This is a genomic window from Mesorhizobium sp. M2E.F.Ca.ET.209.01.1.1, from assembly GCF_004010375.2.
In the GTDB taxonomy this organism is placed as follows: Bacteria; Pseudomonadota; Alphaproteobacteria; order Rhizobiales; family Rhizobiaceae; genus Mesorhizobium.
Window position 1 is genome coordinate 1 of record NZ_SADP02000018.1, and the last position, 115,343, is coordinate 115,343.

Genomic DNA, 115,343 nt, shown 5'->3' on the forward strand with positions numbered 1-115,343 from the left:
TCCTGTCCTCAAGGCCTTCCATCAGCGTCTCATTGCCAAGGGCAAAGAGCCCAAGGTCGCGCTCGTCGCCGTCGCGCGAAAGATCCTGACCATCCTCAGTGCAATGATCCGAAACAACGAACCTTGGAATCCAAACAGGCTCTGACAAACACAGTTGCTCATCCGTCTCGGCGCTGTCGCGCCGATCCACCTTCTCCCACAAGGGGAGAAGGGGAAAGTGCGCTCAAGCCTTCGCCACCTTCGCACCCGCGCCAAGCGCCATGGTGCGCAGGACGTAGTAGACGGCGCCGGCGATGGCCACACCGAAGAACCAGCCATAGACGCCCCACCAAGCGGGCAGCCAGTTGGTGAAGTTGGGCAGGATCGAGGAGAAGATCGCGCCGATGCCGGCGGCGATGAAGGCGTTGACGTGCCAACCGCTTTGGAAGCGGAACTCGCCGTCCTCGCGGTAGAGCGCTTCGACATCGACCTCGCTTTTGCGGATCAGGTAATAGTCGACCATCATCACGCCGAAGATCGGCCCCATCGTCGCGCCGATGATGCCGACGAAGTGCGCCGCGCTGCCTTCCCACGGCGCGAAGGGATAGAGCACCAGCGCAATCAATGCCGCGATGTAGCCGCCTTTCTTGAAGTCGATCTGGCGCGGGAAGACATTGGAGAAGTCGAAGGCCGGCGAAACGAAATTCGCCACCACGTTGATGCCCAACGTCGCCACCGCGAAGGTGAGCGCGGCAAGGGCTGCCAGGAACCAGCTGTCGAACTTGGCCGAGATCTGGTCGGGGTGGAGCAGCACTTCGTGGTAGACGTCGTAGGCGGCGATGGTGGTGACGCCGGCGACCAGCGAGAACAGGATGAGGTTGACCGGCAGGCCCCAGATGTTGCCCTTGCGAAGGGCGGCATTGTCCGGCGCGTAGCGGGCGAAATCGCAGAAGTTGAGATAGAGCGCCGAGAAATAGGTTACCCAGATCGCGGCGGCACCGAAGAGCGCGGTCCACGATCCTGGGTCGCCCGGAATGCCGGCATCGGCGGTCTTGTCGCGCAGCACATCCATCGGGATGTCGCTGGTGAAAGCGAAGCTGCCCGACTTCACGCAGAGATAGATCGCAAGCAGCAGCATCATCACCCAGACGGCGGGGCCGGCCCAGTCCTGGAAGCGGCGCACCGTCTCCATGCCTTTCTGGATGATCAGCAGCTGCAATGCCCAGATGACGACGAAGCAGATCACCTCCAGCGTCGAATGTCCGAGAAGATGCGAACTCTTGTTGAACTCGTCGAACCATTGCAGGCGCGTCAGCAGCGCCACGATGGCGCCCGATGCGGCTGCCGTCTGGGCACCGTACCAGAAGCAGGCGACGATGGCGCGCACGAGCGCCGGAATGTTGGCGCCCCAGATGCCGAAGGAGGCACGGGCAAGCACGGGGTAGGGCACACCGGTCTTCACGCCGGCATAGCCGACCATGTTCATCAGCGCGTAGATGATCAGCGAGCCGATGCCGATGGCGATGATGAAGTTGACGAAGCCGCCGCAGAACAGAAACAGGCTGGCCGCCAGATAGTAGCCCCAGAGGCTGTGGACGTCCGAGGTCCAGACATTGAAGATCGAAAACGGTCCCCAGTTCCTGACCGTTGCGGGTGCCAGATCCTCGTTATAGAGGTCAGGCGATGCGCCTTGAATGGTCATTGCAAGTGTTCCCCTTGTTGCAAACGCGCCCTCACGCGTTTGACCGCGAAGGTTAAGCCTGACGCCGGGGAACCGGCAAGCAATCCATTTGCCGGCTTTCGCCTTAAAGATATTCAATGAGAATCGCCGTTATCCGCCGCCTCCAAGCCTGCATCGGGCCGAGTCGCCATGGCGCCTTCTCGATCAGGCGGGTGCCGGAGGGCGGGTTCCGAACTTTTTCCATCGGCAACCAAATTTGTTTGGAACCAATCCGCCGGACGTGCGTTTATGCTGGTTCGACTGCGCTGCGGTCGGCCGGGAGGATAATCATGGATCGCTTGCATTTCTTTACCCCAGTGCGAATTGCGCGTGGGCAGGGATACCCTGTGGAGGAAGTCGATAGCGTCTCCGAGGCGATGGTGTTCCTGCGGAAGTGGCCCACGGGACGGCGTGGCCCGGTCTATCAATGCGCCCTGAATTGCTGTGCGGCGGCTATGTCGGGCAAGATGTCGGCCGAGGAAGCGAGGAAAGCCTTTGTCGGCTTTGCCCGCATCACCCGGCTGCTGGACGACGACATGGCGCTGCCACTGAGTGGCGCGTCGATGGACAATGTCTACGCGCTGCGGCGCTAGGTCGTAAAACGCTTTTGAAATTAATATGCTGCGTCGGCGATGGCGCGGTATATTGAGGTGCTGTTGGTTTCCAGATGCCGCGTCAGGTCGGATCGGAAGCCGGCGTTTTGACTCGTCAATAGCGCCGTTCCGCTCTCTGCTAATTTTCTAGAAGCCAACGCTTTCGAAGCAACAGAGCATTGAAAATACTTATACGATTTCGGCGTGAAGTATCTTTAAACCTGTTGGCGCTATTCCTACGTCATCGCTGTTATGTCTAGCAAGGCAACACCGATGTAACATCGCTTATGGCCACGCCTTTCTCACGGGGGACTCGGGAGGCGGGGTCACTTTCCCAAACAATGAGCAGCCCGAACGTTCGACACGCCTTTGGTGCGTCGAGCGTCTCGGCGCGAAATCTCCCCACTTTGTCAATCAACACCAGCCGGGTGGCGGTCGGGTGAACGAACCCGCGCGCCCTTAGGAGACAAGAGATGGAAGCCCTAGAATATCTCGGCCCGATGAAATGGACGGCGATCGAGATCGCCGTGCCGGTTATCGTGCTGGCGATCCTGTTCTGGCGGAGCGGCATGGTCCGCTACATCCCGAACGACAGGCTCGGCATCCTGGAAAAACTATGGAGCTTTCGCGGCTCCGTCAGTGATGGCTTCATAGCGCTCAACCGTGAGGCAGGCTACCAGCCGGAAGTCGTGCGCGGCGGCCTGCATTTCTTCATGCCGTTCCAATATTCGATGCACCGCGCCAATCTTGTCACCATCCCGCAGGGCCAAATCGGCTATGTCTTTGCGCGTGACGGCAAGCCGCTGCCTCCGACGCAGACACTTGCTTCCAACACAGAAGCCGATGATTTTCAGGATGTGCGCGGCTTCCTCGAGAAGGGCGGACAGAAAGGACCGCAGCGCAAGATCTTGCGTGAGGGCACCTATGCCATCAATCTCGCGCAATTCGTCGTGCTCACCGCTCAATCGACCTATGCCGTCAACCTGAGCTCGTCGGAACAAAGCCTTTTTTCCAACATGTCCAGCTTGATCTCGGAGCGGGGCGGCTTCGAGCCGGTCGTCATCCACAATGCCGAGGACATGATCGGCATCGTCACCATCCATGACGGTCCGGCCCTGCCGGATGGCGAGATCATCGCGCCTACCGTGGCCAACGATCCGAATGACCCGAACTTCCACAATAATTTTCAGGACCCGGAGAAGTTTCTGAAAGCCGGCGGCTATCGCGGCCGGCAGCTGCAGGTGCTGGCCGACGGCAGCTACTTCCTCAATCGCATTTTCGCGACCGTCGAACTGGTCGAGAAGACGATTATCGACGTCGGCACGGTGGGCGTCGTCGTCTCCTACAACGGTCGCCACGGCACGGACATATCCGGGCAGGCATACCGTCACGGCGAGCTGGTCGAAATCGGGGCACGCGGTGTCTGGTCGACGCCGCTGCTGCCCGGCAAGTATGCGTTCAATACTTACGCCGGCAATATCATCACCGTGCCGACCACCAATTTCGTTCTCAAATGGACGAAGGAGCAGTTCGGCGATCACAGGCTGGACGAGAACCTGTCCGAAGTGTCGTTGATCACCAAGGATGCGTTCGAGCCCGTGCTGCCGCTCTCCGTCGTCGTGCATATCGACTACATGAAGGCGCCGCTCGTGGTGCAGCGCTTCGGCGACATCAAGCGGCTGGTCGAACAAACGCTCGATCCGATGGTTTCCGCCTATTTCAAGAACATCGCCCAGACGAAGACGCTGATCCAACTCTTGCAGGAGCGTAGCGACATCCAGCGCAAATCCGGCGAGGAGATGCGCGAAAAATTCAATTCCTACAGCCTCGAGCTGCAGGAAGTGCTGATTGGCACGCCCCGTGCCGCGAATGGCCAGAACAGCATAGAGCAGATCCTGATCCAGCTGCGCGAGCGTCAGATTGCAGTCGAAAAGGTCGAGACCTACAAATTGCAGGAGAGGGCGGCCACTCAGGAGCGCACCTTGCGTGAGAAGGAGGCATTGGCCGAACAGCAAGCCAAGATCACGACCTCGGCACTTACCATCGAGATCAGCGAGAACGAGGGCAAGGCGCAACTCGCCCGCACCCGTCAGGAGGCGGAAACCATTCAGGTCACCGCCAAGGCGGAGGCGGAGAAGGTGCGCGTCGCCGGCCAGGGCGAGGCCGATATGATCAAGGCTGTCGCGCTTGCCGATGCCGAGCGCATCAAGGCGACCGGTTTTGCGGAGGCCGAGAAGGTGCGGGCCATCGGCCTGGCGGAGGCCGAAGCCACCGAGAAGAAGGTCGCGGCCTTCGGCGGACCGGACTATCAGCTCAACTCGCAGGTTCTCATGCGCTTCGCCGAGGCGATCGAGAATGGCAGGCTGCCGCTCGTGCCGCAGATCCAGATCGGCGCCAATGGCGGCGAGAAGGGGGCCGCCAATGGCCTTGTCGAGATGATGCTTTCCATGCTCGTCGCAGACCGGGTTGGACGACAAAACCTGACGGATGCGATCCCGGAAACCGTTGAGGAGGAATGATTGAGGATGGGCCGGTTGCACCGGCCCATTTTGCGCTCTGCTGAAACGGCTTCGGTTGCCCGGCGCCGTGCGTCGTTTCGGCACATGAGGGTCTCGCTGACACGGCGACCTTCGTGACGGACTTGGACACGCCGATGAACAGCTTTGACTTTTGCTGTCACGTCACCGCTCCTTGAATGCTTCGGAAGTCACCTTGGCCAGCGGTGAGAGCAGATAGTCGATCACGCGGCGGCTATCGGTTTTGATTTCCACGCTTACCGTCATGCCAGAAGTCAGAGGAATCGTCTCCCCGTTTATGTTCATTACCTGCTCGTCGAGCGCGATGGTGACCGGGAAGACGAAGCTCTGGGGCTGTCCGGCTTGGCTGGCGGGAGGGGCAGTGGTATTGGCGGCGGCGGCGGCGTTGGCGAGCCCACGTTTGGCCTCCTGCTCCTCGACTGCTTCCGGTGCGACACGGGTGACCCTGCCGTGCAGCACGCCGAAACGGGTGAAGGGGAAGGCATCGACCTTGATCACCGCGATCTGGCCGGGTTTGACAAAGCCGATGTCAAGATTGGCGACGAGCGCGTCAACCTGGAGCGCGCCTTCGGTAGGCGCAACGACAAGCAACTGCTGCCCGGTGGTTACGACTTGACCGACCGTTGTCACGGCGATCTGTTGGGCAATGCCGTCAGTCGGTGAATAGAGCTTTGTCCGTGCAAGGCGAGCATCCGCCTTCGCAACCGCCTGCTTGGCCTCGTCCGCCCTGCGCTCGGCATCGACAAGCCTGTTCTCATTGTCGGCAACAAATTGCGAGAGGGTCATGATTTTCTGACTCGCAAGCTCCTTCAAAGCGGCGTCGGTCTCGATCAATTCCCCTTGATCCGATGCAAGTGATGATTGTGATTTCTCCAGCTGCTGCGTTGAATCGTAGAGATTGACCTTGCTGCCGACTTCACGATTGACCGCCTCCTGGCGAGTGCTGACGAGCTGGGTCAGCGTTTCGATCACCTTGTTCTGATAGGCTATGCTCATATCGAGACGCTGGCGCGTTGCGTCCTTCTGCAAGATCTGCTTGTCGAGGCTCTGCAAGGAGCCGAGGAGCTGATCGAGGTCGGCCGTCAGCACTGAAGCTTCGCGCAGGCGCATCGCCTCCGGCAGCTCGACACTCCAAACAATTCGCGGCTCGGGGTCGGCCGCGGCTTGCGCCAGTTGTGCGACCATGAGGTCGCCAGCGTTCGCCTCGTCTGATTTGGCTGGGCCGTCGAGAACGTCGCGAGCCGTCGAGATGGCGAAGTGCCGGCGCGCGATTTCGGCGAGGTTCGCATTCAGCGCGTCGCGCTGTGCGGTCTCTTCCGCGGCCGCCTCCGCAGGATCAAGCTCTAGAAGAAGATCGCCAGCCTTGACGCGCTGCCCGTTGTCGACATGTATTGCGGCGACTTTGCCGGGATCCAGCGGTTGAATCACCTTGGCGTGCCCGGCCGTGTCGATCTTGCCCGGGGCCACCGCGTGCACGTCGAGCTGCCCGTAGAACGACCAGACGAGCGCCGCCGCGAAGAAGGCGCAGATCGTCAGCATCGTGACGACGGGCAGCGGCGGCGCGGGCGTTTCAAGGATTTCGATCGCCGCCGGCAGGAATTCGCGATCGCGGCCGCAGATGGCCGCCGCAGGTTGGCTGACTGGACGCGGCGACGCCGGGGGGAGCGGCGGCAAGGTTCTTTCGTTCATAACCAGACCCTTGCCTGATCCGACTGCAACGACCAGAGCCGAGCGTAGAGGCCGCCTCTGCGCAAAAGGAGCTCCTCGTGGCTTCCGATCTCGACGATCTCGCCCCTTTCCATTCCGACGATGCGCGTGCAGGGGCGCACCGCCGCCAGGCGATGGGCGATGATCAACACCGTGCGGCCGCGCACGATCGCGCGCATGTTCTCCTGGACGATGCGCTCGCTCTCGTAATCGAGCGACGAGGTCGCCTCGTCGAAGATCAGGATGCGCGGATTGGTGGCGAGCGCACGGGCGATGGCGATGCGTTGGCGCTGCCCGCCGGAGAGATTGGCGCCGCGCTCCTCGATGATCGTGTCATAGCCCTGCGGCATCTGCGCGATGAACTCGTCGGCGCCGGCGAGCCTGGCCGCCTGGATCACCCAGGCCCGCGGCACGGCGGGATCGCCGAGCGCGATGTTTTCATGGATCGACCGGTTGAACAGGATGTTCTCCTGCAACACGACGCCGATCTGCCTGCGAAGCCAGCCCGGATCGAGCTGGGCGATATCGATGCCGTCGAGCATCACCTGCCCAGCCTGCGGCGAGTAGAGCCGTTGCACCACCTTGACCAACGTCGACTTGCCCGAGCCCGACGCACCGACGAAACCGATGACTTCGCCCGCGCCGATAGATAGCGTGACATTGCGCAGGGCCTCAGTCGCTTCGGGCCGATAGCGCAGCGACACGCCGCGCAGTTCGATCTCGCCCTTCGGCGGCGGCAGCGTCAGCAGGTTCTGAGGCACGGGTTCCGGCGGCGTGTTCAGGATGTCGCCGAGCCGCGCCACCGAAACCTGGACCTGCTGGAAGTCCTGCCAAAGCTGCGAGAGGCGAAGGATGGGTGCCACGACTTGGGAGGCGATCATGTTGAAGGCGATCAACTCGCCGACCGTCATCGCGCCGTTGATCACCGCCTCGGCGCCGAAGAGCAGGATCAGCGCCGTCGTCACCTTGCTCACATACTGGATGAGGTTCTGGCCGAGCGAGCCGGTGACGCCGGCGTCGAACGAGGTGCGGACGTAGGACGCGAGCCGCTCCTCCCATTGCGCCTGCATCATCGGCTCGACGCTCGCCGCCTTCAGGGTCGGCGCCCCGACGATCGACTCGACGAGAAACTGCTGCGAGCGCGCGCCGCGGTTGAATTTTTCGTTGATCTGCTCGCGAAGGATCGGGCGGATCAGCACCGCGATCAGAAGATAGACAGGAATGGTGCCCAGCACGACCAGCGTCAGTGTGGGCGAATAGATAAACATCACGACGAAGAAGACCAACGTGAAGACGAGATCGAGCAGCGAGGTGAGCCCCTGTCCGGTGAGGAAGTTGCGAACAGTCTCGAGTTCGCGCACGCGCGCCACCGTCTGTCCGGTGGGGCGGGTCTCGAAATAGGCGAGCGGCAGGCGGAAGAGGTGATGGAACAGGCGCCGGCCGAGCTCCACGTCCATCCGGTTGGTGGTGTGGCTCAGAGTGTAGGTGCGCAGGAATTGCAGGACCGTCTCGAACAGCCCTAGCGTCACCAGGCCGACAATGAGCACGGTGAGCGTGGACACCCCCTTGTGCACCAGCACCTTGTCGACGATGAGCTGGAAGAATACCGGCGTGATAAGGGCGAACAGCTGCACGAAGAGCGACGCGACCACAACCTGGGCGAGAGGCCGCCGGTAACGCAAGATCGAGGGCAGGAACCAGCGGAAGCCGAAAGTTCTGGGATTTGTGCCCGCCCCGCCAAGGCGGCGCGTGACCAGCACGACCTCGCCCGAGGAGACCGCCACGATATCTTCGACCGGCATCTCCCGGGCAAGGCGGCCGATCGGATCGAGCAGCCGTGCGTGCCCCTTTGTGGGCGAGGCTGCCAGCACTGCGAAGGTGCCGTCCTTAAGGCCAATCAGCGCGGGGTAGGGAACGGCGGCGAGGCGCTTGGCCTTGACGCCGCGCAGGATGCGCGAGCGCATTTCGAGAACGTTGGCGCCGCGGACAATATCCTCTGCGGCGGCGAAGCGCCCCGTCAGCGCGAGCTGATGGCGCATTTGGGCGGGATCGGCGGCGATGCGATAATATCCCGCGATCACCGCGAGCCCGGCCAGGCCGGAGTCGATCGGCGTGAAGGGCTGGGTTGGATCGGTCCTCGCAAGCTCGATCGTGGTATGTACGGCTTCGGACGACGGCTCGGCTTCAGCGGTCACCCCGGTCATGTCGCTGCTCGCTTGGTCCACTGGCACCCCCCGAAAAGAGGCCGAGCCGGGGTTCCAGCTCGGCCGAGGCCCAAACTGCTACACTGTGGGCGCGGTCAGCTTGACGTTGAGCGTGCCCGTCGAAGCCTCGATCAGGTTTCCGCTCGCATCGACGTTTGAGTTGCTGGCGAACGCGTCATAGTCCTGCAGCGCGAGGTTGAAGGACATGTTGACGTCCGATCCGGCGACGAAGGTTCCGGCGCTCACCGGGCCGACGTCGAACGAGTGACCGGCGTTGTTGTAACTTGTGTCGACGTTGGTCGTCACCAGACGGTCGAACCCGTCGGCGGTGCTGGCAAGGATATAGACGCCAGGGATGTATTTGAGGCCCTCCACATCCACGCCGTTGCTGTCCCCCGTCGGATCGAAATTGACCGTCACGGACTCGGTCTTGCCGCCGGAGGTGATCGATTTCGTTGAATTCCCAGTGAAATCGGCGAGGACCGTCTCTTTGCCGCTGCTATCAAAGGTCACAAGCTTGACTTCGGTGATCGCGTCCTGGTTCGAATCGCTCGGAAACGTCCCTCCTTGGGCTAGCGATCCTTGAGTGATGTCATAGGCGTCAAGGCGGATGTCGACGGTCGCGTTCGGGCCGCCCGACCCATTGACTTGGGCCAGGGTGAAGCCGCTGTCGTTGACCTGGTAGTGGCCGGCATAGCCGAGAGTGCTGATGGACTTCAGGTCGTTCGTGGTGTTGATCGAATGGACGTCGTTGACGAAGTCGATCCGGATGGCGTTGCCGTCCTTGACCGACTGGGCGTCGGTGCCCGTGCCGATCGAACTGGGGTTGACCGTGTCCGTGCCGGCAGTCTTGCCAGTGAAGACCACAGACATGCCCGGGGTGACCGGCTGCTTCGTCGTCGGATTGAACGGCAGCGAGAACCACGCGTAGTCGCCGGCCGGAACGTCGGCGAAATCGCTGAAGAGGGTACGCGAGCCGTTGCCGATCGCCTGCAGCAGGTCGAAGGTGTACTGATCGCTGGCGTGATTGAGGCTGATCGTGAACACTTCATCCGCCGTATTGAGGGATCCGCCTCCACCGCCGGGAAGCCCGGCGCCAGTTGAGTCGGTCGTCGCTGTCAACGTGCCCGTACCGAACCCGAACAGGTAGATGTCTTTCCCGCCCGCTTGGAGATTCGTGGAACTGCCCCCGTCGAGTTGGCCAGTAAGCTGCACACCGTTCGTGCCCACGAAGCTCAGCGCGCCGAAACCGTCGGCGCCAGCGTGCTGGTCGATGGCGAGGGTCGGATAGGGATCGGTTGTGTCGTCGGTCAGGTCCTTGGTGATTGGACTCTGGCCGGCTTCGTCCAGGAAGTTGTCGGCGCTAGTTATCGCGGAGGGCGTGAAGTTCTCCGGCACATCGTCGACAACCTTGACCGTCCACGCCTTGGCGGCGGCGCTCACCCCGCTACCGTCGTAGTCGCTCGCCTGCAGGATCGAGCTAAAGTCGATCGTCGTGTTGCTCGAGTCGCTCGCGCCGGGCGCGTGATCGATCGGTGCCGAGAGCGTGAAGTTCCAGTTTCCGCTCGTGTCCAACGTCAGTGTGAACACGGTCGGTCCACCTGAACCCTTGGCCGCGGTCAGGGTCGTGTGGTCGCTCGAGACGCTATAAAAGAGCGCTGTACCGCCCGACTTGAGGTTTTGGCTCGTGAGGCTCGAAGTGTCGGTCGATAGCGTGAACGAGAGAGGCACATCTGCGCCCGCGGTAAAGAGTGACGCGACGCTGTCCGAAGCGGTTGCGGTCGCGCCAGCCGGGTCAAGATTGTTCGCGGAATTGGTAGAAAGCGCGTCTTCTTGGACCGTTTTCGACGAAGTGTTGGCCGTAGCAGCCGGCTGGTCGTCGATGATCTTCAGCTTAAGCGCATTTGCGGCAGCCGTGGCCGTATCGCCAGCGGCGAAATTGCCATCGGCATCGGTCGCCTGGACGAGCTTGCTGACGTCGATGGAGAAAGTGCCCTCCGGCGTGCCGTTCTGCGGTGTTTCGTTATCGATCGACGCCAAAAGCGTGAAAGTGTAATTGCCGGCGTTCGCACCGTTCTCGACCAGCGATAGCGTAAAGACGGTGGTCGAGTTCGCCGACGCGGTCAAAGTATCGGTGGTGACGCCGCTAAGGTCGGTGGCGCTCGTCACCAAATAGGTCACCGTCGTCCCGCCCGACTTCAAGTCCGTCGGCAGGCTAGAGGTGTCGACCGAAAGCCGGTAAGTAAGCGGCGTGTCGGTGCCCGGATTGAACAGGTTCGACACATTGCCGGTGGCCGAACCGCTGAAGTTCGTCTCGCCGGGATCCACGCCGACCAGCGCGTCCTCATCGACCGTCGCGGTCTGCGTATTGGCGCTCGCGTTCGGCACGCTGTCCTCAAAGATGAGGTGCGAGCCGACCTCTGTGCTGGTGGTATTCGTCTGGACCAGAGTCTGCGAGGCGTTGAGAATATCGAAGCCCGTGCCCTTGGCGGCGACGCCGAAGGTCGTGTTGGTGATGTTGCCGACCACGAACTGGTCGAAGGTGTTGCTGCCCGTGTAGAATGTGATTTTGTCGCCCGTCTTGAGGCCGTCGACTTCGCCGGTGAGGAGGCCGCCGCTCTTGACGAAGGTTACGCCGCTGGCGTTGCCGGTGTTCGAATCGGCGCTCTGAGTGCCCGAGATGACGATTCTGGTGATCTGCACGAGATTCGCGCTGGTGTCGGTTTCCGAGGTGTCAAAAATGGTGGCGTTCGTGGGCTCGTTCTGGGCGATGATCTTGACATTGACCGCGCTGTGGGTCGGGTTCGTCTGGCTGATGTCGAAGCTCCCCTGGTTGCCCTGCACATAGGCCAGGCTGTTGAGCGAACCGTCGGTGAGGAACGCGCTATCCTTGGTGCCGCCACCGGTATAGCTGCTGACGAAATCGAAGCGCAGCGCCCGGCCGGGGGTGATCGCCTGGCTGTCGCTGCCGAGACCGACCGTGCTCGTATTGACGGTGTCGGGACTGGACGTGCTCTTGTCGAGGCCGGTCACGAGGACGGTGTCGCCGGAGACGGCGTCGTGGAAGGGCAGCCAGTAGTTCTGTCCGGGCTGCTTGGTGGCGAAGTTGAAATTGGAGGTCGTTGTGGACGATCCGCTGACGTAGACGAGTTGGTCAAGATTGAGAGTGTTGGCATCTTCTCCGACCGAGGGGTTGGTGTTGGTGAGGGCCTCATACTGCACGACCCAGACCGTGGCGCCGCCGCTCGTCGGCTGCAGCAGCAGCGCGAAGGCAACTTTGCCGTTGGGGTTCGCGACGCCGCCACTTCCCTCACGCCCAAGCACGATGTCGGGATTGCTCGGGTCGGAATAGAGGAAGATCTCGGCGCCATCGATAGCCGTGAAGTGGGTATCGACTCCGCTCAGGGGTTTGCCGCTGCTGTCGCCGAAAACCAAATTCGACAGGTCGCTGCTGACGATTGCATTGTCGGCGATGCCAATCGCCGCGGCCGTTCCGGTGCCCGACGTGGTGTCGGGATAGATGTTCAGCGCCGTCAGTTCAGTACCGAGCGAGGACGACTTGGGAATACTGGTTTGAAATGTGGACAGCAGGACGTTGTTGTCGGGATCTGTATTGTCGCTGTCTGTGGCAAGAGTTGTCAGCCCTAGGTTTTCGTCCTCAATGACGTTGCCGGTGATTGAAAGTGACATGGTGTGTCTCCCTGCTCAGCGGCGAATGCGCCGCGGCGTTACTGTTTCGCAGTCTCGATTTCCGATGATCGCCCAAGCCATCTGAGTGGATCGGACGTGCACGAAGTCGGCCGGGAAAGGGGACAGTCCGCCCGGACCCTCGCGACTAAGAAGATGTTGCGGGGTGGCGCCGTGCAGCCGCACGGACCGATCAACATGACTGTTCGTGAGGCCGCAAGGCTCGTCGACAATGATGTCCTTGGTCAGGATGCCGAGCACCATCGGATCATTCCCTGGTTTCGGTGCGGCAGGCGCGAGATCAGCCCCAACGCTGGCAACCGGCCGCACGGGCGCGCATCCGCCGGCAGTGCCGTGCCGCGCGCCATCGTTAATGGAAACTGGGGTGGTGAATTTACCTGGAAGGGGGTAGAGGGTGTTGGGAGGGCCGTCGCTATCCTCCGCTCCTTGCCCCGTCAGGCAATTCTGGGCGGATGCGTCCTACGCGCATCGGTAACCCACCAACGGCGGGCACCAAGAATCGACAATGAGGGCATACTCAACCCCGCCCCTCTTCAACAGGCATTTGCTGCCTGTACGCCTCCCGCTCAACTTGAGCACGAAAACTTTACGCTTATTTGTGGAAATTTCAAATCGGACTATTGCTTTTTAACAAAAAGTGTGAACCAGAAAAAGGTCCCTTGACGCAAGGGACTTTTGTCTACGGCCTCAGAAGCCTTTGAAATTAAAAGAAATATCCGCGGCCGTGCTAAAGGATTTGACTGTGACACCTGCGCCAGCGATGAAATAGGCCCATGAAGAAGACGATCGCCGTAGCACCTATGATGGATGGGACGGACATTTAAGCAAAACCAGCCACTTACGAGAGGTCGTGTGCAAAAATCGCACACGAAGGTTCTGCTTCTCTTCTTTTTTCGTTCCCACGACGGAGCCGCCGACGGCCCTATTCGGACGCACTTTTGTCGATGAAATTGGCCGGACGGTCGAGGACGTTCGCTACGATGTCAGCGGGACCTTAGTGTCCGGTGCGGCGTCCAGTTTGCCCGGGGTTCTTGGAAGCTTTTCGAACTTTCTGCCTCACGCCTCCCGCTGAAGCGCGCCAGCTCTTCGAAAAAACTGGCGAGCCAGGATCCGCAGTGGTGCAAACTTGATCGAGGGGGATCCGAGGGGGAAGACCGGCACTGGGAACAGCTCCTGTTCCGACTCCTCATAAGGATAGGGGGATGTCGGTCGCGGAGGCCGCGCCGGACAGAAGGCGCAGCTCGAAGAACGCATCGCGCAGCTTGTCGAAGAAAGCTCGGGGTTGAGCGAGCAGCGGGTCGCAAAAAGCCACGAAATCGAGCTGATCGGCACCGAACTCGAAAGCATCCGCAAGCTCTGGCGCCAGAAGCTGGTCTCGATCGATCGCCTGACCGCGCTCGAGCGCGATGCGGTCCGCCTCGACGGCGAGCACGGCCAGCTCACCGCATCGATCGCGCAGGCCAAGGGCCGCATTGCCGAAACGCGACTGCAGATTATTCAGGTCGATCAAGACCTGCGCAAGGAAGTCGCAACCGAGCTGCGCGATGTCCAGAGCAAGATATCGGAATTCGTCGAGCGCAAGGTGTCGGCCGAAGACCAGCTGAAGCGCATCGATTTGCGCAGCCCACAGGATGGCGTGGTGCATCAGCTGACGGTGCATACCGTCGGTGGGGTCATCACGCCTGGTGAAGTGGTCATGCTGGTGGTTCCGGTTGCGGACGAACTGACTGTTGAAGCACGAGTCGCTCCGCAGGATATCGATCAGCTGAAGCCAGGCCAGGAAGCTGGGCTTAAATTCTCGGCGTTCAATCAGCGCGTCACGCCGGAGCTGAATGGCAACGTCAAGGAGATTGCCGCGGATCTCAGCCTCGACGAGCGCAGCGGGGGCAGGGTTCTATACTGTGCGTGTCGGTATTGTCCGCAGCGAGCTGAAAAAGCTGAAGGGCCTGACGCTTGCGCCCGGCATGCCAGTTGAAGTGTTCTTTTCGACGGGCAACCGCACAATGCTTTCATATCTTGTGAAGCCCCTAGCTGATCAAATTGATCGGGCGTTCAGGGAAGAGTGACCCGCGCCGCGGACGGGTCGCCGAACGTCGGCTTTCTGGCAATCGCCTCACAGGTCGACAGCCCGCTTTCGGCCCAAAGCGGATGCCGAACAGTCCCACAATTTTAGGCCGAATCGAAGTAGCGTCGCGCGGGGCCGACTCCGCGGCGTTGCTGACTTGGTTGACACGCTGTGCGGGGGGGCGCTCTTCGGAAGAGCGCTACCGCCTTTCCCCACTCGGAAACCCAGAGATATTTCCTCCGGTGTTGGGCGTGATGACCTGTATCGGTTTTGCAAAGAGATCCGTCCGTCACTTTTAGATCAGTGCATCGCGCAAGCGTCGACAGCAGGCAATCTCGCGTCGCGAACTTTCAGGCGAGCGCCGGGCGGCTTCCCACAATCGGTTGGTGATGGGCTTTTGCGCGCGATTTCGCGCAGTGCCACTTGACTCCTGCCGAACTCTGTGAAAAATTTTGCAGTAATTGATAAAAATATCAGAGGGTGGAGATGGTAGGGTTCGGCAACGGCCTCCTTCGCGATGACGAGACCAGCATGGCCGCCCGAGCCGCATGGCTTCACTATGCCGGCGGCCTCACCCAGTCCGAGGTCGCCAAGCGGCTTGGATTGACCAGCCTAAAGGCGCACCGCCTCATAACCAAAGCCAACCAGGAGGGTCTGGTTAAGGTCTATATCGACGGCGAAATCTCCGAATGCGTGGCGATCGAGGACGAGTTGTCCGGCCGCTACGGCCTCGATTATTGCGAGGTGGTTCCGGAGTTCGATCCCGAGGACCTGCCGCTCAAGGCGCTCGGCATCGCCGGCGCGCAGTTTCTCAAGCGCGAGATCGAACGCGGCGAGGGCGCGCTGATCGGCGTCGGCCATGGCCGCACGCTTGCGGCCTGCGTTGAATATCTGCCGCGCATATCGGCGAACGGAATCCGCTTCGTCTCGCTGCTTGGGGGCCTGACCAGGAAATTCTCCGCCAATCCGCACGACGTCATCCATCGCCTGGCCGAGCGCACCGGCGCCGAAGCCTATGTCATGCCGGTGCCGATGTTCGCCAACACCGTCGAGGACCGCGCGGTGCTGCTTGGCCAGAAGGGCATCAGCGAGGTGTTCGACCTCGCGCGATCCGCCGATCTCCTGCTTGCCGGTATCGGCACCGCGGAACAGGAGGCCTCGCTCGTCGCCACCGGCATGATCGCAAAGGGCGAAATGGAGGAGACCCGCCGCAACGGCGCCGTGGGCGAACTGCTCGGCCACTTCTTCGACGAGGAGGGCAGGCCGCTCGCCACCACGGTCTCCAGCCGCGCGCTGGCGCTGGCGCGCGAGGACATAGCCAACCGCAGGATCGTCGCCGTCGCCGGCGGCAAGATAAAGGTCCGCGCCATCAAGTCGGTGCTGGAGGGGCGCTACCTCAAGGGCCTGATAACCGACGAGCGCACGGCGCGATCGCTCGTGGAGAAGACGCCGGTCGGGTAGCCGGCAACAGTTTCGTTGAAACTACCCTTTGGAGGAGAAGAAGACATGCATGAGAAAGAGAAAGACCTGCTCGACGCCTTCCTGCGCGGACAAGTCGACCGCCGCGGACTGATCAAGGGACTGGGTGCGATGGGCCTTGCCGCCAGCACCGCCGGCGTCCTGCTCAACCTGGGCCAGACCCGCGCGCTTGCCGCCGATTTCGACTGGCAGGCGCATAAGGGCAAGACCATCAAGCTCCTGCTCAACAAGCATCCTTATGCGGATGCCATGATCGCCGACCTCGACAATTTCAAGCAGCTGACCGGCATGAACGTCACCTATGACGTGTTCCCGGAGGACGTCTATTTCGACAAGGTCACGGCGGCGCTCTCGGCGAGCTCGCCCGAATACGACGCCTTCATGACCGGCGCATACATGACCTGGACCTACGGCCCGGCCGGCTGGATCACCGACCTCAACGAATGGATCAAGGACCCGACCAAGACCAATCCGAAATATGCCTGGGACGACTTCCTCCCGGGCGTCAGGAATTCCTGCGCCTGGAACGGCAAGCCCGGTGGCGCGCTGGGCTCCGACGACGCAAAGCAATGGTGCATTCCGTGGGGCTTCGAGCAGAACAACATCACCTACAACAAGGCGATGTTCGACAAGGCCGGCGTCAAGGTCCCCGGCAACATGGACGAGATGGTCGCCGCGGCCGCAAAGCTGACCAAGGATGTCGGCGGCGGCGTCTACGGCATCGGCGTGCGCGGCTCGCGCTCCTGGGCCACCATCCATCCGGGCTTCCTGTCAGCCTACGCCAACTTCGACCAGAAGGACCTCAACGTCTCTGCCGACGGCAAGCTATCGGCGGCCATGGCTACCGCTGAATCCAAGGCCTTCCACAAGCAGTGGGTGCAGATGATCCAGGAAAGCGGCCCGAAGGACTGGTCGACCTACACCTGGTACCAGGTCGGCACCGATCTCGGCGCCGGCGCTTCGGCGATGATCTTCGACGCCGACATCCTCGGCTACTTCATGAACGGCGGCACCAACAAGATGGCCGGCCAGCTCGCCTTCTCGGCCTTCAAGGCCAATCCGGCCGCCAAGGCGCCGACGCCGAACATCTGGATCTGGTCGCTGTCGATGTCTACCTTCTCGAAGGACAAGGACGCCACCTGGTACTTCATGCAGTGGGCTTCCGGCCTCGACCACTGCCTGTTCGGCGCCACCAAGATGGATTTTGTCAATCCGGTCCGCCAGGCGGTGTGGAAGGACGAGATGTTCCGCGAGAAGCTCAACAAGAGCTATCCGGGCTATGTCGATATGTTCGACGCTTCCGCGCCCGGGGCCAGCATCAAGTTCACCGCGCAGCCGCTGTTCTTCGACCTCACCACCGAATGGGCTGCGACCTTGCAGAAGATGGTGGCCAAGGAAGTGCCGGTTGACGAAGGGCTCGACAAGCTGGCCGAAAGCATCAACGGCCAGCTCAAGGAAGCCGGCCTCGGCTGAACCGGGTGACGGCTGGTCCGCCTGGAGCATGATCCCTAAAAGCGGGAACCGGTTTCCGGAAGATCATGCTCGAACTAGAGTTGGGTCTGATGGCGGTTCAACGAAACGCCATCATGATCCAGGCAATTCCGGGAAGAGCGCATTGCGGTTTTCGTCCCGGAATTGCATGGAACTCCAGGCGGGCGGGCCCGCCCCTGCATTTATTGCGATGCGGCGCCTATGGTGCTGTTAGTTCGCCCGGCCGGCCGCCTTGCTCCCTTGGGCGACCGGCGCGGCAAAAACAACCGACACAGGCTGACAAATGACTTCGGCGACGATGCAGAGAGCCAGGCCTTCGGGCTTCAGGATCAGCAAGAAGGTGCTGCCCTATATACTCAGCCTGCCGGCCTTGCTGGTCTGCATCGGCATCCTGATCCCGTTCCTCACCTCGGTGGTCTATTCGTTCCAGCGCTACAGGCTGAGCCAGCCCTGGGCGCGCCAGTTCAATTGGGGCGACAACTACATCTCCTTCTTCACCGATCCGAAATTCTGGAACACGCTGGAGATATCGCTGCTCTATGCCGGCATCACCGTCGGGCTGGAGTTGCTGCTCGGCCTCGGCATCGCCATGCTTTTGCAGAAGCGCTCGACGCTGAACAACTTCATTTCGATCATGCTCCTGATGCCGCTGATGACGGCCCCGGCGCTGGCAGCGCTGATGTGGAAGCTGATGACCAATCCCGGCTTTGGCGTGCTGAGCTATCTCGCCAGCCTGATCGGCCTGCAGGATTTCCGCTGGGCGTCCTCGCCCTCGACGGCCTTGCTCACCGTCGTGCTCGTCGACATCTGGGTCTACACGCCCTTCATCATGATCCTGCTGCTTGCCGGCCTGCGCAGCCTGCCGACGCAGCCCTTCGAAGCCGCCGCTCTCGACGGCGTGCCGCGGAGCTTCGTCTTCTTTCGCATCACCTTGCCGATGCTGACGCCCTATATCCTGACTGCGACGCTGTTCCGCCTGCTCGATTCCATCCAGCAGTTCGACATCATCTACGCCATGACCCAGGGCGGCCCCGGCGACACGCTGACGGTCTTCCAGGTCGAGGCCTATCTCAACTTCTTCCAGTCGACCAATGTCGGCCGCTCGGCCGCGCTGATGATCATCCTGTGGGCGATCACCTATTTCCTTTCGAACATCTTCATCAAGAACTGGCTCCGGCTGCGCGAACGCGCGCGCGGCCAGGCATAGGAGGGCCGGCATGGAACACACATCGCTTCTGGAACGGGTGCTGCGCGGTATCGCGCTCACGCTGGTCGTGGTCTTCTTCATGTTTCCGATCGTCTGGATCTTCATGATGTCGTTCCAGACCAACGAGACGATCCTGCGTATCCCGCCGCAACTGGTCTTCGAGCCGACGCTCGCCAACTATACGGCGTTGATCACCGGCAAGCTGCAGACGGCGGCCGGCACGCTCGACATCGCCTTCATGCGCAATCTGTGGAACTCCATCTTCCTCTCGGTGACCTCGGTCGCAGTGGCTTTGCTGCTCGGCGTGCCGGCCGCCTATGCGTTTGCTCGCCACAAGTTCCGCGGTTCGGAGGATATCGCTTTCACGTTGCTCTCGTTCCGCTTTGCGCCGGCGCTTCTGGTGCTGTTGCCGCTCACCCTCTATTTCCAGAAGCTCGGGCTGGCCAACACCTATTTCGGCCTGATCTGGGTCTACCAACTGATCTGCCTGCCGCTGATCCTGTGGATCGTGCGCGGTTACTTCGAGGATATCCCGGCCGACATCGAATACGCCTACCGTATCGCGGGCCATTCCTGGTTCGCCACCTTCCGGAAGATCGCGCTGCCGCTCGCCGGACCGGGCATCGCGGCGGCCGGCCTGCTCGCCTTCATCTTCGCCTGGAACAATTTCGTCTTCGCGCTGGTGCTCGCTTCCGCCGACAAACAGCCAGTGACGGTCGGCGCGCTCGCCTTCATCACCTCCTCGGGCATCCAGTACGGCCAGATTTCGGCGGCGATCGTGCTGTCGATCACGCCCACGCTGGCGCTTGCTCTTTATGCGCAGCGCTATCTCGTCGAGGGCCTGTCGCTCGGGGCGGTCAAGGGATAAATCGAATGGCCAGCCTCGAACTGAAGAACATCGTCAAGCGCTACAAGAGCCAGACCGTCCTCGACGATCTGTCGCTGACCGTCGCCGATGGCGAGACACTGGTCCTGTTCGGGCCCTCCGGGGCCGGCAAGACGGTGCTGCTGCGCCTCGTCGCCGGCGTCATCGATCCGGACGAGGGCAGGATCCTGATCGGCGGCGAGGACATGACGGACGTCGACGCCGAATTCCGCGGTGTCGGCATGGCGTTCCAGAATTTCGCCCTGTTCCCGCATATGAGCGCTTTCGAGAACATCGCCACGCCGCTCGAGGCCAAGCGCTCGTCCCAAGGCGCCATCAAGGGAGGCGTCGACAGCGTCGCCAAGCTGCTCAAGATCGGCCATGTTCTCAGCCACAAGCCGCGCGCGCTGTCGAACGGTCAGAAGCAGCGCACCGCGCTTGCACGCGCGCTGGTCGGCTCGCCGCCGGTGCTGCTGCTCGACGATCCGCTGCGCAACGTCGATGCCAAGCTGCGTTTCGAGATGCGGCTGGAACTACCCAGGCTTCTCGCCGACCGCGGCGCGACCGTCATCTACGTCACCCAGGACTACAAGGAGGCGATGGCGCTTGGCGACCGCATCGCGGTGATGTCGCAAGGCGTCATCAGGCAGCTCGGCACGCCAGAACAGATCTATCGCGAGCCGGCCAATATCGAGATCGCGCGGCTGTTCGGCGACCCGACCATCAACCTGCTCGATGTCAAGCCGCAGCGCGACGCCAGGGGCATCTATGTCGGCCTGTCGAACGTGCAGGTGCATCTTGGCGGCGCTCCGGAGGCCGCGATCGGCCGCGACTGCGTCATCGGCCTGCGGCCCGAAACCCTGCACTTCGTCGCGGATAGCGAGCCGGGCGCCATCCCCGTCACCGTCGAGGCAGAGACGCCCCTCAATGAAAAGATCGTCACGCTGGTTCGCACCGTGCGCGGCCGCGAGATCCTCGTCTCGCGGCCGTCGGGCACGCCGGGCCAGAGCGGCGGCAAAGCGCATCTCGCGGTCAACGCCAAGAGCGCGCTGTTGTTCGATCAGGCCAGCGGCGAGCGCATCGGTTCGAAGAACATCGTCAGTCTGCGCAACGGAGAAGCGGCATGAGCGCGAGCGCCCTCACCATTTCCAGCGTCGACAAATTCTACGGGCCGATCGACCGCGGCGTGCATGCGGTCCAGAAGCTCAGCATCGAGATCGCCAAGGGCGAGATCATCGCGCTGCTCGGTTCGTCCGGCTGCGGCAAGACCTCGACGCTGCGCATGATCGCCGGCTTCGAGGAGGTTTCGCGCGGCGAAATCTCTGTCGCGGGCCGCAAGGTGCACACGCTGCCGCCGGTCAAGCGCAATGTGGCGATGGCCTTCGAGGGCTATTCGCTCTATCCGCCGCTCACCGTGCGCGAGAACATGGCTTTTGCGCTGAAGGCGGCCAGGCTGCAGAAGAGCGAGGTCGATGCCAAGGTCGCCAGCATCGCCAAGCTGCTCGAGATCGAGGATATCCTCGATCGTTATCCGAGCTCGATCTCCGGCGGCCAGCAGCAGCGCGCCAGCCTCGGCCGTGCCCTGATCCGCGACGCCGACCTGCATCTGCTCGACGAGCCGATGGGCCAGCTCGAGCCGCAATTGCGCGCCGTGCTTCGCGGCCGCATCAAGCACTTCATTAAGGAGCGCGGCCTGACCGCAATCCTCGTCACCCATGACCAGACCGAGGCCAACGCTCTTGCCGATCGCATCGCTGTGATGGAGGGCGGCGTGCTGCAGCAGTTCGACACGCCGCAGATGATCAAGGAGCGCCCGGCGAACCTCTTCACCGGCACCTTCGTGGGGGAGCCGCCCATGAATGTCTTTGAGGCCTTCGTCGGCAGTGGCGCTGGCAAAATCAACCTCAGACTGCCCGACGGGCTTTCGCTCGACTATGACAAGGACGCCTTCAGCGGCCCGGTCCGCGAGGCGCTGCTCAATCGCGAGCGAGTCGTCATCGGCATCAGGCCGTACGCCGTTCGGCGCTCGAAGGATGGCGTCCCGGCCACCGTCTCGGCCAATCAGTGGCTGGGCGACCAGACCCATATCGCGGCGGATTTCGCCGGCGGCTCGCTCGTCCTCGTCGAGCATGACCGCACCCGTCTCGAACTCGGCGCGCCGATCAACGTCAGCATCGACCCGGCCAACCTGCATGTCTTCGACCAGTCGAGCGGCAACGCGATTTCGCACGGTATGGAGCTTGCCTGATGAAGAATGTGCTGATCGGGATCGACGCCGGCACGTCTGTCATCAAGTCCGTCGCTTTCGATACGGCGGGCCGGCAGATCGCGGCGACGGCGCTGCCGAACCGCTATGAGACCTTGCCCGGCGGCGGCGCCGAGCAGGATCTCGCGCGCACCTGGACCGATACCGCCACCACGCTGCGCCAGCTCGCCGACAAGGTGCCGAACCTCGCCGACAGGGTGATCGCCATCGCCGTGACCGGGCAGGGCGACGGCACCTGGCTGATCGACAAGGCCGGCGAGCCGGTCGCCAAGGGGTGGCTTTGGCTCGACGCGCGTGCAGCTGCCGTGGTGGAGGAAATCCGCGCCCGGCCCGAGGACCGGCTGCGTTTCGAGAAGACCGGCAGCGGGCTCGCCGCCTGCCAGCAGGGGTCGCAGTTCGTCTTCATGAAGCGCAACATGCCGGCAATGCTCTCCGGCGCCGCCACGGCGTTCCACTGCAAGGACTGGCTCTATTTCCGGCTGACCGGCGAGCGTGCCACCGACCCGTCCGAGGGCACCTTCACCTTCGGCGATTTCCGCACCCGCGACTACAGCGACGACGTGCTGGATGTGCTGGGCGTCGCCGACCTTAAGCATTTGCTGCCGCCAATCGTCGACGGGACCAGCCATAGCGCCGGCCTCTCGCAGGCGGCGGCCGACGCCTCCGGGCTCATCGCCGGCACGCCGGTCGTGCTCGCCTATGTCGACGTCGTCTGCACCGCGCTCGGCGCCGGCCTGTTCGATCGCCAGCGCAAGCCGGGTTGCTCCATCATCGGCTCCACCGGCATGCACATGCGGCTGGCCGAAACCCCTGACGAGGTGCTGCTCAACACGGCAAAGACCGGCTACACGATGACCATGCCGGCGCCCGGCGTCTTCGCGCAGATGCAGTCGAACATGGCGGCGACGCTTAACATCGACTGGGTGCTCGGCCTCGCTTCCGGCATCCTTGCCTCGCAAGGCATAACACGCTCGAACGGCGAGATGATCGCGCTGGTCGACCATTGGATAGCGGCCTCGGAGCCGGCCTCGCTGATCTATCAGCCCTATGTCTCGGAGGCCGGCGAGCGCGGGCCGTTCGTCGACGCCAATGCGCGCGCGGGCTTCGTCGGCATCTCCTCGCGCCACGGCTATGCCGACATGGTGCGCGCCGTCTTCGAGGGCCTGGCCTTCGCCGCGCGCGATTGCTACGCCGCCATGGGGCCGCTGCCCAGCGAAATCCGGCTGACCGGGGGTGCCGCCCGCAGCTCGGCGCTGCGCAAGATCCTTGGCGCCGCAGTGGGCTCCGACGTCCGCACCAGCGCGCGAGAGGAGGCGGGCGCCGCCGGCGCCGCCATGATCGCGGCGGTCTGCCTCGGCCTCTACCCCTCGATGGACGACTGCGTTGGCGAATGGGTCTCGCCGCTGCTCGGCGAGGCGGAGCCTTGCGACCAGCAACTCGCCGCCATCTACGAAGCCATGGCTCCCTCCTACGTAATGGCACATGAGGCCCTGCGCCCGGTCTGGCGATCTATCGCCGCATCGAAAGTGAATTGAGAAGCAGCATGCACAGAAAGATTGCGATCATCGGCGACCGTTTCATGCTTCCGGAGGTGTTCCGGTCGGAGATCGAGAAGGCCTGTGGCAACAGCCTGGACATCCGCACGCTCGAAAGCGCCTGGCCGGACGAACCGATGGAGTTCGGCAATCCCGCGCTCGGCCTCGACAAGGTCAAGGAATATTTCGGTCGGCCGGACGATGTGGTGGACTTCATCAGCGATGCCGAGATCCTGGTCACCCAACTGGCGCCGCTCTCGGAAGGCATGATGCAGCGTCTGCCGGGACTAAAGCTGGTCGCGGTCTCGCGCGGCGGTCCGATCAACATCGACATGGCCGCCGCCAGGGCCCATGGCATTCGCGTCGTCAACGTCCCTGGACGTAATGCCAGCGCGGTCGCCGAATTCACCATCGGCGCCATCCTCGCCGAGACGCGGCTGATCCGCGTCGGTCATGAGGCGCTGCGCAAGGGCGAGTGGCGCGGCGATCTCTACCGCGCGGACCGCACCGGCCGCGAGCTCAGCGAAATGACGGTCGGCGTCGTCGGCTATGGCAATATCGGCACCAAGGTCGTGTGCCTGCTGCGCGCCTTCGGCTGCCGCATCTTGGTCTGCGACCCCTATGTGCAACTGAGCGCGGAAGACAGGAATGCCGGCGTCGAGCTCGTCGCGCTGGACGACCTGCTCGGCCGCTCCGACGTAGTCACGATCCATCCTCGCGTCACCGAGGAGACCCGTGGCCTGGTCAACAAGGACACCATCGCCAGGATGAAGCCCGGCGTGATCTTCATCAACACCGCGCGCGGGCCGCTGGTCGACTATGACGCGCTGTACGACGCGCTGGCATCGGGCCAGATCGCCAGCGCCATGCTGGAAACCTTCGCGGTCGAGCCCGTGCCTGCCGACTGGCCGCTGCTGCAGCTGCCGAATGTGACGCTGACGCCGCATATTGCCGGCGCTTCGGTGCGCACCGTCACCTATGCCGCCGAGCAGGCGGCCGAGGAAGTGCGCCGCTATCTGGCCGGCCTGCCACCGGTCAATCCATGCTGAGGGCGGCGGCGATGACGCGGCAAACAGGCACCGGGGCTCGATCGGGATGAGCGGCGATAGCGACATCGTCGACCTCTTCGTCATCGGCGGCGGCGTCAATGGCGCCGGCATTGCGCGCGATGCCGCTGGACGCGGCCTGTCCGTCATTCTGTGCGAGAAGGACGATCTCGCCGAAGGCACCAGTTCGCGCTCCGGCAAGCTCGTCCATGGCGGCCTGCGCTATCTCGAATATTACGAGTTCCGCCTGGTGCGCGAGGCGCTGATCGAGCGCGAGGTGTTGCTCGAATCCGCTCCGCACATCATCTGGCCGATGCGCTTCGTGCTGCCGCACAGTCCGGACGATCGGCCAGCCTGGCTGGTGCGGTTGGGCCTGTACCTTTACGACCATCTCGGCGGCCGCAAGCGGCTGCCTGCCACTCGAATGCTCAATCTTCGTACCGCGCCTGAGGGCGCGCCGATCAAGGACGCCTTCAAGCGCGGCTTTGAATATTCCGATTGCTGGGTCGACGATGCCAGGCTGGTGGTCATCAACGCGCTCGACGCTGCGCAGCGCGGAGCCAAGGTCCTGACCCGCACCGCCTGCACCGCCGCGCGCCGTGAGAATGGCCTGTGGGTCGTAGAGATGCGAGACGGCGGCACCGGCGTGAAGACAATGGTGCGGGCGAGGGCACTCATCAATGCCGCCGGTCCTTGGGTCAACGACGTCGTCAACCGCGTCGCCGGCCAGAACTCCAGGCGCAATGTCCGCCTGGTCAAGGGCAGCCACATCGTCGTGCCGAAATTCTGGGAAGGGCGGCAGGCCTATCTTGTTCAGAACAATGACAAGCGGGTGATCTTCATCAACCCCTACCAGAACGATCTGGCGCTGATCGGCACCACCGACATTCCCTATGAGGGGCGGCCGGAGGACGTCAAAGCTGACGAAAGCGAGATCGACTACCTGATCAGGGTCGTCAACCGCTACTTCAAGCGCGGGCTCGCCCGCACCGATGTCGTCTATTCCTTCTCAGGTGTCAGGCCGCTCTACGACGACAACGCCGACAATCCGAGCGCGGTGACGCGCGACTATATCTTCGAGCTTGACGCGCCGTCCGGCCATGCGCCGCTGCTCTCGGTCTTCGGCGGCAAGATCACCACCTTTCGCAAGCTCGCCGAGCACGCGCTGGATCGCATCGAGCCCTTCTTGCCGAAGATGGGCAAAGCCTGGACTGCGAAAGCGCATTTGCCGGGCGGCGAGATCGCCAACGCCGATTTCGAACAATTCCTGGGCGATCTCGGTCGCGACTATCCGTGGATGCCGGCTTCCTTGCTCAAGCATTACGGCCGGCTTTATGGCACCCGCGCCCGCGCCCTGGTCGGCGGCGCCGGCTCGCTTGACGATCTCGGGCGGCGCTTCGGCAGGGACTTCTTCGAACGCGAGGCCGCCTATCTCCTCGAGCATGAGTGGGCGTCGACCGCGGCCGATATTCTCGACCGCCGCACCAAGCACGGACTGCATATGTCGACTGCTGAGCGAGCTACCTTCGAGGATTGGTGCGCCAACCGATTGGCGAAGGCCGGCTGATGGTTGTTCGGATCGATCAGGAAGACGCCGAGTTGCGGGCGCTGCGCGTGCTGTCGGCCAGCGTCGGCGCCGATCCCCTGCTGGTCCAGGGCGCCGGTGGCAACACCTCCCTCAAACAGGCCGGCCTGTTGTGGATCAAGGCGTCGGGCACCTGGCTGATGAATGCGGCCACCAGCGACATCATGGTGCCGGTGGAACTGGCGCCCTTGCTCGAGGCGGTCGCCCACCGCAGCCCGGCGGCCGAGAAGGCCGACCAGTTCACGCCGGCCGACCTCAATCCGCATCGCCTGCGGCCTTCGATCGAGACGACGGTGCATGCGCTGCTGCCGCAAAGGATCGTCGTCCACGTCCATTGCGTCGAGACCATTGCGATTGCCGTGCAGGCCAATGCGGAAGCTTTGCTCGCCGAGCGCCTGCGCGGGCTGGACTGGGTCTTCGTGCCGTATCGCCGGCCGGGCCTGCCGCTGGCGCAAGGCATTGCCGAGCGGCTGAAGCCTCGTACCGATGTGCTGGTGCTCGGCAATCACGGACTGGTTGTCGCCGCCGACACCGTCGAGGAAGCGAGCCTGTTGCTGAGGCGCGTCAGCGGACTGCTCGCGCGTCCGCCGCGCGCGACGGCTCAACCCGACATCGACGCGCTGATCCGCCTCGCCATGGGCAGCGACTACCGGCTTCCGTCCGCCATCGAAGCGCATGCAGTGGCGACCGATCTTGCCAGCTGTCGCATCGCGGCGGCCGGAAGCCTCTATCCCGACCATGTCATTTTCCTCGGCGTTGGCTCGGTGATCGCCGGCCCTAACGAGAACGCCGCCACCGTCGCGGCCAGGACCGGCACGGCCGGCGAACAGCCACCGATGTCGATCCTGTTTCCTGGCAAGGGCGTGTTGATTCGGCGGGACGCCAACGCCGGCGCCGAGGCGATGGCGCGCTGCCTCGCTGACGTCGTCGCGCGCGTCGATCCGGCCGCGCGCGTCAACTATCTCAGCCCGGAACAGAATGGCGAGCTCTTGAACTGGGATGCGGAGAAATACCGCCAGGAACTGAACCGGCGCGCCGGGACGACCCTGCAATGACGGCGCTGGTCGTAGGCATCGATGTCGGCACCTCCGGCGTGCGCGCCGTCGCCATGGATCCTGGCGGCGCGATCCACGGGCAAGCCGGCGTCGCGCTTGCCGATTTCGGAACCGATTGGCGGGACGCGTCGACCTGGTGGCGCGCTACCGAAGCCGCTTTGAAGACCCTCTTCGCCCTGGTCGATAGAAGTCGGGTGCGCGCGCTTGCCGTCGACGGCACTTCCGGCACGATGCTGCCGATCGACAATGCCGGCGAGCCGCTCGCGTCGGCATTGATGTATTCCGACAAGGTCGAGGACGCGGCGATCCTCTCCGCGATCGCTGCCCACGCGCCGCCGGAAAGCGCCGCCCATGGCGCCACTTCCGGCCTCGCCAAGCTGCTGCAGTTCCAGGGCATGCTGACACCGGCTCGCATCCTCCACCAGGGCGACTGGATCGCCGGCCGCCTGACCGGCCGTTTCGATATCAGCGACGAAAACAATGCGCTGAAGACCGGCTATGACCCGGTCCGCCGAAGTTGGCCGGATTGGATCGGGGGGACGGGCGCGGACATGGCTTTGCTGCCAGGTGTCGTTCCCCCGGGCACTGCCGTCGGCAAGGTCAGCGCTGGGGCCGCGCAGAATTTCGGCCTTGAGGGGAACGTGGTCGTGGTCGCTGGCACCACCGATGGCTGCGCTTCCTTCCTCGCCACGGGAGCGAAGAATGTCGGTGACGCCGTCACGGCTCTTGGTTCCTCGCTGACTCTGAAGGTGCTCTGCGAAAGACCGCTGTTCGCGCCCAAATACGGCATCTACAGTCATTGCATCGGCGACGCGTGGCTGGCCGGCGGTGCGTCGAACACCGGCGGCAAGGTGCTGGCGCATTTCTTCCCCGTCGAGCGCATCGTCGAGCTCTCCGGATCAATTGATCCGGACCGGCCGACCGGCCTCGACTATTACCCATTGATCGGCACCGGCGAGCGCTTTCCGATCGCCGATGCGGGCCTCGCGCCGCGCCTCGATCCGCGCCCGGCGGACGACGCGCTGTTCCTGCAGGCGATGCTGGAAGGAATTGCCGCCATCGAGACGCGCGGCTACCGGCAACTTGCCGATCTCGGTGGGCCGGCGCTGCGTTCCGTCCGCAGCGTTGGTGGCGGCGCCCGCAACCCTGTGTGGACGGCAATCCGCGCAAGGCAACTGCGCGTGCCTTTTTTCGAAGCGCTTTCCGAGGAGGCGGCGGCCGGTACGGCAAGGCTGGCGCTGCAGGGCGCGCACCAGGCAGGCTTGCTATGAGCATCGCGGCAACGAAACCCGTGACGCTGCGCGATCTCGCCGACCTGGCCGGCCGCTACGATCATTTCATTGTCGATCAATTCGGCGTCCTGCATGATGGCAGCGTCGCCTATCCGGGAGCAATCACGGCGCTGTCGAAGCTGAAGGCCGCTGGAAAATCCGTGGTGCTTCTGTCCAATTCCGGCAAGCGTGCGGCGCCTAACGAGGATCGCCTTGTCGGACTCGGCTTCGAGCGCGGCTCCTGGGACGTCTTCGTCAGTTCCGGCGAAGTCGCCTGGCGGCGCTTTGCCGGGCTGGCCGGGCAGCCCGGTCTCCCCCGCGGCACGCGCTGCCTGCTGATTGCGCGCGATGGCGACACGAGTGCCGTCGACGGTCTCGACATCGTGCTGGTCGACGACGCCGGTCGGGCCGAAATCATCCTGCTTTCGGCAAGCGAGGGTGACCGTTTCGAGCTCAATCACTATCGCGAGATGCTGGCCCCTGCCGCGGTCTCCGGCGTGCCCTGCCTGTGCACCAATCCGGACAGGATCATGCTGACGAAATCGGGTCAGCGTTTCGGCGCCGGCAGGATCGCCGAACTCTACGAGGAACTGGGCGGCAACGTCGAATGGATCGGCAAGCCGCATAGGGCGATCTATGACGCGGCGCTCGCAATGTTGGGCAACCCGCCGCGCGAACGTGTTGTCGGTATCGGCGACAGTATCGAACACGACATAGCCGGCGCATCGGGCGCCGGCCTGCCGTCGGCGCTGGTGCGTTCGGGCATACTGGCCGAAATGAGCGGTCAGCAACTCAGCGAGCTGTTTGCGCGTCACGACGCCCGGCCGGACTTCATCCTGCCGGGCTTCGTCTGGCAGGTCTGAGCAGGAGGTGAAGCCATGGCTTTCACGCTGTCCCTCAACACCAATCCGCTGGTCAACCGCTTCGCCGATCCCGACGACCTGATCGACGCGATCGCCTATGGCATCGGCATCAGGGATGTCCAGCTCACGCATGAGTTCGTCAATCCGGGCTGGCCGGCGGCGACGATCGCGAAATTCATCCGCCTATTCCGCGCCGCTTTGGATCGTACTGGCGTGCGCGTCACGTCGTGCATGACCGGCCCCTATGGCAGGCTCAACCATTTCGGCCATCCGGATGCCGATGTACGCCGCTACTATGTCGACTGGTTCAAGATTTTCGCCGACATCTCGGCCGAACTGGGCGCCACAAGCATGGGCACGCAGTTCGCCATCTTCACCCACCAGGACTATGACGATCCCAAGCGCCGCGCCCGGCTGCTCGACATCGCCATGGAGTGCTGGCGCGAGGTGGCCGAACATGCCAGGGCGGCCGGACTGACCTATCTGTTCTGGGAGCCGATGTCGGTCGGCCGCGAATTCGGCCACACCATCGAGAACTGCCGGGCGCTGCACGAGCAGATCGAGGCGGCCAATCTGTCCATTCCGCTCTTGATGATGGTCGACATCGACCATGGCGATGTCACGTCGAGCAATCCCGACGATATCGACCCCTATGCCTGGGCCGAGGCCTTCCCGAGGCAGTCGCCGATCATCCACATCAAGCAGTCGTCGATGAACAAGGGCGGCCATTGGCCGTTCACCGCCGCCTACAACAAGGACGGCCGCATAACCCCGGAAAAGCTGTTGGAGACGGTTCGGCGCGGCGGCGGCACCGACAACGAAATCTGCCTCGAATTGTCGTTCCGCGAGCGCGAGCCGGTCGACCACCAGGTCGTGGCCATGATCCGCGAGTCGGTCGACTATTGGGCGCCCTTCATCGATGCGGGCAGGTCGGCGCTGGCGCCGCGAAAGTAGGCGATCCAAGCTCGCAGCGTTGAAGGCTGCCGTCTCGCCTTGACCCTTGCGTCCGACCGGGTGGCCGGCGATCCCATACGAAATCATGGAGCGACGTTCCGAGCGTATGGTCCGATGAACTCCGCCATGCTGCCTGCCTCGGCGATGCCATGGGTCAGGCCTTCGCGCCGCCTCCATCCAGCGTTCAGAATGCAACCGAAGGGCGCTTGCCTAATTGGTATGCTGGTATAATGTGTACCTGACATGGCGTCATTCTCATTAGATGCCGCTATGCGCTGTTGTCTTTCTGGGAGGAATACAATGAAGGTTTCAATTGTGGCGGCGCTTGCCAGCGCCGGGCTGGTGGCTGTTGCGACGTTGCCGGCGCAGGCATCCCCGGACGCACCGGTCATCGCGCTCGCCAATGCCTACTACGGCAACACTTGGCGTCATCAGATGGTGGAAGCGTTCGAGGCTTCGGCCAAGGAAGCCAAGGCCGCGGGACAGATCGCCGACTACATCGTCATGAACGGCGACGGCTCGGTCGCGCAGCAGAACAGCCAGATCGCCGAACTGATCCTGAAGAAGGTCGACGTTCTCGCCGTCGACGCCGCTTCGGAGACCGCCGTCAACGGCATCATCGAGAAGGCCTGCAAGGCCGGCATCATCGTCATCTCCTTCGACTCGGTCGCCTCGGCGCCGTGCAACTATCAGTTGAATTTCGACTTCAAGGGCTACAAGGCAACCCAGGCCGAGGCCGTCTTCAAGATGCTCGGCGGCAAGGGCAATGTCATCCAGGTGCGCGGCGTAAAGGGCTCGGCGCCCGACAACGACATGTTCAACGCGCAGCAATCGGTGCTGGCCAAATATCCGGACATCAAGGTGGTCGCGACCGTCTACGGCCAGGCGACGGCATCGGTCGCGCAGTCGGCGATCGCCAACGTGCTGCCCTCGCTGCCGCATGTCGATGCCGTGCTCGGCCAGGGCGGCAGCGACGATGTCGGCATCGCCCAGGCCTTCGTCCAGTATGGCGGCGACTACAAGGACAAGATGCCGGTCATCGAAGGCGGCGGCGGCACCGACTTCGTCAAATGGTGGGCCGAGGAGAATGCCAAGAACGGCTACCAGACCGTGTCCATGAACACCACGCCGGGCATCGGCGGCGCCGCCTTCTGGCTCGGGCTGTCGCTGCTCAAGGGCGCCAAGGCGCCGAAGCTGATGATCATGCCGGTAGCAACCGTCGATGCCGGCAACCTGAAGGATTACGCCAAGCTGCCCGGCGGCCAGATCATCAGCCCGAGCTACTCGCTGGATTGGGTCAAGCAGAACCTGCTCAGCAAGTAAGGCGACCGGCCCAGGGATCGGGCGCTGGCCGCACGGCCGGGCCCGGTCTCGCCGCCATGAATCGGAGGACGAATGTCCCATATCGCCGTCGCCGTACAGGCCACCGCTGCCGCCGCGGCTCCTGCCGGGCCGAGCGTCGTTTCGCTGAGCGGCATCACCAAGAGCTTCGGCCCGACGCTTGCCAATGCGGGAATCGATCTTTCCGTTCGCGCCGGCGACGTGATCGGACTTGTCGGCGGCAACGGCGCCGGCAAGACGACGCTGATGCGCATCCTGTGCGGCGCGATGTGGCCGACTCTCGGTTCGATTTGTTTCGCCGACGAGGAGGTAGCTTTCGCCGGATACGACACCGGCGAAGCGCAGCGGCGCGGCATCCGCATGGTGCATCAGGAGCTGTCGCTCTGCGCCAACCTGTCGGTCGCCGAGAACTTCTTCCTGGAAACCCCCGCCGACTCGGCAAGCCGGCCGGGCTGGCGCGCGCTCTACCGAGCCCGCGCCCGCGCGGCGCTCGATGCCGTTTTCCCCGGCAACGGCATCGATGCCGACGCCGAGGTCGGACACCTGACCATCGCCGAGCGGCAGATGGTGGAGATCGCGCGCGCCGCGGCGACACCGGGCGTCAAGCTCATCGTGCTCGACGAGCCGACATCCTCGCTCGATCTCGACCGCTCGAAACAGCTGCGGGCCTTCATCCGCGAGCGGGCGAAGGCAGGACTCGCCTTCATCTTCATCAGCCACAAGCTGCAGGAAATCATCGACATCGCCACCGAGGTCGTGGTGCTGCGCAACGGCCGCACAGCCTGGCAGGGCCATGCCGCGGACGCCTCGATCGGCAAGCTGGTGCAGCTGATGGGCGGCGACGCCAATCCGGTCCACCAGCACCCCGTCACCGCCGCGTCCTCCCAGGACGTGCTCGTGCGGCTCTCCGGGCCGCTGACGGCCACGCTCGGCCGCGACATCGACATCGTGCGCGGCGAGATCGTTGGGCTGGCCGGCCTCGAGGGCAGCGGGCAGAAGGAATTGCTGCACGCTATCTTCAGCCCCGACCGAAACCAGCATGCGGGCGTTTCCAGGCGGGCGGAGGCAGGCTTCATCGCCGGCGACCGACAGAAGGAAGGCGTATTCCCGCTGTGGAGCGTGCTTTCCAACATCAGCATCGGCGCTCTTGCCCGCAGGCCAGCGATCGGGCTGGTTTCCGATCGCGCCAATCGCGACACGGCCATCGGCGCCGCCAGCAAGCTGCGGCTCGACGACAAGCGCTTCCAGTCCAACATCACTGATCTCAGCGGCGGTAACCAGCAGAAGGCGCTGGTGGCGCGGGCGATGGTCGCCGACACGCCGGTCATCCTGCTCGACGATCCGACGCGCGGCGTCGACATCGCCACCAAGCAGGATTTCTACCGGCTCTGCAACGAGGTCGCGCGCGGCGGCCGCGCGCTGGTCTGGCACACGACCGAGGACGCCGAGCTGCTCGCCTGCGACCGTGTGCTGGTCTTTTCCGGCGGCCGGATCGTGAAGGAACTAGCCGGCGAGGCGATCACCGAGCAGGCGATCGTCGGCGCCTCCTTCGCGCTTTCGGCGGACGGCCAGGCGCGCGCCGCCAGTAAGCGGACCGCGCCCGCGAGGCTTGGGCGCAAGCTGGTCAATGCCGCGCCTTTCATCGGACTTACCGCCGTGCTCGCCATCATGATCGCGATCAACCCGGCGGTCGCCTCGACGTTCGGGCTCGACCTGTTGTTGATGCCGGCGCTGTCGCTGGTGCTGGTCACAGCGGCGCAGATGTTCATTGTCGGCGGCTCAGAGATCGACCTCGGCGTCGGCGCCTTCGCCGGACTGGTCAGCGTGCTCAGCGCCACGCTGCTCTACGACCAGCCATGGCTCGGCGCGCTGGCCCTGGCGGCCGCGCTCGCCGCCTATGCGGGGCTTGGCGGCGTCATCCAGGCGCGCAAGATCCCGGCCATCGTCGTCACGCTGGGCGCGTCCTTCATCTGGGTAGGCATCGGCTACGCGCTGCAGCCGACACCGGGCGGCGCCAGCCCCGAGTGGCTGTCGACGCTCTTCGGCTGGTCGATCGGCTTCATGCCCACCTCGATCTTCATGATCGTGGCCGTGGCGCTGATCGTGCTTGTCATCGACCGGCTGCCGCTCGGCGTGGTGCTGCGCGGCTTCGGCAACAATCCCGCCGCGATGATCCGCTCGGGATGGTCGCCGACGCGCTACGCGCTGGTGCGCTACCTCATCGCCGGCCTGTTCGCAGGCGCCGCCGGCCTGTCGCTGACCGCCATCAACACGGCGAGCGACATCAACTCCGGCAATTCATACACCTTGCTCAGCGTTGCCGCCGTAGTGATGGGCGGCTGCTCGCTGCTCGGCGGCATCATCTCGCCGGTCGGCGCGGTCGCCGGCGCGGTGACGCTGTCTTTGATCGGCGCGCTGCTCGGCACGCTCAGCGTCAGCAGCGACTACAACGCCGCCACGCAAGGGCTGATCCTGATCGCGCTGCTCACGCTGCGCAGCCTGACCGCCGACCGCAGGAGCGAGCCATGAACGCACTCGCCACATTCGGCCTCTGGGCGCAGCGCAACCGCTGGATCTGGGCCGCGATCGGCGTGCTCATCCTCTGGCTGGTGCTCTCCATCGTCACCAGCCGCTTCAGCCTCTCCAGCCTCTCCGGCGTCATTTTGTCGGCGTCCTTCCTGACGGTGGTCGGCATCGGCCAGATGTTCGTGTTGACGACCGGGCGCGGCAATATCGACCTGTCGGTGGCGTCGGTGATCACGCTCAGTGCTTTCGTCGCGCTGCTGACCATCAAGGGCCAGGACGCGAACCTCGCCATCGGGGTCGTCGCCGCCATCCTGCTTGGTCTTGCGGTCGGGGCGCTCAACTCGCTGCTCGTCGTCGGCCTCGGCATTCCGGCGATCATCGCGACATTGGCGACAGGCTATGTGCTGGCGACCGCGACGCTTCTGTCGAACAAGGCGATCCCGGGCTTTGCCGTCAGCCCTTCTCTCAAGGATCTCGCGACGGGGCGCATCGGGGGAGTACCGATCATGGCCGTTGTCGCCATCGTCGGAGTAGCCGTGACCTCCTTCGTGCTGCGCTACACCGTATTCGGACAGCTCCTGTCGGCAGTCGGTCAGAACCGCGCCGCGGCGCGGCTTGCCGGCATCCGCAATGGCCGGGTGATCGCGTCGGCCTTCATCATCTCATCGGTGCTGGCGTCGCTCGACGGGCTGCTGCTCGGCGCCTATATCGGCGGCGCCTTCCTGGAGATGGGCCAGCCCTATCTCTTGCAGTCGATCGCCGCCGTGGTGCTTGGCGGAACGCTGATCTTTGGCGGCTCGGCGACGGCGCTCGGCACGCTCTTCGCCAGCATCCTGCTCGTCCTAATCGTCACCACCATGCAGATCATCAGCCTGCCGCCGGGCGCTCAGGACATCGTGCAGGGCATCGTCGTCATCTTCGTACTCGCGCTGGCCGGGCGCCAGGCGTTGGCGCGGCGTGCGCCTGCCGATCTTGCGGACGGTGACAAGGGCGCCGCTACGAAGACGAGAGCGGACACAGCTACAGCCCTACCGAAATGACGGGAAACAAAATAAACAATGCTTCTTGCCAAAATTTGGTAGAGTGATCATACCAGTATACAAGATGACGATCGGCGCCGCCGTCGTCTGAACATCAGGAGCAGGTTAGATGACGACGATCGCGCTGTTCGGTGCCGGGGGCAAAATGGGCTACCGCCTGTCGACCAATTTTCGCGGTTCCCCCTACAGCATCCGCCATGTCGAGATCAGCGAGGCGGGCAAGGAGCGTCTGAAATCCGGACTCGGCATCGACACGCTCAGTGTCGATGAAGCGCTCGACGGCGCCGAAGTGGTGATCCTGGCGGTTCCCGACACGCATATCGGCAAGGTCGCAGCCGGCATCGAGAGCAAACTCGCGGCCGGCACCATGGTCATCGTGCTCGACGCGGCAGCGCCTTTTGCCGGCCACCTGCCAAAGCGGCCCGATCTGACCTATTTCGTCACGCATCCGTGCCATCCGCCGATCTTCAACGACGAGACCGACATGGCGGCCAAGAAGGATTTCTTCGGCGGCGTAAAGGCCAAGCAGCATTTCGTCAGCGCCCTGATGCAGGGGCCGGAGGCGGACTACGCCAAGGGCGAGAAGATCGCCCAGATCATCTGGGCGCCGGTGATGCGTTCGCACCGCGTCACCGTCGAGCAGATGGCGCTGCTCGAACCCGGGCTCTCGGAGACGGTCTGTGCGTCGCTGCTCGTCGTCATGAAGGAAGCGCTCGACGAGGTCGTGGCGCGCGGCGTCGACCGGCAGGCGGCGCTCGACTTCCTGCTCGGCCACATGAATGTGCTCGGCGCCGTCATCTTCGGCGAGACCAAGGGCGTGTTCTCGGACGCCTGCAACAAGGCGATCGAATTCGGCAAGCCGGTGCTGATGCGCGACGACTGGAAGCGGGTCTTCGAGCCGGAGGAGATCGCCGCCAGTATCCAGCGCATCACCTGAGGCGCCGGCGGCTCGAATTTTTGAAAGATGGCGAACTGGACGAGTCGTGAATCAGGTACATATCACCTGAATTAATGATTGACTCATCATACCAGTTGGTTTTAGCTGCTCCGGCTCGGACTTCTGGGAATCCGACGACGGAGGACGAAGGACGGCGAGCAGCAGGACAAAGTTCGGATGAAGCTGGCAAGGCTTTCAAACCCGAGGGACGCAGCTGCACCGCCTGACAAATTCAGACAAATAGCCTCGGTCGTCCGGGGCAGGTTTTTCAACGGGAGGACTTCATGAAACTCACTCGCAGAATGACGCTTGCCGCTTTCGCCGGCGTGCTCGCACTCGGCACCGCGATGCCGGCCTACGCGGCGGACCTCATCGCCATCATCACGCCCTCGCATGACAATCCGTTCTTCAAGGCGGAGGCCGTCGGCGCCGAGGCCAAGGCCAAGGAGCTCGGCTACGACACGCTGGTGCTGGTCCATGACGACGACGCCAACAAGCAGTCGCAGCTGATCGACACCGCGATCGGCCGCGGCGCCAAGGCGATCATCCTCGACAATGCCGGCGCCGACGCCACCGTCGCCGCCGTGCAGAAGGCCAAGGACGCCGGCGTGCCCTCCTTCCTGATCGACCGCGAGATCAACGCCACCGGCGTCGCCGTGGCGCAGATCGTCTCCAACAACTACCAGGGCGCCCAGCTCGGCGCGCAGGAATTCGTCAAGCTGATGGGCGAGAAGGGCAACTATGTCGAGCTGGTCGGCAAGGAGTCCGACACCAATGCCGGCATCCGCTCCAAGGGTTACCACGACGTCATCGACGACTATCCGGACCTGAAGAAGGTCGCGCAGCAGTCGGCCAACTGGAGCCAGACCGAGGCCTATTCCAAGATGGAATCTATCCTGCAGGCCAACCCGGACATCAAGGGCGTGATCTCCGGCAACGACACGATGGCGATGGGCGCCTACGCCGCGCTTGCCGCCGCCGGACGCAAGGACGTCATCGTCGTCGGCTTCGACGGCTCGAACGACGTGCGCGATTCCATCACCTCCGGCGGCATCAAGGCGACGGTGCTGCAGCCGGCCTTCGCCCAGGCGCAGATGGCCGTCGAGCAGGCCAACGACTTCATCAAAAACAAGAAGTCGCCGGAGAAGGAAAAGCAGCTCATGGACTGCGTGCTGATCAATGCCGACAATGCTCCCAAGCTGGAGACCTTCGCGCTCAAGAACTAAGCCGGCGCGATAGAAGCTGCGAGGGGCGGACGCGCGTTCGTCCCTCGCCTCCATTTCATTTTCCGGGTGCCCTTGATTGCCATGACCAAGCCGACTTGTGCGATGCAGACTTGGCTTATTCTCGCGATGACGGCAGCCATCGGCCTCGGCGGCTGCAAGATCCTGCCGACCCCATCGGCGCGGGGCAGCGACAGCGCCGACAGCTCGGCCTTCAACCCCGACAAGAAAGTCGAGGATATCTGGGCCTCGAAGGTCATTCCCTATCTGCAGCAGAAAGCCGGGCCGTTCGCAGAAGTGCATGCGCTGGCCAAGACCGATCAGGCCGCCGCCGGCGCCAAATACGGCAATCCGAAGAAGCAGGCGAATTCGCCATGGACCTTCGCGGTGCGCATCGAAGGCAAGATCGTCGCCACCAACACCCAGTCGCGCGCGGCGACCGTCGACGTCGACGTCGATGGCGACGGCAAGGCGGATGCGCGGGTGCAGATCGGGCCCGCGATGCGCGGCACCGCGCTGCGCGACAGCCTCAACTTCGTCCAGTTCAACGATTTCACCAACCAGATCGATTTCGCCCAGTTCGGCAAGGCCTTCAATGCCTATGCCGACAAGACGGTGCTGTCCAAGCTGCCGCGCGATGGGCTCGAGGGCCGAACCGCGAAAGTGCTCGGCGCTTACACGATCGAGAGCGGCCAGGACCTGCCGTTGGTGACTCCGGCGGAGACCGAGATCGGGCCGAAGCCATGAGCGCCTCACCCGGTCACGATGTCATCCTCAAGCTGGAGGACATCTCCAAGGTCTATGCCGGCACCGTTGCGGTCAAGCACGCCAATTTCGAGGTGCGCAAAGGCGCGGTCAACGTGCTGGTCGGCGAGAACGGAGCTGGCAAGTCGACGCTGATGAAGATCATCGCCGGCGTCGAACAGCCGACCGCCGGCCGCGTTCTGCTCGACGGCAACGAGGTGTCCTTCTCCTCCTCGGGCGACGCTGTAAGCCGCGGCATCGGCATGGTATTCCAGGAGCTGAACCTGTTCGGCAATCTCTCGGTCGCCGAGAACGTTTTTGCCACGCGAGAGCTCACCAACGTCTTCCGCAAGATTGACCACAAGGGCCAGGAGAGCCGCGCCGCCGAATTCCTCCAACAGCTCGAAGCCGGCATCCGGCCGGACATGCTGGTCGAGGATTTGCGCATCGGCCAGCAGCAGCTGGTCGAGATCGCCAAGGCGGTGTCGCTTGACGCACGCATCTTGATCATGGACGAGCCGACCTCGGCGCTGAGCGCGGCCGAAGTGGAGATCCTGTTCAGGGTCATCGCCGACCTCAAGGCGCGCGGGGTCGCCATCGTCTACATCTCGCACCGGCTGGAAGAGCTGATCCGCATCGGCGACTACATCACCGTGCTGCGCGACGGCCGCATCACCGGCCAGGAAGAGATGCGAAACGTCGACACGCAGTGGATCGTGCGACAGATGATCGGCTCGGACGCCAAGGATTTCGCCAAGGCCGATGGCCATCAACCCGGCGCAGAAGTGTTCCGCGCCGAGGATATCTGCCTGCCGCGCGTCACCGGCGGGCTGGCGGTCGATCACGTCTCGCTGTCCTTGCGCGCCGGCGAGATCCTCGGCATCTACGGACTGATGGGGGCAGGGCGCAGCGAGCTGTTCGACTGCATCATGGGCCGCCACGGCCAGGCCAGCGGCAGGATCTTCATCGACGGCAAGCAGGTGAAGGAGCGCGACACGACGCGGCGCATCCAGCGCGGCCTGGCGCTGATCCCGGAAGACCGGCAACGCGAGGGCCTGGTGTCGATCCTGTCGGTCGCCAGCAATCTGACATTGGCCAGCCTGTCGCGCTTCGTCAGCCTTTTCCACATCCGTGGCGGCGCGGAGCGGCAGGCGGTGACCCAGATGGTGCGGGAGCTCTCGATCAAGGTCGCCGATCCGGCGCAGGAAGTGTCGTCGCTGTCGGGCGGCAACCAGCAGAAGGTGGTGATCGGCAAGGCGCTGCTCACCGGGCCGAAAGTGCTTCTGATGGACGAGCCCAGCCGCGGCATCGATGTCGGCGCCAAGGCCGACGTCTTTCGCACCATGCGCAAGCTTTCGCGCGATGGGCTTGGCATCCTCTTCGCCACCTCGGATCTAGATGAGGTGATGGCGCTGTCCGACCGGATCGCGGTGATGAGCAATGGAAAATTGACGGGCATGTTCGATCGCGCCGAGGCGACGGAGACGGCGATCGTGGCCGCTTCGGCGCTTGGCCACGGACCTATGCATGGAGAGCAACGCCGATGACCGACATTCCAGCCAAGGCTGCCGCGTCATCCGCATCCAGCGGCTCCGTGCTGTTGACGCTGATGAAGCTTAGGACCTTCATCGCGCTGATCGCCGTGCTGGTGTTCTTCTCGGTCGCGGCGCCGAATTTCCTTTCTGCCGCCAATCTGATCCTGATGGCCAAGCATGTCGCGCTCAACGCCTTCCTCGCCATGGGCATGACCTTCGTCATCGTCACCGGCGGCATCGACCTGTCGGTCGGCTCGATCGTAGGCCTGTGTGGCATGGTCGCCGGCTATCTCGTCCTCAACGGCGTCGACCTGCAATTCGGCTACACCGTCTATTTCAACGTCGTCGAGATCGCCCTCATTACGCTTTTGGTTGGTATCTTGATCGGGGCTGTCAACGGACTGCTGATCACCAGGCTGAACGTCGCGCCCTTCATCGCCACGCTCGGCACGCTCTATGTCGCACGCGGCCTGGCGCTTTTGTCGTCGGACGGGCGCACCTTTCCCAACCTCGTCGGCAAGCCGGAACTCGGCACCACCGGCTTCGGCTATCTCGGCGCCGGCAAATTGCTCGGCCTCCCGGTCTCGATCTGGATCCTCGTCGTGGTGGCGCTGGGAGCCGCCTATCTCGCCCGCAACACGCCGCTCGGCCGCCACATCTTCGCCGTCGGCGGCAATGAGCGCGCGGCACGGATCTCGGGCGTTCGCGTCAACATGGTCAAGATGTTCGTCTACATGTTCCCCGGCTTTTGCGCGGCGATTGTCGGCCTCATCATCTCCTCCGAGCTGATGGCATCGCACCCGGCGACGGGCGAGAGCTTCGAGCTGAACGCCATCGCGGCGGCGGTGCTAGGCGGCACCTCGATGTCGGGCGGGCGCGGCACGATCGGCGGCACCATCGTCGGCGCCTTCGTCATCGGCATTCTCTCCGACGGGCTGGTGATGATGGGGGTGAGCTCGTTCTGGCAGATGGTGATCAAGGGGCTCGTCATCATTGTCGCAGTGGTGATCGACCAGGCGCAGCGCCGGCTGCAGAGCCGCGTGACGCTCATGCAGATGGCGAAGGTGAGCTAACCATGGCGGAGCTGCGTGGAGCACTGATCGGCTGCGGCTTCTTCGCCGTCAACCAGATGCATGGCTGGCGCGACATTGACGGCGCCTCGATTGTGGCGATCTGCGACCCCGATCCGGAACGCCTCAGGACAGTCGGCGACCAGTTCGGCATCGAGCGGCGCTACAACGACGCGGCCGCGATGTTTGCCGGCGAGACACTCGACTTCGTCGATATCGCCACCACTGTCGGCAGCCATCGGCCCCTGGTGGAACTGGCCGCCGCCAATCGCATCCCGGTGATCTGCCAAAAACCGTTCGCGCCGACGCTTGCCGACGCCAAGGTCATGGTGAAGGCTTGCGCTGAGGCCGGCGTGCCGCTGATGGTGCATGAAAATTTCCGCTGGCAGTCGCCGATCCAGGCGGTGCGCGCCGTGCTCGACAGCGGCGAGATCGGCACGCCGTTCTTCGGCCGCATCTCCTTCCGCTCCGCCTATGACGTGTTTTCCGGCCAGCCCTATCTGGCGACGGGAAAGCGCTTCATCATCGAGGATCTCGGCATCCATATCCTCGACATCGCCCGCTTCCTTCTCGGCGACGTGTCGAGCCTCACCGCACGCACCACGCGCGTCAATCCCGCCATCGCCGGCGAGGATGTGGCGACGATGCTGATGGACCATGAAGCTGGCGCGACGTCGGTAGTCGATTGCAGCTATGCCACGAAGCTTGCCGTCGAACCGTTCCCCGAGACCTTGATCGAGCTCGACGGCAGCGAGGGCACGATCCGCCTTTCGCAGGGCTACCAGCTGACGGTCACCGGCAAGAACGGCACCAGAGTTTCCGACGTCTCGCCGCCGCTGCTCTCTTGGGCATCGCGGCCGTGGCACAACATCCAGGAAAGCGTTTTGGCGATCCAGAAGCACTGGGTGGACTGCCTGACGGCGGGCAACGAGCCGGCGACATCCGGCGCCGACAACCTGAAGACATTCGCCCTGGTCGAGGCGGCCTATGCCGGCGCCGCCAGCCGGCAGCCGGTGCGGATCGACGATTTGCTCCAATGACCACGGATCGGTTCCTCCTCTACGGCACACGCGTGGTGGAAGCCGAACCGGTCCGGCTCAGTGCGGGTCTACTCAGCGCCGATTTCGTCAATGGCAATCTGCGCACCATCCGTCATGGCGGCGTCGAGGTGCTGCGCGCCATCGCCTATATCGTGCGCGACCGCGACTGGGGCACTTATGAGCCGGCGCTGTCGGACTTGGTCATCGAACAGCATGACGACAGTTTCAGCGCGCGCTATTCGGCGCGGTGCGAGGGAACGGACGGAAGCCGGCTCGGCTTTGACGCCAGGATCGAGGGCCATGCCGACGGTCGCCTGGCTTTCGATGTGAGCGCGCTGCCCGAAAGCGATTTCGAGACCAATCGCTGCGGCTTCTGCATCCTGCATCCGATCTCCGGCCTTGCCGGCAGTCCGGTCAGGGTCGAGCACACGGACGGCCGCGTGGTGGACACAAAACTGCCGCTGCTGATCGACCCCTGGCAGCCTTTCAAGGATATGCGCGCCATCACCCACCAGGTTCGCCCTGGCGTCAGCGCTGAATGCCGAATGGATGGCGACACTTTCGAGATGGAGGATCAGCGCAACTGGTCGGACGCGTCCTACAAGACCTATGTGCGGCCGCTGGAACTCCCATGGCCCTATGTGCTGCCGGCCGGACAAACCAATCGGCAGACGATCGCGCTGCGCATTACGGACGACGGACAGTCGTCGGCCGCCGCGGCGGGTGCGGAACCTGTGCGCGTCGAACCAGGCGAGGCCGGATCGAAGCTGCCCGAGCTCGGCGTGGTGATCTATCCCGAGGATGTCGAGGCGGCGCTTGGCAAGCTGCCGCTCCTCTCGCAACTTGGCCCCCAACAGCTTCTGCTTCACTACGACCCGACACGCGGCCATGGGCTTGATGCCTTGCGAGCCCATGCCGCGCTGGCCAGCGCCTTCTCCGCCGCGACGACGCTCGAATGCGTGGTTGCCTGCGATGGCGATCTCGATGCCGAACTCTCCGCAGTCGCGGCGATGGTGCGCCAGGCGGGTTTGCGGCTCGACGCCATCGCGGTCTCGCCTTCGGTCGACCGGCAGTCGACGCCGCCGGGCAGCGCCTGGCCGGCCTGCCCGGCGCTGGAAGACGTCTATGCCGCGGCACGCCGCGCCTTCCCCGGCATTCGCCTCGGCGGCGGCATGTTCAGCTATTTTACCGAACTCAACCGCAAGCGTGTTCCAGCGGCGCAGCTCGATTTCATCACCCATTGCACCTGCCCGATCGTGCACGCGGCCGACGACCTCAGTGTCATGCAATCTCTGGAGGCCCTGCCTTTCATTACACAGTCGACACGGGCGATCTTTGGGGCAAAACCCTACCGTATCGGCCCCTCGACCATCGCCATGCGGCAGAATCCATATGGCGGGGCGACCAAGGACAATCCCGACGGGCAACGCATCGCCATGGCCAATCGCGATCCGCGCCATGTCGGGCTGTTCGCGGCGGCCTGGACGATCGGCTATGCCGCGCGCGTGGTACCTGCCGAGCTCGAGCTGCTGACGCTCTCGAGCTTCGCCGGATCGTTCGGTGTGCTGGCGCGGGCCGGCGACGCCATCGAGGAAGGGACGCCGCGGCCGATCTTCCACGCGGTCAAGGGTCTCGCTGCGCTGGCCGGCCAGACGCACATCGCTGCGCGCTCCAGCGACGAGAACCGTGTGGCGGTGCTGGCAGGCCGCTCTTCGACCGGCGCGATCACGGCGTGGCTGGCAAACGTCACCCCGCACGATGTGCCGATCGACGCCTCCGAGCTTGTCGGCGAAGCGGCAGGGCCGGTCACCGTCTGGGGCGAAGCGGGTGAACGCACGCTTGTACCCGATGCGGTTCCAGGGCGCTTCACCATGCCGCCCTACGCTATCGCCAGGATCGGCTGAGCGAAGCTATTTCTCCGACGTCAGCACATAGAGGGCGCGCGAGCGTTCGAGGTGTTTGATCATCGCCTTCTCGGCGCCCTCGGCGTCCTTCTTCTCGATGCGGCCAATGATCTCTTCGTGCTCGGTCAGCGTGAACTTTTCCTTGCCGGTCCAGATCAGCATCTCGGTGTGGTATTCCTTCAGCCAGCCGAGCATCGCCTCGCTGACCGCGACATAGATCGGATTGCCCGATATCGCCGCGATCTGTGTGTGGAAGCGCATGTCGGCGGATATGAAGGCCTCGGCATCGCCGCGCGCGGCGCGCTGCTCGGCCACGATTGCCTTGAGCCGCTGCACGTCCTCGGGCGTGGCCTTCTCGGCCGCTTCCCGGACCATGCCGCGCTCGAAGAAGATGCGCGCACTCTTCAGATGCTCCAGCGTGTCCTTCGACGACGACAGGATGATCTTGGCCGCGCCGTCGACCTGCTTGATGATCGACTTGGCGGTCAGTTGCAGCACCTTGGCGCGCTCGCCATGCGAGATGGCGACGAGCCCCATATTGCTTAGCGCCTGCATGGCCTCGCGGATTGCCGGCCGGCCGACCTCGAAGCGCTCCATCAACTCGCGCTCGGACGGCATATCGTCGCCCGGCTGCAACTCGCCGCTGGCGATGAGGCGCTTCAGCCTGACAAAGACTTCGTCGGAAAGCTTACGTCGGATGATCGGTTCCGAACGGTTCATCGCAGCGAATCTCCCTTGACCCAGTCCCAATCTAGCATTGCGGCGGCGATCTCCGGAATGCCTGCCGCCGACGGGATATTGCTTGCAATGCTTATGTACTCATTATACCAGATTTACTATTCAGGGAATTGATTTCCTGCCATTCGACCTCGGTATGACCGGCCATGATCGTCCTCACCTATCGCATCGAGACCTCGGGGAGCGTCGAGGCGCTGGCCGCCAAGATCGCCAGCGACCAGTCGACCGGCACCTTCGTCGCGCTGCCCGGCGAGACCGAGGAGCTGAAGGCGCGCGTGGCGGCGCGCGTGCTGGCGATCCGGCATCTGCCCGAGGCCGCGCCCCCATCGATCCCTGAGGCGGGTCCCGGCCCGTTCAGGCGGGCCGATGTCGATATCGGCTTTCCCTTCGACGCCATCGGCACCGACCTTGCGGCGCTGATGACGATCGCGATCGGCGGCACGTTCTCGATCAGGGGCCTGTCGGGCATTCGGGTTATCGACATGAAGCTGCCGGAAGAATTCAGGGGCGCGCATCCAGGCCCGCAATTCGGTGTCGCCGGCAGCCGCCGGCTGACCGGCGTCGAAGGGCGGCCGATCATCGGCACCATCGTCAAGCCGGCGCTGGGCTTGAGGCCGCACGAGACGGCCGAGATGGTGGGCGAGCTGATTGAGGCCGGCGTCGACTTCATCAAGGACGACGAGAAGCTGATGAGCCCAGCCTATTCGCCGCTGTCGGAGCGGGTGAAGGCGATCATGCCGCTGATCCTCGAGCATGAGCAGAAGACCGGCAAGAAGGTGATGTACGCCTTTGGCATCTCGCATGCCGATCCGGACGAGATGATGCGCAACCACGATATGGTGATCAAGGCCGGCGGCAATTGCGCGGTGGTCAACATCAACTCCATCGGCTTCGGCGGCATGGCTTACCTGCGCAAGCGCTCAGGCCTGGTGCTGCATGCCCACCGCAACGGCTGGGACATCCTCACCCGCCATCCCGGACTCGGCTTTGATTTCAAGGTTTGGCAGCAGTTCTGGCGGCTGCTCGGCGTCGACCAGTTCCAGATCAACGGCATCGCCTCGAAATACTGGGAGCCAGACGACTCCTTCATCCGCTCCTTCGAAGCGGTGACGACGCCGCTGTTTTCGCCCGAGGATTGCGCGCTGCCGGTGGCGGGATCCGGCCAGTGGGGCGGGCAGGCGCCGGAGACCTACGCGCGCACCGGCCGCACGGTCGACCTGCTTTATCTGTGCGGCGGCGGCATCGTCAGCCATCCGGACGGGCCGGGCGCCGGCGTGCGCGCAGTGCAGCAGGCGTGGCAGGCGGCGGTCGAGGGCATTGCGCTCAACGAATTCGCCAGGAGCCATGCCGAGCTGGCGCGCTCGATCGAGAAGTTCGGCGACGGCAAGGCGGCCTGATCATGCAGAACCTGCTCCTCAGTTACTATGGCGACGACCTCACCGGCTCGACTGACGTCATGGAGGCGCTGGAGCTCGGCGGCGTGCCGACTGTGCTTTTCATGCGCAAGCCGGATGCCGGCCTGCTGGCGCGCTTTGCGCATTGCCGTGCCGTCGGCCTTGCCGGCACCAGCCGCAGCGAGTCCCCGCAATGGATGGACACGCATCTCAAGGACGCGTTCACCTGGCTGAAGTCGCTTGAGGCCGAGATCTGCCACTACAAGGTCTGCTCGACCTTCGATTCCAGTCCCGTGATCGGCAGTATCGGGCGGGCGGCCGAGATCGGCCGCGCCGTGTTCGGGCAGGGCTGTGTGCCGCTGGTGGTCGGCGCGCCGCAGCTCAGGCGCTACACCGCCTTCGGCCATTTGTTCGCGGCCTATCAGGACCGCTACTACCGCATCGACCGCCATCCAGTGATGAGCCGCCACCCGGCGACGCCGATGGACGAGTCCGACCTGCTTGTGCACCTGTCGCGCCAAACCGATCTCAAGTCGGATCTGCTCGACCTTGCAACGCTGCGGTCGCCCAACCGGGCCGCCGCCTTCGACAGGCTGGCTGCGGGCGCGGCGCTGCTGCTCGTCGACATCGACAGCCCCGAGAGCCAGGCGCTGGCCGGCAAGGAAATCTGGCGCGCTCGCAAGCCGGGCGGCTATTTCGTCGTCGGCTCGTCCGGCATCGAATACGCGCTGCTCGCCGAATGGGCGCAGCCCGCAGCCCCAGGCGAGGGCGTCCGCTTCCCGCCGCCGGGCGCCGCCGACCGCATCGCCGTCGTTTCGGGGAGCTGCTCGCCGACTACGGAACGGCAGATCAGGCACGCAATGGGCGACGGCTTCGACGGCATCGAGGTCGACCCGGTCGAGCTGGTGTCCGAACAGTCCGACCAGGCCATCGCGCGCGCGACAGCAGCCGGCAAGGCCAGCCTCGAGGCCGGACGCAGCGTCATCCTCTACACAGCGCTTGGGCCAGCAGCCGATCGCGGCGCCGAGATCGACCGGCAGGAGGGCGCCCGCCACAAGCTCGGACGCGGGCTCGGCGAGCTGCTGCGCGCCTTGACCGTGGAGCAAGCGTTGAAGCGTGTGATCATCGCCGGCGGCGATACCTCCAGCCATGCGCTTGGCCAATTGGGCGTCGACGCGCTGACGGTGCGCATGCCGCTACCGGCGTCGCCGGGCTCGCCGCTCTGCGTCGCCCATTCCGGCATCGCGGCGGTCGACGGGCTTGAGGTCGCGCTGAAGGGCGGGCAGGTCGGGACCGACCGCTATTTCTCCGCCATTCGCGACGGTCTCGGCGGTTGACAGGCAGGCTCCGCGCTTCCATACCAGCGGCGTCAATGTTCTCAGGGCGGGGTGAAAGTCCCCACCGGCGGTAAGGGACCCTTAGCTGGGACCCGAGCCCGCGAGCGCCTCCCGGCAACGGGAGGGTCAGCAGATCCGGTGCGATTCCGGAGCCGACGGTCACAGTCCGGATGAAAGAGAACGAAACGGTGAATGGTCCCGCTCGCGCGGGGCTCAATGGCCGTGTCGTGCGTCCTGATTCTGGTTCGAAACGGAAGGATGGACCCATGAATCAGCATTTCCCCAAAGACCAACATAGTCACCGTGTCGCCGTCATTCGGGCGCGCTGGCATGCCGATATCGTCGACCAGTGCGTCGCGTCGTTCGAGGCGGAGCTAGCCGTGCTTGCCGGCGGACGCTTCGCCGTCGAGGTGTTCGACGTACCCGGCGCCTACGAGATCCCACTGCACGCCAAGACCCTGGCCGAGACCGGCCGCTACGCCGCAATCCTCGGCACGGCCTTCGTCGTCAATGGCGGCATCTACCGCCACGACTTCGTGGCGAGCGCGGTGATCGACGGCATGATGAATGTGCAGCTGTCGACCGGCGTGCCGGTGCTCTCGGCGGTGCTGACGCCGCACAATTATCATGACAGCGCAGAGCATCACCGCTTCTTCTTCGAACACTTCAAGGTCAAGGGCCAGGAAGCGGCCAAGGCCTGCGTCGAGATTCTCGCGGCGCGGGAGCGCATCGCCGCCTGAAGCGTTTCACACTTTTCCTGGAATTGCTCTAAAAGCCTGTAGTATCTCAAAAATACTGAAATCGGGAGGATGTCGTGCAGACCAAGAAGATCATCAACGACGGCAACCGCGCCGTTGACGAGATGCTGGAAGGGATCCTCGCGGCGCATCCCGCTCACCTCAGGAGCGTTGACGGCAGCCCGCGCTCTATCATCGCCCGCAACGGTCCGAGATCCGGCAAGGTCGGGCTCGTCATCGGCGGCGGCTCCGGCCACGAGCCGACCTTTCTCGGCTTCGTCGGCAAGGGGCTGGCGGACGCAGCCGCCATCGGCAACGTCTTTGCCTCGCCGCCACCCGATCCGATCCTGGAATGCGCCAAGGCGGCGAGCGGCGGTGCCGGGGTGCTGTTCATGTACGGCAACTACGCCGGCGACGTGATGAACTTCGACATGGCAGCCGAGATGGCGGCGATGGACGACATCGAGGTGCGCACCGTGCTGACTACCGACGATGTCGCTTCGGCGCCGCGCGACCAGCGGGGAAAACGCCGCGGCGTCGCCGGCAATTTCTTCATCTTCAAGGCCGCGGGCGCGGCCTGCGACCGCATGCTTTCATTCGACGAGGTCGAGCGCATCGCCCGCAAGGCCAACGACCACACCTTCACCATGGGTGTCGCCTTGTCGCCTTGTTCGCTGCCGCAGACGCGGCGGCCGAATTTCGAGATCGGCGCCGACGAGATGGAGGTCGGCATGGGCATCCACGGCGAGCCCGGCATCGCGCGCGGCGCGCTCAAGAGCGCCGATGCTATCACCGACGAGATGCTGGATAGGATTCTCCCCGAAATGGCGCCGTCACGCGGCGACAATGTAGCAGTGCTCGTCAATTCGCTCGGTTCGACGCCACTGATGGAACTCTACATCATGAACCGTCGGCTCAAGCAGAGGCTCGACGATATCGGTGTCTCGGTGCACGCGACCTGGGTCGGCAATTACTGCACCTCACTGGAGATGGCCGGCGCCTCCCTAACCTTGGAGCATCTCGACGGGGAGTTGCAGACGATGCTCGACCATCCTTGCGACTGCGCGATGTTCAGGGCCGGCTGAGGAGTTTGCCATGACCTCGATCGGGTCGCCTGAACTGAGCAAGATGTTCGACGCCATCGCCGCCGCGATCGCGGCGGACAAGGACCGGCTCTGTCAACTCGACGGCGTGATCGGCGATGCCGATCACGGCATCGCCATGGAGCTCGGCTTCAACGCAGCGCGCGACGCGGTTGCCGGCCTCGATCTCGCCGCGACCGACCCGACAGCTCTGCTCAACACGGCGGCGAAATCATTCCTCAATGCGGTCGGCGCGTCGTCCGGGCCGCTCTACGCAACTGCCTTCATGCGCGGCGCCGCCGCCGTCAAGGGCAAGACGAAGCTCGGCGCCGACGATGCCATCGCCATGTTCCAGGCGATGGCGCAGGGCATCAAGGATCGCGGCAAGGCCGAGCTCGGCGAAAAGACCATGGTCGATGCCTGGCAGCCAGCGGCCGAAGCCGCTGGTGCCGCGCGGGCTGCTGGCAAGAGCCTCGCAGACAGTCTTGCCGTGGCACTTGCCGCCGCCGAGGGCGGCGCCGAAGCCACCAAGGACATGATCGCCGCCAAGGGCCGTTCCTCACGCCTCGGCGAGCGGTCGCTTGGCCATGTCGATCCAGGCGCGGCCTCGGCCGTCACGGTCATCGGCGCAATGGCGCAGAGCTTAAACAGCGCAATTCCAGGAAAAGTGTGAAGCGGTTTTCCGTCCGGACTTGCGTCACAACAAGCAGCGTTAGCGCTTTGCCTCGTCGAGGCGGTTGATCGCCTGGACGTTGCCGGCCGATGGTCCCTTCTCGTCGAATTCGGAAGCGAGCCAAGTGTCGACGATCGCCTTGGCAAGCTCCGGCCCGATGACGCGGGCGCCCATCGTGATGATCTGCGCATTGTTGGATTTGGCCGCGCGTTCCGCTGAATAAGTGTCATGGGTGAGTGCCGCACGGATGCCCGGCACCTTGTTGGCCGAGATCGAGACGCCGATGCCGGTGCCGCAGAACAGGATGCCGCGGTCGTTCTTGCCGTCGACGATCGTCTGGGCGAGGTTCTGCGAAAGGTCGGCGTAGTAGCCGGGCTGGCTGAGATCGCAGACGGTAAGGCCAGGCTTGGTGGCGAGGTGCGCCGCGATCACGTCGAGGAGCGGCTTGCCGGCGCTGTCGGCTCCGATGGCTATCTTCATGGTTCTTGTCCCTCCTTTGACTGAAATGTGATGTCGATCGGATTCAGACCGCTGCCGAGGCGCGCCGCAGGATGTCGATGTAGCCTTCGGCCTGCCAGGCGGAGCGGCCGATGAACAGGCCATCGACATTGGGCTGGCCGATCAGTTCGCCGGCGTTCTGCGGATTGACGCTGCCGCCATAAAGCACCGGCGGCGTTGCGAGCAGCAGGGCAGTGGCCACTCTCTTGATCAGCGCCTGCTGCTTGTCGGCATAGTTGGAACTGGCTGGGATGCCCTTGTCGCCGATCGCCCAGACCGGCTCATAGGCAAACAGAATCCTGGCTGACTTTGCTTCTCCCTCCAGGAACTGCAGCGCGCCTTCGACCTGCGCCGTCAGTACCGCATCGGCCCTGCCGCTCTCGCGCTCGGACAGCGTCTCGCCGACGCAGATCAGCGGCACCAGCCCGTGCCTCACCGCCGCCGCCGTCTTCAGGCCGACAGCGTGGTCGCTCTCGCCGAAATGCTCGCGCCTTTCGCTGTGGCCGAGCTCGACCAGATCGAGGCCGCAATCCTTGAGCATCGGCGGCGAGATCTCGCCGGTCCAGGCGCCATTGTCGGCCCAATGCATGTTCTGCGCGCCGACCTTGATGTGCGTTGACGACAGCGCCTTCTTGACTTCTCGCACCGCCGTGAAAGGCGGGATGACGAAGAGCTGGATGCGTTTGTCGAAGCCAGGAGTGAACGCGGCGATCGCTTCGGCGAAAGCGAGCGCTTCAGCAAGCGTCTTGTTCATCTTCCAGCTTGTTCCGACCCAGTACGTCACGCCGCTGCGCTCCTGATGTTCAATCTTTGTTGTCGACAACCGTCAGCGAAATCGCCGCGGCTTCCAGTTCTTCGCGCGCGGGCGGCTCCAGCTCGCCGCCGGTGAAGACGATGTTGAACGCCTTGAGGTCGGTGAGGAAGTGCAATGCCGTGCGGCCGAATTTGCCATGATCGACCAGCAGGTATTTGCGCGCCGCGGCCGCCATCATCAGCCTCTTGGTCTGCACGACCTCCTGGTCCTGGTGAAATGCCGCAGCGCCGTAGATGGCCGACGACGAGAGAAAGGCGACATCGGCGCGAAGCGACCGTAGCGTCTCCTCTGCGATGAGGCCGAAGAAACCGTGGAATTTCTTGCTGTACTGGCCGCCAAGCGCGATCAAGGTGATGCCGCTGAGCCCCGACAGCTCCTGTATGACGGCGAGGTTATTGGTGATCACGGTCAGCGGGCGCAACTCGGCCAAATGCGCGGCTATGCCACCGGCCGTCGAGCCATCATCGATGATGACGGTCTGGCCGGGCTCGATCATCGCCACGGCCGCCATTGCCAGGCGGCGCTTCTCGTCGCCCGCCTGTTTTTGGCGGTAGCGGAAATCGCTCTCGAACAGGCCGCTCGACTGGATCGTGGCGCCGCCACGCAGCTTGCGCAGAAAGCCGCTTTCCTCGAGCTCGTCGAGGTCGCGATGCACGGTCATCTTAGAGACGGCGAAACGCGAAGCGAGATCGTCGACGGAAGCCGTGCCGGCCTCCATCAGGAAATCCATGATGCCTTGTCGGCGGTTGTCGATTTTCATTGCAGGCGCCTTCGAAACGCGTCTTCTATATCACATCAATATCCAATGAAGATATCAGTTTTTTTGTGATAATGTGATATTATTCGCAATATTTATGTGATTTTCACGGTCGGGCAATGAGCGTAAGGCAACGCAGCCCGCTGGAGAAGGTTTCGAAAAAGATGAGCGGAACCTAATATACAGCTCATGCTTATGGAAAAATGAGCACACGGGGAGCCAATTTTCTCGAGCGTTGGATGGCTGAGCATCTGCCCGAAGTGGTCACGGATGACCCTGCCACGATAAGCGATCTGACTGACCAAGCTATGGAAGCTGCGGACCGGGAGGGCATTGAGGTCAGCGAGATCTATGAGGAAGTCGGCAGCGTGTTCGAGGTTATCGCCCACGCGATGCAGCACCGCGGTGGCAGTTTGCCCGAGACTGATCTCACCGAACTCGACCTACTCGCCGGGAGACTCTCGCGAGAAGCGAATCTCACGGAAGCACAGACTCACGATTTGATCGAGCGCTTCGGCACGGATTGGGAAAAGCTCCTCAACGAAGCTTATTTCCTGAAAGAGCTTGAAGCCGGCAGGCGTCAGGAATAAATCCCTCATCGGTGCGGCGACCCCATTTACGAGGATCGCCACGATGTCAAACAAGTATCCCTTTTCGGAAGGCACGCTCGGCGACAAGCTTGCGGCCCGCACGGGCTTGTCAGTCCACTGCTTCGGCTGCCAGCGTCGCGCCGTCCTCGATGTCGCCGAGCTGGCCAAGCGGTTCGGGCGGGATCAGCCTTGCCTTCATTGGGATCTGCTGAAGATCATCTAGTGCAGCGAATGCCGCGCCGCCGGCCGTGACGATCGAAATCTCCAATTCACCAACCATGCCGTAACGCCGGAGCAGCGGAAGGGCTGGACGGCTTGCCCGTAAGCGGCCCGACAGTTCCGCGCCACGCTCCATTCCATCTTGACCTGAGGAAGCGCATGCAAATTTCGAGCTGAGACACCACCCGGCATTCATAAGGACTCGCGAGATTAATCGCGTAGGGATATAATCCTCTCCGTTCGCGGGGAATTGTCTTCGCCCCCGCCAATGTGTGAGGGGAATCATGGCGAATTCAAAATCCCTATCGGCATTGGATGTCGAAATCATCAAATCAGCGTTTCACAAAGAGGCTCAGGGCCTGCCCGAGAGCCAATGGCGAGAACTCGCCGCGCAACTGATCCAGACCTTTACCGGCTTGTCAGCTGTCGATCCGCAGTTGGTGGAGTGGATTATACGGAAGTAAGTCTCATGCCTCGCCGCGAAACTCTCGTGCAGATGGCAGAGCGCCACGTCCGGGAAGGCGAGGCAATAATCGCCCGCCAGCGCGCTCTCATCAAAACGCTTGCACGGGATGGTCATTCGACAGACGAAGCCGAAGAATTCCTGCGCAAGTTCATCGAAACGCAAGCGGAGCACGTCGCCCGGTTGGAGCGGCTGATAGGTCCGGCTGATTCGAAATCGCCCCAGCGCTGACCGGGGACCGGCGCCAGCTCTAGTACTGGCGCGCCTAGCTGTACCAATACGAAACAAGTCTAGATCAACAAATGTCGCCGATCGCGGTTTCGGAACAAAGACTGAATTAGTCCGTTCTAAAATATCTGCAATATTTCTAATGGAGGATGTTATGTCGGACGGACCTACAGTGGTAAACTCGGGCAGTGGCGGCGCAGCAGTTGCAATTGTCCTTGCAATCTTAGCCATCGTCGGGCTGCTGTTCTTCACGGGCGTCATTAACCTCAACGGCAATGGCGGCCCCAAGGAGGTCAGCGTCTCCGTAAACGCGCCGAAGGTGGAAGCGCCTTCCGTCGCCAAGCCTGCGGCACCAGCGCCCAAGCCCGCGACCGGCGGTTAGAGCTGCAACGGCTTGTCGAAGCGCAGCAACCGTGCTCGGGCGCGGATCGGCTGTAGCCCCGCTTTCTATATTTCTCACTGCCATTCCGGAAATCTCTGCCGCCTGCGCGAGTTCGTTTTGCGTCCATCCAAGCATTGTACGGGGGGTGCGGATTTGTTGCCGGGTGATCAAAAAAGTTATCCTCCTGGGTCTGCCACCGGACCCATGCCTATCGTCGCGAAAACCTCCGTCGTACAAACGAAGGATCGCTGCCTTACGGATTCATAGGTCCGCCTTGCCACCGGTCGCTGAAACTCGTCGGGCGCTCCCGTCGCCGCTGGTTCATCCGCAGTCAGCGACGGGTGCCGGAACGATCGGCTGAAGAGGAAATGCCGATCTTCTCTCAGCAAACTAGCGCGATGTGCGGCTGACATCATCCTTCAAAGGGAGGAACGATGTTTGCTTGGAACCTCCAAGCACGCCTGACGCCGGAGTAGCGCAAGGGCTGGACACCTTGTTCATAAGTGGCCCGACGGGCCCGCGCTCCGTTGGTGTGCGTTGGGTTGAACCGCCGAGCCGCCCAGCCGACGCTGAGTACGAACGCGGACGCCGGCTAGCGAACAATACGCCCCGGCCGAAATAGTAGGCACGTATCCAAAAGGACGAACGTGGGAGTAGCCGACGGGCCTGTCTCATCTCGGGACCGAATTTGCTGGCATAAGTCTTGCGTCAGCCGAATTGCTGGCAACGGGATCTTCTTCACATGCGATTGTCTACTCAGCCTGCGCGAAAGCCAAGATCATCACCGAAATGCATATACTCAGCGCCGCTCCGGATCGACGATGTGCAAATCGACGAGAACGGCGATGTGACCGTCTCGATTATTGCTGACGACATCTACTCGAAGAATGCCCTACAGCGCTACCAGATCACGCTGACTGAAGCCGAAATCGGCATTCTTTCCCGCGGCGCCGAACGGCGCTGGCGAGCATGACGCTTGCCGACAAGCGTCGGCTTATATGCGCGACAACGAACAGCAGCGGTCCGGCGGTTCCGTTGGGTAGCGTTGGTGGATGACCGCCAAGCCTAAGCCTGCCGTTGTGAGCCAGCCGGCCTAGCCATGTATATCAGCCGCAGCTAAAGTTACGCTACCTGCGAACAGAGGACGATATGAAGAAGCCGCCGGCCGCCGACCCTCCATTGCCAGGAGTCTACCCTCGCGCGCGAGCGGGCACAGCAGGAAGCGCTCGACCGGCGAGATGAGTTAGCGGCTAGTGAAGCTTGCTCTTCGCAGGCTTAGCTTTCAGCCACCGGCAGCGGGCTGCCGAATTCTAGGCGGTGTAGACGGCGGCGCGACCGCAGCCTGCGAGTTCTTAACATTTGTAGGCGCGCCCGGCCGGCTGTGAGCGCATGATTAATTTCTTGGCCCACGTGCCGGGCCGAGCCCCCACTTCACCCGCTGGCTTCGGCCGGCGGGCTTTTTGTCGCCTTGCGCGACTAAAACTGGGCAGCCGGCAGAGTGAGCAACGATAAGAAATCGAGACGCCTATGGATCGCCATTAGCATCCTCATCGCTGGGCTTGTGCTCATCCTGCTAGTTGGCCTCGCATACGCCGTGCTGATCCAACATCCTGCCGGATAAGAAGCTTTTGGCTCCGCTGCTTGAGAGCGACCAACGCACTCTCGCCTCCGACGGGAACAGAGAGATGCAACGGCACCTACCGCCTAATGCCTTTTATCCAGAAGATCTCGACGTGCTGAAGCGCGTGTTTGACGTTCTGTGCCGCGAACGCGGTTGCCAGCCGGGCTGTCCGGATGCTGAGGCGACTGCCCTGCTACTGGTCAACTTGTTCGAGAGCGGCCGGAGAACGGAAGAGGAGCTACTTGAGGCGGTTCAGACCACCCAGGCCTACCACAAGGCAAGCTAGGCGGTGCCGGCCCAAGCGCCTCCCGACGCCCTTTTGGTGAGCAGCTCGGCCTCCTCACGTCATAACAGCAGGCAACCCCGGTGCTTGTGGAAACTCACGTCTTTATGCTCGGCGCTGGAGGTATTGCTCGGGGCTCAAAACTCAGCCGCTCCACGGTGGCAACAACCGACAGTGCCTCGGCCTCGTCGAGTAGCGTCGGGCCCTAGTGCCCATTCACCTGCTCCTCGCTCATCAGCACGCCGGGTGGGCAATGCTCCTCGATCGTCGCCCGGATCATGCGCAAGGCAGCGCGGCAAGCAGGGTCGTTTTCCATAACCAAATAAACATTCAATATTGCTAAAATGTTCCGGAACAAGGTAGCGGCCGGCGCCTTGAATCGCGTTGTGTCGGGGTTGTGCGTTGCGTCTCACTTTCATCAAACCGATGGAGCCCGAGCTGGTCGACCGGCCGCCGGCCGGTGACGGCTGGTCGCACGAAATCAAGTTCGACGGCTATAGAACCCAGCTTATCAAGGACGAGGATGGCATCCGGCTCTACACCAGGACCGGCATCGACTGACAAGCAAGTATCGGCCGACCGCGGCGGAGTAGCGTTGCAGCTGAGCCCTGTGGAACGACGGGCGGCCAAGAGCAGGTTTGTACTTGTTTTGTTCTCAACCCTGAGTCACGCTGTTGCGGCACAGGAGGCAGTGTTGCTGACATATTTTGTTGTCCAGAGTTTCAACTTCACGCCAAGGGGAGCGGTCACCGCAGGAACGGCGGTGGAGGTGCAAGATGCCGAGCATGCCTTGCGACTGGCGAAGAGCTCGCCGGGTGCTCTGCCGGTGTTGTGGCGTTCAGCCGGACCGGGGATCCTTCAATCGGCGAGTTCGATGACGCCGTTGTTCTTTATGCCACCGGGATTGTTCCGCTGCATGACACGGAAGTGTCGATAGCATCCTAAGGGTTCGAAACAAAAAAGGCTATGGACGCTTTGCGCGTCATCTCGGCGGTACAGGTAAGATTTGCTGTGCCCCGAAAGCAGTCGTTGTATTCGAAGGCGCTCGAGATCGCGCTTACGGAAAAAGCGGTCAGAAAGGCACCGCGCTAACGCCCCTTCGCTCGGCTGACCCGCCAGATGACGTTACCAACATCGTCGGCGACGAGAAGTGCGCCGGCCTGATCGACAGCAACGCCGACCGGACGGCCCATCGCCTTGCCATCATGTCCGAGGAAGCCGGTGAGCACATCCTTCGGCGGCCCGCTCGGTCTACCGTCGCGGAACGGCACGTAGATCACCTTATAACCGCTGTGTACGCTTCTATTCCATGAGCCATGCTGGCCAACGAAAGCGCCGTTGCCATAGGCCGTGCCGAGCCACGTGCGGCTGGAGAAAGCCAGTCCTAGAGAGGCGGTATGGGAGCCGAGCGCATAGTCGGGCTTGACCGCCTCCGCCACAAGATCAGGGCGCTGCGGCTTGACGCGTTCGTCGACGTTCTGCCCATAATAGCTATAGGGCCAGCCATAGAAAGCACCGTTGCGAACTGAAGTGATGTAATCAGGCACGAGATCATCGCCAATCTCGTCACGCTCGTTTACGGCCACCCAAAGCTCACCGGTTTCGGGATTCCAGGAGAGCCCGTTCGGGTTGCGCAGCCCGGACGCGAAAACCCGGGTGCTGCGGCTAGACCGATCCACCTCAAGGACGGCGGCGCGGTTCTTCTCCGCGGCGATGCCATTTTCTCCAGCGTTGCTGTTGGAGCCAACGGTGACATAGAGTTTGCGTCCGTCCGGACTTGCGATCACGTCCTTAGTCCAATGATGGTTGATGTCTCCGGCCGGCAAGTCGACGATCTTTTCCGGCGGCGCGGTTATTCGGGTCTGGCCATTGGAGTAGGGGAAAGCGACGAGCGCGTCGGTCTCGGCGACATAGAGCTTCCCTTTGGAAAGCGTCATGCCGAATGGCGAATTGAGGCCTTCCACGAAAATTCTGCGCACATCCGCAACGCCGTCGCCATTGGTGTCGCGCAGGAGCGTGATGCGGTTAGCGCTGATGGTCGCAGCGCCGGCTCGTTTCATGGCCTGGTTCATAAAGAGCTTTCTGAGGCTGAAGCCGTCGTCATGCTTGGCAGGTGCATTGGTTTCGGCCACAAGCACATCTCCGTTGGGGAGCACGTGCAGCCAGCGCGGATGGTCGAGGCCGGTGGCGAACGCCGTCACCCTGAGCCCCTTCGCCGGGGTCGGCATATCACCTTTCTGCCAGCCTGTTGCCTCCGCGACGTTGACGGTCGGAATCAGCGTGGATGTCGGTTTCGGCAGGGTAGGGTTGGGGCCGTAACCGCTTGTGGGAACCATTTTCTGAGCGGGAACGCCAGCGCAGCTGACTATGAGGGCTCCCAATCCAGCTATGATCAAGTTTTGTGAGAAGCCAGCATGCATCGAACGTCCTCCGTTCGGATTCGCCTTGCGCCTGACCGAAAACTGGCCGCCATACTGTTCCTCGACGTGGTGTCGTCAACCGACCACTTAGCGAGAGACGGGGATCAGGCATGGAGCAATACGCTGACGTCGTATTAGAACATCGTTCGCAAGGAAATCGCACCGCGGCGAGGAGTTCATGGAGCCAAGGGCAGTGGCTGCGAGAAGTGTTCCAGGCGACGGGATCGACTTGTCTTTGATCAGTGCTCTAGGTTTGGCTTCGCAGCCTGCGCTCGCGGGCAACAGCCGCTAGGTACACTGTCGGGTCCTGCTCATTCGGCTGCGCAAAAGCATTTGCAACATCGCAAGAGTTCAGGCCGAGGTCCTGAAGTTCGCGTATATTCATAGACGCAAGAGGGGCGAGTTGCGTTCGATGTGCCCAAAAACGTGGCAGCCATAGAATGGCAGAAGCCGCTACTTTCAGGAGGGCGAAAATGGGGCGGACAGCACGACTCTCGTGGTGGCGTCGCAACCCGGCTCTGTGCAGGAATTCGATGGTGGCCATGGCGTCCTCTCCTCTTGAGCCGCCTGCTATGGCGGCAGTCGCAGCCTAGGTGAGCTTGCGGGGCCAGGCCTGATATCCAGCGGAAAGATTTCCGAAATTGAGACGAAACTTGGGGGTTCAAGAATCCAATGGTCTTTAGTTGAGAGTTTCCTAATATGAGGAGATTCGGTATACCTAGGCACCCTTCAGGGGAGAACGCCGTTGAGCGGGGCCGATCAAGCGCACAAAGCTCTCATCCGGCTTGGCGCATACGCCTTCGACCGGGAGCGGGGTCTTCTTTTGGAGAACGGCCGCCCGGTCTACCTTCGCGCGAAGACCTTTTCCCTGTTGGTCTATCTGGTCGAGCACGCAAACCGTGTGGTGAGTCGAGATCAGATATTCGAGGTCGTGTGGCAGGGCCTCGTCGTAACTGACGATGCATTGACACAGACCGTCCGCGATCTTCGGAGCGTACTCGGGGAGGAGGGGGCAACCCTGATCAAGACGGTCGCAAAGCGCGGCTACATGCTCACGCTTGAGGAGGAGGCAAACGATCGAGCCGATGATTCAGCCACCGCGGACGCACAATCGAACGTTGGGCCGCGCTACTCCTCAGCTCAGCCTGAAACGCGGCCTGATGCAACGGATTTTCCAGGCGACCCTTCCTTGCGGCGTGCGTTCGAGTTGTTGGCTGATGAAAGCCGGTCGACAACGCCTCTTTTGGGACCGGCGAGATCGGCTGAAGCACAGGCTGCTCGCGTCTCCGGGCGCGACAGGCCGGCGATCGCAGTGCTGCCGTTCGCGCTCGAGGACATAGCCTCCCGGCGCCTCCATGTCTTGAGGGACGGGTTGCTGAGGGACATTATCCGCGACCTTGCCCGACTGCGAACCGTCTTCGTCATCGCAGCGAACTCGCTACAGGCTTTGTCATCCCTCGGATTGAACAGCCTGGAGGCCGCCCGGGTGCTTCGCTGCGATTATGTATGCGCCGGCAACATCACGCTGCACGGACCGACGCTGCGGGTCGATGTCGAGTTGGTCGCGGCGGCTGACGGCCGCGCGCTCTTTTCCGAAAGATTCTCGAAGCCCCTCGCATTGATCTCGCAGTTCGGGCAGGCCTTGGCCGACGAAATTGCAATGCTGATCGCGGACGAGGTCAATCTCGCGGAGCGCAACATCGCGACTGGGCGGGCTATTCACGAACTGGATGCATGGCAAGCCTATCACCGTGGCCTGGGCCACATGCACATGTTCACCGGCCAGGACAATACGGTCGCCGAGGATCTATTCAAGGCCGCGATCGACCTTGATCCGCGCTTTGCCAGTCCCTACGCGAGCCTGTCGTTCACACATTTTTTGAAAGCCTTCCTGTTTGATCCGTCGCATCTCTCCGTTGAAGGGCAACTCGCTCACGATCTTGCGGCCCGCGCCGTGGCGGTCGACCCATATGACCCTGCGGCGCATTGCGCTCTCGGGCGCGCGCTCTGGATCATGGGCGCACTCGAAGAAGCCACTGACGCGCTGGAGCGCGCAACTATCCTCAGCCCTTCCTATGCCTTTGGGCATTACGCGCGGGCCTTTACCGACGGCTGGTCAGGGGATGCAAAGATTGCCATTCAAGCAGCCGACCATGCCAGAGAACTGTCGCCGTTCGACCCCTTCTTAGGTCCCAATCAAGCGGTGCGGGCAATTTCCCTGCTGCGGCTCGGAAGAGCCGACGAGGCTGCTGCGTGGGCTCTGCGCGCTACGCTCCATCGCAACGCTCACGCCCATATAAGGCGTATTGCGGTCTTGTCGCTGACTGCGGCCGGTCGGATCGAGGAGGCGATGCATCTTGCACAGGTGGTGAACGGCGAAAGCCCGGAGAATGGAAACGAGTTGTTCATCCGGACAAGCAGAATGCGGCCCGATGATGAGAAGCTATTCCGCGACCTGGCGCGGCAAAGTGGGTTGTGCTGAGCGCAGCGAGCCCACGCGAAAGGAGGGGCAACGTGAGTGAGACCCGCAAGCTCGCGGCGACCCTCGCCGCCGACGTCGTCGGATACAGCCGGCTGGCTGGGTCGGACGAAGATCGTACGCTCGCGTAAGCCAGAGCAGCGGAATGGCTGGATGCCATGCCCATGAGCCAAAGTCGGCGGGCAGTGCCCCTCGCCGAGACGGTCAATGGGCAAATGGTTGGGCGAGTTGATGAGGTAATGGTTCCAGCTCGGGTGCGGATTTCCTTTGCCTCCGTCCATCATCAATGGATTGGCCTCGGCCCTTCAGGGCAGACGGCCTCCTGATCTTTCTGCGCCTGGCGCTGCAATCTCCGGGCATTATCCCCGAGAATGGTGAGGTCGCGTCCGGTGATTCGCATGATGTTTATCGAAGCCTTAGCAGCCATTCCCCGTACCGGCTGGCCTCCGCTTATTGTCCCCAGAGTGTAACCAGCTCCGTCAGGACGCCATAAGTAGGTGAATTGCCACAAGCTCGATGATCAGCACAACGGAGCACACCGCGCCACCAAGGGCATAGCCTCGCCAATACTGACGAACATCCTGATCGGTTTGAAACGTTTCTATCCAAGGCTCGTCAGGGGCAATGCCAAGGCAAATGGGGATGGGCATCGTGGTCGAGACGATTGTATCAGGAGCTAAAGCAGATCGACCCGACATGCAGGCGGCCCTCTCGACTGCACCGGCATATTAGTCCTTGCTAACTAATAGCGATAGCCCTTTGTTGATTGTGTAAAACGATATACCCGTGGCACCTGGCCACAGGCAGGCGTGCAACAGCGGCCTCTGACGGTTCGCCTAAGTAACGACATCGCCGGCGCTCGGCGGCCGGGCCTTTTTTTGTTAGCCTAACTTTCGCGCGGACCATCGCGCGGTCTCGATGTCGTCACGGGAAATCCCGATATCACTAAGCATCTCAGCCGGGGACCCGCTCAGGTCGTCTGTTGCCTTCAATAGCGCCCTCTGATCGGCTCGGCGACCGAGCCAATCCACAAGGGGACCAGCTACGACAATCGGAAGCTTCACAAGCAAAGGGAGGTTCACAAACATCGGAAAACATCCTTCACCGCCAACGGAACACACACCGCAAGGTAGGTCGCTTCCCCGATCCGTCTGTGACAAAACTCACGTACCTAACAGATGCGCAGCGATCAGTGGCATCGCATCGACACTGCTCCGGTTCCTAGTGGTCGGGCTTTTGCAGTCGCCCTAGGGAAACCGGCAACGGTGTTTCGCTAAGGTGCGTGCCTTGCTCGATGCCTTCAGCGTTCACCTTCCACTTCACGCCTACACATTCCAACCGGTCACCAGTGCCGCTTCGGGCATCGCTTGCTTAGCTGCTGCAAATGGAGTGTTCTGACCAGCTTACGGCTCATTCTTGACGGCTGCTGACGATGAAGAGTCGTGTTCAAGCAATTCAGCTCGCTGGCGAGCGGCGCCAGGTGATTGCACTCTTCTACGACGTGTTTGGATCGACAGAGTTGCTGGAGCGCAGTGATCCGGAAGATTTTCCGGTTTGATGGCAGAATTTCACCGCGTGTCCGAAAAGGTCATCCAGCGTCATGGCGGGTTCCGCCGGATTTCCAAGAAGCTTCCGAGGTAAGCTGGTCGAAGGTGCGCAGCGAACTCGGCTACCGACATTTGGTGCACCTCGCGGATGTTTTCGAAGGATGCGCATTGGACAGCCGGATGACGTCTGAATGGACAGCGAAGCTCGGGGTGGGCAGAGTCTGTGCGGCGGTTGGCAGATGAATTTTTCCCCAGGACGGAGCATTTCCCTGAGGAAGCACGTGCTCAACGATGAGAAGCCGCACCCTTCGCGGACGTGCTTGGTGGCCGTTGAAGTTCCGCGCTAAGAGTTGCGATTTCATTTCACAGATTAGCATTCGCTAATATGACGGGGGACTACATTCCATGGTGCAGTTGCAGTGGTCTTCGGACGAGAGATAGAAGTCGTCGCTGGTGACCAGGGATGATGCGAGGGGTCGCCTTCGCTGACCTACTCCCTGAAGCTGGCGAGACAGTAACAGCTGCGGGTTAGAACGTCGTCTGAGCATTGTAGGAAGAAGCGGTAATCATTTATTCCCTCTCACAGATGTATTCGGTAGACAGATAGTTAAGACCAATAGGAGGCCACATAAATTCATATTGATGTTTCAGATATTTGCATTCGGCCTCTGAAACCAACACCTTGGGAGGAAAGCCATTGTCATGACTGCCGGCTACTACAGTGCCGTCGAAATTGAACAGAAGGGTAATTAAAAGATACGGTTCCATCGCCCCGCTAATCTCCCTGACATGGTTGGGAACCACAGAGTCTCGCGATGTCGGGATCCGCCGCCGCAGACGCTTGCGCTGACACATGAAGAGCAAGAGCGATGATGAGTCTGGTGGGACTCATGTCGTCCTCCTTCCAATCCGGTGCTGCTTGAATCGCTTGGATGCGAGCGCCGAATTGGCTATGCTAAGGGAGCGCGTCAGGGGCGTGAAATGTCCCGAAAGACTCCTGAAATTGACCCGAAATCTGCTGAAACGATCACTTTCGGCGGTTTTGTTTTCCTGACGAAAAAGGGAGAACTCCGGACCGTTGAAGGCAAAGCGGTCGATCTTCGCAGCCAGTCCACAGAGGTGCTCTCAGCACTCGCGGCGCGCTCGGGCGAGATCGTGTCCAAGGATGCGCTGATGCAGGCGGTCTGGCCCGATACCTTCGTTACCGAAGACAGCCTTACGCAATGCATTGCCGACATTCGCCGCGCGTTGGGCGAGGACGCGCACGCGATAGTGGAAACCTTCCCCAAGAGGGGCTACAGGCTGAATGCCGATCCGCCGGCAACTGCTCCAAGCGCCGCCGCCGGCACGGGAGGAGCCAGGTCACGATTGCCGCGAGCCGGCTTCATTCTCGCTACGATCGTTTTCGTCGCGGCAGCGATCGGTGCGTACCACGGAGCCGAGATGTGGCGAGCCCCTCCGGTTCGTTCCAGCGACATGCCGAGAATTGCCGTCCTTCCCTTCGATGACATGAGCACAGGTGCCGATAAGGGATATCTCAGCGATGCCGTTGCCGACGGGGTCATTACCGAGCTGGCGCGGAGCAAGACTTATGCCGTCATCGCCCGAAACTCGAGCTTCAGGTACCGTGATAAGCCCACCGACGCCAGGCAAATCGGAGATGACCTTGGTGTGGACTACCTGCTCGAAGGCAGCCAGCAGAAGATCGGAGATCGGCTGAAAGTGACCGCCCAATTGCTGGATGCACATGATGGATCACATGTCTGGGCCAATTCCTACGATCGCGAAATCGGAGATCTTTTCGTCGTCCAGGAAGAAATCATCCGCACGCTTGCGGACCGGGTCGGGCACAGGATCGAGCGCGCCTGGCCTGAGAGCAACTCTGCCCGGGTCAGCGCGCTCCACTATCACCTGATGGGACTTTCCGAGCTCGACAAGGATTTCTCTGCTGCGGGGAACGATCTGTTCCGGCAGCTGAACCTGAAGGCGATCGAAGCGGATCCGAACTCGCAATTCGGCTATATGGCGCTGGCCTTTTCCTATCGCAATGACGCGGTATTCGGGTGGCACCGGCAGGAATACACCTTCGACGAGGCTTTGAAGCGGGCCGCCTGGTACGCCGACAAGGCTATCCTGCTCGCTCCTGAAGACGCCGACGCCTATTATGTTCGCGCCCGCGTTCATACCGAAGCCGGCGAGCTGGATCAGGCCCTCGCACGGTATGAGCAGGCGATCGCCCTGAACCCCAGCAAATCGGAGATCCTCGAGGCCAGCTCGGCTCCTCTGCTCCTCGTCGGCCGCATCGACGAAGCGATCGATCGGATCAAGCAGGCCATGGGTATCGATCCTTTCTACCCTGACTGGTACCATTGGGACATGGGCTGGGCACTCTACGAAAAGAATGATTGCGGGGCTGCGCTGACGGAGATGCGGAAAATGGCCAGTATTCCGAGCGGCGCGCACCGAATGCTTGCCGGGATTTTCGCCTGCCTGGGAAAGGACCGGGAGGCAAAGGAAGCGCTTGCGGCTTTCCTAAAAGATTCGCCCGGCGATACCATTCGCGAACAACGCAAGAAATGGGAGAAGCTATACACCGACCCCGTTCGGTTCGAACGCTGGGCCGCACATATGCGCATCGCGGGATTACCGGAGTGACGGCTGTCGGTGTGACCCGGTCGGACGGCGCGACTAATGTCCTGGAAGGCTTGGATTGCGCCCTTCACCGCGCCAAGGCAATTGATAGCAATCCCAGGTGACGAACGCGCACTGCACCGGCCTCGACGCCACCAGGAAGCTCTCCGGCGCGTCGCTGCCGTTAAAGCGAATTCGTTGGCCGTGGACCTCGATCGTGTCGCCTTCGATGACAGAGGCGACGCGTTTGCCAGAGAGCCGCCGTTGGCGTATTTGCGAACGGCACACTTGTCAGTCAGGCAGGCCGGCCTTGCGCATGCCGTCGACGAAGTATTGGACCACGACCAAATGGCGCGCCGGCTGGGAGGCAGCCCACCGTCCTAGGGAAAACTGGGAGTTATTGGCCATAAAGATGTTAGCCTCTCGACGCGCTTCGCGGTCGCGATCGACCAGCGCAAGCGCGGCTGCGAGCACCTTCCTTGAGCCCGAGCGATAGGTCGACTCACTGCGCAGGGTGTCGATTGCCGCATCATACCGGCCAGCAGCGTAGTGGACCATTCCCAAGATCCAGAAATACCAGCCGGCTGGGTGCGGATTAAGCCGAAAGGCTCTGAGGATCATGTCGGTTGCCTCAATGATGCGGCCGTCCCACATAAGCATTTCGGCACTCATAACAAGGGTATCCGCGTGATTGGGATCGAGCGCAAGGGCAGCGGCGAAAGCGGCTTCCGACTCCGCCCAACGACGCTCATAGGCCTGCAGGTAGCCAACCACCCAGTGATTGCCAGCGTCGTTCGGGTCGAGCTCTACGGCGCGAAGCGCAAACGCGATCGACTCCGGCCTCTTGGTTTCTGGCGAGCCTATGCTGTGAGCCCAATACGACCAAAGGGTGAAGGCGAGCCAGCGCATAGCTTCAGCATAACCCGGCTCGATCGTGATCGCTTCCCTCAGCAGGATCTCGCACTCGCGGATTGCTTCGGCGGATCCGGCAAGATGGGCTATGAGCGGACGCGCTCGCAAGCAGAGTTCATAGGCCTCAAGATTTTTCGGGCGGCTGCGCGCGGGCAACGTGGTAAGTCGGCCGACAAGGGCCTCGACAATTTTGCCCGTTACCTCGTCCTGCACCGAGAATATATCTTCGATGCCGCGGTCAAAGCGCTCCGCCCAGAGGTGATCGCCGCCGGTCGCGTCGATAAGCTGAACGTTGATGCGAACGCGTCCGTCGATGCGGCGCGCACTGCCTTCCAACACATAACGGACGCCAAGCTCGCGGGCGATTTGGCGGACGTCTATCGCCTTGGCTTTGTAGGCAAAGGTGGAGTGTCGCGCGATGACGAACAACCCCTCATTTCGAGACAGGTCGGTGATCAGGTCTTCAGTCAGCCCATCTGCGAAGACGTCCTGCTCGCGATCGCCGCTCATGTTGGTGAACGGAAGCACCGCCAAAGAAGGCTTGGCGGGAAGCCTCGGCGGGGTCGGTTCGATGACACTTTCGATATGATCGCCCGGCAGCGGCCGCAGACGATACACACGCACGGGCTCGGCGATATTCTTTAGTGCTTGCTCTCCCAACTCGTCAAAGGCGGCGTCGAGCTTGCGCTTCACCTGGTCGAACACGCTCGCGGAAATGCACACTTCGCCAGGCCCCGCGAGGGTTTCGAGCCGCACGGCAACATTGACACCGTCGCCATAGATGTCACTCCCCTCGACGATAATGTCACCGAGGTTGACCCCAATGCGCAAAGTTATGCGCTTGGGCTCAGGCAGTGACCTATTCGCCTTTGCTGTTTCGTGCTGCAGATCAAGCGCGCATTGGGCGGCGTTCACCGCGCTTGCGAACTCCACCAGTACTCCGTCGCCCATTACCTTTACGAGGCGCCCGTAGTACTTGGCGATGAGAGGTGCCAGGACTTCGCTGCGACGCTGCTTGAGCGCTTTGAGAGTCCCCACTTCGTCGAGCCCCATCAGGCGCGAATACCCCACGACGTCCGCGCTCATTATCGCGGCGAGGCGTCGCGGCGCGCTTTGCTTGGCCATCCGGCACCAGAACGATCGTGACTACTGCATCAGGATAGTCACGGCATGGAGACAAGTCCATAAGTGTCGCTGTTGCTTCGGCGAGCCCAGACGATCAACCAACTGATACCTTCCTCTACGACAGGATTAGAAGCGCGCCATCTGCCCACGTCGGCCTTGCACCTTCACCTCGGTCGTTCCGCCGGCCGTTCCATCATCTGGGAGCAGACATGGCCGGCTTAGCGGCAATCACAGCGGACAATTCGACGGGCGACAGTTTGCGAGGTCATACCCCCCCCCCGCAGCTACCTCCCGTGAGGCGCGGCGCACTGCCGAAGAGTGGCTACACCTTACTTGTACGAAAACTTCTCGAGCCCTTGCTTGATGCCCGCATGGGCCTCCTCGTTGCGGTGGACCATCAGAGTTGTGGCCGCTTCGGTCGCCTTGTCGGGATGGCCGCCATCGAAAGGCGGCGACGGGTCGTACTCAATCCCAAGTTGGATGGCTTGCGCGACCTCCGGCCCTGCAAGTTCGGCAATGATGCTCAATGCGAAGTCGATTCCTGCACATACGCCACCCGACGTGAAGACGTTGCCGTCTCGCACGACACGCGCCTTTTCGTGACGCGCGCCAACCAGAGGCAATAGGTCGACATAGGCCCAATGCGTCGCTGCCCGCCGCCCCTTCAGCAGTCCGGCTGCTCCAAGAAGAAACGCCCCCATGCACACCGATGTCACGTATTGTGCATGCGCGCCCTGCCGGCGAATGAAGTCGATCGTCACTGCATCGGCGAGCGCTTCCACAACGCCCGAGCCGCCCGGCACGCAAAGCAGGTCGAGCGCGGGACAAGTTTCGAAAGTGCAGTTGGGCATGATGCCAAGGCCGCGGTCACTCACGACGGGCAACATGGTCTTGGCGGCGACGTGGGTGCGCGACTGCGGGAACTTGCTGCGAGCCGAGATCGACGGCGGCGTTGCAAGCCGGCTCAGGACCTCAAACGGGCCGGTGAAGTCGAGTTGAGTGATGTTCGGGAAAATCACGAAGCCGACGTTGAACTCAGCCATGCAAATTCTCCCCTAAGTTCGTGAAGCCGACTTGGTGCCGTTGAAATCATCGCGCCTAGTCACGATGTCCGCAATGGGTCAAATTCAGCGAGACGCAGCGACTCCTTTCGACAATCGCTGGCAAGGTCGCACTGCGGACCCGAAGCGGCTGCAGGTCGAGCCGATCAAAATGAAGCTGCCCCCCCGAGTCTGTGCTATATCCCAAAGAAGGAGGGGCAAATGAGCGAGACCCGCAAGCTTGCGGCGATCCTGGCCGCCGATGTCGTCGGATACAGCCGATTGGCTGGCTTGGACGAAGCTCGGACTCTCGCGCGCCTGCGGGCGCTCCGCAGCGACCTTGTTGATCCGACCATCGCGGTACACATCGGACGAGTGGTGAAACGCACCGGTGACGGGACCCTTGTTGAGTTCCGCAGCGTGGTCGATGCCGTCCGATGCGCCATCGAAGTGCAGAACGCCATGCTCGAACGCAACGTCGGGGTGCCGCCTGATCGGCGTATCGAGTTCCGCATAGGAATCCACGTTGGCGATGTAGTCGAGGAGGGCGACGGCGACCTGATGGGCGATGGTGTCAACATTGCTGCCCGTCTGGAAAGCATTGCGGAACCAAATGGGATTTGCCTGTCGGGTGCGGCATATGAACAAGTGCGCGACAAGCTGAAGGAACAATTCGCGGATCTCGGCGAAAAAGAACTCAAAAACATTGCACGGCCGGTGCGAGTCTATCGCGTAGCCTTAGACAGTGACACCGCAACAGAGCCGATAGTGCCTGACCCTTCCGCTGGAAAACTGGCCGCACCCGACAAGCCCTCGATTGCTGTCCTGCCGTTCCAGAACATGAGCGGCGACCCCGAACAGGAATACTTCGGCGACGGGATCGCGGAAGACATCATTACGGCCTTGTCCAAGCTGCGGGGCTTCTTCGTTATCGCTCGCAATTCGACCTTCGCGTACAAAGGCAAGGCGCCAGATATCCGTCAGGTCGCGCGTGAGCTTAACGTTCGCTATGTACTTGAAGGCAGCGTCCGCAAGGCGGGTGAGCGATTGCGGGTAACTGGTCAGCTTATTGACGCCGCCAGCGGCAATCACATCTGGGCAGAGCGCTACGACCGCCCCGCCTCTGATATTTTCGCCGTGCAGGACGAGATCACTCACAGCGTTGTCGCCGCGATAGAGCCGCAGATTTACGCAGCCGAACGCCTTCGCCTTCAAAGTAAGGCGCCGGAGAGTCTCGACGCGTGGGGCTGCGTTGTCCGAGCAATGCCTTATATCTGGACATGGGTCATCCAAGACGAGGACACTGGCATCAGCCTCTTGAAGCGAGCGATTGAGCTCGATCCTCACTATGCACGCGCTCGCAGCCTACTCGCATGGGCCTTCGCCACCCGCGTAATTTCCGGCAATTTGGAGTTTGAGCCGGGCATATCCAGTGCCCTCGCGCTTGCTCAGGGTGCGATAGACCTCGATCCGGACGACCCATGGGCCCATTTTGCGGCAGGTTATATATCCGCTTTTTCAAGACGACTTGGGCCGGCGGTGGAGGAACTGAACGAGGCACTGCAGCGCAACCCGAACTTTGTATTCGCCCACATAATCTTAGGGGTAGCGTACGGCTATGCCGGACTTGCGGACGATGGCCTCCGTCAGCTCGAAATCGCACGACGATTGAGCCCCCTTGATCAAACCCAGGCAGCAAATCTTTCGGTCGAAGGGCTTTGCCATCTGGTCGCTGGACGTTACGCCGAAGCGGTAAGAGCTGAACGCCGGGCCGTACTGATGAGACCAAACTTTGGAACCGCTTGGCGCACACTCACAGCAGCCGCAGGACTAGCCGGTGATCTGGAAACCGCACGGCAAGGACTCGTCGAATGCAAACGTCTACAGCCGAATCTCAGCATCGAGTGGGTCGAGAAATACCACCCGCTGATACGGACTGAGGACCGCGCCAGATACGTCGAGGGCCTGCGTCGAGCGGGCCTGGAATAGTCCGGGCTAAATCGTGCCAGCCGACACCCCGCCGGTCTCGGTGAGGTGGTGCAGATGTCAAAGGCGCCAGATGGAAGCGTCGGCAAAGGACATCCTCCTCAGTTACTTTGTCCGGCGGGATGGTGAGCATCCATTGCGATGCCCGTCTCGGAAATCTGCTCAGCCGGAGTGACGTGCCAACTGGCTGGTCACTGAAGAAACTGCTAATATTAGTCGGGCTCACCAATCGGTCCGCAATGCATGGCGGGTTGATGGCGACAGCTGACGTCGAGGGGACGGCATGCGGATCGCAATGATGGGAGCGGGCGGCATCGGCGGATATATTGGCGCCAGGCTAGCCCAGGCAGGGGGCGACGTGAGCTTCATTGCTCGCGGAGCGCACCTCGCGGCAATGCTCCAGACTGGTCTGAGGATCCAGAGCGACCTCGGCAGCTTTGTTCTTGCGCCTGTGTCCGCGAGCAACGCCGCGGTTCATATCGGTCCCGTCGATTTGGTGATCTTTGCAGTGAAGCTCTACGACAGCGAGGATGCCGCTGCGTCGATCGCTCCGCTCATGGCCGATAACACGCGCGTCGTTACGCTGCAAAACGGCATCGATAGCGTCGAAATTCTTCGGCGTCATGTGCAGGGCGAGCGCGTGATCGGTGGCGCCACCTACCTTTCCGGTTTCATCAACAAGCCCGGCGAGGTCATTCATTCGGGCGGGCTGCCGCAGATCCTGGTCGGCGGCCAACATGATCCTGTCATAGAGGAACTGCAGGAGCTGTGTGATCGTGCCATCGGGCTTGAGCTGAAACCGGTCCCGGACATCGACGAAGTGCTTTGGGAGAAATTTGTAACGCTTTGCGCCTTCTCGGGAGGAACATCGCTGATGCGCTCGGGCATCGGTCCGATCCTGGCCGATCCGGAATCGCGTATCTTCATTGAACAGTTGCGGGATGAAGGGATGGCGGTAGCCGCAGCGGCCGGCCACCCAATGGCCGATGGGTTCCCGGGCCGCGTCGAGACAAGGTGGTCCGCGTTTCCCCCGCATGTGAAATCCTCGATGGCCAATGACCTCGAACGAGGGAAACCCATCGAGGTTGCGTGGCTTTCCGGTCGAATGCATCAACTGGGAATGAAACTGGGGGTGGCTACGCCGGGCCACTCGGCCGTGTTCCGAGCGCTCCATCTCCACGCACTGGGGACGCACGCCAGAATTCCAATCTCTGAATAACGGTCATAGCCAAAATTAATTGGGAGGACGTCATGGCAGGTTCCTCGAGCGAAACAATGCTGGTCAGGGCAGGCGACGACGCTGTTGGCCCCCAGGACATGTTCAACAAGGAACTGCAAACCTATCGCAAGATCGTTGGCGCGAATCTCATGTTCCATCGCGAGGTCTACGGCCTCCTTCGCGCTCTGCTTGTCGAGCATGCACCGGCGTCATTCCGGTTTCTCGACATAGCCTGTGGGGATGCCAGCGCCTCCGCCGCAATGCTGAGGACGATGGCGATCGGCAATTATGTCGGCATCGACTTGTCTGAGGCATCTTTGCGATTGGCGGCACGGGAGCTCGACGGTCTGCCATGTCCGGTTGAATTGCGGTGCAGTGATTTCGCCCAGGCCATGGCGAAATGGTCTGAGCCTGTCGATGTAATCTGGATCGGCATGTCGCTGCACCACCTGCCAGCCACGGGCAAGGCACAGTTGATGAGGGACGCCCGCCGCTCTCTGGGCGGCGAGGGCATGTTTATCATTTGGGAGCCGGCGCTGTTCGAGGGAGAGGAGCGCTCATCCTGGCTGGCACGATTTTCTTTGCTGCGCGACGAATGGTCCGCCGTTTCGGATGAGGAATTCGCTTCGATGGAAAGGCACATGCTTCTTGCCGATTTCCCGGAGACGGTCGGCACATGGCTCGGCATGGGCAGGGACGCCGGCTTCTCCCAGGCGGAGGAGATTTTCATGATGCCTAATAAGATGGGCAGGGTGTTTCGGTTCTCAAATTGAGTCTGAGCCAGAATAGCCGCCCTCATCTTCGACACGACAACACCACGAGATGTGCCGATCTACCGATCAAAACGTCGAATTCGTCTTGTGAACAGACCGTCGGCTTGCGGCCCCTTTCCGGCCATCGTCCGCAGATTAATCGCTTGGCCACAATGTCACCATCCAGTGCCAACCGGCACGGGTGCAGATCTTACGTTGCTGACTATCGTCCAGGGGCTTGTCCGATCGAAACGCAATCGAAACTCCGCCGCGAGTGGATCTGAAAGGCCGCAGGTTGCACGCCGAAGGAAAAACCGGCGATTTCACCCACGAGCTTGTTCCGGATTGCTTTTGCGAAGTCGGCTGTGTTTTCGACAGCGACGATGAAGCCTCCGGAACCGCCGATGACGCAGTTCTCATAATACAGTTCGACGTTGCCGGGACCAAAATTGTCGGGTGTGTCTGCTGAGTGCAACGAAATCGCCAGTCCGTTGATGGTGACGCCGGAACCAATGAGTGCGTCGCGCACCGGTGGAAGGGGCAAACCTGCATTGTTAGGTCCATCCCCGGAGACATCGATGACCATGCGGTCACCTATCGGCGAGCCTGCCAACAGCTTGCCCGCCGCCAGTAATGCTCCCGTGATCGAGGTGCCATGTCCTCTGACGATCGGCTGAACCCGCAGGGCCCCGGCGAAGCCGGCCGCGTCGTCGGGCGTGTCGAGAACGGTCCACGGCACCAGGACACGCTGCGGCGGAACGAAAGCCTAGTCCTTCAAGACTGCCGATTTTTATGTTAATGTTGAGTTGCCAATGCGCGCGTACGGCCCATTCTTCAGCAGGCCCGGAGCCCGCGATGCCCCCGGTGAATGAGACATCCTTCGAGACGGTTCTGGACGAACGCGTCCAGGTTATGCTTGACGCTTGCACGCGATGCGGCAAGTGCGTTGAGGTTTGTCCAAGCGTGGTGCCCGCCGGCATCCCGGATGCGAAGTCCGAAGACCTCATCGGTGGTATTCTCGATCTTGTCCGCACCGGCAAGGGTCCAGAGACGTCGCGCAAATGGGCAGCCTCCTGCATGCTCAGCGGAGAATGCATCAAGGCGTGCGACTACGGCGTCAATCCACGCTTTCTCCTTACGATGGCGCGGCTTAGCGTTGCGAAGTCCGACAAGGAGCTTGCTGAACGACGCCGGCAAGGCGTGGAGAGATACCGCGAAGTCAGCCGCGGCGTAGCGATGCTGTCGCGCCTGCAACTCGATACGGAGGTCCTTGAACGGTTGGGTCAAAGATCAGCGTCAGTTTCCGTGCCAGCCGAGCCGGCGGACTTTGTGTTTTACAGCGGCTGCAATGTGCTCAAGACGCCGCATATTGCCTTGCTTGCCCTCGATATCATGGATGTGCTTGGCATTAGTTACCAGGTGATGGGCGGTCCCAGCCATTGTTGCGGCATTTCGCAACTCAAGTCCGGCGACGCCGAGATGACCGGTCGCATGGGGTCGAGCTCGATGGAAAAGCTATCGCACTCCAGGTTGGGACAGGTGATCACCTGGTGTCCGACCTGCTACGTTCAATTCTCGGAAAACATCCTGCCGACAGTGGAACGACAGCGCGGCTCCCGACCGTTCCAGATGAACCCGTTCATGACGTTCCTCGGCGACCGGCTGGCGCAGTTGAGGCCGCACCTACAGCACAGGGTCGACATCCGCGTCGCGCTGCACAAGCATCCTGGCGTAGCCGGCGTCGTGGAGGCTGCCACCGAAATTCTGAAGATGGTCCCCGGCGTTGAGCTTATCGATCTGCATCAGCCAGCGGTGGGTCTGCAGAGTGTGCATGTCGGTGTGCTTCCAAAGTTCAAGCGCGAGTTGCAGCTGAGAGAGCTTGAAGCGGCGCGTGACGCGGGCGTTGATGCCCTGGTTGCGGTTTATCATTCCGATCACCGCGAACTGTGTGCGCACGAGCGCGATTGGCCATTCCGCATCATCAATATCCTAGAAGTGGTTGGTGAAAGCATGGGGTTGCACCACCACGATCGCTACAAGCAGCTCAAGGTCCTGCAAGACTCCGACCAGATCGTCAAAGAGTGCAGGGACCTGATAGCAAAGCACTCCCTTGATCCCAATGAGGCCCGTGACATCGTGGTCAGGGTGCTGCTTGGAGACCAGCCGCTTCCCCTGAGAGGCGGTCGCGAGCGAGATGCTGGTGCCGTGGCGGAGTAGCAAACTTGGTCGCTTTTCGTTCCACTAGCGGTACCCTTGGGGTTCCTAGAGCTTTTCGAACTTTCTGGGTCGCGCCTCAGCCCAAATTGCGAGTGCTTATGGACAAAGCGGGATACTAGCGTCGGTTTTTGGATACATTTGAAGGCACCGACTTCTGGCACGGGAGCCAGATAGCGCGTCAGCACGGACTCTAAGCGCGCTACGTTTTGGACGGCCGGCGCCTCAATAGTGGTCGGGAGACCAACTTGACCGTTGCCCGAAAGCAGACGTAGGCAGCACAGGGCTGACCTCGACCTCAATGCTCCTCGGATTAACCAACAACCCTATTTCGTGCCAATCCAGAGGAAGCCAAGGAGCTTTCTCCAATATGCTGATCTCGCTGACGATGTTCTTCCGGGATCCGGAGACATTCCTCACCCTGAACCATCGCGATCGACGAAGGCACACATTACCGCATTGATCGCAAGGTGCGCGGTGGTGGTTTGCCGCTCACAGCGTCGTGCGCGAACCGCCGTTCATGCGCCTTGATCTGATCACCTGCCGCAATGTGCTATCTACCTGGAGCGTTCGCTCCAGATGCAAGTGAACTCGATCTTCCGTTACAGCCTGAGCCGGAGGGCTCCCTGTTTTTGGGCAGCGCCGAGACGGCCGACACTTCAGACAACCACTTCGCCGTGGTGACCCGAGATGCATGCTACCGTGCCCTGCCGAGCCGACCGGACTTTGTCCCCGCCTTAACTGTTCCCGCCTCCTGGGGTTGCAGGCAGACCCATTCTGACCGACAGCCGTCTCGTGAGCGCACGCTTCGATGCAGCAGGTGGCAGGCGTGGCGCGCGCTACTGCCTCATTTAAGATGGCGGCGCATGATCCCGAATTGCAAAAGAGATTGTCCTAAATTAGCCCTTATTTCGGCCATCGCCTCTGTAAACATCAGGGCAACAAGTTCATCAGCGGCCTCAGTCGAGCCATCCCTGTAAACCAGCGCTTGTCTTCGCATCGTGCGGAGAAGCCAAAGGTCGATGCCTTCGCGTTCTGGGCAATTTACTCGGAGCGTCACGCCACTCTTCTCGCGCAAGACACGATCCACAGTCGTACTCAGAACTCAACGACCGTGGTCCGCGCTTGCCCATCCCGCCAAGATGGGCACTTCAATTCTGCAGGTTTTATCAAGCTTCGCCTTAACCAAAGTGAATCTGGCCGCTGAAAGATTCGCAGTGCATTGAAACTAGTCCTCCTGATCGGTGGTTCGCCGGATCATACGGGATAATACGAGGGAAATGGTGGTTGGCGAACCACACGCCGGCATTTCGCCGAAGAGCGCTGAGCAGCGTGTTCATCAAGCGGCGAACCACTTTATCTCTTTGTGTTAAGCAATTCCGGACGGAAAAGCTCTCATTCTTTTATTGGAATTGCTCTAGACCGCACTATCGCCGACGCTTTGTTGTGGCTTGTGCCTGACGCCGAAGCTGACCAAGGCGGTGCGGTCGCGCTCCTCCGCCTGCTTCTTCGACCTTACCTGCATCATGTCTTTCCAGCCGATATAGCCGATGAGCCGTTCATCCTCGCGCGAGACCACAGGCAGGTGCGAGACATTGGCGGTGAGCAGCTTGTCGGAAAGCGCGTCCAGATATTCGTCCGGATAAGCGAGCGTGATCTTGCTGCCGGCAAGCAGCTCGCCGAGGGGTGCCTTGCGATGCTTGCCGTTGCGACGCCAGCGCAGGATCGCCGGCGGATCGATGACGCCCAGCACGTTTCCTGCCTCGTTAATCACGGGGAAGCTCGGATGCCGGGTGCCCGGCGCGGTCAGGAACGCTGCCGCACCGTGCAGCGTCATCGTCGCCGGCACGCTTTCGACCTTGGTCGTCATCACTTCGCGCACCCTGGTGAGCGCGAAGGGGTCGACGCGGTATTCGCGAATGATGTGATGCCCGCGCCGCGCCACCTTCTCAGTCAGGATCGAGCGCTTCATCAACAGCACGGTCACCGCATGGGCGGTGGCGCAGGCCGCGATCAACGGCACCAGAACATGCGTGTTGCCGGTGAGCTCTGTGGCGAAGAAGGTCGCGGTCAGCGGCGCGCGCATGGTGCCGCCCATGGTCGCGGCCATCGCCAGCAGCGGCCAGAAGCCCGGGCTCGCTTCGGGCAGGATGCCCGACAGCACCGCTCCCATCGCTCCGCCCATGATCAGCAGCGGCGCCAACACACCTCCCGAAGTGCCGGATCCCAGCGCGACCGACCAGATGATGGCTTTAACCACCAGAAGCAGCAGCGCCGCGGTCGCCACCATGCGGCCGTCGAGCATGCTGGCGATGTTGTCGTAGCCGACGCCAAGCGAGTGCGGCTCGACCAGGCCGCCGATGCCGACCACCAGACCGCCGATCATCGGCCACCACATCCAGTGTATCGGCAGTTTCTGGAACGCGTCCTCGCACCGATAGACCAATTGCGTCAGCAGTCCCGACAGCAGGCCGGCGCAGATGCCGACCAGCACCCAGCCGCCCAGTCCGGTGACCGACGCTTCCATGCTGCCGGAGAAGGGAAAGATCGGACTTGGCAAATGCAGCAGGGTGCGCTCGACTTCCGCGACGATCGCCGCGACGGCGACCGGGATGAAGCTGCGCGGCGTCCATTCGAACAAGAGCAGCTCGACGGCAAGCATGATTGCGGCGATCGGCGTGCCGAACACCGTCGTCATGCCGGCGGCCGCGCCCGCCACCAGCAGCGTCTTGCGCTCATTGTCGCTGACCGGCAGCATCTGCGCGATCAGCGAGCCGATGGCGCCGCCGGTCATGATGATCGGGCCTTCGGCGCCGAACGGTCCGCCCGAGCCGATCGAGATCGCGGACGACAACGGCTTTAGCACCGCGACCTTGGCGTCGAGCCGCGAGCGTCCGAGAAGGATCGCCTCGATGGCCTCGGGAATGCCATGGCCGCGGATCTTCTCGCTGCCGAAGCGGGCCATCAGGCCGATGATCAGCGCGCCGATCACCGGCGCGACCACGGCGGCGAGTCCGAGCGGTGAGTCCTCGAGCTTCAGCTCGGCCAATGAGAACTGGCCGAAATAGGCGATGTTGGTGGCGAGCCGGATGAGCTGCAGGAGCACGATGCCGGCAAGCAGACCGGCGGTCGCCACCACCACGGCGATGGCCGCGATGACGAGCACGCGCGGATCGGTCGTGAAGTCGCGAAGATGGCCGTTGCCGGCGTGAGTGGATTTCATTTTGGGAACCTGAGCTTTCTGGCGGCGCGAAGACCATCCGGTTTCAGGTCGCCTAATATCGTAACACGATATAATTCTTCAAGCCGTTTTCGCGACCTGCTCCGCGTCATTTTGGGCTGGGACCACGACAGCAACCTGTTGAGCTTTTGCGGGAATGGACCATAAGTCGGGGAATGAAGCCGCCGAAATCACGCCCCGCCATCAGCCAAGCCGACTACCAGCGACTGTCGCAGTTCCGTTACCTGATCCGCCGCTTCCTCGAATTCAGCCAGATACAGGCCAACGAGGCCGGCCTGACGCCACGCCAGCACCAGGCGCTGCTGGCGATCAAGGGATTTCCAGGCGGCGGCCCCGTGGCGGTGGGCGATCTCGCCGAGCGGCTGCGCATCCGCCACCATAGCGCTGTGGAATTGGTGAACCGCCTTGCCGAGGCAGGGCTGGTCATCCGCGATCAGGACAAGGGCGATCATCGTCGCGTGCTGCTGCAGTTGACCCCTCTGGCCGACGATCGCCTGGCCGAACTGTCGGCTGCACATCTTGACGAGCTGTCGCGGATCGAGCCCATGCTGCGGCGCCTGCTTTCGCGCCAGGCAGAGTCCTAGACCAAAGGGGAAAGGTTGGCGGGTTGCCGAGGGAGGATCGCAGCCGGCCAGACCGGCCTCGGGAGGACGAGGCCGCTCTGGCTAGCATCAGGCTGCGCCACCGAGGCAAGGCTTCGCGTGCCAGCGTCGCCAGGAACAGCGGCAGGACATTTCTATTCCGAGGCGAGCATGGTCGCCATCACCGTTGGAATCAAGACGCGCGACTTCAGGTGAATTGGATTTATTGCCCATCTCAGGATCGCGAGCCGCTGCAAAGCGTTACAGGTCGAACGCCCAGAGCATGCGGCCATCGAAACCATGGACAGGACAGTGGCAGAGATATGTCGGCAACGACCGCGAGAACTCACTGCAGCCGGCGAGAACCGAAAAAATAGGCCGCAGATAGCAAAAACGCATCGGGTAATTGATTCTCATTAGGGTGAGTTAAGTGAGCAAGTCAGCGTCGCGTCGATTGACCATCACAGGTGGTTCTACTCGCCCTGCGAAGCCAGCCTCGCGCGGTTTGCCCAAGCTCGCCCCTCCGGCGTTCCGACCCGTTCAGCTCGCGAGGCTGGTGGACACTGTCCCCGCCGGCGAGCGTTGGATCCACGAAATGAAATTTGATGGCTACCGTATTCTCGTCGCGGTGGGGAGCGGAGAGGCGCGCGGCTATACGCGCTCCGGCCTGGACTGGTCCGGCCGCTTCCCCTCTGTCCTTTCAGAGGCGCGCAAACTTAGGGTTCGCTCCGCGCTCATCGATGGCGAGGCAGTAGTCATGGACGCCGCGGGGCGATCGAGCTTCCAGGCGCTCCAGAATGCCTTGAAGGGCGATCCCGCGAGCATCGATTTTTATGCGTTCGACCTCCTCGAACTCGATGGCGAAGACCTGACGAAGCTCCCCCTCCTGGAGCGCAAGGAGAAGCTGGAGGAAATCCTGCCGGAGAAGAGCCATATCCTTCGCTACTCCGATCACATCCAAGGCCGGGGCGAAGAATTGCTGAACCGCTTCTGCGATGCCGGCCTTGAGGGGGTGATCTCGAAGCTGGCTGACTCCGAATATGTCGGCGCCCGCGACGGAAGCTGGCTGAAGATCAAGTGCATCAAGCGTCAGGAATTCGTGCTCGTCGGCTGGACGCCGTCAGACAAGGACCGCGCGTTTCGATCGCTGATCCTCGGTGTCCATGACGGCGGAAAGCTGCGCTATGCCGGTAAGGTCGGAACCGGTTTCGATACCGCGGAGATGGAGCGGCTGATCAGGACCATGGCGCCGCTCGAGCAGAGCGCCGCCACGGTCGAAGCACCGCGCGCGGAAGTTCGCGGCGCGCACTGGCTGCGTCCGAAGCTTGTTGCCGAGATCGCCTACACCGAGATGACGAATGAAGGTACGCTGCGCCATCCAAGCTATCTCGGCCTGCGCGAGGACAAGAAGCCGGAAGCCGTTGCGCTTGAGACAGAACATCACACACCCACGCTGCCGGCACCAGCGACGAGCACGATTGCCATCAGCAACCGCGGCCGCGTAATCTACCCTGAGTCCAACATCACCAAGGGACAGCTTGCCGATCATTACGCCGACGTCGCCTCGATCATGCTGCCATGGGCCGGCAACAGGCCGATCAGCCTTGTTCGGTGTCCGCAAGGCCGCGCGAAGAAGTGTTTCTTTCAGAAGCATGACGCCGGGAGCTTCGGCGACAAGGTCCATCACGTCGGAATCACTGAAAAGGACGGCCATGAGGAACCCTACCTTTACGTCGACGACGCCGAGGGCCTTGTGACCTGTGTCCAAATGGGAACCATCGAGTTCCATGGATGGGGAGCGCGTATCGATGACGTCGAGAAGGCAGACCGATTGGTGTTTGATCTTGACCCCGACGAGGGGCTGGATTTCGAGGCGGTGCGCGCCGCGGCATTCCAGTTCCAGGATATCCTCAAATCACTAGGGCTGACCACCTTCCCGATGCTGACAGGCGGCAAAGGCGTGCATGTGATTGCGCCGCTCACGCCTCGGGCCGAATGGCCTGAGGTGAAGGCCTTCGCCTCCGGGCTGGCGCAGGCTGTCGCTCGGACCGATCCCTCTCACTTTACGGCCGTATTGTCGAAGGCGAAACGAAAGGGGCGGATCTTTGTCGACTATCTGCGCAACCAGCGCGGCGCCACGGCAATCATGCCCTATAGTGCAAGGTCACGACCGGGCGCTCCCGTGGCCGCGCCCATCACCTGGGCGGAAATGAAGACGATTGATGCGCCCTCCCATTTCCATGTCGGCGATGCTGGTGAATTGAAAAAACGTGCAGCCAGCAAATCTCTGGCGGGATGGGGCCGAGCCGACCAAGTTTTGCCAAATCTGTAGCCCGCTCCGCGACAGGCAGCAAGATTCGCTCCCTTGGCCTGAATGGAACCTGCCAGTTTGGCCCAGAAGTTGCGCTGGTCGCGTGTTCGACAAATTGAAGGACCAACCCCAATCCATCGAGCGGCGAGAGGCCCTCGCATCTCGCTTTCTGGCAAATTACCTTGCAGGGATCAGGGACGAGGCCGAGCTTCTAGCATTATCCAAATTGCCGCTCGGCCGCTAGACCGGAGCTCCAGGGTGGGTCGGGCGGGAATTCAGCGATTATCTACAGTTCCGGAACAACCGGGGACAGGTGCAGCCGATGAAGTCCCTGCAGCCCCGAATGGAGCAAATCGACAACTTGAGCGGGTGGTAATCCATCGCTGCCACGTCTCCAGCTCGACGCCCCTCTCGACGACGATCCATGGTTACACGCAGGTGTTCGGGCTGTCATCGCCGGGAGGGAAAGATCGGGAGGGCACGCAAGTGGCGTCGCATTATTTGTTTTTGAACTGTCGTGCAAAGCAATGCCAGCTGTTCCGAATTACCCGCTTCGCTGCATCAAACTTGATCCGAGACACCGAGCAGAACCGGGCGTTACCTGAAATGTTCCTCATCTCTGTTCGCCTTGCTCTTTAAGGTCAACGTCTGGCCAACATGTACTAGCTGAAGCGTCGCGGTCGGGCTCGCATCACCCGACAAGGCCCGCGGCAGGCTTAAGGTCGACGGCTCCTCGAGACCCACGGAACAATCGTGCATCTACACGGTTTGTTGATGGGAGGTCTGACATGACTCACAATCCGCGCAGCACCGCCAGCATAGGCGGCCACCCAATCCACCCGATGCTGGTGCCCTTTCCAATCGCCTTCTTTGTGTCCACCTTCGCTTGCGACTTGATATTCTGGAGGACGGCCAATCCCGCTTGGGTAACTGCCTCGCTTTGGCTCCTGGGAGCGGGGCTGATCATGGCGGCCCTGGCGGCACTCGTTGGCTTGACTGATGTCATGGGCGATGACCAGCTTCGCAATCTGCGGGATGCATGGCTTCACGCCGGCGGCAACGTGATCGTTGTGCTGGTCGAACTCTACAACTGGTATTCGCGCTACTCGAACGGCGACGCTGCCGTTATCCCGGTTGGACTCATATTGTCGCTGGTTGTCGTTCTCATCCTGCTGTTCACCGGATGGAAGGGCTGGGGGATGGTTTATCGACATCATGTCGGCGTCTCCGATTGAGGTCGCGATGAGGCCGAAATATCCTGGTCGAGCCGCCATCCATCAGGATTCCATGTGCAACGATTAAGAGCAGCACATCGCGTGGGCGGATTATTGCCGGACGATGGCCGAATAGGCGCTTAGGATCCCGACTCACCAAACCGAACTTGATCTTCCTCAAGACGACGATATCCGCATCAACGACCCGGCGCCGATCATGCGTGCAGCTGGCGATGCGGTGGAACTAGCGTCAATGACGTTTGGGTTTCCACCAGTTGGCTTGAGGGGTGGACCGGCCTTCAACTTTCGCTCAGGCGGTTCGCCGACAGTAACCGCTGCCTTGTTCCGGCTTTGGCCTTCTTCGAATTCACGGGCACGAAATACAATAAGGCGAAACACCGCTTCACACTAAATGATGCTGCGTTCATGGCGATTGCCGGGCTATGGCGTGAAGCGGCCCGGCAACAAGCCGACCCACCTTCACCATGTTGACCACAGATCCGGGGCCGGATGTCGCGCCGTACCGTAATCGGCAAGTGGTTGTTCTTCAGCCCGAAAAATAGCCCGCTTGGCTCGATCTCTTGGAGCCAGAGACCGAGCTGCTGCGCCCCTTACCCGCTGGATCGTTGTCGGTTGAAACTGTACGCTCTGAGTGGGCTTGAGGGCGTGATCCGCGGGTTTTGGATTGAGGCACGCACATGCAATTTCGACGACAGCTTTCCTCACCAGAGGCCAAGGAACATTCCTCCTTTCATGTTGTTAGGAAGTCGGCCCGCTACCCAGGGTCCAAAATTGACGCCGACGGGCTTTGGAGGAAGCCATGTTCAGTGCAGCACCTCAGCTTTTTCTCTCCCGTCGCCGCGCCTTGCAGTTCGGCATCGGAGCGGCCTTGGCATCCAACTTGGCGCCGGTCACGGCGGCCCACGCAGACGATGACATAAAAGAAGAAGACATTTTTCGCTTTGCCTTCAACCTGGAATATATTGAGTCCGAATACTATCTTCGCGGCACCATAGGAAAAGGCATCGAAGAGCCGGACGTCGGTTCCAAGCCCGGCGACGTGGTAGGCGGGAAGAAGGTTACTTTCGAGACGCCCGCGCTTGGTCTCGGCGGCATGCTGTTCGAGGATGTTGGTGTCACCGCCTATGCCGGCGCGGCTACCGTTCTGAAGAACAAAGAATTCCTAGCAGCCGCCGCTGGCATTCTCGCCGTCGAAGCCTATCACATGGGTATGGCGAGGTCTTCGTTCGATCGCGCGGGCGAGAATGCCTGGAAGGCGGCGAATGCGATTCCGGCGCACGCGACAAGATCGACCAGCCCGATGACAAGGATCAGGGCATCTACGTCGACGGTAAGGCCAACTTCGTTCCATCAACGCCGGATGCATTGCCTTCACAAGGACGCCGCAGGAGGTGCTGCGCATTGTTTAGCTGACCGATCAATCGGGTGTGAGCAAGGGCGGCTTTTACCCAAACGGGATGAACGGGGCGCTCGAAAGCACCTAGCGTTGATGAAGGAGCCGGTCACGATCACCCACGACCCTCAATGCTATCCCGTGTCGTGAGGACGGAGCAGGGTTATGAACGTCAGCAGCGAAGCGACAAGGTCTTTTTGGATGCTCGACTCCAACTTGCCTAGTGCTCCTCGCCTCGAGCAGGACGAGGATTGCGACGTGGCCGTCATTGGAGCCGGCATCGCCGGTGTTTCCGTTGCCTATGAACTGGCCTTGGCAGGACGCAAGGTGGTGCTTGTGGATCGCGGCCCCTTACTCGGCGGCATGACATCCCGCACGACCGCCCATTTGGCGCCCATCTGCGACGACGGTTTGAGCGCTCTGGTCAAGATGCGTGGCGAGGTCCTCGCGCGCGGATTTCAGGAAAGCCAGCAAGCCGCTGTCGACTGTATCGAACAGCATGTCGGCAGGCTGGAGATCGACTGCGACTTTCGGCGTCTGGACGGCTTCCTTTTCCCCGCCGCTTGGATGGAGGAGAGAGAGGCCGCCAGAGAATGCAACAAGGAATATGCCGCCGCAGCAAAGATCGGCGTCGAGGTTGAGCATGGTAAGGGTGTACCGCTCAAGGGCCACGAATCGGCGCCCATACTGCGCTATCCGAACCAGGCCACTTTCCATCCGCTGAAATATCTTCGCGCGCTGCTGGCCGATTTCCAGAAGCGAGGCGGCAAGGTATTCGCCGACAGCGCCGTCGTCGAAATCGAGGAGGGGAAGCAGGTTCGCCTGAAATGCGATGGCGGCTCCACCATCATCGCATCGAACGCGGTGTTTGCCACCAACTCGCCGATCAACACCTGGGTAAAGATCCATAGCAAGATGGCGCCTTACCGCACCTATGCGATGGCTTTCGACATCGAAAGGGGAATTCTTCCGGACGCCCTCTATTGGGACATGGACGATCCCTATTATTATGTCCGACTCAATCCCGGCCCCGGCGGGACCGACTGTCTCATTGCCGGCGGCCGCGATCACAAATCGGGCGAAGCCGATGACGGCGAGGCTCGGTTTACTGCGCTCGAAACCTGGATCAGGGCATTGGTGCCCGATCTCGGTAGAGAAAGAGCGAGATGGTCGGGTCAGGTTCTCGATACGATCGACTATTGCGGCTTCATAGGCCGCAGCCCCGGCAAAGGCAACGTCTTCATCGCCACTGGCGACTCCGGACAGGGCATGACGCACGGCGCGTTGGCCGGTCTGCTGATCCGCGATTTGATCGTGGAAGGATCGAACCCTTGGGAAGCCGTGTACGCCCCGGATCGGACGCCGCCCGCAGCCTTTGCACAATACGTCAATGAGAACCTCACGACAGTGAAAAACCTTGCCGGCTATTTGCTGCCCGGCGAGATCAAATCGGCCGACGATCTCAAGCCTGGTGAAGGCGGCATCCTTCAGGACGGTTTGAGCAAGTTCGCCGTGTGCCGCGACCGCGACGGCAAGCTCCACCGGCATTCGGCCAGTTGCACCCATCTCGGCTGCATCGTGCACTGGAACTCGACCGAGCAATGCTGGGATTGCCCCTGCCACGGCTCCCAGTTCGCCCCGGACGGAGCTGTCTTAAACGGGCCGGCGATCCGACACTTAGGTTAGCCAATGCACATGCGACGGCCGCCGCAAAAGGCGGTTTTGAAGCGCGGGCGAAAGCCGGTGTCCTGAAGTACACGACCGGGATCCTCCTGGCTGTAGGTCTGACGGCCGACTGCGGATGTACATGCGGCGACGGAGGATGCCCGGGCCTTGGTGCAAGGCGTCCACCCCTTCCGCTGCTCTGGCGTTACAGCCAAGTTCGTGAATTGCAGGTTCCGGTCGTCTCGGCCGGCGCCGCGGCAGTCGCTGCAATAGATAATCTTCAGCAGATCCCAGTGCATACAGCCCTGATCAGGTCCCAACCGTCGGACCAGTTCATACACGTCCAAGAGCGCCGTTCTTTTGCAGGTCAGGCAGTAGACCGACAAGCCTGTGCCGGCTTCCAGCTTTTTTCCGAGTGTGTGTTCAGAGAAGGGGTAGTTCGACGACAAAGGCAATCTCCAAAATGCGAGGTCGCCGCACCGACAATATTCCTGTCGGCGCTCGGGATGGCAAGGGCCCGCTCGCCTTGGGGAAGGGCAAGCGGGCTCCGGGGTTCCTGTGTACCCGACTGCGCTGGATCTCGGCACGAGCCGCGCAGCGGAATCCAACAACGGGGCCGGGGGGATGTTCCATTAGATGATGCTGATTCTAGGCGAGGTCGAACTCGACTGCCATGCTGGCCTGTTGGCGGAGAACTTGTGACTTCTCAAAGAGCCACAACTTGTCTCGATAGCCAAGGCGACCTCGAAGCGTTGAACGTCAGTTCGATCAAGGCTTTCCGTGGTCCCCAACTCGCTCCCCGGGTTTTCGGCCAAACAATGCCCCGAAAAAAATGGTTCCGGTACAAGAAGGTGGGGGTTCTCAGCGCCTTCGGCACATATCGCGGGTTGACATTCGGGGCTCTCTCGCCATGCTGCAATGCAGCATGAACAGTAGCCTTACCGAGTCATCGCGCATCGAATGCCTGGACGGCCTTCGCGCCACCGCGGCATTGTGGGTGCTGGTCGGGCACTGCCTGCTTCTGACCGGCTGGCATCTTCCGGTGCTTGGAGATCCCGCGCTTGGCGTCGATCTCTTCATCATGCTTTCCGGGTTCCTGATGGTGTTTCACTATCAACTACGCCAGGACAAGGAGCCCTGGCAGAGGCCCGAAACCTGGCTCAAATTCTGGACGCGGCGTTATTTCCGCATCGCGCCGCTGTTCTACGTCATGCTGTTCTTCGCGCTGGCGCTCGGCCCGTATCTCTATGAGTCGCGGATGGTCATCGACGCATTCCTGCAGCGCGTGCCGCAGGCGCCCGAGCGCTTCCTCGACAGCGGCCCGAAGAACATTGTCGCCCACCTGACATTCCTGTTCGGCCTTTCCCCGAACCTCGCCTACCGGACACCGCTGCCCGACTGGAGTCTCGGGCTGGAAATGCAGTTCTACGCGGTCTTCCCGGCGCTTATGCTTCTGGCCCGCCGTTTCGGATGGCTCCGGAGCGCGATGGTCGTGGCGGCGCTCGGCGCCCTGGTGGTGGTGGTCCTCAAGTCGATGTCGGTTCACTTCCCGATGCCGTCCTTCCTGCCGCTGAAGATCCAGGTTTTTCTGTGCGGCATGCTTCTGGCGGGCGTCCTGGGGCAGAGCCAACCGCGACCGCTGCTGCATCTGGCCTTGGCCATGGCGCTCGCGGCGATCCCCTTCGGCGATGGCTACGGCGTTTCGAAGTTCCTGATACGCGAGGCGCTGGTGCTTGGGTTCTTTGCCCTCGTGCTCTATCGGATGCTGCCCGGCGCGGCGGGCGCTGCGGCGCGAAAAGTCGCCGTCCCATTGGGCGGCGGCATCTTTCATGTGCTGGGCGAACATTCCTACAGCATCTATCTGATCCATCTTCTCATTCTGCAGCCCGTGGCGGCCTTCGTGATTACCCGTTATGGCGACGGCCTCGGCGCGCCGCTGCGCTTCGCCATCGTGCTGGCGATCGTGTTGCCGGTGGTTTGTCTTCTGTCCTTCGTGACCTACAGGCTCATCGAGATGCCCGGGCAGCAGCTCGGACGCATCGTGTTGCGCCGGTTTGCACGTAAGAAGCCGGCGCTTGAGCCAAGTCCCGCCGAGTAGCATTAGCACCGATTAGCGCGTTGTCCGATCGCCAGCCATGCCGGCAGGCCCTCGGCTAGAACTGCGTCACCCCCTCGCGTGCGCGCCGCAGTGAAAGCAGTTGTCGCAGCAGCATCCGGACATTTTTGTCGTAGACGTAGTGCGCGAAAGCCGCGACAGCGATGACGAAAATGGATGTTCCCACGACGAATGGCAGGCCGTGCTGGTTCCACAAGGTTCCAGTGACGGATTCGTCCAGGATGTTCGCGACCCTGATCAGCGGCGTGTGGAGCGCATAGATGGCGTAGGAGATGTTGCCGGAGAACAGGGCGATTGCGCGCCAGAAGCCCGAGAGCCGCAAGCGGGAAGCCGTGAGAACAAGCCAGGGCCAGACCAGCACTATCATCGCCAGATCGTACAATTCCGCATTTGTGGCGGGACGGACGATCATCAGCCCGGCGCAAAGCGCCAGGAGAAGCGGCATGTAAAGATTGCCGTCCCGGCTTTCCCCGGTCGCGTATCGCCGCAGGTAAACGCCGAGGAAAAAGGAAAAGGCGATCCGCGCGGGAGCCGCGATCGTGCCGTCCCAATGGGCGCCGCCGCCCAGGCTGAAGCCCTGCCAGGCCATCAGCGCCAGCGCCAGGAAACCAAGGGTGAAGATGGCAGCCAGCGAGCGGCGAGCAAGCCTGAGGGCCAGCGCGGCGAAGACTGCGTTGGCGACCAGTTCATAGAAGAGCGACCATGCCGGACCGTTCAGCGGAAAAAGCACATCTGGACCGACGGAGAGCGAAGGCGGCGTGGGCAGAAAAAGAAGGGAAAAGCCGAGGCTCGAAAGCAAATCCAGCCGCGAATAGGAGCCTAGACCCTGCGTTGCGACGACAGCGCCCACGCCGACCATGAAGACCCCGATGGCCGCGAAATATAGCGGGTAAAGCCTGACGATCCGGGCCTCCGCGAATTGCCAGAAGGACATGCCAGTCCGGAATTTCTCGTCATAGGCGTGGGCAATCACGAAGCCGCTCAGGAGGAAAAACAGGTCGACGGCAAGAAAGCCCGACGGCGCCAGGTCAAGATGCTGCGCTGTAAGTTCGCTGAAATGACCAAGCATCACCAGAACGGCAGCGATGCCTCGCAAGCCATGCAAGGCGTCGAAGTGGGTTGTCTCAGGTTTCAAACCGCTCTCCGGTTATCCCGAACCCGCCAACGTCGCCCAAAAATATCTACGCATTAATTGCTGCGTCGCACAAGAACCTTTTGCGGTGCACGCTTGCGGTATGGGTCCACCACGGTTCTCGCCCGCCGGAACAGGAGGGCTCCTTCTCCCCGCAACGAGGTCTGCCAACGGGGAGAAGGAAGAACCGGCACGATCAATATTGGCCGCGGTAGTACCGGTCATCGCACGGCGCGGTGTAGATGCGGCCGTAGCGGTCCTGGTAGCGGCAGAGTTGGCCGCGCGGCTCGGTCGGCGTGGTCGCGCTGCCGACGACGGCGCCGAGCAGAGCGCCGCTGGCCGCGCCAATCACCGTGCTCTTGGTGTTGCCGCCGATCGCCTGGCCGACCAGCGCGCCGCCGGCGCCGCCGATCAGCGCGCCGGTGGTGGCCCGCTGCTGGCCTTCGGTCTGCGTTTCGCAGCCGGCAAGTGCCGCGGTCATCAGCACCGCCAGAATAGCCTTCTTGATGATCATCACTAGAACTCCTCTGAAGCCCCAGGGAAATGACAACAGGTTGAAAACAGGGGCGATTTCGCCCAAGTGCGGGCGCATTGCGGCGGAACGGCGGCGGAGTTCGCTCACGAAGTGAATCAAGGTTTCCCGGCAGTTGAACGCCATGGTTGCCAAACGGGAAAGTTGGCTCGCCAACGGTAAACAGCTTTCCCCCGTTCAGTTGATCTTCAGCGGCACCAAAATTGCAGACCAAACGGGATGCGCCGGATCCGCCCTGATTTGCTCGAGCTTGGTAGGGAGCGGAACAGCCTTGCCGTCTTTGATCATCCCTTCCACGTGGAACGCCAGGGCCTCCTCGGCCAGGTCGCGCGCCTCGTCGACAGTTGCGCCGGCGGTCACTACGCCGGGAAAGTCGGGAAAGGACACGCCGAAATGGCTGCCGGCCTCTTTGTGGATCAGTCCGACGTATTGGTGCATTGCTTGCTCTTGCCGCACGACAATTGACCGCTAGGTTTAAAGCACCCCTACAACGGGGCAAGGCAATGGACAAGTTTGCAGCGGCCGGCAAACCTCCCCAAGAGAGGCGCAAAGTTCGCGCCGCCCAATACTTACGCATGTCCACGGAGCACCAGACCTATTCCCTCGATAACCAAAGGGATGCGATCCGGAGCTATGCCGATATCATGGGCTACGACATCGTCGCCACTTACGAGGATGCCGGTCGCAGTGGCCTCATGTTGGAAGGGCGCCCCGGCCTGCAAAGTCTGCTTGCCGATGTGGAGAGCAGGCGCGCCGATTTCGAAACCATCGTTGTCTATGACGTCAGTCGCTGGGGACGCTTTCAGAACATAGATGAAAGCGCGTCCTACGAGTATCGTTGCCATCTGGCCGGCGTGCGTATCGAATTCTGCGCCGAGCAGTTCTTGAACGACGGCAGCATCGGGGCCGATGTGCTCAAGGCCATCAAACGAAGCATGGCGGCCGAGCACAGCCGCATGCTCTCGCAAAAGACCTTCATCGGCCAGGCCAGGCTGATCCGGTTGGGGTTCCGACAGGGCGGCAAGCCGGGGCTCGGCTTGAGGCGCCAAGTTCTCGACCGTACGGGACGTCGCAAGTTTATTCTCTCCGAGCGCGAGCAAAAGAGCGTGCACACCGACAGAACGATCTTGGTGCCCGGGCCGCCTGAAGAGGTTGCAACGGTTCGCTGGATCTTCCGTCAGTTCGTCAAAACGCACATGACAGAGCTCGATATGGCAAGGCTCCTGAACAAGCGCGGCGTGCTGACCGACCTTGGGCGACCATGGAAGCGGGAAACCGTGCGCGGAGTCCTGACCAATGAAAAATACGTTGGCACCAACGTCTGGAACAGGCGCTCCCGCAAGCTGAAAACAAAAGCAGTTGGCAATCCTCCTGAACAGTGGGTGCGGGCAGAAGGCGTATTTGAGCCCATTGTCGACCGCAATCTGTTCGATCGGGCACAAGTCATTCACAGAGCGCTATATGCGCATCTGAAGGTGACCAACGAAGAGATGCTGGTGGCGCTGAAAAAGGTCCTGGCTCGCGAAGGCGCCTTGTCCAGTACCATTATCAACGCTGCGCCGGATTGCCCCGCAGCTAGCCAGTATCATTATCGCTTTGGAAGCGTCCTGAAGGCCTACGAATTGATCGGATATCAGCCGCCAAAGAACTGGCAATTTATTACATCGAGAGAGCGATTGGCCTCGGTGCGTGCACAAGCCATAGCTGACCTGTTGGACGCGATTGAAAGGACCGGCGGAAAGGCGACCTACCACAGAGGGGCCGACCTCTTGCGGGTCAACGACGAGTTCACGGTTGCGGTCGAAATCGCACGCTGCCGCGCTTCCGACCACGGATACCCTTTCTGGTCCATGGACACCCAACGCCAGTCGGTGGCCGACATTTTCGTCCTGATCAGGATGCGCCCGGGTGATCTGGTCATCCGGGACTACCTCATTGCCCCCGCTTCTGAAATCGTCGGCAAATCGCAATTGGCCGCGAACAATGGAGCGCAGTTGGACACCTACCTCTTTTCCACGCTCGACCCGCTCGTCAAGCTGTCAGCGCGAGCAAGTGCGGAGCCCCTATGATGCGGCCGAAGCGTCGTTTGACCCGCGAAGCTGCCTACCAGGCTTTGCACGGGAGCGCCCAGAGACACGCCCGCGAAATTGTTGCCGATCAACCTGGGTCGAAGGAAAAGCTGTTCGCGCCAAAATTGCGGCCGGCCTACAAGGCGGCCTGTGGCCGCAAGCGCGATTTCATACGAGCAACAGAGGAAGTGGAACGTTGCCTTGCCCGTCTGGCCGAAGCGCTTCGCGTGATAATGAATGACAAAGAGTTTCTCTCGTTGCTCATGTCCGAGGGGTTGGCCACCATCCCAAACTGCCTGGTGCAGAGGTTACACAACGACCCGAAGCTAGAGACGGCGACATCAAAGCATGCCGGCATGTCGCCTGCAGGCGCGGGCCAGCAACCTGTCAGTGGTATTTGCCCGGACGTTCTCGCTTTCCTCCAGGACTGCTTTGTGAAGGTGAAGATCTTCGGTTTGCTGCGGCATGTGCTCCCGGCCAGGCAAATGGAAATTGCCCGACTTATGGTCGCCATGGAGCGGGTCACGTTCACGTACGCAAAGATCCTTGTCGCCTTTACGCCGCGCCCGCTCCTGGCCGAGGGTTTCGATCCGACGACGATAGCAAACGTGTCTGAAGGTCAACTGAGCGCAATGACGCCAGAACTTGGGGGGCTAAGCAGTGAGTTTCTTGGAGCCGTGGAACGGCGTGGGTCTGTAAGCTTGGAACTGGTGGCAGCTAGCCGCTATTTCGAGCGTCTGATGGATAATTCCAAGGTGGTGCGCTACCTAGCACACAACTTCCCAGACCAATTTGAAGAGTTTCACAGCTTGTCGACGCCGAGCCCAATTAGGTAGGCTCGATGCCCACTCGTATCGCCAGATTACCCGCTTCTCCCATCGGATCTGGACCAGGCGCCTGTATCCAATCGTGTGCGCCTGTTCTCCGGTTGGATGGAATAGCTCGGCATCCATCCACTCGCGGCTGCCACGTTTCTGGCACCGAACCTTTTCCCGAACCTCGTCAAATGGTGCTCTGGCGCGCCCGAAAAGATCCGGCCGAAAGCGCAAGCACCTTGTGGTGTGAGATCCGTGAATGAGCTCAACCTACCTCGATCCAGGCGGGTGCGTGATCGCTGGGCTTTTCCCACCCACGGGTCTCGACATCGACACCTGCGGTCAGAATGCTCTTCGCGACCGACGGGCTTACCAGCAGATGGTCCATCCGTAGGCCGGAGCTTCGGTCGTAGCCGCCGCGATAGGAAAAGTTCCAGTAGGTGTAGATGCCCTTGCCCGGATGGATCTGGCGCATCGCATCCACCCAACCAAGGCTCAGCATGCGGGCATAGGCGTTCCTGCTTTCGGGGAAGAAGACGGCATCGCCCAACCAACGCCGAGGGACCACAGCATCTATCTCAGTGGGCACGATGTTGTAATCACCACAAAGCACGGCCCGCTCGCCCAGCAGAGATTTGCTGTAGTCGATGAGATGGTCGAACCAGCGGAGCTTGTAATCGAACTTGGGGCCGGGAGCCGGGTTGCCATTGGGTAGGTAGATGCAGCCGACGACCAGACCGTCAATCGCCGCCTCGAGATAGCGGCTGTGCGTGTCATCGGGGTCACCCGGCAAGCCACGACGGCGTTCGACTGGGTGCGCTCCACGCGCGAGGACTGCCACGCCATTGTAGGATTTCTGGCCGTGCCAGATTGCGCCGAAGCCGGCGTCTCGAATTGCCTCGATCGGAAATTTATCGTCCGACGTTTTTAGTTCCTGTAGGCAGACCACGTCGTAGTCAGTCTCGCCAAGCCACTTCAGCAGCACCGGCAGTCGGCCGTTCACACCGTTGACGTTGAAGGTCGCGATCCGGGGCACGATTTCTCCCTGCGTGGCTTGCCTGCGCTTGCAACGCGATGGCAGCCAGGCGGGTTCAACTATTATGGCACCAGGCGGGATTCGCGGACAATTTCACCTTGAAGCGAACGCGATCGGAGCGCCCTTTAGAGATATGCCCGCCAGCCGAAAGAAAGAGTTGGGAAGATAGTGGCAGAGTGGCCGCTGTCTCCGACGGCGACCCTCGGATCGTCCATGCGGGCGAGGGGCATTTTCCTCGAGATCCGCGCTCGCTTGCCTGCGCAGCTTCGGAAACTCCTCCACATCGAATCCCGGGTGCTCACCTTGCGCCTGCCGGAGGACTCGGATGCCGATGTTGAAGCGGCAGCGGCCATCGTGTCCAAAGCCATGCGCAACATCGAGGATCTGCCGGTCATCCCGCGTGAGGTCGAGGATATCTTGACGATCTCGTCCGGCGAACGGCATCGCTGGCTGAAGGATGGTCGGCTACAGAGCGCGGGGACCAGAACGGTCAAGCTTCGCGGCCGGGCCAGGAAGATCACCTTTCACGTTTTCGATCCGCGCCACATCGAGGATGTGCTCGACCGCGACCTGGTCGCCATCTGGCGCGAAGAGGACGCCGTGTCGGCCGCCGAGGCCCGCCGGCGAGCCGCCGCAAAGGCGGCAATCAAGCGTGCCCAGAAGAGGGTGCGCGAGGGTCCCCATTCAGCCAGACATGGCCGAGACGAAAGCTCGGAGGCCAAACTGCGCGGTTGGGAAGATTTTAAGAGCGATGGGCTGCTGCGCTGACAAGGGGCTCGGGCGTCAGGCCGAGAATCTTTCACTATCGATCGTGATCTCAAGGACAATTCCGGCGGCGTTCCAATCTCGCACGACTCCGCCAAGCTCACTCGCCGCGGCGCGGATCAAGCGGCTGCCGAAACCTTCGTGTTCGGTTGCGACCGGAGATGGTCCTCCAACCTCTCGCCACTGGACAGTCACCTTGCCGTCCCTCTTGGAGCAAGCGATCTCTATCGAGCCGGCGGCCGCCGAGAGGCTGCCATGTTTGGCAGCGTTGGTAGCGAATTCGTGTAGCAGGAGAGAAAGCGGCGTGATCATGGCTGAAGGCACCGGCATATCGATGCCACTGATCGCGAAGCGGGGGTGCTCGCCAGTTCGATGGCGGTATGGCGCGAGGATTGCGGCAATCAATGCATGTAGGCTCGTCGCGACCTGAAGAGAGGGGCCAGTCGACGGGAGCATCGTCAGCGCATGCGCCCGCGCGAGGGCGCCGAGGCGGTCGGAAACGGTGGAGGCGAGCGCGGCCGGAGTTTCAGCGGCTGGCGCGCTCAAATTGACGATGGTCTTTGCTATGGCAAAAAGGTTCTTCACGCGGTGGTCCATCTCGCGAAGCAGCAGCTCCCGCTGCTCCTGCGCGCGCAGCCGCTCGGAAATGTCACGGCCGATCTTGGAGACACCAATAATTGCGCCAGACGCGTCCGCGATCGGGGAAGCGGTCAAAGAGATGGGAATGCTGCTGCCATCCTTGTGCAGGCGAACGGTCTCGAAATGCTCGACATGCTCTCCATTGCGAATGCGCGCCAGAATCTCGCGCTCCTCGTTCTGGCGATCGGGCGGTATCAGCGACATGAGCGGACGTCCGATCATTTCCTCGCGGCCGTAGCCGTAGAGACGCTCGGCGCCGCTGTTCCAGTCCGTGACGATGCCATCCATATCGGTCGCGAGAATGGCATCATCCGAGGATTCGACGAGCGCGCTCAGTCGCGTCGCACTGGTTTCCGCCCGCTCCCGTTCGATCGCAAACCCGAGCTGACGGGCAATAGTCAGCGCAAGTTCGCGTTCACGATCGGGGAAGCGATGGCGGGCTGGATAGTAAACCATGAACTTGCCGATGAGCTCGCGGGAGCTGGCAAGCGGGATAAAGGCCAGCGCTTCGATTCCCTCGCCAAGGACCGTGTCGATGATCTGCCGGGATTCACCGCTGAGACGAATATCCTCGACAAAGATAGGTTCGGCATCGTGCTCCCCGCGCGTCCATGGTGTGTGACCGTTGACAGCCCTGCGATAGTCCTCGGAGAGTGAGCGCCAGGCGACGAAGCTCATGACGCCGTGGCTGTCAAATCTCAGGATCGAGGCGCGCGACGATCCGAGGGCGTCGCATATGGCGTCCAGCGCCGCATCGTAGATCTCGTCAAGGCCGTTGGCCCGGTAAAGTCGGTCTGTGAGACGAAAGAGGACGGCTTGCTCGCGGACAATATCGCCGTCGGCCGGCCCACGCTGGCCTCGCCCCATGCCCGCATTCCTCACGGTCCCGTGCTGCATGGCTCTGTCCCACGGACGCCTCTATTAAAGTTCGGCCATCCTCGACCAAATAGCACCGCGTCCAGGGTTCGGGCCCTTGGACCGCAGACCCCGACGAACCAAACAATATGCGCCTTGCGCCGTTTCGCAATAGGGACTTGGGGTCGTGACGTTGATTAGGACCGTCAGTCCTTATCGCTGCTTGGTTCTTGCGGACGGACGACATCTCACGAGACATACCCCGTGACGATACGGGTCCAAGAGGCTGGGAAGATTTCGAATGGACGGGCTCTTGCGCTGCTGCGACCCCGGACTGTCAGCTCTTCGGGGGGCCGCAGCGTCCCTTCAGCACGGCGATCTCGGTCTCGTGGTCGCCGCCGGACATCGACGCGACCGGCACGCCGATGAGGAAGACGCCAAGCGCGTCGCCGTTCGAACGTAGCCTGGCCGCTCGCAACTCCCTCAGTCAATGGCGCGGCAGCAGCTCGGTTGAACGCGCCGCGTGAAATGGTTGGAGCACACATCCGAACCGCGCCGCTTATAACCGCCGAATACGGTCAGCGTCTGGAGCCGTCGGACGAGGCGCGCTGATGCTACGACGGGGATGCGCTGAGGCAAGTGTGCCGCTTCGTCTCCTGCCTGGGACCGTCCACGCGATCTCGGCGCCGTCGGCTTAAGTGAAAGTCTTCGTTCAGCCCTTGGTGCTCGGCGCCGGCGGCTTCGGTGTCCCGTCGAAAGAAAGTCGCTCGACCGTGGCGACAATGGCCACTGCCAGCGCCTCGGCTTCTCCAGCAACGTTGGGCCGTAATGGCCGATGACTCGTCCATCAGTCAGAGCTGATGGAACTGAAACACCCCCTGTGCTTATTGCCGCAAGACTTAACATTTGAGGGGCGCCCCGCCGCACGGGATGCGTTAATTCCTGCTCGACGCTGGCGGGGCCGAGACCAACCTTCGACTTCGCCCGCTGGCTCCGGCCGGCGGGTTTTTTGTAGTTGGAATTTTTTGTCAGGCGGCAGTTGGGAAGCGCGACGCACTCCTTTGGCTCGAGTTGCAAGCGTCGTGTCGGGCTGGCTTTCCCGACAAGAGCCCGCGGCCCCATCTATCTCGGCTGCGGACCCTTTCAGGTTTCAGGCGGGATCTTCGCCCCTCGGTCAGCCATGAACTGAGGAATCCGCGTTCATCAGCTGCGACGAGGTTTTGTTGCTCGGGGCCCCAAAAATCGGCATGTTCAGATGTCTCCGTCGGCATCCAGAGCTTTGGTTTTGCGACGCATCCGGCGATCTCATAGGGAACCAGACTGCGTTCGGCATCGGTCGGATCGAACCAGAGTTGCTGGAATCGCACCGGTCGCCACAAGTGGCGCCCTTCGCCGGGGGCTGTCGGTCCCGCATCCCGCCTCACGGCGTCGCTATGCTGATGCTCCTTCGGCCGCCCTGTTGAACCGGTCTCAGGGCCACGAACCTGCTCCAGCACCGAACTGACTTATTTCCGCTGACGGACATTTCGGTGCCTGCGCCTTGTACGCCCTTTTTCGGGTTGGTCGGGAGAGCGGCGGCTCTCCCGACAGAGAGTCAGAGGGGGAGGGGGTTTTCGCGACGGGTTGAAAGCGGAAGGAGAGGCCTTCGGCGCCCGTCGCGGAGAATTGTGATGTCTGTCCGGACTAACCGAACTCATTCCGTCGCCGACCGGCCGAACCTTTACGACGAGATCACCGGCAAGATAATTACCGAGCTTGAAGCGGGGCATTTTCCTTGGGTACAGCCGTGGGGCACCGCGGTGGCAACGACCTCCGCGGCGCTTCCGAAAAACGCCAGTACGCACCGAGCATATAGCGGGATCAATGTGCTTATTCTCTGGGGCGCCGTCGCCGAACGCGGATTCCCAACGCACAGTTGGGTGACCTATCGACAGGCTGTCAAGCTCGGCGGGAACGTTCGCAGGGGCGAGCGTGGTACGACGGTCGTTTATGCCGATCGTTTTGTCCCGGATCATGAGAAGAAACGGGCTCGCGAGACAGGCGAGAACGCCCAGGCGATGCCGTTCCTGAAGCGCTTCACCGTTTTCAATATCGAGCAATGTGAAGGACTCCCCGATGAAGTCGCAGCTTTATCGCCGCCGCCACCCGCTAGCTTGGTCGAGCCACGAGTCGAGGCGTTGATCAAGGCCACAGGTATCGATTTCCGCATTGGCGGCCACAGCGCATTCTACATGCCGCCTTACGACTATGTTCAGGTGCCGCCCCCTCAAGCATTTTTCGAGCCGATCGACTGGCATCGCACTGCGTTGCATGAGCTTGGGCATGCCACCGGCCACTCTTCACGCTTGGCCCGTGACCTCTCTGGTTCTTTCGGCTCAAGGAAGTACGCGTTCGAGGAACTCGTGGCGGAGATAAACGCAGCTTTCTGCTGCGCGGCGTTGGGTATCGTGCCAACAGTGCGACATTCCGACTATGTCGGCTCCTGGCTGGAAGTGTTGCGAAAGGACAGCCGCGCCATCGTGCGTGCCGCCAGCCGGGCCAGCAGGGCAGCCGAGTGGCTTCTCGGCTACCTCCCGGAAGAGGTTGACGCATCCATCGACTTGGGTGCGGGCAACGAAAGGAGAGCGGCATGAGCCGGTCCGTAAGCCCTGCTTGGCCAAGTCAGCGCCTACCGTCGAAGGCATGCGCGTTCTGCAAGTCGTCGCTTGCTCGTCCTTGGTGTGCCGGTTCATTCGAGAAATGAAGAGAGAGAGATCGGAAGGAAGTCGGTGACGGGTTCAGGACCGAGAGAGAGGCTCTCGGCGCCCGTCTCGGAGAAACCTCGATGGCCAACGCCGTTCAGAAGATCACCCTATCGCCCTCGCGCGACATTCCCTTCAACAAGCTGGTGCTTGCCCAAACCAATGTCAGGCGGATCAAGGCCGGCGTCTCGATCGAGGAGCTGGCTGCCTCGATCGCTCGGCGCGGCCTCATCCAAAGCATTCATGTCCGTCCCGTGCTCGATGCCGGCGGCGAAGAAACCGGAATGTTCGAGGTCCCAGCTGGTGGGCGGCGTTATCGCGCTCTGGAAATGCTTGTGAAACAGAAACGGCTTGCGAAGACCGCATCGGTTCCCTGTGTTGTGGGCAATACGTCTGGCCCGGTCCTCGCCGAGGAAATCTCGCTTGCCGAGAACGTTGAACACGCTCCGCTCCACCCCTTGGACCAATATCGGGCGTTCAAGGACATGCTCGAAAAGGGCATGTCGGAGGAGGAGATCGCAGCCGCATTCTTCATCTCCACCAACGTGGTGAAGCAGCGTCTCAAGCTAACGGCCGTGTCGCCGGCGCTTCTTGACGTCTACGCCGAGGACGGCATGACGATCGCCCAGCTCGAGGCATTTTCCGTCAGCAGTGACCATGCCCGACAGGAACAGGTCTGGGAGGCGGTCAAGAACAGCTGGTCGAAGGAACCCTACCAGATCCGCCGCATGCTAACCGAGAATACGGTGCGCGCCTCCGACAAGCGGGCAGTTTTCGTCGGGCTCGAGAGCTATGAGGCGGCGGGCGGTGAAGTGCTGCGCGACCTGTTTCAGTCGGACGATGGCGGGTGGCTCCAGGACGTCCCGCTGCTCGAACGGCTCGTCACCGAGAAGCTGCAGATGATAGCCGACGAGATTGCCAACGAAGGTTGGAAGTGGATCGAAGTCGCCGTGAGCTTCCCCTATGGAGCGACAAACGGTTTGCGCGAGCTCGAGGGCACGCCGATCGACTTGACCGGCGACGAGCAGGTAACGCTCGATGCGCTGCGCGACGAGTTCGACAAGCTTCAGGCGCAGTACGAGGAGGCCGACGAACTGCCGGATGATGTCGACCAGCGGTTTGGCGAGATCGAAACCGCGATCAAATCACTCGAGGCGCGTCCCGTCCGCTTCGATCCGGTCGAGATCGCGCGTGCAGGTGTCTTCGTCAGCCTCGATACGGACGGTGTGCTTCTCGTCGAGCGCGGCTTTGTGAGGCCGGAGGATGAGGCGCCCGCTACGCCCGAAGGCGCTAGCGATCCCGGCGTCGACGGGGCCGACGTCGAAGCGACGGGCTCGGTTCAGCGGGCCGTGATCACTATCGGTGGCCAGCAGGTGGAACAGGAGGATGACGAGGAAGACAGCAACAAACCATTACCGGATCGCCTGATCATGGAACTGACGGCCGATCGCACACTGGCTCTGCGCGACAAGCTCGCAAACGATCCCGCAACCGCCTTCCTGGCCGTGCTTCACAAATTCGTCCGCGACGCTTTCTCTCGCTACAGCGCGCGAGGCGTGGCGATGGAAGTCTTTGTCCGCGGCACGGTCTTTGCGGTCCAGTCCGAAGGGCTTAGGGATACGATTTACGCGCGCTCGATCCAGGCCCGCCACGAGGCCTGGGAAAAGCGTCTTCCATCGGACGTAGCCGGTCTATGGGACGCGCTCGCCGCATTGCCGGGTACCGAGCAGGCAGAGCTGTTCGCACATTGCGCATCCTTCGGCGTCAACGCCCTTTACGAAAGGGCCGACCGCTACGGCAACGGCGCCATCTCTGCCCACGGCGTCCGGCAGCGCCTGTCGGATGCCGACAACCTAGCCCGGGCAGTTGGGCTCGACATGATTGACGCCGGATGGCGGCCCACTGTCGGCAACTATCTCGGCCGTGTCACCAAGGCGCGCATCCTGGAAGCCGTTCGCGAGGGTGCCGGCGAGCGCGCCTCCCAGCTCATCGATCACCTCAAGAAGGGCGACATGGCCAAGGAAGCCGAGCGTCTGCTCGCCGATAGCGGCTGGCTGCCTGAGCCTCTTCGGCTTGTCGACGTTGATGCAGAAGCAGCCGGCACCGACGCTGGCGACGAAGACGAAGCTCTGCCTGAATTCCTGGCAGGTGACGACGGTGTCGCTTTGGTCGACCAGGAAGAAAAGCAGCTGGACGCCGCCGAATAGGCCAACTTCCTGCTGCGCCCCATTGCCCGGCCCTCGCAAGAGCGCCGGGCGTTTTTGTGAACTGTGGTGAGAGCGAGGGTTCGGCCGGGACGGGTTTGAGCCCGTGCGGTCAGAGAGAGCGCCGATGGGCTTTTCCTTTGTTTCGCTCTCCGAAGGATATCCGATGAACTTCCTGTCTACGACGGCGACCGCCAATGCGGCCGCTTCCGCCGCTACGCCTGCCGATCCCGCCTCAGCAGTCTATGCGGCGGCCGTGTATCTACTCCCCCACCTCGAATGCGGTCGGCGCATCGACGCTGTCATCCTGCGAGCCGCGATGGAAGCCTCGTTCGGGGCGTCCGACACGAGCGGCGCCTGGGATTGGAAGACGGCCTATGACGCCTGCGAGGTCGCGACCGTCCTGTTCCTTCGCAAATACGGCAAGTCGCTTCTGCGCAAGGCTGGTTCCGTGGCATCTGCCTTACCGCTTTTCAGCCGGATTGCGGACCTTCTGCCCACGCATACGCGCCGCTCCGAGGAGAGCCAGGCGCTGCAGCAATTCTCGACGCCCGTCCCGCTCGGTCTCGCAGCCGTCACCGCTGCCGCGGTAAGGCCGACTGACCGGGTGCTCGAGCCTTCCGCTGGCACGGGTTTGCTTGCGATCCTCGCCGAGATCGCAGGCGGCTCACTCCTGCTGAACGAGCTTGCGGAGATGCGTGCCGGCCTCCTGTCCAATCTTTTCCCGGCCCTGAGGGTCACACGCTTCGACGCGGCGCAGATCGACGACCATCTTGATCCGGCAAGCCTGCCCACTGTTGTGCTGATGAACCCGCCGTTCTCGGCCCTCGCCAATGTGCAGGGTCGGGTCGCGGATGCGGCGTATCGCCATGTCGCTTCGGCGCTCGCGCGGCTCGCCGACGGTGGCCGGCTGGTCACCATCGCTGGCGCGAGCTTCGGGCCGGAGATGCCGGCGTGGCGCAACGCATTCGCGCGGCTCCAGGAGCATGGCCGAGTCGTCTTCACCGCTACGATCAGTGGCGCCGTCTACGCCAGGCATGGGACAGGGATCGAGACTCGGCTGATGGTCATCGACAAGACGCTGGCTGGCGATCCGTCCTTCATTCCGGCCTCGGCCGGCTTTGCGCCGGATGTCGCCACGTTGCTCGGCTGGATCAAGGAGCACGTTCCGGCACGGCCGCCGATCGCCGAAGCGGCCAAGGTCGTTCCCGTCCTTGCCGCGCCCCGGACGGTCAGCGGCTATCTCGCCCGCACTGTCGCAGGCACAGCAAACCGGCAGCTGTCCGAGCCGATCGGCGTCGAACTATCGTATGAGACAGTCGATTGGGCGCCCGACGACGGAGCGCGGCTGACGGACGCGATCTACGAGGAATATGGATTGCAGACGATCCGTATTCCGGGCTCCCAGGCGCACCCGACCAGGCTGGTCCAATCCGCTGCGATGGCGTCCGTCGCGCCGCCCCGGCCCAGCTATCGGCCGACGCTGCCCGACGATATCCTGACGTCGCTCTCCGACGCTCAGCTCGAAACGGTGATCCTGGCCGGCGAGGCCCATTGCGGGTTTCTCTCGGGTTCTTGGTTAGTCGAGCACGCACTCGATGTTGTCAAAGCAGCACCCGACGACGCACCGGCAGCCGTGCGCTTCCGGCGCGGTTTCTTCATCGGTGACGGGACCGGCGTCGGCAAGGGCCGGCAGTCGGCGAGCATCGTGCTCGACAACTGGCTGCAGGGCCGACGCAGGGCCGTGTGGATCTCGAAATCTGAAAAGCTGCTCGAGGACGCGCAACGCGACTGGGCCGCGCTCGGCATGGAGCGCCTGCTGGTCACGCCGCTGTCGCGCTTCCCGCAAGGGCGCACCATCACACTGCCAGAGGGCATCCTGTTTACAACCTATGCCACGCTACGCTCCGACGATCGTGGCGAGAAGGTTTCGCGCGTCAGGCAGATCGTCGAATGGTTGGGTTCGGATTTCGACGGAGTGCTCATATTCGACGAGGCACACGCCATGCAGAACGCCGGCGGCGGCAAAGGAGAGCGTGGCGACGTCGCGCCCTCGCAACAAGGTCGCGCCGGCTTGCGCCTGCAACATGCCTTGCCTGGCGCCCGTGTCGTCTATGTCTCCGCCACCGGCGCGACCACCGTCGCCAATTTGGCCTACGCCCAGAGGCTGGGCCTGTGGGGCGGCGAGGACTTGCCGTTCTCGACCCGCGCGGAGTTCGTCGAGGCGATCGAGGCGGGCGGCGTGGCGGCAATGGAGGTGCTTGCCCGCGACCTTCGAGCGCTCGGCCTCTATACGGCACGCTCGCTCTCCTTCGACGGCGTCGAATATGAACTGGTCGAACATAAGCTGACGCTTGAGCAGCGGCGGATCTACGATGCCTATGCCGGCGCCTTTGCCGTCATTCACAACCATCTCGACGCGGCCATGCAGGCCGCCAACATCACCGGCGACAATGGCACGTTGAATCGCCAGGCCAAGTCCGCCGCGCGCTCGGCTTTCGAAAGCGCCAAGCAGCGCTTCTTCGGTCACCTGCTGACGTCGATGAAGACGCCGACGCTGATCGGCTCGATCGAGCAGGATCTTCAGTCCGGGCATTCGGCTGTCATTCAGATCGTCTCCACCGGCGAGGCGCTGATGGAACGCAGGCTGGCGGAGGTGCCGACGCAGGAATGGAACGATGTCCGCGTCGACATCACGCCGCGCGAATACGTGCTCGACTATCTCGAGCATTCCTTTCCGGTTCAACTCTACGAGCCCTTTACGGATTCGGAAGGGAACCTGTCGTCGAGGCCGGTCTTTCGCGACGGCCAACCCGTTGAGAGCCGCGAGGCGGTCGCGCGCCGAACGGCACTGATCGAGAAGCTGGCGAGCCTGCCAGCGGTCCCCGGCGCGCTCGACCAGATCGTCCAGCGCTTCGGCACCGACATGGTGGCGGAGGTCACGGGCCGGTCGCGGCGCATCGTCAGGAAGGGCGAACGCCTGATGGTCGTAGGCCGTGCAGCCTCCGCGAACCTCGCGGAGACGCAGGCCTTCATGGATGACGTCAAGCGCATCCTGGTGTTCAGCGAGGCCGGCGGGACAGGTCGCAGCTATCATGCTGAGCTTTCCGCGCGTAACACGCGCCTGCGCGTCCACTACCTTCTTGAGCCCGGTTGGAAGGCCGATACCGCCATCCAGGGCCTTGGCCGCACGCATCGGACAAATCAGGCGCAGCCGCCGCTGTTTCGACCGATCGCCACCAATGTGAAAGCCGAGAAGCGTTTCCTGTCGACGATTGCCCGACGCCTCGACACGCTGGGCGCGATCACGCGTGGCCAGCGCCAGACCGGCGGGCAGGGCCTGTTCCGGCCAGAGGACAATCTGGAATCGCATTATGCGCGCGATGCGCTGCGGCAACTCTATTTGCTGATCGTCCGCGGCAAGGTGGAGGGCTGTACGCTCAGTCTGTTCGAGCAGACCACTGGGCTCGCGCTGACGGACGAGAATGGCATCAGGGACGACCTGCCGCCGATCACCACTTTCCTCAATCGCCTTCTGGCGCTCACCATCCAACTGCAAGACATCCTGTTCGCGGCTTTCGAGCAGTTGCTCACGGCGAAGGTTGAAGGGGCCATCGCCGCTGGGGTCTACGACCTTGGGCTCGAAACGCTGCGAGCCGAGCGTTTCGTCGTCACCGATCGGCAGGCGATCTACACCCATCCGGGCACCGGCGCCGAAGCGCAGCTCCTCACCATCGATCAGCGTCACCGCAACCGGCCCATGCCGGTCGAGGAAGCTGTCGCCCAGCTCGACGATCAGCGCGCTGTGCTTCTGATCAACGAACGCTCAGGACGTGCTGCGGTGCAGGTGCCGGCGCCATCCTTCATGCTCGATGATGGCGAGATCGAGCGGCGGGTCCGACTGATCCGACCGATGGAGCAACACCATGCATCGCTGCGTATGATGGGGGACAGTCATTGGCAGCAAGCTGATCGCGGTGCTTTCACGGCTGCCTGGAGCGCCGAGGTCGCGAGCGTTCCGGCATTTTCGGACTCGACCATACACATCGTAGCGGGGCTGCTGCTGCCGATCTGGAAGCGGCTGCCAAACGAATCGAGCCGGGTCTACCGGCTCCAGACCGACGAGGGGGAGCGCATCATCGGACGAAGGGTCTCGGCCGCATGGGCCGCCGGCGCGCTGGCAACCGGCGTCAGCACGCTGACGGGACAAGATGCCTTCGCCGCCCTTGCAGATGGACGAACGATGCTCGACCTAGCGGAAGGGCTTCATCTGCGCCGCGTCCGCGTCATGGGCGCCAATCGCATCGAACTATCGGGCTTCACCGACACCATGCGCGAGCGGCTGACGGCCTACGGGCTTTTCCACGAGATCATATCCTGGAAGCTGCGCATGTTCGTCCCTATGGACGCAAGCGGGCCTGCGGTGCTCGACAAGGTCATCGAGCGCTATCCGGTGCAGCGCATCAGCGAAAGGGAGGCTAGCTGATGCCGCCTCGCGATGCATCCGAACTGGCACGCCGCCTCGCCCAGCGGGCCGAGGCGGCGTGCCGTCATTACCTCTCCAATGGTCGCCGCGTTGGCAACTACTGGCTGGTTGGCGATGTCGGCAATGCGCCGGGTCGCTCGATGTTTGTTCGTCTCAAAGGGCCAGACTCCGGCAAGGGCGCCGCCGGGAAATGGACCGACGCCGCCACCGGCGAGCACGGTGACCTTCTGGACGTCATTCGGGAATCTCTCGGCCTGGCTGACTTCAAGGACGTATCCGATGAAGCGCGCAGTTTTCTGTCCATGCCTCGCGCGGACAGCGAACGTGGCGAACACAGCTCGCCAGCGGTTCCCGCTGCCGGCGGCTCCACTGAGGCGGCAAGACGGCTGGTCTCCATCTCGCGGTCGATACCAGGAACGCTTGTGGAGATCTATCTTCGTGGGCGCGCGATCACAGCCTTGCACGATACCGGGAGCCTTCGGTTTCATCCGCGCTGCTATTACCGTCCTGGACGCGGCCCGACCGAAACATGGCCGGCAATGATCGCGGCGGTCACCGACCTTGAAGGCAAGCTCACCGGCGCCCATCGCACCTGGCTCGATCCGAGCGGGTTCAGCGAGGCCCATCTCGGGCGCGCTCCGATCGAGACACCGAGACGAGCCATGGGCGAACTGCTCGGTCACGCGGTCCGCTTCGGTTGCGGCTGCGATGTCATGGCCGCAGGTGAAGGCATCGAGACCATGCTGTCGCAACGCACCGTCCTGCCTGCCATGCCAGCGATGGCAGCGCTGTCCGCCGCGCATCTCTCCTCAATCCTGTTCCCGGGAACATTGCGGCGGCTCTACATCGCCCGCGACAACGATCCTGCAGGCGACACAGCAGTGGCAACCCTCATCGAGCGCACCAATGCGGCCGGTATCGAGGCGATTGTGCTGACGCCGCAACTCGGGGACTTCAACGAGGATCTGCGTCTGCTCGGTGCCGATGCCCTAAGGGCGTTCCTGCGGGTCCAGATCGCGCCGCAGGATGTCGATCGCTTCATGAACCGGGCGGCCTGACCGTAAGGGGAAGAAGGGCGCGTGCCGGCGGTGCATGGCTCGGATGCGATGGAGGTCCTTCGTTGAGGCGAGGGCCGGCCCACGGCCTTCAAGAGGGCGATCGGGAGCTGGGCGATCCGGACAGGCAATGGCTGCGCCCGGCTATTTTCCGGCGGCCCTTGCCACCCCACGCGGCGCGCCGCGCGGGGTGGCAAGGGCCTTTCCATCGCGAGACAAAATAGCCGGGCTCCGCCATCCTCCAGTGCCGTTGCGGCCCTGCGCTGGCGCTTCGGGTGCAAGTCCGGGTCGTCCATCCCCTTCGTCGCCATGAAGGCCGCGATGGGCGCGGCCGGTCCCACCAAGGCAAGCCGCCATGAGCACCGAACACGATACAGGCTTCGAGCCGCAACCCGCATCCTCACCCATCGACCACATGCTTCAGGAGCTTCAGCTCTACGGCTACCGTCCGTTCGACGACGAACCCGATACGCGCCCGCTTCCCGAGGGCAGGGTCGTCGCGGCCAGCATCGCCGACATCTTCGACGCCCTCGTGGTGGCGCTGGCCGACACGCGCCTTGAACCCGATCTCGAGGAACTGCTGTGGGGTACGGTCAATCTGTTCCATCGCGCGACCAAGCGGATAGAACGCGCGCTCGATGAAAATGAGCTCGCCCAGCAGCGGCTGCAGCGCGAACAGGACGGATCGGAGGTCAAGTCCGTCGAGCTCGAGCGTCTCATCGCCCAGGGTCAGACACTGCTTGAACGTCGCAGCGCCTTTGAATTGATGCGCGACCAGGCTGTCGAGCATTACGAGCGTCACACCCACTCGATCTGGCGCCCACGTTCAGGCTCTGTCGTCAACCATCGCCACTTGACCGCGGCAATGATCGACAGCCGGGACTTCCTGGCCGCGAGGAAGCACGCAGCCAGCCAGGTCCTGTTGCCGCCTGGACCAAAAGTCGCCTTCACAGGCGGGCTCGATTTCAACGATCATCGGCTGATCTGGGCCAAGCTCGACCAGGTCCATGGTAAGCATCCAGACATGGTCCTGCTGCACGGGGGATCGCCAAAAGGCGCCGAGTTGATCGCCGCCAAATGGGCTCAAAGCCGCAAGGTGCCACAGATCGCCTTCAAGCCGGACTGGACCAGGCATGCCAAGGCCGCGCCCTTCAAGCGCAACGATGCCATGCTCGACACCTTGCCGATTGGCGTCATTCATTTCCCCGGCTCCGGCATTCAGGACAACCTCGCGGACAAGGCCCGCAGGCTCGGCATTCCGGTGATGAAGTTTGGCGCCACGTGACATCATCACCAGGCCAATCGCCGCAAGTCAGTCACTCTGATCTCCCGCCGGCCGCGGCGTTTTTTGACGGCTGCCCCTGCCGATGTGGCGTCGAATGAAGGCAAGGCGGCGAACCACGAAGTTCACATCTCATCTCGTCCTGGAATGGAGAACAGGATGCGATCGCCGCGTTTGTCGGCGCAATTCCTTGATCCGGTCCAAGGGCCTGATGCCATCAACCCGTAAAGGGTCGGACTACGCAAAGCGTGCCGCCGTTTCGGCCGTGCCTGCACGGTGATCGCGGCCCTCGGACGGACACATCGGGCGCCTGTCACGCGGGGATCGCTCCCCGCTTCCAGGAACAGGAGCCGGAAAGATGTCCTTCATAGAAGCCAACGCCTTTGCCTTCAGCATCGCCACCAGCCTCATGGTCAGCATCGTCATTTTCCGCGCCGGCGACGGAACACTCTCGGTCGTGCGGGCAGACGAGTATGAAGGAGAAGTCTCCCAGATCGTCCGCGAGATAGATCCACACGAACAATGATCGGGGGAGTCAAGGGCCGGATTTTGCCACCGGCCGTAGATACCTACAGTTCGAACCACAGCTGCCGCTGATCAGGCGGCAACATATCGCCTAGCGACGAAAGCGTCACGCCCAGCAGGCGGATATGTGGCGGCTGCGCAAACTTTGGGGAGGCGGCTCGCATCGATCGACCCGCGAACTGCCATAGCGCATCTGGTCGCCACCATCGTGGAACGGGGAAGCTCCCTCACGTTCACCGACGTTTGCGAACTCAGTGGAAAGATCGGCAATGTTGCGAGCGAGGTGGACCACCTGGCCCTCGCGCTGCCTGTGGTCCTGCACCGCGGAAGCGGAGCATGAGCAGAGTAGTGCAAAGTACTGATAAGGCGACATTATCATGCGTTTTGTCTCGCCGACAAGCTGTGCATCTTTGCCGAAATTGATGGAGCAAGGCGCACGGGCAATTTACTCTGTAATGACGATTAGCCTAGCCCCCGCGACCGCCAGTCCGTTCGCTGCGCCGACCGTTCCGGTCTGGGCGCTACCCGCTGACGTGCACTTAGCGATGCCAGCGCCGCCTTCCAGGCGGGCTAGAATATAGGCTGCCTATGGGTTAACCGCACGGTCGGGAACGGCTTAGCCAACGGTGTCGACACGTGGTCACAACTCTGTCGTGGATTGCGTCGGCCGTATCCACAACATCAAGGGCAAGAACCGGAGCTGACCTCCGGCTCGCGGTCGAAGTTCTGAAGTTCTCGCACTGCGTGCTGTTAATCCAATCAGTCCAAGGTCGGCGCGCTCAATCCAATCGCGAAGGTGCGAAAAGGCATAAACGAAGCGTGCGAAAAGTCGACCGGAGTCTCGGAAAATTCTACCGGGCGGATCTCAAGCCCGACTTCAGTTGCCCGGAGCCGCCAAGTGAGATTGTGGCCAGCGATTTTCGAGCTGTCACGCAATCGACCGCCGCCTGTCTAGAACGGCCACGGCGCGGCGGAACATGCGTTACCCCGCCATTGGAGCTTTTTGGCCCCACTTAGCCGGTCCACGGAACTCAATCCCATAGCGGCCTGCAAGCTCCGCCACTTCCGTTATTTGGTCGGGAATGCGCAGTTCGCGCGTGGCCGCCTCAACGAAGAATTCCTCCAGCCCGCCGGGCGTCAGGATCGTAAGATTGCGCCCTGGCCCTGCACTCACGACCCGGAACGTGTGCGGCACGCCGCGGGCCAAGAAGACCGACCCGCCTGCTGGCACTGCCATAACCTGACCGTCGACCCAGAATTCGTAGGTGCCCTCGATCACGTGGATCACCTCGTCCTCATTGTGGTGCACGTGAACCGGCGGGCCGCCTTGCGGAGGCACCGTCGATTCGAAGACACCCACGATGCCTCCGCTCTGGTATCTGCCGATATTGATCCTGTAGACCGTGCCCATCCATTTGACGGCGCGCGCGACAGGCGCCGAGCCTGTGGCGATGTTCATCGCGTTTCCCTTTCATGTTCGGTCAGCTAGGCTCGGCGCTGCAGCGCCGTTTGCATTGTTAGGGCAATGATCGGGCCGGCGGAAATTGAATGATTGTATGCGGGATATTGGCACCATGAATTTAAGCGCGTTCGATCTCAATCTGCTGCGCGTTTTCAACGCCATGATGCTGGAGCGAAGTACGGTACGCGCCGGGGAACGGGTCGGCCTTTCGCAGCCGGCCGTCAGCTCGGCGCTCGGGCGCCTTCGTTCTATTCTCGGGGATGAGCTTTTCGTGCGCGACGGCAATCGCATGGTGCCGACACCACGCGCTTTTCAGCTGACCGAACCTGTCCGTCAGGCACTGGTGCAGATCGAAGAGGCTCTGGCGGCAGGCGTTTCGTTCGATCCACGGACCTCGACGCGTTCCTTTATGCTCGTCGGATCGGATTATTTCTCAGCCTTGGTCATGCCGAGGTTGGCGGCGATGATAACGCCCGCTGCGCCGTCAATTGCCCTCCAGATGATAGACCACCCTTCGACCGACATTTTCGGCCTCCTGAGCGACGACAGGGCCGACATCGCCTTGGACCGGGCGTTGGAGACGCCGGAGTGGATCGCCAGCCATAAGCTGTTCCGCTCCTGGCTTGTTTGCATCGCTCGCCGTGGGCATCCGGTCCTGGGGGCCAAGGGCCTCCGGCCTGGGGAAACCATTCCTGCCGACATTTTCTGCGCCATCCCGCAAGCCTTGCGTTCGGCTGATGGAAGCAAAACCGGAACCATAGATCCTGCGCTCGAAAGGCTCGGCCTGTCACGCAAGGTCGTCGTCACCGTTCCGCATTTCCAGGCTGTAGCGCTCGCCGTGGCGACGAGCGATCTGCTCGGCAGCATCCCGGTTCACTTTGCGCGTCAGGTGACCGAAGCCCTTGAATTGGATGTCTTCATGCCACCGATGGAATCGCCTGCAATGGACGTCACAATGTACTGGCACCGACGATTTGACCGCGACGCTGGAAGCGCTTGGCTGCGTGAGCAGCTCGTGGCCGTCGCTTCGTTCGATCCGTCAGCCTGAGATACGGTGGATTTGCCACGCTCGGAGCACGCGCTCAACTGCTGTTCTTGCCCATGGGTGCCGGAGTCGTTTTCACACCCGTATAGTGCACAGTTTAGGACGCCTGCCGCTTCCGGACGCAGCCATCAAAAGCGACTGAACGCCGGGCCAGTCGCCGAATTAGTTCCAAGGTGGGACACCGCAGGTTTGGGATTTTTCTTCGCATCCCGTCGCCTATGTGAGACAATGCTAGATCCTTGGCCTGGCTTGGCGGCAATGTCATTGTCGCGTTGCAGTGGTGTTACTGGCCCGCTGATCTGGACATGCTCCAGCGGGTGTTTGACCGGCTCTGCATGGAGCGCCGCCTGGCCAAGAAAGACTGGGAACAGCGGGAACACCTGGCTGCGGAAGTCTTCCAAGTTTTCGACGATGGGACGAAGGAGGAGGCGGACCTGTTGCGTGCGCTTTCCAAGCGCAGCAGAGCATAATCGCTCCCCAGCAAATCAAATACCTGATCGGCGTCATTGCTTGGAAATTCCAGGTGTTTTTCGCTATGCTGCCGGTGGGTGGCGTACGCGTTCACAGCACAAGAAGAGACTGCGCAAGACGAGTGCGAATGTTCACAGAAATTGTCGATGCGCTTTATGAAGCAGCGTTCATAGCGGAAAAATGGCCCGCTGTACTCAGGCAGATCACGGATGCGTCGGCATCGAAAGGCGGCGCTCTCTTTGTCTTCGCGGATGGCGCGCCGGTTCGCGGAAAGGCCGTCGCATGGCTGCAGGATCTGATGAATGAATTCCTTGAGGATGAAAGCCTGCGCCTGTCTACTGCCGCCGCGCGTATGGGCACCGTTCGGCCCTCGAGCTTTGTGGATGTAGACAGATTTATGACGGCCGACGAGGTGCGGGATGATCCGATACGCGTTCGGTTGCGCGCGCGTGGCCTGGGCGTGAATGCCTGCGCGGCCATCCCGATGCCCACGGGTGAGATGGCAATGTTCGTTTTCCAGCGCGGGTTGGGCGAAGGGGGCTACGACGAGCGCCAACTTGAAGTTCTTGACCGGATGAGACCTGACATGGCGCGCGCCACACTTGCGGCCGCGCGGCTCGGCCTCGCGCAGGCGCGCGGCGCTGTCGACGCCTTGGCCAACATCGGGCTTCCGGCCGCCGTTCTCGCCGCCAACGGGCGTGTCCGGGCGACCAACAGCCTGTTCGATCGCGACCAGTCGCTTTTCCTGCCGACGGCGTTTGGCGGCGTCGCCGTTGCCAATTCTCAGAGCAATCGTCTGTTCCATGCCGCGCTGCAAGCGAAGCGTGGCAAACTTTACCCGCGATCTATCCCTGTGCCGGGCACACCGCCGGCGGCAGTGCATGTGCTTCCGCTCAAACGCAGCGCGCATGACCTTTTCGATGGAGGTGATCTGCTCGTCGTCGCGACGGCGATCTCGGCAAGCGCCCTCGTGCCCTCTCCGACCATCTTGACGGGCCTCTTCGACCTGACGCCTGCAGAGGTAAACCTTGTGACTGCGCTAGCCAAGGGACATAGCCTCAAGGCAGCGGCAGCCGAAGCCGGCCTGCAATTCTCGACCGTGCGCACCTACCTCAACCGCGTTTTCCGCAAGACCGGTACAAACCAGCAAAGCCAGTTGGTTGCCCTCTTGAAGTCGGCGCACCCCCTCCCGCGCTGACAGGGGCTTCCAGAGGCCCAACGCTTCGAACGCGGCCCGTCCCCCTTCCTATCATCATATGATGATAGGCGATCCACGGTTTTCTGGGCAGTTTCATCTGCGGCGCCTGATGATTACGGGGACGAGAGCGACGCCGCAATTCGTCCGCCGAGGGATGGCCCATCGGCAAAGGCATCATGATGTTTGGAAGCGTAGTTTGCGGTCCACAATCTGCTAAGAGCCTGCTGACGCGGGATTGCACTGTCGCGTTTGGCTGCGAGCCAATGGCCGACCGAATGCGCCCAAATTCATGGCGCCAATATCCTGCATACAATCATTCAATTTCTCCCCGTCAGATCACGGCCCTAGCAATGGGAGCGGCGCTACAGCTGCTTTCGACCGAATGGTCTCCGCTGCGCGCCCTGATGGCGGTCCGGTCGCGGGCTTGTCAGCGCAGCAGTCCACTTATCGCGTTTGTCCTGAGGTATAAGACGATGAGAACCATGGCCAGCACGAAGGGTATCGGCGCCATCCCCGTGCTGCTGATCCTTGGCGGACTGGGCATGGCGCTCCCTGCCAGCGCGGCGGATGTCGGAGGCAGTTCCGATCACCCGCTGGTCGGACGCTACGACGGGTCCGAGATCGTCGGTTACCAGACGATGCCATTCGATGAGGCAAACCTCCTCGAAGCTCCCTTTTCACCGGCGAGCACCAATGGCGGCGCGGGCTTCAAGACGGTCGAGGGCCACGTCACTCTCATCTACTACGCGCTGCCGCAGGGCCGTTCTACGCTCGAGGTGCTCCGCAACTACGAGGAAGGCCTGAAGGCGAAGGGCTTCTCGGAGGTCTTCACCTGCGCCACCAAGAACGGCTCCTGCTTCGAATCCGGCCAGCCTGAGGGCGGATACCTGCTTGGCCAAGCCGTCGGCGATCCGCTCAGCCTGCCGAAGCTTTCGGACGACTACGTGCACAATTGGTTCCAGGAAGGCGGGCGCTACCTTCTCGCACGGCTCGACCGCCCGGAGGGCGCGGTATACGCGGCCCTTTATCTCGGCGAAAGCAGCAACGGCAACGTCGCCGTGGTCCGGGTTGTCGAGACGAAGGAGATGGAAACCGGCAAGATCCGCGTGGTCACCGCGAAGGAGATCGGCTCGGCGCTCTCTGACACCGGAAAGATTGCGGTCTATGGGATATTGTTCGACTTCGACAAGGACACCATCAAGTCCGAGTCCAAACCGACGCTCGACCAGATCGCGCAGCTGCTGACGTCGGAGCCGGACCTGAAGCTGCGTATCGTCGGCCACACCGACAACCAGGGCGGCGCAGACTACAACCTCGATCTGTCCCGACGGCGCGCTGCCAGCGTCGTTGCGGCGCTCGTCTCCCAATATGGCATCGCAGCCGATCGCCTCACCTCCGATGGCGCCGGCATGATGCAACCAGTCGTATCCAATGACACCGAAGAAGGGCGCGCCAAAAATCGTCGCGTCGAACTGCAGCGGAACGACCCGAGCGGTGGTGCTTCCGGCGGAAACGGCGGCGCTCCGACCAGTTCGGGAAACGCGGGTTAGGCAGGACAAGGTGCGTTCCATAGGCGAGAAGGACCGTCAAATGGCTACCAAGGAAGGCCGAACCGGGGCCGGCGGGTTCCGGCCCCTTTTCCTGGGCATAGCTATCCTGCTTGGTTTGGGCTCGCCGGCCTTAGCGGCTTCGAATGGCGAAGTCGTGCTAGCGGCAGGCGCAAGCACCGGCAACAAGCTCAAGACGCTCAGGCCGGCCGGCGGCGATGACGCCGGGGGAGGCGGCACGCCTCAAACACCGGCGGATATGGGTGGCATGCCGCCGATGCAGCAGGCGGATAGCGCCTGCGGCGATGGCAATGCACTGGCGACGGTGGTGATCAACCAGCCGGGCCTCGACAAGCTCAACGTGCGCAGCGGACCCGGCGGCCAGGTGGTCGGCACGGTGCCAGAAGGCGACACGGTCTCGGTGGTCGGCCCGTGCGGCGCGATCAGCGGGGCGGCGGGGTTCGCCAAGCCGAAGACGCAGCCAGGCGGAGGCGCTGGCGGCGCCGGTGGCTGGTGCCAGCTCAGCGCGCCCGTGCATGGTTGCGTCTCCTCCCAGTTCCTTTCGTTCGGCGGTGGTGATGTTGGCACGCTGCCCGGGGGCGCGGCCGGGTTCGCGAAGTCGAAGAGCCAGCCGCAGGAGCCCGCGTCGGCGGGGGCCGGCTTCTCGGGACGCTGGGCCGCCAATGCCGACAACGTTGCCTACAGCCTCTCGCTCAAGCAGAAGGGCAACAACGTCTCAGGCAATTATCAGGGCGCCGACGGCAGCGCCGGAACGATCAGCGGCAAGCGGAGCGGCAACATTCTGTACTTCTCGTGGGTCCAGAAGGACGGCACACGTGGGAGCGGCAAGTTCGTGCTCGCCGACGACGGCCAGTCCTTTGACGGCTCCTACAACTTCTCCAACAACCCCGATGCTGTCGAGGGCAGCTGGAACGGGACGCGGCAATGATCGCGGCGACCTGACGTTTTGGTTGAACGCAACTTCAACAGGCACATCCCGGAGGAGCCAAGCCATGTCTTTCGAGGGAACGGCGCGCCGCTTCTGCGAGCTTCTCGCGGTATTGACGCTTATGTCTTTCCTCCAGCCAGACCCGGCGCATGCCAGCGACTGCACGTCTTTCTCAGGCGTTTGTGTGGACGAGCACCTGACGTTCAACGGGAACTCCCGCATCCTCGAGATCACCCTGTGGCCAGATGGAAATACTGACGTCTTTAACGTAATCGTGCCCGGACAACCCCAGACGGAATGGAAAACGGGTTCAGTCCTAAGGCTGGCGGTTCAGCCGGATGGCACGGTGACCTATTCGGCACAGGGTTGCTACGGCGGCAAATATGGACTCTCGTCGAGTTGCGGGGCTTGGCGCCAGGTCACGCGGCGATTCCCGCCACTCCATTCTGCCGATGCCGGAAGAAGCGGAGGAGACTCGACCGCCGAAACGGGCGTCGATCGACCGGGCCACGATTACGACAGGTTCGATTTGGAGGTCACAATCGCTGGCTTCGGACCCTGCAAGTCGGCGTGCGAAGCCGACGCAAACTGCAAGGCTTGGACTTATGTCAAGGCGGGCGTTCAAGGTCCTAAACCAATATGCTGGCTGAAATCGGCTGTGCCGCCGCCAACGCCGAACGGCTGTTGCGTCTCGGGTGTGAGGACGGGAACAGCCTCGACACCTCCTCCTCCGGAGAAGCCCGTCAAGCACACCGGCAGGGGCAATGCGTGTGTCGCCTATGGCGATCGCATGTCAGCCATTGCCAGCGAGGCGCGCGGTCTTGGCTGTAAATTTGTTCAGATCGCTCCCTGGAACAATCCCCTCGACTATTGGCTGCAGCGATGCGTGGCCCATTCCGGTGATGGCGTCGCCGATTCCGAGGAAGCCCGCTTCAAGCAGCGATTGAATGATTGCAAGAATGGTGGCGGAGGCAGCGCCGCCGCGACAGGTGGCGGAGGTGACCAGGGTGGCGGCTCCTGCGGCGGGGGGACGGCGACGGTGGTGATCAACCAGGCGGGGCTGGACAAGCTCAATGTCCGCAATGCTCCCGATGGCCAGGTGACCGGCACGGTCCCGGAAGGCGAGACTGTGTCGGTGACCGGTCCGTGCGGCACCGGCGGTGCTGCAGGCATCATCGCAAACAAGCAAAGCGGCGGCGATGGCGGCTGGTGTCGGATCAGCGCGCCGGTGTCCGGCTGCGTCTCTGCCCGCTTTCTGAAGTTCGGCGGCGGGGCTGCCGGCTTCGCCAAGAGCGCGGCGGGGTTCGCCCAGTCGAAGGAAAAGCAGACATCGACGTCTGGAGCGGCCGGCTTCGGTGGAAGCTGGAGCGCCAATGCCGACAATGTCGCCTACGAGCTCTCGCTGCAGCAGAACGGCAACGGCGTCTCCGGCCGCTACCAAGGCGATGACGGCAGCGCCGGGCAGATCAACGGCAAGGTGAGCGGCAACGTGCTGCGCTTCTCCTGGCTCCAGTCGGACGGCACTCGAGGCAGCGGCAAGTTCAAGCTCGCCGCTGACGGCCAGTCGTTCGCGGGCAGCTACAATTTCGGCAACAACCCCGACGCCGTGGAGGGCTCCTGGAATGGGACACGGCAATAGGCAAGGGAGCGCACGACCGTGACAGGTTACACCATCAGTCGATTCCTGCCGCCATTGGCAATGTTTGGCGCTCTCCTGCTGCCGGGCGAGACGCTCGCCGCCGCCCTCAAGCTCACATGTGGGCGCGCAGACGTCATGAACCCTAGGTGGAGCCTGCCGATGACGTTTGCTTATCCAGGCGGCGACGCCGGCCCGGTTACGGTGAGTGGGCCTTTCGGCGACTTTTCGATCGCTGTTAAGCGCTCGTCCATGTCAATCCAGGGTGAGGCCGGCGAGGCTCTGGACGGCACCGCCAAGGTTCGCGTCAAGCTGCCAAGTCTCGCCGGTCTTGAAGCATGCATCGAGCAAACCCGCGATCCGGCGTCGAAGCCGGACGACAAGGACGCCTTCCTCAACGCGCGCGACGCGTGCCTGCAGAAGCTCGCCCCGGCGCCGGGGGGCGCCGATGTCGTAGCGGGACTGAGGATCGGGTTGCTCGCTGACAAGGGCGACTCGAGCGGTGAGGACGGCTTTGTGGATCTCAGGCTCAGATACGAAGGGGAAAGTCGGGCGCCGGACGGGGCGATGACCGTCGAGCCTCTTCCATCTCAATGCCTTTTGGAAAAGTGACTCGATCTGGGGACCAGGTGACGAGTGGGAGCGTCGCCCCACGACACATGACTGGACATTTCAGCTGCGGACATCAACCCGGTCTTTGGAGTGCATAATGCCCCTCACGTCAGT

89 protein-coding genes, 3 pseudogenes and 1 riboswitch are annotated in these 115,343 nt (G+C 62.2%); of the genes and pseudogenes, 68 read left to right on the forward strand and 24 right to left on the reverse strand.

Annotated elements, in window-relative coordinates:
* Positions 1-145, forward strand: a pseudogene (locus tag EN852_RS42525) (IS110 family transposase); the annotation flags it as partial.
* A 78-nt stretch (positions 146-223) separates the two neighbouring features.
* Here EN852_RS42525 and EN852_RS26715 read toward each other — a convergent pair.
* Positions 224-1,681 (reverse strand): NCS1 family nucleobase:cation symporter-1, encoded by a 1,458-nt coding sequence (locus EN852_RS26715; RefSeq protein ID WP_127878319.1) that lies wholly within the window; start codon positions 1,679-1,681, stop codon positions 224-226.
* Positions 1,682-1,989: 308 nt separating this feature from the next.
* Between EN852_RS26715 and EN852_RS26720 the strand changes: the two genes are divergently transcribed.
* On the forward strand, positions 1,990-2,292 hold the full coding sequence (locus tag EN852_RS26720) for a DUF982 domain-containing protein (RefSeq protein WP_127863946.1): 303 nt from the start codon (positions 1,990-1,992) through the stop codon (positions 2,290-2,292).
* Between the two features lie 473 nt (positions 2,293-2,765).
* Positions 2,766-4,811 carry a flotillin family protein gene (locus EN852_RS26725; RefSeq protein WP_127878321.1) on the forward strand — a complete coding sequence of 682 codons (2,046 nt, stop codon included), beginning with the start codon at positions 2,766-2,768 and terminating at the stop codon, positions 4,809-4,811.
* Positions 4,812-4,973: 162 nt separating this feature from the next.
* Here the strand turns inward: EN852_RS26725 and EN852_RS26730 are convergent, their stop codons facing one another.
* The 4 genes from EN852_RS26730 to EN852_RS26745 all read right to left on the reverse strand — a co-directional run bounded on the left by EN852_RS26730 (position 4,974) and on the right by EN852_RS26745 (position 12,691).
* Positions 4,974-6,518, reverse strand: coding sequence for an HlyD family type I secretion periplasmic adaptor subunit (locus EN852_RS26730; protein WP_127878323.1), 1,545 nt, complete (start codon positions 6,516-6,518; stop codon positions 4,974-4,976).
* Positions 6,515-8,740 (reverse strand): type I secretion system permease/ATPase, encoded by a 2,226-nt coding sequence (locus EN852_RS26735; protein WP_127878325.1) that lies wholly within the window; start codon positions 8,738-8,740, stop codon positions 6,515-6,517. Before EN852_RS26735 ends, EN852_RS26730 begins: the two co-directional genes overlap by 4 nt.
* A 78-nt stretch (positions 8,741-8,818) precedes the next feature.
* A complete protein-coding gene (locus EN852_RS26740; protein ID WP_127878327.1) occupies positions 8,819-12,430 on the reverse strand; it encodes a hypothetical protein in 3,612 nt (1,203 codons plus the stop codon).
* A 15-nt stretch (positions 12,431-12,445) separates the two neighbouring features.
* The gene (locus tag EN852_RS26745; RefSeq protein ID WP_127878329.1) at positions 12,446-12,691 is read right to left on the reverse strand and encodes a hypothetical protein; all 246 of its coding nucleotides are present in this window, start codon (positions 12,689-12,691) and stop codon (positions 12,446-12,448) included.
* Between the two features lie 1,039 nt (positions 12,692-13,730).
* Between EN852_RS26745 and EN852_RS26750 the strand changes: the two genes are divergently transcribed.
* From EN852_RS26750 to EN852_RS26865, 24 genes are all read left to right on the forward strand, one after another.
* A complete protein-coding gene (locus EN852_RS26750; RefSeq protein WP_348643475.1) occupies positions 13,731-14,423 on the forward strand; it encodes an HlyD family efflux transporter periplasmic adaptor subunit in 693 nt (230 codons plus the stop codon).
* 576 nt (positions 14,424-14,999) lie between these two features.
* Positions 15,000-15,974: a sugar-binding transcriptional regulator gene (locus tag EN852_RS26755; protein WP_127863951.1), complete on the forward strand. Its 975-nt coding sequence runs from the start codon at positions 15,000-15,002 to the stop codon at positions 15,972-15,974.
* Between the two features lie 45 nt (positions 15,975-16,019).
* Entirely contained in the window at positions 16,020-17,465 is a 1,446-nt protein-coding gene (locus EN852_RS26760) for an extracellular solute-binding protein (RefSeq protein WP_127863952.1), read from the forward strand.
* A gap of 301 nt (positions 17,466-17,766) precedes the next feature.
* Positions 17,767-18,690 carry a sugar ABC transporter permease gene (locus tag EN852_RS26765; protein ID WP_127863953.1) on the forward strand — a complete coding sequence of 308 codons (924 nt, stop codon included), beginning with the start codon at positions 17,767-17,769 and terminating at the stop codon, positions 18,688-18,690.
* Positions 18,691-18,700: 10 nt separating this feature from the next.
* Entirely contained in the window at positions 18,701-19,558 is an 858-nt protein-coding gene (locus tag EN852_RS26770) for a carbohydrate ABC transporter permease (RefSeq protein ID WP_127863954.1), read from the forward strand.
* 5 nt (positions 19,559-19,563) lie between these two features.
* On the forward strand, positions 19,564-20,682 hold the full coding sequence (locus tag EN852_RS26775) for an ABC transporter ATP-binding protein (RefSeq protein WP_127878331.1): 1,119 nt from the start codon (positions 19,564-19,566) through the stop codon (positions 20,680-20,682).
* On the forward strand, positions 20,679-21,803 hold the full coding sequence (locus tag EN852_RS26780) for an ABC transporter ATP-binding protein (protein WP_127863956.1): 1,125 nt from the start codon (positions 20,679-20,681) through the stop codon (positions 21,801-21,803). The genes EN852_RS26775 and EN852_RS26780 overlap by 4 nt, the downstream gene beginning before the upstream one ends.
* Positions 21,803-23,356, forward strand: coding sequence for an FGGY-family carbohydrate kinase (locus EN852_RS26785; protein ID WP_127863957.1), 1,554 nt, complete (start codon positions 21,803-21,805; stop codon positions 23,354-23,356). Before EN852_RS26780 ends, EN852_RS26785 begins: the two co-directional genes overlap by 1 nt.
* 8 nt (positions 23,357-23,364) lie before the next feature.
* On the forward strand, positions 23,365-24,405 hold the full coding sequence (locus EN852_RS26790; RefSeq protein ID WP_127863958.1) for a 2-hydroxyacid dehydrogenase: 1,041 nt from the start codon (positions 23,365-23,367) through the stop codon (positions 24,403-24,405).
* Positions 24,406-24,451: 46 nt separating this feature from the next.
* A complete protein-coding gene (locus EN852_RS26795; protein WP_127878333.1) occupies positions 24,452-25,969 on the forward strand; it encodes a glycerol-3-phosphate dehydrogenase in 1,518 nt (505 codons plus the stop codon).
* The gene (locus tag EN852_RS26800) at positions 25,969-27,042 is read left to right on the forward strand and encodes a class II aldolase/adducin family protein (protein ID WP_127863960.1); all 1,074 of its coding nucleotides are present in this window, start codon (positions 25,969-25,971) and stop codon (positions 27,040-27,042) included. The genes EN852_RS26795 and EN852_RS26800 overlap by 1 nt, the downstream gene beginning before the upstream one ends.
* On the forward strand, positions 27,039-28,313 hold the full coding sequence (locus EN852_RS26805; protein ID WP_127878335.1) for an FGGY-family carbohydrate kinase: 1,275 nt from the start codon (positions 27,039-27,041) through the stop codon (positions 28,311-28,313). Before EN852_RS26800 ends, EN852_RS26805 begins: the two co-directional genes overlap by 4 nt.
* Complete coding sequence (locus tag EN852_RS26810) at positions 28,310-29,176, forward strand: TIGR01459 family HAD-type hydrolase (RefSeq protein ID WP_127863962.1); 867 nt, start codon at positions 28,310-28,312, stop codon at positions 29,174-29,176. Before EN852_RS26805 ends, EN852_RS26810 begins: the two co-directional genes overlap by 4 nt.
* Before the next feature lie 15 nt (positions 29,177-29,191).
* Positions 29,192-30,130, forward strand: a complete 939-nt coding sequence (locus tag EN852_RS26815; RefSeq protein WP_127863963.1) for a TIM barrel protein — start codon at positions 29,192-29,194, stop codon at positions 30,128-30,130.
* Positions 30,131-30,430: 300 nt separating this feature from the next.
* A complete protein-coding gene (locus EN852_RS26820; protein WP_127863964.1) occupies positions 30,431-31,453 on the forward strand; it encodes an ABC transporter substrate-binding protein in 1,023 nt (340 codons plus the stop codon).
* Between the two features lie 72 nt (positions 31,454-31,525).
* The gene (locus EN852_RS26825) at positions 31,526-34,000 is read left to right on the forward strand and encodes an ATP-binding cassette domain-containing protein (RefSeq protein WP_127863965.1); all 2,475 of its coding nucleotides are present in this window, start codon (positions 31,526-31,528) and stop codon (positions 33,998-34,000) included.
* Positions 33,997-35,037, forward strand: a complete 1,041-nt coding sequence (locus EN852_RS26830; RefSeq protein ID WP_127878337.1) for an ABC transporter permease — start codon at positions 33,997-33,999, stop codon at positions 35,035-35,037. Before EN852_RS26825 ends, EN852_RS26830 begins: the two co-directional genes overlap by 4 nt.
* A 109-nt stretch (positions 35,038-35,146) precedes the next feature.
* Positions 35,147-35,974, forward strand: coding sequence for a phosphogluconate dehydrogenase C-terminal domain-containing protein (locus EN852_RS26835; RefSeq protein ID WP_127863967.1), 828 nt, complete (start codon positions 35,147-35,149; stop codon positions 35,972-35,974).
* 284 nt (positions 35,975-36,258) lie between these two features.
* Positions 36,259-37,200: a D-ribose ABC transporter substrate-binding protein gene (locus EN852_RS26840; protein WP_127227879.1), complete on the forward strand. Its 942-nt coding sequence runs from the start codon at positions 36,259-36,261 to the stop codon at positions 37,198-37,200.
* A 126-nt stretch (positions 37,201-37,326) separates the two neighbouring features.
* A complete protein-coding gene (locus EN852_RS26845) occupies positions 37,327-37,944 on the forward strand; it encodes a DUF2291 family protein (protein WP_246694410.1) in 618 nt (205 codons plus the stop codon).
* The gene (locus EN852_RS26850; RefSeq protein ID WP_127878339.1) at positions 37,941-39,488 is read left to right on the forward strand and encodes a sugar ABC transporter ATP-binding protein; all 1,548 of its coding nucleotides are present in this window, start codon (positions 37,941-37,943) and stop codon (positions 39,486-39,488) included. Before EN852_RS26845 ends, EN852_RS26850 begins: the two co-directional genes overlap by 4 nt.
* Positions 39,485-40,549, forward strand: a complete 1,065-nt coding sequence (locus EN852_RS26855; protein ID WP_127878341.1) for an ABC transporter permease — start codon at positions 39,485-39,487, stop codon at positions 40,547-40,549. The genes EN852_RS26850 and EN852_RS26855 overlap by 4 nt, the downstream gene beginning before the upstream one ends.
* A 2-nt stretch (positions 40,550-40,551) precedes the next feature.
* Complete coding sequence (locus EN852_RS26860) at positions 40,552-41,586, forward strand: Gfo/Idh/MocA family oxidoreductase (protein WP_127878343.1); 1,035 nt, start codon at positions 40,552-40,554, stop codon at positions 41,584-41,586.
* Positions 41,583-43,490: a hypothetical protein gene (locus EN852_RS26865; protein ID WP_127878345.1), complete on the forward strand. Its 1,908-nt coding sequence runs from the start codon at positions 41,583-41,585 to the stop codon at positions 43,488-43,490. The genes EN852_RS26860 and EN852_RS26865 overlap by 4 nt, the downstream gene beginning before the upstream one ends.
* Positions 43,491-43,496: 6 nt before the next feature.
* Here EN852_RS26865 and EN852_RS26870 read toward each other — a convergent pair whose 3' ends face one another.
* Positions 43,497-44,210, reverse strand: coding sequence for a transcriptional regulator NanR (locus EN852_RS26870; RefSeq protein WP_127863973.1), 714 nt, complete (start codon positions 44,208-44,210; stop codon positions 43,497-43,499).
* A 164-nt stretch (positions 44,211-44,374) separates the two neighbouring features.
* On the opposite strand from EN852_RS26870, the gene oiaX reads away from it, so the two are divergent.
* The 5 genes from oiaX to dhaL all read left to right on the forward strand — a co-directional run bounded on the left by oiaX (position 44,375) and on the right by dhaL (position 49,451).
* Complete coding sequence (oiaX, locus tag EN852_RS26875; protein WP_127878347.1) at positions 44,375-45,625, forward strand: 3-oxo-isoapionate-4-phosphate decarboxylase OiaX; 1,251 nt, start codon at positions 44,375-44,377, stop codon at positions 45,623-45,625.
* A gap of 2 nt (positions 45,626-45,627) precedes the next feature.
* The gene (locus tag EN852_RS26880; protein WP_127878349.1) at positions 45,628-46,959 is read left to right on the forward strand and encodes a four-carbon acid sugar kinase family protein; all 1,332 of its coding nucleotides are present in this window, start codon (positions 45,628-45,630) and stop codon (positions 46,957-46,959) included.
* A gap of 33 nt (positions 46,960-46,992) precedes the next feature.
* Positions 46,993-47,145, forward strand: a riboswitch (FMN riboswitch).
* Positions 47,146-47,225: 80 nt separating this feature from the next.
* Positions 47,226-47,699: a 6,7-dimethyl-8-ribityllumazine synthase gene (locus EN852_RS26885; protein WP_127863976.1), complete on the forward strand. Its 474-nt coding sequence runs from the start codon at positions 47,226-47,228 to the stop codon at positions 47,697-47,699.
* Positions 47,700-47,773: 74 nt separating this feature from the next.
* The gene (locus EN852_RS26890) at positions 47,774-48,781 is read left to right on the forward strand and encodes a dihydroxyacetone kinase subunit DhaK (RefSeq protein WP_127878351.1); all 1,008 of its coding nucleotides are present in this window, start codon (positions 47,774-47,776) and stop codon (positions 48,779-48,781) included.
* Positions 48,782-48,791: 10 nt separating this feature from the next.
* Positions 48,792-49,451: a dihydroxyacetone kinase subunit DhaL gene (gene dhaL, locus EN852_RS26895; RefSeq protein WP_127863978.1), complete on the forward strand. Its 660-nt coding sequence runs from the start codon at positions 48,792-48,794 to the stop codon at positions 49,449-49,451.
* A 39-nt stretch (positions 49,452-49,490) separates the two neighbouring features.
* On the opposite strand, the gene EN852_RS26900 is transcribed toward dhaL, so the two are convergent.
* From EN852_RS26900 to EN852_RS26910, 3 genes are read right to left on the reverse strand one after another with little or no spacing between them, the layout of a single operon-like run.
* Positions 49,491-49,931: an RpiB/LacA/LacB family sugar-phosphate isomerase gene (locus EN852_RS26900; protein ID WP_127878353.1), complete on the reverse strand. Its 441-nt coding sequence runs from the start codon at positions 49,929-49,931 to the stop codon at positions 49,491-49,493.
* Positions 49,932-49,974: 43 nt separating this feature from the next.
* The gene (locus EN852_RS26905; protein ID WP_127878355.1) at positions 49,975-50,733 is read right to left on the reverse strand and encodes a triose-phosphate isomerase; all 759 of its coding nucleotides are present in this window, start codon (positions 50,731-50,733) and stop codon (positions 49,975-49,977) included.
* Between the two features lie 19 nt (positions 50,734-50,752).
* Positions 50,753-51,523, reverse strand: coding sequence for a DeoR/GlpR family DNA-binding transcription regulator (locus EN852_RS26910; protein WP_127878356.1), 771 nt, complete (start codon positions 51,521-51,523; stop codon positions 50,753-50,755).
* Positions 51,524-51,759: 236 nt separating this feature from the next.
* Between EN852_RS26910 and EN852_RS42530 the strand changes: the two genes are divergently transcribed.
* On the forward strand, positions 51,760-52,110 hold the full coding sequence (locus EN852_RS42530) for a hypothetical protein (protein ID WP_246694411.1): 351 nt from the start codon (positions 51,760-51,762) through the stop codon (positions 52,108-52,110).
* Positions 52,111-52,219: 109 nt separating this feature from the next.
* On the opposite strand, the gene EN852_RS40995 is transcribed toward EN852_RS42530, so the two are convergent.
* Positions 52,220-52,390, reverse strand: a complete 171-nt coding sequence (locus EN852_RS40995; protein WP_189546190.1) for a hypothetical protein — start codon at positions 52,388-52,390, stop codon at positions 52,220-52,222.
* Positions 52,391-52,613: 223 nt separating this feature from the next.
* Here EN852_RS40995 and EN852_RS26920 point away from each other — a divergent pair, with 223 nt between their 5' ends.
* The 5 genes and pseudogenes from EN852_RS26920 to EN852_RS26945 form a co-directional block, all read left to right on the forward strand.
* A complete protein-coding gene (locus tag EN852_RS26920) occupies positions 52,614-52,793 on the forward strand; it encodes a hypothetical protein (RefSeq protein WP_127878358.1) in 180 nt (59 codons plus the stop codon).
* A gap of 5 nt (positions 52,794-52,798) precedes the next feature.
* The gene (locus tag EN852_RS26925) at positions 52,799-53,023 is read left to right on the forward strand and encodes a hypothetical protein (protein WP_127878360.1); all 225 of its coding nucleotides are present in this window, start codon (positions 52,799-52,801) and stop codon (positions 53,021-53,023) included.
* Positions 53,024-53,174: 151 nt separating this feature from the next.
* Positions 53,175-53,402 carry a hypothetical protein gene (locus EN852_RS26930; protein WP_127878362.1) on the forward strand — a complete coding sequence of 76 codons (228 nt, stop codon included), beginning with the start codon at positions 53,175-53,177 and terminating at the stop codon, positions 53,400-53,402.
* An 823-nt stretch (positions 53,403-54,225) separates the two neighbouring features.
* On the forward strand, positions 54,226-54,375 hold the full coding sequence (locus EN852_RS41000; RefSeq protein WP_189401962.1) for a hypothetical protein: 150 nt from the start codon (positions 54,226-54,228) through the stop codon (positions 54,373-54,375).
* Between the two features lie 1,333 nt (positions 54,376-55,708).
* Positions 55,709-55,864: pseudogene (locus EN852_RS26945) on the forward strand (ATP-dependent DNA ligase); the annotation flags it as partial.
* A 530-nt stretch (positions 55,865-56,394) separates the two neighbouring features.
* Here the strand turns inward: EN852_RS26945 and EN852_RS26955 are convergent.
* Positions 56,395-57,726, reverse strand: coding sequence for a sorbosone dehydrogenase family protein (locus EN852_RS26955; RefSeq protein ID WP_127878366.1), 1,332 nt, complete (start codon positions 57,724-57,726; stop codon positions 56,395-56,397).
* A 745-nt stretch (positions 57,727-58,471) separates the two neighbouring features.
* Here EN852_RS26955 and EN852_RS26960 point away from each other — a divergent pair.
* The 3 genes from EN852_RS26960 to EN852_RS26965 all read left to right on the forward strand — a co-directional run bounded on the left by EN852_RS26960 (position 58,472) and on the right by EN852_RS26965 (position 64,407).
* Entirely contained in the window at positions 58,472-60,208 is a 1,737-nt protein-coding gene (locus tag EN852_RS26960; RefSeq protein ID WP_127878368.1) for a winged helix-turn-helix domain-containing protein, read from the forward strand.
* A gap of 1,429 nt (positions 60,209-61,637) precedes the next feature.
* Complete coding sequence (locus tag EN852_RS43235; protein ID WP_281035841.1) at positions 61,638-61,763, forward strand: hypothetical protein; 126 nt, start codon at positions 61,638-61,640, stop codon at positions 61,761-61,763.
* Between the two features lie 970 nt (positions 61,764-62,733).
* Positions 62,734-64,407, forward strand: coding sequence for a winged helix-turn-helix domain-containing protein (locus EN852_RS26965; protein ID WP_127878370.1), 1,674 nt, complete (start codon positions 62,734-62,736; stop codon positions 64,405-64,407).
* Between the two features lie 267 nt (positions 64,408-64,674).
* Here the strand turns inward: EN852_RS26965 and EN852_RS26975 are convergent, their stop codons facing one another.
* Together EN852_RS26975 and EN852_RS26980 are read right to left on the reverse strand one after the other, a co-directional pair.
* The gene (locus EN852_RS26975; RefSeq protein WP_127863988.1) at positions 64,675-66,420 is read right to left on the reverse strand and encodes an adenylate/guanylate cyclase domain-containing protein; all 1,746 of its coding nucleotides are present in this window, start codon (positions 66,418-66,420) and stop codon (positions 64,675-64,677) included.
* Positions 66,421-66,749: 329 nt separating this feature from the next.
* Positions 66,750-67,463 (reverse strand): DJ-1/PfpI family protein, encoded by a 714-nt coding sequence (locus EN852_RS26980; protein WP_127878372.1) that lies wholly within the window; start codon positions 67,461-67,463, stop codon positions 66,750-66,752.
* A gap of 219 nt (positions 67,464-67,682) precedes the next feature.
* Between EN852_RS26980 and EN852_RS26985 the strand changes: the two genes are divergently transcribed.
* The 3 genes from EN852_RS26985 to EN852_RS26995 all read left to right on the forward strand — a co-directional run bounded on the left by EN852_RS26985 (position 67,683) and on the right by EN852_RS26995 (position 71,438).
* A complete protein-coding gene (locus EN852_RS26985) occupies positions 67,683-69,449 on the forward strand; it encodes an adenylate/guanylate cyclase domain-containing protein (RefSeq protein WP_127863990.1) in 1,767 nt (588 codons plus the stop codon).
* 280 nt (positions 69,450-69,729) lie between these two features.
* Positions 69,730-70,665 carry a 2-dehydropantoate 2-reductase gene (locus EN852_RS26990; protein WP_245519537.1) on the forward strand — a complete coding sequence of 312 codons (936 nt, stop codon included), beginning with the start codon at positions 69,730-69,732 and terminating at the stop codon, positions 70,663-70,665.
* 56 nt (positions 70,666-70,721) lie between these two features.
* Positions 70,722-71,438 (forward strand): class I SAM-dependent methyltransferase, encoded by a 717-nt coding sequence (locus tag EN852_RS26995; RefSeq protein ID WP_189546192.1) that lies wholly within the window; start codon positions 70,722-70,724, stop codon positions 71,436-71,438.
* A 202-nt stretch (positions 71,439-71,640) separates the two neighbouring features.
* Here EN852_RS26995 and EN852_RS27000 read toward each other — a convergent pair whose 3' ends face one another.
* Entirely contained in the window at positions 71,641-72,156 is a 516-nt protein-coding gene (locus EN852_RS27000; RefSeq protein WP_189546194.1) for a DUF1194 domain-containing protein, read from the reverse strand.
* Positions 72,157-72,272: 116 nt separating this feature from the next.
* On the opposite strand from EN852_RS27000, the gene EN852_RS27005 reads away from it, so the two are divergent.
* Positions 72,273-73,634 (forward strand): (Fe-S)-binding protein, encoded by a 1,362-nt coding sequence (locus tag EN852_RS27005; protein ID WP_127878376.1) that lies wholly within the window; start codon positions 72,273-72,275, stop codon positions 73,632-73,634.
* An 844-nt stretch (positions 73,635-74,478) separates the two neighbouring features.
* Here EN852_RS27005 and EN852_RS27010 read toward each other — a convergent pair.
* Both EN852_RS27010 and EN852_RS27015 read right to left on the reverse strand, forming a co-directional pair.
* Positions 74,479-74,709, reverse strand: a complete 231-nt coding sequence (locus tag EN852_RS27010; protein ID WP_127868820.1) for a hypothetical protein — start codon at positions 74,707-74,709, stop codon at positions 74,479-74,481.
* Between the two features lie 339 nt (positions 74,710-75,048).
* Entirely contained in the window at positions 75,049-76,854 is a 1,806-nt protein-coding gene (locus tag EN852_RS27015) for a chloride channel protein (protein ID WP_127868819.1), read from the reverse strand.
* A 173-nt stretch (positions 76,855-77,027) separates the two neighbouring features.
* Between EN852_RS27015 and EN852_RS27020 the strand changes: the two genes are divergently transcribed.
* The 6 genes and pseudogenes from EN852_RS27020 to EN852_RS27045 all read left to right on the forward strand — a co-directional run bounded on the left by EN852_RS27020 (position 77,028) and on the right by EN852_RS27045 (position 84,078).
* Complete coding sequence (locus tag EN852_RS27020; protein WP_189402006.1) at positions 77,028-77,456, forward strand: helix-turn-helix domain-containing protein; 429 nt, start codon at positions 77,028-77,030, stop codon at positions 77,454-77,456.
* Between the two features lie 427 nt (positions 77,457-77,883).
* A complete protein-coding gene (gene ligD, locus EN852_RS27025; protein ID WP_281407809.1) occupies positions 77,884-79,785 on the forward strand; it encodes a DNA ligase D in 1,902 nt (633 codons plus the stop codon).
* A gap of 767 nt (positions 79,786-80,552) precedes the next feature.
* The gene (locus EN852_RS27030; RefSeq protein ID WP_127878378.1) at positions 80,553-80,999 is read left to right on the forward strand and encodes a DUF2231 domain-containing protein; all 447 of its coding nucleotides are present in this window, start codon (positions 80,553-80,555) and stop codon (positions 80,997-80,999) included.
* A gap of 330 nt (positions 81,000-81,329) precedes the next feature.
* Positions 81,330-81,470: a hypothetical protein gene (locus EN852_RS43365; RefSeq protein ID WP_348643476.1), complete on the forward strand. Its 141-nt coding sequence runs from the start codon at positions 81,330-81,332 to the stop codon at positions 81,468-81,470.
* A 328-nt stretch (positions 81,471-81,798) separates the two neighbouring features.
* A pseudogene (locus EN852_RS27040) lies at positions 81,799-82,483 on the forward strand (ferritin-like domain-containing protein).
* Positions 82,484-82,557: 74 nt separating this feature from the next.
* A complete protein-coding gene (locus EN852_RS27045) occupies positions 82,558-84,078 on the forward strand; it encodes an FAD-dependent oxidoreductase (protein WP_127878380.1) in 1,521 nt (506 codons plus the stop codon).
* On the opposite strand, the gene EN852_RS27050 is transcribed toward EN852_RS27045, so the two are convergent.
* Complete coding sequence (locus tag EN852_RS27050; protein WP_127878382.1) at positions 84,075-84,506, reverse strand: hypothetical protein; 432 nt, start codon at positions 84,504-84,506, stop codon at positions 84,075-84,077. The two genes, EN852_RS27045 and EN852_RS27050, sit on opposite strands and share 4 nt — an antisense overlap.
* A 476-nt stretch (positions 84,507-84,982) precedes the next feature.
* Between EN852_RS27050 and EN852_RS27055 the strand changes: the two genes are divergently transcribed.
* Positions 84,983-86,155: an acyltransferase gene (locus EN852_RS27055; RefSeq protein WP_127878384.1), complete on the forward strand. Its 1,173-nt coding sequence runs from the start codon at positions 84,983-84,985 to the stop codon at positions 86,153-86,155.
* Positions 86,156-86,210: 55 nt separating this feature from the next.
* Here EN852_RS27055 and EN852_RS27060 read toward each other — a convergent pair whose 3' ends face one another.
* From EN852_RS27060 to EN852_RS27070, 3 genes are all read right to left on the reverse strand, one after another.
* A complete protein-coding gene (locus tag EN852_RS27060; protein ID WP_127878386.1) occupies positions 86,211-87,308 on the reverse strand; it encodes an acyltransferase in 1,098 nt (365 codons plus the stop codon).
* 193 nt (positions 87,309-87,501) lie between these two features.
* Positions 87,502-87,819 carry a YMGG-like glycine zipper-containing protein gene (locus EN852_RS27065; protein ID WP_127868812.1) on the reverse strand — a complete coding sequence of 106 codons (318 nt, stop codon included), beginning with the start codon at positions 87,817-87,819 and terminating at the stop codon, positions 87,502-87,504.
* A gap of 195 nt (positions 87,820-88,014) precedes the next feature.
* The gene (locus EN852_RS27070; RefSeq protein WP_127868811.1) at positions 88,015-88,275 is read right to left on the reverse strand and encodes a type II toxin-antitoxin system HicB family antitoxin; all 261 of its coding nucleotides are present in this window, start codon (positions 88,273-88,275) and stop codon (positions 88,015-88,017) included.
* A gap of 65 nt (positions 88,276-88,340) precedes the next feature.
* Between EN852_RS27070 and EN852_RS27075 the strand changes: the two genes are divergently transcribed.
* Together EN852_RS27075 and EN852_RS27080 are read left to right on the forward strand one after the other, a co-directional pair.
* The gene (locus EN852_RS27075; RefSeq protein WP_127868810.1) at positions 88,341-89,906 is read left to right on the forward strand and encodes a recombinase family protein; all 1,566 of its coding nucleotides are present in this window, start codon (positions 88,341-88,343) and stop codon (positions 89,904-89,906) included.
* Complete coding sequence (locus EN852_RS27080; protein ID WP_246694414.1) at positions 89,903-90,742, forward strand: plasmid partitioning protein RepB C-terminal domain-containing protein; 840 nt, start codon at positions 89,903-89,905, stop codon at positions 90,740-90,742. Before EN852_RS27075 ends, EN852_RS27080 begins: the two co-directional genes overlap by 4 nt.
* Positions 90,743-90,986: 244 nt before the next feature.
* On the opposite strand, the gene xth is transcribed toward EN852_RS27080, so the two are convergent.
* Positions 90,987-91,757, reverse strand: a complete 771-nt coding sequence (xth, locus tag EN852_RS27085) for an exodeoxyribonuclease III (RefSeq protein WP_127878388.1) — start codon at positions 91,755-91,757, stop codon at positions 90,987-90,989.
* A gap of 213 nt (positions 91,758-91,970) precedes the next feature.
* Between xth and EN852_RS27090 the strand changes: the two genes are divergently transcribed.
* Entirely contained in the window at positions 91,971-92,525 is a 555-nt protein-coding gene (locus EN852_RS27090) for a hypothetical protein (RefSeq protein WP_246694415.1), read from the forward strand.
* A 15-nt stretch (positions 92,526-92,540) separates the two neighbouring features.
* Here the strand turns inward: EN852_RS27090 and EN852_RS27095 are convergent, their stop codons facing one another.
* Positions 92,541-94,058, reverse strand: coding sequence for a PAS domain S-box protein (locus EN852_RS27095; RefSeq protein WP_127878392.1), 1,518 nt, complete (start codon positions 94,056-94,058; stop codon positions 92,541-92,543).
* A 295-nt stretch (positions 94,059-94,353) separates the two neighbouring features.
* Complete coding sequence (locus tag EN852_RS41005; protein WP_189546196.1) at positions 94,354-94,494, reverse strand: hypothetical protein; 141 nt, start codon at positions 94,492-94,494, stop codon at positions 94,354-94,356.
* A 1,192-nt stretch (positions 94,495-95,686) separates the two neighbouring features.
* On the opposite strand from EN852_RS41005, the gene EN852_RS27100 reads away from it, so the two are divergent.
* The 6 genes from EN852_RS27100 to EN852_RS41010 all read left to right on the forward strand — a co-directional run bounded on the left by EN852_RS27100 (position 95,687) and on the right by EN852_RS41010 (position 106,310).
* Positions 95,687-96,649: a zincin-like metallopeptidase domain-containing protein gene (locus EN852_RS27100; protein ID WP_127878394.1), complete on the forward strand. Its 963-nt coding sequence runs from the start codon at positions 95,687-95,689 to the stop codon at positions 96,647-96,649.
* 191 nt (positions 96,650-96,840) lie between these two features.
* Positions 96,841-98,964 carry a ParB/RepB/Spo0J family partition protein gene (locus EN852_RS27105; protein ID WP_127878396.1) on the forward strand — a complete coding sequence of 708 codons (2,124 nt, stop codon included), beginning with the start codon at positions 96,841-96,843 and terminating at the stop codon, positions 98,962-98,964.
* A gap of 163 nt (positions 98,965-99,127) precedes the next feature.
* Entirely contained in the window at positions 99,128-103,447 is a 4,320-nt protein-coding gene (locus tag EN852_RS27110; protein WP_127878398.1) for a strawberry notch family protein, read from the forward strand.
* Complete coding sequence (locus EN852_RS27115; protein ID WP_127878400.1) at positions 103,447-104,505, forward strand: toprim domain-containing protein; 1,059 nt, start codon at positions 103,447-103,449, stop codon at positions 104,503-104,505. Before EN852_RS27110 ends, EN852_RS27115 begins: the two co-directional genes overlap by 1 nt.
* Before the next feature lie 352 nt (positions 104,506-104,857).
* Positions 104,858-105,787 carry a DUF2493 domain-containing protein gene (locus EN852_RS27120; RefSeq protein WP_127878402.1) on the forward strand — a complete coding sequence of 310 codons (930 nt, stop codon included), beginning with the start codon at positions 104,858-104,860 and terminating at the stop codon, positions 105,785-105,787.
* 355 nt (positions 105,788-106,142) lie between these two features.
* A complete protein-coding gene (locus EN852_RS41010; RefSeq protein ID WP_189546198.1) occupies positions 106,143-106,310 on the forward strand; it encodes a hypothetical protein in 168 nt (55 codons plus the stop codon).
* A 981-nt stretch (positions 106,311-107,291) separates the two neighbouring features.
* Here the strand turns inward: EN852_RS41010 and EN852_RS27125 are convergent.
* A complete protein-coding gene (locus EN852_RS27125; RefSeq protein WP_127868802.1) occupies positions 107,292-107,768 on the reverse strand; it encodes a cupin domain-containing protein in 477 nt (158 codons plus the stop codon).
* Between the two features lie 115 nt (positions 107,769-107,883).
* Between EN852_RS27125 and EN852_RS27130 the strand changes: the two genes are divergently transcribed.
* From EN852_RS27130 to EN852_RS27155, 7 genes are all read left to right on the forward strand, one after another.
* The gene (locus EN852_RS27130) at positions 107,884-108,819 is read left to right on the forward strand and encodes a LysR family transcriptional regulator (RefSeq protein ID WP_127878404.1); all 936 of its coding nucleotides are present in this window, start codon (positions 107,884-107,886) and stop codon (positions 108,817-108,819) included.
* A 236-nt stretch (positions 108,820-109,055) separates the two neighbouring features.
* On the forward strand, positions 109,056-109,286 hold the full coding sequence (locus EN852_RS41015; protein ID WP_189546200.1) for a hypothetical protein: 231 nt from the start codon (positions 109,056-109,058) through the stop codon (positions 109,284-109,286).
* A 128-nt stretch (positions 109,287-109,414) separates the two neighbouring features.
* On the forward strand, positions 109,415-110,485 hold the full coding sequence (locus EN852_RS27140) for a helix-turn-helix transcriptional regulator (RefSeq protein ID WP_127878406.1): 1,071 nt from the start codon (positions 109,415-109,417) through the stop codon (positions 110,483-110,485).
* Between the two features lie 482 nt (positions 110,486-110,967).
* Positions 110,968-112,035, forward strand: coding sequence for an OmpA family protein (locus EN852_RS27145; protein ID WP_246694416.1), 1,068 nt, complete (start codon positions 110,968-110,970; stop codon positions 112,033-112,035).
* A 40-nt stretch (positions 112,036-112,075) separates the two neighbouring features.
* Positions 112,076-112,981 (forward strand): SH3 domain-containing protein, encoded by a 906-nt coding sequence (locus EN852_RS41020; protein ID WP_189546202.1) that lies wholly within the window; start codon positions 112,076-112,078, stop codon positions 112,979-112,981.
* Positions 112,944-114,620, forward strand: coding sequence for a PAN domain-containing protein (locus EN852_RS27150; RefSeq protein ID WP_189546204.1), 1,677 nt, complete (start codon positions 112,944-112,946; stop codon positions 114,618-114,620). The genes EN852_RS41020 and EN852_RS27150 overlap by 38 nt, the downstream gene beginning before the upstream one ends.
* Positions 114,621-114,779: 159 nt before the next feature.
* A complete protein-coding gene (locus tag EN852_RS27155; RefSeq protein WP_127878410.1) occupies positions 114,780-115,229 on the forward strand; it encodes a hypothetical protein in 450 nt (149 codons plus the stop codon).
* Positions 115,230-115,343: the final 114 nt, after the last annotated feature.

Excerpts from the sequence above, each read along its gene's own strand:
- EN852_RS26715 (WP_127878319.1), bottom strand. The coding sequence starts at position 1,681 with ATGACCATTCAAGGCGCATCGCCTGACCTCTATAACGAGGATCTGGCA.
- EN852_RS26720 (WP_127863946.1), top strand. The coding sequence starts at position 1,990 with ATGGATCGCTTGCATTTCTTTACCCCAGTGCGAATTGCGCGTGGGCAG.
- EN852_RS26725 (WP_127878321.1), top strand. The coding sequence starts at position 2,766 with ATGGAAGCCCTAGAATATCTCGGCCCGATGAAATGGACGGCGATCGAG.
- EN852_RS26730 (WP_127878323.1), bottom strand. The coding sequence starts at position 6,518 with ATGAACGAAAGAACCTTGCCGCCGCTCCCCCCGGCGTCGCCGCGTCCA.
- EN852_RS26735 (WP_127878325.1), bottom strand. The coding sequence starts at position 8,740 with ATGACCGGGGTGACCGCTGAAGCCGAGCCGTCGTCCGAAGCCGTACAT.
- EN852_RS26740 (WP_127878327.1), bottom strand. The coding sequence starts at position 12,430 with ATGTCACTTTCAATCACCGGCAACGTCATTGAGGACGAAAACCTAGGG.
- EN852_RS26745 (WP_127878329.1), bottom strand. The coding sequence starts at position 12,691 with ATGGTGCTCGGCATCCTGACCAAGGACATCATTGTCGACGAGCCTTGC.
- EN852_RS26755 (WP_127863951.1), top strand. The coding sequence starts at position 15,000 with ATGGTAGGGTTCGGCAACGGCCTCCTTCGCGATGACGAGACCAGCATG.
- EN852_RS26760 (WP_127863952.1), top strand. The coding sequence starts at position 16,020 with ATGCATGAGAAAGAGAAAGACCTGCTCGACGCCTTCCTGCGCGGACAA.
- EN852_RS26765 (WP_127863953.1), top strand. The coding sequence starts at position 17,767 with ATGACTTCGGCGACGATGCAGAGAGCCAGGCCTTCGGGCTTCAGGATC.
- EN852_RS26770 (WP_127863954.1), top strand. The coding sequence starts at position 18,701 with ATGGAACACACATCGCTTCTGGAACGGGTGCTGCGCGGTATCGCGCTC.
- EN852_RS26775 (WP_127878331.1), top strand. The coding sequence starts at position 19,564 with ATGGCCAGCCTCGAACTGAAGAACATCGTCAAGCGCTACAAGAGCCAG.
- EN852_RS26780 (WP_127863956.1), top strand. The coding sequence starts at position 20,679 with ATGAGCGCGAGCGCCCTCACCATTTCCAGCGTCGACAAATTCTACGGG.
- EN852_RS26785 (WP_127863957.1), top strand. The coding sequence starts at position 21,803 with ATGAAGAATGTGCTGATCGGGATCGACGCCGGCACGTCTGTCATCAAG.
- EN852_RS26790 (WP_127863958.1), top strand. The coding sequence starts at position 23,365 with ATGCACAGAAAGATTGCGATCATCGGCGACCGTTTCATGCTTCCGGAG.
- EN852_RS26795 (WP_127878333.1), top strand. The coding sequence starts at position 24,452 with ATGAGCGGCGATAGCGACATCGTCGACCTCTTCGTCATCGGCGGCGGC.
- EN852_RS26800 (WP_127863960.1), top strand. The coding sequence starts at position 25,969 with ATGGTTGTTCGGATCGATCAGGAAGACGCCGAGTTGCGGGCGCTGCGC.
- EN852_RS26805 (WP_127878335.1), top strand. The coding sequence starts at position 27,039 with ATGACGGCGCTGGTCGTAGGCATCGATGTCGGCACCTCCGGCGTGCGC.
- EN852_RS26810 (WP_127863962.1), top strand. The coding sequence starts at position 28,310 with ATGAGCATCGCGGCAACGAAACCCGTGACGCTGCGCGATCTCGCCGAC.
- EN852_RS26815 (WP_127863963.1), top strand. The coding sequence starts at position 29,192 with ATGGCTTTCACGCTGTCCCTCAACACCAATCCGCTGGTCAACCGCTTC.
- EN852_RS26820 (WP_127863964.1), top strand. The coding sequence starts at position 30,431 with ATGAAGGTTTCAATTGTGGCGGCGCTTGCCAGCGCCGGGCTGGTGGCT.
- EN852_RS26825 (WP_127863965.1), top strand. The coding sequence starts at position 31,526 with ATGTCCCATATCGCCGTCGCCGTACAGGCCACCGCTGCCGCCGCGGCT.
- EN852_RS26830 (WP_127878337.1), top strand. The coding sequence starts at position 33,997 with ATGAACGCACTCGCCACATTCGGCCTCTGGGCGCAGCGCAACCGCTGG.
- EN852_RS26835 (WP_127863967.1), top strand. The coding sequence starts at position 35,147 with ATGACGACGATCGCGCTGTTCGGTGCCGGGGGCAAAATGGGCTACCGC.
- EN852_RS26840 (WP_127227879.1), top strand. The coding sequence starts at position 36,259 with ATGAAACTCACTCGCAGAATGACGCTTGCCGCTTTCGCCGGCGTGCTC.
- EN852_RS26845 (WP_246694410.1), top strand. The coding sequence starts at position 37,327 with ATGACGGCAGCCATCGGCCTCGGCGGCTGCAAGATCCTGCCGACCCCA.
- EN852_RS26850 (WP_127878339.1), top strand. The coding sequence starts at position 37,941 with ATGAGCGCCTCACCCGGTCACGATGTCATCCTCAAGCTGGAGGACATC.
- EN852_RS26855 (WP_127878341.1), top strand. The coding sequence starts at position 39,485 with ATGACCGACATTCCAGCCAAGGCTGCCGCGTCATCCGCATCCAGCGGC.
- EN852_RS26860 (WP_127878343.1), top strand. The coding sequence starts at position 40,552 with ATGGCGGAGCTGCGTGGAGCACTGATCGGCTGCGGCTTCTTCGCCGTC.
- EN852_RS26865 (WP_127878345.1), top strand. The coding sequence starts at position 41,583 with ATGACCACGGATCGGTTCCTCCTCTACGGCACACGCGTGGTGGAAGCC.
- EN852_RS26870 (WP_127863973.1), bottom strand. The coding sequence starts at position 44,210 with ATGAACCGTTCGGAACCGATCATCCGACGTAAGCTTTCCGACGAAGTC.
- oiaX (WP_127878347.1), top strand. The coding sequence starts at position 44,375 with ATGATCGTCCTCACCTATCGCATCGAGACCTCGGGGAGCGTCGAGGCG.
- EN852_RS26880 (WP_127878349.1), top strand. The coding sequence starts at position 45,628 with ATGCAGAACCTGCTCCTCAGTTACTATGGCGACGACCTCACCGGCTCG.
- EN852_RS26885 (WP_127863976.1), top strand. The coding sequence starts at position 47,226 with ATGAATCAGCATTTCCCCAAAGACCAACATAGTCACCGTGTCGCCGTC.
- dhaL (WP_127863978.1), top strand. The coding sequence starts at position 48,792 with ATGACCTCGATCGGGTCGCCTGAACTGAGCAAGATGTTCGACGCCATC.
- EN852_RS26900 (WP_127878353.1), bottom strand. The coding sequence starts at position 49,931 with ATGAAGATAGCCATCGGAGCCGACAGCGCCGGCAAGCCGCTCCTCGAC.
- EN852_RS26910 (WP_127878356.1), bottom strand. The coding sequence starts at position 51,523 with ATGAAAATCGACAACCGCCGACAAGGCATCATGGATTTCCTGATGGAG.
- EN852_RS42530 (WP_246694411.1), top strand. The coding sequence starts at position 51,760 with ATGGCTGAGCATCTGCCCGAAGTGGTCACGGATGACCCTGCCACGATA.
- EN852_RS40995 (WP_189546190.1), bottom strand. The coding sequence starts at position 52,390 with ATGGTTGGTGAATTGGAGATTTCGATCGTCACGGCCGGCGGCGCGGCA.
- EN852_RS26920 (WP_127878358.1), top strand. The coding sequence starts at position 52,614 with ATGGCGAATTCAAAATCCCTATCGGCATTGGATGTCGAAATCATCAAA.
- EN852_RS26925 (WP_127878360.1), top strand. The coding sequence starts at position 52,799 with ATGCCTCGCCGCGAAACTCTCGTGCAGATGGCAGAGCGCCACGTCCGG.
- EN852_RS26930 (WP_127878362.1), top strand. The coding sequence starts at position 53,175 with ATGTCGGACGGACCTACAGTGGTAAACTCGGGCAGTGGCGGCGCAGCA.
- EN852_RS26955 (WP_127878366.1), bottom strand. The coding sequence starts at position 57,726 with ATGCATGCTGGCTTCTCACAAAACTTGATCATAGCTGGATTGGGAGCC.
- EN852_RS43235 (WP_281035841.1), top strand. The coding sequence starts at position 61,638 with ATGAAGAGTCGTGTTCAAGCAATTCAGCTCGCTGGCGAGCGGCGCCAG.
- EN852_RS26965 (WP_127878370.1), top strand. The coding sequence starts at position 62,734 with ATGTCCCGAAAGACTCCTGAAATTGACCCGAAATCTGCTGAAACGATC.
- EN852_RS26975 (WP_127863988.1), bottom strand. The coding sequence starts at position 66,420 with ATGGCCAAGCAAAGCGCGCCGCGACGCCTCGCCGCGATAATGAGCGCG.
- EN852_RS26980 (WP_127878372.1), bottom strand. The coding sequence starts at position 67,463 with ATGGCTGAGTTCAACGTCGGCTTCGTGATTTTCCCGAACATCACTCAA.
- EN852_RS26985 (WP_127863990.1), top strand. The coding sequence starts at position 67,683 with ATGAGCGAGACCCGCAAGCTTGCGGCGATCCTGGCCGCCGATGTCGTC.
- EN852_RS26990 (WP_245519537.1), top strand. The coding sequence starts at position 69,730 with ATGCGGATCGCAATGATGGGAGCGGGCGGCATCGGCGGATATATTGGC.
- EN852_RS26995 (WP_189546192.1), top strand. The coding sequence starts at position 70,722 with ATGCTGGTCAGGGCAGGCGACGACGCTGTTGGCCCCCAGGACATGTTC.
- EN852_RS27005 (WP_127878376.1), top strand. The coding sequence starts at position 72,273 with ATGCCCCCGGTGAATGAGACATCCTTCGAGACGGTTCTGGACGAACGC.
- EN852_RS27015 (WP_127868819.1), bottom strand. The coding sequence starts at position 76,854 with ATGAAATCCACTCACGCCGGCAACGGCCATCTTCGCGACTTCACGACC.
- EN852_RS27020 (WP_189402006.1), top strand. The coding sequence starts at position 77,028 with ATGAAGCCGCCGAAATCACGCCCCGCCATCAGCCAAGCCGACTACCAG.
- EN852_RS27030 (WP_127878378.1), top strand. The coding sequence starts at position 80,553 with ATGACTCACAATCCGCGCAGCACCGCCAGCATAGGCGGCCACCCAATC.
- EN852_RS27045 (WP_127878380.1), top strand. The coding sequence starts at position 82,558 with ATGAACGTCAGCAGCGAAGCGACAAGGTCTTTTTGGATGCTCGACTCC.
- EN852_RS27055 (WP_127878384.1), top strand. The coding sequence starts at position 84,983 with ATGAACAGTAGCCTTACCGAGTCATCGCGCATCGAATGCCTGGACGGC.
- EN852_RS27065 (WP_127868812.1), bottom strand. The coding sequence starts at position 87,819 with ATGATCATCAAGAAGGCTATTCTGGCGGTGCTGATGACCGCGGCACTT.
- EN852_RS27070 (WP_127868811.1), bottom strand. The coding sequence starts at position 88,275 with ATGCACCAATACGTCGGACTGATCCACAAAGAGGCCGGCAGCCATTTC.
- EN852_RS27075 (WP_127868810.1), top strand. The coding sequence starts at position 88,341 with ATGGACAAGTTTGCAGCGGCCGGCAAACCTCCCCAAGAGAGGCGCAAA.
- EN852_RS27080 (WP_246694414.1), top strand. The coding sequence starts at position 89,903 with ATGATGCGGCCGAAGCGTCGTTTGACCCGCGAAGCTGCCTACCAGGCT.
- EN852_RS27090 (WP_246694415.1), top strand. The coding sequence starts at position 91,971 with ATGCGGGCGAGGGGCATTTTCCTCGAGATCCGCGCTCGCTTGCCTGCG.
- EN852_RS27095 (WP_127878392.1), bottom strand. The coding sequence starts at position 94,058 with ATGCAGCACGGGACCGTGAGGAATGCGGGCATGGGGCGAGGCCAGCGT.
- EN852_RS27100 (WP_127878394.1), top strand. The coding sequence starts at position 95,687 with ATGTCTGTCCGGACTAACCGAACTCATTCCGTCGCCGACCGGCCGAAC.
- EN852_RS27105 (WP_127878396.1), top strand. The coding sequence starts at position 96,841 with ATGGCCAACGCCGTTCAGAAGATCACCCTATCGCCCTCGCGCGACATT.
- EN852_RS27110 (WP_127878398.1), top strand. The coding sequence starts at position 99,128 with ATGAACTTCCTGTCTACGACGGCGACCGCCAATGCGGCCGCTTCCGCC.
- EN852_RS27115 (WP_127878400.1), top strand. The coding sequence starts at position 103,447 with ATGCCGCCTCGCGATGCATCCGAACTGGCACGCCGCCTCGCCCAGCGG.
- EN852_RS27120 (WP_127878402.1), top strand. The coding sequence starts at position 104,858 with ATGAGCACCGAACACGATACAGGCTTCGAGCCGCAACCCGCATCCTCA.
- EN852_RS41010 (WP_189546198.1), top strand. The coding sequence starts at position 106,143 with ATGTCCTTCATAGAAGCCAACGCCTTTGCCTTCAGCATCGCCACCAGC.
- EN852_RS27125 (WP_127868802.1), bottom strand. The coding sequence starts at position 107,768 with ATGAACATCGCCACAGGCTCGGCGCCTGTCGCGCGCGCCGTCAAATGG.
- EN852_RS27130 (WP_127878404.1), top strand. The coding sequence starts at position 107,884 with ATGAATTTAAGCGCGTTCGATCTCAATCTGCTGCGCGTTTTCAACGCC.
- EN852_RS27140 (WP_127878406.1), top strand. The coding sequence starts at position 109,415 with ATGTTCACAGAAATTGTCGATGCGCTTTATGAAGCAGCGTTCATAGCG.
- EN852_RS27145 (WP_246694416.1), top strand. The coding sequence starts at position 110,968 with ATGGCCAGCACGAAGGGTATCGGCGCCATCCCCGTGCTGCTGATCCTT.
- EN852_RS41020 (WP_189546202.1), top strand. The coding sequence starts at position 112,076 with ATGGCTACCAAGGAAGGCCGAACCGGGGCCGGCGGGTTCCGGCCCCTT.
- EN852_RS27150 (WP_189546204.1), top strand. The coding sequence starts at position 112,944 with ATGCTGTCGAGGGCAGCTGGAACGGGACGCGGCAATGATCGCGGCGAC.
- EN852_RS27155 (WP_127878410.1), top strand. The coding sequence starts at position 114,780 with ATGACGTTTGCTTATCCAGGCGGCGACGCCGGCCCGGTTACGGTGAGT.